Origin of the sequence: Shinella sp. SUS2 (genome assembly GCF_001262505.1) — a bacterium.
Classification (GTDB): domain Bacteria; phylum Pseudomonadota; class Alphaproteobacteria; order Rhizobiales; family Rhizobiaceae; genus Shinella.
The window spans coordinates 1-113869 of record NZ_KQ410731.1 but is presented as its reverse complement, the minus strand read 5'-3'; the positions used below and the strand labels follow the sequence as shown (position 1 = coordinate 113869).

Genomic DNA, 113869 nt, shown 5'->3' with positions numbered 1-113869 from the left:
GGGCATGGCGGCCGGCGATTCCGGCGGGCGGTTGCAATCGTAGACGAGGCGGGAGAACCGCTGGAAAACCAGGGCCGCATCGAGACGTTCGGCAATGAGGCGCGACACGGCAAGCGCACCGGGATCCCAGGCGATATGGCTTTCAAGCGCCTCCTCGGGCAGGCCGAGCGTGCCGAGCGCCTTCGGAAGCAGGCGGGAAGCATGCTCGCAGACCAGGATGACCGGGCCGCGGGCAATACTATTCTCCAGGGCGACGGGGTCGCCCTCTTCTCCAGTCAGAATTCCCATTAGCCTGATCCCCTCGACCGGCTCTTATCGTTAATGAAGAGAATTCTTCACAGTCTGGCCGCTGTCAACGGGGTATTGAAAAAATCTCTTCAAAAAAACATTTGACTCGAATTGTGACAGCGCGCTTTATTTCCGAAACTTCGGCAAAGACCGAAGCGCAGGGGAACAATTTGACGCTCAACCAAGCATCCATGACGGTGTCGGATGTGATCAGTGCCCATTTCGACGCGTTGACGCGCGCCGAAAAGCAGTTGGCCACATCGCTGCTCGACAATTATCCCGTCTCCGGCCTCGGCAGCATCACCACGGTGGCGGAAAACGCCGGCGTGTCGACGCCGACCGTCGCCCGCATGGTGCAGAAGCTCGGTTTCCGGGGCTTCCCGGATTTCCAGGCACGCCTCCACCACGAGCTGGAAGCCACCCTGTCGAACCCGATCAGCAAACACGACCGCTGGGCGACCAAGGCACCGGGCACGCACATCCTCAACCGCTTCGCCGACGCGATTATGACCAACCTGCGCCAGACGCTCTCGCAGGTGGAAACCGCCGAATTCGACAGTGCCGCCGCCCTTCTCGCCGATCGCCAGCGCAGCATCTACATCATCGGCGGGCGCATCACGAAGGCGCTCGCCGACTACCTCTTCACCCATCTCCAGGTCATCCGCCCGAACGTCACGCAGATCGCCGCCAATCCCAGTTCCTGGCCGCATTATGTGCTGAACATGAAGGCCGGCGACGTGCTCGTCATCTTCGATATCCGCCGCTACGAGCAGGAGATGGAGACGCTCGGCCGCGCCGCCCGCGAGCGCGGCGTGGAAATCGTTCTCTTCACCGACCAGTGGGCTTCGCCCGTCGCCAAGGTCGCGGCGAAGGTCTTTCGCGTGCATATCGAGGTGCCTTCCGCCTGGGACTCGTCCGTCGTGACGCTGTTCATCGTGGAGGCGCTGATCGAAGCCGTCCAGAGTTCGGGCTGGGAGGAAACCAGCGGCCGAATGAAAACGCTGGAGGGCCTCTTCGAGGCCAGCCGGCTTTTTCGCAAACCCCGGTCGGAGGTTCCCGGCAAGACCTGATAGACATCAGAAAAAAACGAAATAAAACTGTCACATAAGCTTCATCTGCCGCCAGTATCAGCTTCGCCGAAGTTGACTGACTCACAAAAGGAGAACACCCGTGATGTCACATACGAAACGTCTGCTTTCGCTCTCCACCGCGCTGGCAATTGCCATTCCCTCGCTCGCCTTCGCCGAGCCGAGCGCCGAGCTCATCGAAGCGGCGAAGAAGGAAGGCATGCTGACGACGATCGCGCTGCCGCACGACTGGTGCGGTTATGGTGACGTCATCGCCTCCTTCAAGGCAAAGTATCCGGAAATCCAGGTCAACGAACTGAACCCGGATGCCGGTTCGGCTGACGAAATCGAAGCCATCAAGGCCAACAAGGACAACAAGGGCCCGCAGTCGCCCGACGTGATCGACGTCGGTCTCGCCTTCGGCCCGTCGGCCAAGGCCGAAGGCCTGCTGCAGCCCTACAAGGTCTCCACCTGGGACGAAATCCCGGACACCATCAAGGACGCCGAAGGCTACTGGTACGGCGACTATTACGGCGTGATGTCCCTTCTCGTGAACAAGGACCTCGTCGCCAACACGCCGAAGGACTGGGCCGACCTCCTGAAGCCGGAATATGCCGGTCAGGTCGCGCTCGCCGGCGACCCGCGTGCGTCCAACCAGGCTATCCTCGGCGTTCTCGCCGCCGGTCTCGGCAAGGGTGCAAAGTCCGGCAAGGAAGCCGGTGAGGCAGGCCTTGCCTACTTCGCCGAAATGAACAAGGCTGGCAACTTCGTCCCTGTTATCGGCAAGTCCGGCACGCTGGCACAGGGCTCTACCCCGATCGTGATTGCCTGGGACTACAACGCGCTCGGCTGGGCAAAGACCCTCAACGGCAACCCGCCGACCGAAGTCGTCGTTCCCGCGACGGGCGTTCTCGCCGGCGTCTACGTTCAGGGCATCTCGGCCTATGCGCCGCACCCGAACGCCGCCAAGCTGTGGATGGAGCACCTGTACTCCGACGAAGGTCAGCTCGGCTGGCTGAAGGGCTATTGCCATCCGGCACGCTTCAACGCCATGGTCAAGGCCGGCAAGGTTCCGCAGGACCTGATCGACGCCCTGCCGCCGGCAGAATCCTATGAAAAGGCCTACTTCCCGACGCTCGAGGAAGTCGATGCCAACAAGGCTGCCGTGACCGGCGCCTGGGACAGCGTCGTCGGCGCGAACGTGCAGTAAACGACATCCCCCGTCGCCCCGGCTGCAAGGCCGGGGCGACGATTGCGGTATGCCAATGACGGCAACCCCTTGAGGCCACCTTAATGTCATCAGACAGCTCAGCCGCACCGCCGCCCGCGCGGGCGCCCTTCCGCCTCCCGCTGCACTGGCTCGGCGCCGTGCCGTTCGCGATCTTCGTCCTGTTGTTCCTGATCATGCCGACGATGCGCATCGTCATCGGCGCCTTTCAGACGCCGGACGGCAGCTTCACCCTGGACAACATCCGGGGCCTGTTCACCACATCCATCCTCTCGGCCTACTGGATCTCGATCAAGATCTCCATCGCCTCCGCCCTGCTCGGCTGCCTGATCGGCTTTTCCGTCGCGGCCGCCGCGGTGCTCGGCGGCCTGCCGAAATGGATCCGCGGCCCGCTGCTGACCTTTTCCGGCGTCGCCTCCAACTTCGCCGGCGTGCCGCTCGCCTTCGCCTTCCTTGCGACACTCGGCCCCGTCGGTCTCCTGACGGTGTTCCTGAAGACCCAGCTCGGCATCGACCTGCGCGCCCTCGGCTTCAACATCCTGTCCTTCTGGGGTCTCACGGTCACCTATCTCTTCTTCCAGATCCCGCTGATGATCCTCATCATCACGCCTGCGCTCGACGGTCTGAAGCGCGAGTGGCGGGAAGCGGCGCAGATCCTCGGCGCGACGAACGCGCAGTACTGGCGCATGGTCGCCTTCCCGATCCTGCTGCCCTCCTTCCTCGGCACGCTGGCGCTGCTCTTCGCCAACGCCTTCGGCGCCGTGGCCACCGCCATCGCGCTCACGGGCTCCTCGCTCTCCATCGTGCCGATCCTGCTTTTCGCGCAGATCCGCGGCGACGTGCTCGGCAATCCGCATCTCGGCTATGCCCTCGCCTTCGGCATGATCGTCGTGACGGGCATCGCCAACACGATCTACATCTGGCTGCGCGCCCGCAGTGAAAGGTGGCTGAAATGAAGAAGTTCTGGGCCTGGGGCGCCCTCATCTTCGGGCTGCTCTATTTCATCCTGCCGCTCCTCGGCATGACCAACTTCTCGCTGAAGATGCGCCGCGGCGTCTATTCGCTGGATGCCTATGCCGTCGTGCTCGGCGATCCGCGCTTCCAGGAGACCTTCACCTATTCGATCCTGATGGCGCTCGCGACCATCGTCTTCGGCGTGCTGCTGGTGGTACCGACCGCCTACTGGGTGCGCCTGAAGCTGCCGGGCCTTCGTCCCTATATCGAGTTCATCACGCTCTTGCCGCTGGTCATCCCGGCCATCGTCATCGTCTTCGGCTATATCAGGCTCTACAACACCTCGAGCTGGCTGCCGCTGACGGGTTCGATCACCGGCACGAACATCCTCCTGATGTTCGGCTATGCGACGCTGGCGCTGCCCTACATGTATCGCTCCGTCGATACGGGCCTTCGCTCCATCGACATCGCCACGCTGACGGAGGCCGCGCAGAGCCTCGGCGCCGGCTGGACGACGATCCTCGCCAAGATCATCCTGCCGAACGTTCTGGTCGCCGTGCTGTCGGGCGCGTTCCTGACCTTCGCCATCGTCATCGGCGAGTTCACCATGGCCGCCCTGCTCAACCGCCCGGCTTTCGGCCCGTACATGCAGCTTCTCGGCGCCAACCGCGCCTACGAGCCGGCAGCGCTTGCGGTGATGTCCTTCGCGCTGACCTGGGGCTGCCTCGGCCTGATCCAGCTTGTTTCCCGTTTCCAGAAGGGCGCGCAGAGCGCGACTTAAGGATTTTCCATGAGCTTTCTCACTCTTACCAGCCTCCAGAAGTCCTTCGGCCCCGTTCAGGTCGTCAAGGATTTCAACATGTCGATCGAAAAGGGCGAGTTCGTCTCGTTCCTCGGCCCGTCGGGCTGCGGCAAGACCACCGTGCTGCGCATGATCGCCGGCTTCGAGACGCCGTCGGGCGGGGCGATCACCATCGATGGCAAGAGCCAGGTGAACCTGCGTCCCAACCAGCGCAACATCGGCATGGTGTTCCAGGCCTACGCCCTCTTCCCGAACATGAACGTCGCGGAAAACGTCGCCTTCGGCCTCAAGGTCGCCGGCCGGCCCAAGGCGGAGATCGACGCCCGCGTCAAGGAAATGCTCGGGCTGATCAAGCTCGACCATCTCGCCGACCGCTACCCCTACCAGATGTCCGGCGGCCAGCAGCAGCGTGTGGCGCTCGCCCGCGCGCTGGCGCCCAAGCCCCAGGTTCTCCTGCTCGACGAACCGCTCTCCGCCCTCGACGCCAAGATCCGCGTGTCGCTGCGCGAGGAAATCCGGCAGATCCAGCAGCAGCTCGGCATCACCACGGTCTTCGTCACCCATGACCAGGAAGAAGCCCTGTCGATCTCCGACCGCATCGTCGTGATGAATGCCGGCAAGGCGGACCAGATCGGCAAACCGGCCGATATCTACAACCGGCCGGCCACCCGCTTCGTCGCCAGTTTTGTCGGCACGCTGAACCTCATCGAGGCGAAAGTCGTCGACCCCACCGCCAACCGCGTCTCGATCGGCGATCAGGGCGTGACGCTGCGCGAGCCGCTCGGCAATGCGAAGGCCGGCGACACCGTCTCGCTGGCACTGCGCCCGGAAGCCGGCTCCATCGCGCCCGATGCGAAGGGCGACACGGCGCTGACGGGCGAGGTCGTCTCCTCGAACTTCCTCGGCTCGGTCATCCGCACCCGCATGAAGGTCGGCGGCAGCGTCATCTCCTTCGACATGTTCAACAGCCCGGGCCTTGTGCCGCCGACCGTCGGCGACACGGTCACGCTGCGCTTCACGGCCGGCGATCTCCTGGTCATCCGCGACTGAGCAGTCCGGCGCGGCCGTGAAGCACTTTTCCAAGCTTCGGCCACGCTTTGGAAAAATCTGTCGTGATTTGCGCCTTTTGCGTCGCCCGCGGATTTGATCTGCGGGCGCTCGCCGGTTAGTCTTCACCCGTTCTCAGGGCGGGGCGAAACTCCCCACCGGCGGTATCGGGCGTCAAAACCCGGAGCCCGCAAGCGCCTTCCGCAAAACGGAAGGGTCAGCAGATCCGGTGCGATGCCGGAGCCGACGGTCACAGTCCGGATGGAAGAGAGCAAGCAGGAGAAACCCGCCGTCACTGGTGGGCCGCGTCCTGCGTGTTCGCCCAAGGGGACCGTTGCAAAATGGCTCAACCCTTGAAAGGCCTAGACATGAATGTGAATGCCACCCCCTCCGCCCGCATCGCCGTCATCCGTGCCCGCTGGCACGCCGGCATCGTCGATCAGGCGGTCGATTCCTTCGTCGCCGAATGGACCGCGCTCGGCGGCCGCGCCGAAGAGGTTGATATCATCGACGTGCCCGGCGCCCTCGAAATCCCGCTGCATGCCCAGCTTCTCGCCCGCACGGGCCGTTACTCCGCCATTCTCGGCGTCGCCCTCGTCGTCGATGGCGGCATCTACCGCCACGATTTCGTCGCCGGCACCGTGGTGGACGCGATCGTGCGCGTCGGGCTCGACACCAACGTGCCGGTGCTCTCGGCCGTGCTGACGCCGCACAATTTCCAGGAATCGGACGCCCACATCGCCTTCTTCCGCGACCATTTCGTCATCAAGGGCAAGGAAGCCGCCAACGCGGCCCGGCAGATCATCGATGCCCGGGCGCAGGTGGCGCTGGCGACGGTCGCCTGAATCAAAGTTTGAAGGCGCGGAATCGATCTGTCCGGACGGGCCCGCAAACCTTTGAAAAGACTAGACGGGGCCCGGCAGCGATGCCGGGCCTTTTGCGTGGACTACCCCCATCACGCCCTGCATGCCCGTCGCCCCCCTGAAAGCGCCACGGTCACGCCAGTCACTATGTTTTCCTTCGCACGCCTGCGCCCTTCTCCCTAACCTCTTCGTCATGGTCGGGTTCGAACTGCAATCCACGCCCCACCCGCGCATGGATCCCCAGGTCAAGCCCGAGGACGACGGAGGGAGGAGAACCGCCTCTGCTCTTTCCAGTCGACATGCCTGCCGCCCCGTCTACCCCTGAAGGTTCTTCAGATAGATCGACAGCAACTGGATCTGCGAGGAGATGCCGAGTTTGCGGTAGACGTTGCGGCGATGGACTTTCACCGTGCCGGTGGAGATATCGAGCTTCAGGCCGATCGATTCCGACGAGTGCCCCTGCAGGACGAGTTCGATGATCGAGGCCTCGCGATCCGTCAGGTTCAGCTTGCGCCACACCCGGTCGGCCGCGCTCACGGGTTCGCTCCGGCGGCCTCGTCCCTGCCCCGTTTCCGCAAAGCGCTCGCCAAGGCCGCTCCAGGCGCGCCGCACGAGGGCGGCGACGAAGGGTTCGGTATCGCTGAGCAGCGCAAATTCCTGCGCCGGAAAGACACCGGTCTTCTCCCGCCGCATCAGCGAGACCACAACGGTCACGCCGCTTTCCACCGGAACGAAGAAGCCGAGCTCTTCGGCAAGCCGCGTCTGCGAATAATAGGTGCGGAAATACTCGCTCGAGAAGAACCGGTCCGGCGCCAGCTCCCGCATGCGGAAGATGCCGGCGCGGCCGGCCCGCGTCGTGCGGTAGAACGGATCGAGCAGGTAGGGTCCGGCCTGGTAGAGCGTCACGAAGACGTGGTGGTCATCCGCATCGAAGGTGCTGAAGAGATCGATCGGCCGCGCCTTCTCGTGATAGGCGAAGATGACGATGTCGTCGAAACGCACCAGGGCCCGCATCATCGCAAGCAGGATCTCGCCGGTCTGCCGGTCGCTGGTCTGCCGGTCGGCGTTTTCCGGCGCACCGGTCCAGTCCGCAAGCGTGTGAAAAAGTGCCGTGAAATCCACCCGCATGACGCCGCCGCTCCCCCGATCCTCCCGCAGCAACCGAAATGGGCCGCCGCTGGATATACTCCTTCCACAGCCGATTTACGGATAAAATACCTCTCTCGGGGTATATACCACCCACCGGCCGCTGACTAGCATTCCTCCCGACGGTGGCCAAGGCGACAGAGATCGCCAAGAGACCAACAACCGCAGGGAACAGACGTGACATCCGCCCCAACGAACGACATCGAGTTCCGTTCGGTGACCAAGCGCTATGGCGCAGTGACCGCGGTCTCCGACATCAATCTCTCCGTGCCGAAGGGTGCCTTCGTCGCGCTTCTCGGCCCGTCCGGCTGCGGCAAGACCACGTGCCTCAGGATGATCGGCGGCTTCGAACAGCCGAGCGAGGGCGAGGTGCTGATCGCCGGCAGCATTGCCAACGGCGTTCCGGCCTATCGCCGCCCGGTCAACATGGTTTTCCAGCAATACGCCCTCTTCCCGCATTTCGACGTGGAGAAGAACGTCGCCTACGGGCTGAAACAGCTGCGCCCGAGGCTACCGGCGGCAGAGATCGCCCGCCGTGTCGGCGAGGCGCTGGAGATGGTACGCCTTACCGGCTTTGCCAGGCGCCGCATCCATGAAATGTCCGGCGGCCAGCAGCAGCGCGTGGCGCTCGCCCGCGCGCTCGTCAACAAGCCCTCCGTCCTCCTTCTCGACGAGCCGCTCGCCGCACTCGACAAGAAGCTGCGCACCGCCATGCAGATCGAGTTGCAGACGTTGCAGCGCGATCTCGGCATCACCTTCGTGCTCGTCACGCACGACCAGGAGGAAGCGCTGTCGATGAGCGACCTCGTCTGTGTGATGAGCGCCGGCCGCATCCGTCAGCTCGCGACGCCCCAGGAGGTCTACGACCGACCTGCCGATCTTTTCGTCGCCGACTTCGTCGGCAAGACGAACCGCTTTTCCGGCACGCTGGAGGCCGGCGGCACCGTGCGTCTCGGCAACGGCTCGGCGCTGCCCGCCGCACGCGGCGACCTCGTGCCGGGCGCGGTCACGGTCGCGCTCCGCCCGGAGGCGATCCGCCTGTCGCGCGGAGCGGCCGGCACCACCACGCTGGAAGGCACGGTCACGCACCGCATCTTCCTTGGTTCGGCAGCCGAGTACTCCGTCGCCGTCGACGGGCTCGGCGACCTGCTCGTCACCGCCGAACGCCACAGCCAATCACAAAACGACCTCGTCGCGCCGGGCGAACGGGTCGCCATAAGCTTCGACCCCGGCCAGACGCATATCTTTCCGGCCTGAGGGAAACAGGCCCAACAGGGGAACAGTATCATGTCGAAATGGTTCAGAGAGAATGCCCCGATCAGTGCTCGGGATTTAACGGACGAGTTCATGCGGCTGAAGCGCGGATCCGTGTCACGCCGCCACTTCCTTGCCGTCACCGGCCTTGGCCTTGCCGCCGCCGTACTGGCCCGCCAGCCCGGGCTCTTCACCTCCGAGGCCCATGCGCAGGAGGACCTCGGCTCCACCATGTCGCTGGCCACCTGGCCGAACTACCACGACCCGGCATCCTTCGAGGCCTTCACCGCCGCGACGGGCGTTGCCGTCGAGGTGAATGTCTTCGGCTCCAACGAGGAGATGCTGGCAAAACTCCAGGCCGGCGGCACCGGCTGGGATCTCTTCGTGCCCACCAACTACACGATCTCCACCTATGCCGGCCTCGGCCTGATCGACCCGCTCGACCTTGCCAAGGTGCCGAATTTCGACGCCAAGACCCAGAACACCCGCTTCACCAACGAAGGCACGGTCGACGGCAAGGTCTATGCGCTGCCGAAGAACTGGGGCACGACGGGCATCGCCGTCAATTCCGACAAGGTGAAATCGAAGGTGACGAGCTGGAAGGAATTCTTCGAGGTCGCCATGACCGAGGCGGACGGCCGCGCCATGGTGCACGACTACCAGCTCACCACGATCGGCAACGCCCTCGTCTCGCTCGGCTTCTCGTTCAATTCGATCAAGCCCGAGGAACTCGCCAAGGCGGAGGAGCTGCTGATCAAGGTCAAACCGCACCTCTACGCCATCAACAGCGACTATCAGCCCTCCATGCGCGCCTCCGATGCCTGGATGACCATGTGCTGGACGAATGACGGTGCCCAGCTCAACCGCGACATTCCGGAAATCCGGTTCGTGCTCGGCTCCGACGGCGGCGAGATCTGGTCGGATTTCTACGCGGTGCCGAAGAGCGCCACCAACAAGCCGGCCGGCTATGCCCTGCTCAACTTCCTGATGGACCCGCAAAACGCGGTGAAGGAGCACATCGCCAACGGTGCGCCGACGACGGACAGCCGCGTGCTTTCGCTGCTGCCGGCCGAAATCACCGGCAACAAGATCGTCTATCCCGACGAGGCCGCCCTGACCCCGCTCGAATTCGGCGCCGCCGTGACGCTGACGGACCCGGCTCGGGCGGAGCTGATGGCACGGTTCAAGTCGGCATAGCCGTCTCGCCCCTCATCCGGCCTGCCGGCCACCTTCTCCCCGCAAGCGGGGAGAAGGAAATGTGTGGCTGCATCCTGTTTCCTCTCGAACGGAACGACACGGCGCCGCATACCCCTTCGCCCCGCTTGCGGGGAGAAGGTGGCGGCAGCCGGATGAGCGGCAATCCACCGATACGCAACAGGACAACCGCAATGCCCCTGACGATGACGACGAAAAGACGGCTGGTGACGGCGGCGCTGCTGGCGCCGGCTTCCGCCTGGCTGTTCGTCTTCCTCGTGCTGCCCTTCATCGCCATGATGGTCTTCTCCGTCGGCGAGCGGGGACCGGCGGGCGGCTACCAGGCGGCGTTCACCTTCGCGCAGTATGCCAACCTGCCGGCCCGTTCCGCCGCTTACTGGAACACTCTCCTGCTGGCGCCCGTCGGCGCCTTCCTCTGCCTCACCGTCGCCTATCCGACGGCCTACTACCTCGCCGTCAAGGCGAGCCCGCGCCACCGGCTGCTGCTCGTCTCGCTGGTCGTGGTGCCGTTCTGGACGAGCCTTCTCGTGCGCACCTATGCCTGGATGTACATCCTCGGCTCGCGCGGCATTCCCAATCTGCTCGACATGATCGGCATCGAAGACGTGCGCCTGCTCAACACCTCGGGCGCCGTGCTGCTCGGCATCGTCTACGGCTACCTGCCGCTGATGATCATGCCGATCTATGTCAGCCTGGAAAAACTCGACCGCCGCCTGCTCGAAGCCTCCGCCGACCTCGGCGCGAAACCCGTCTCGACCTTCTTCTCCGTGACCCTGCCGCTGTCGCTGCCCGGCGTCATGACGGGCGTCGCGCTCGTCACCATCCTCTTGCTCGGCGAATATCTCATCCCGCAGCTCCTCGGCGGCGGCAAGGTCTTCTTCATCGGCAATGCGCTGGTCGATCTCTTCCTGCAATCGCGCAACTGGCCCTTCGGCTCGGCTATTGCCGTCACCCTCGTCGCCGTCGTCGTCGTGGTGCTGATGGTCGCCATGCGCATCGCCTGGCGGATATCAGGCACAAGACAGGTGGATCTCGTCTGATGCGCGCGCTGATCACCTGCGTCTATCTCTTCCTCTATGCGCCGATCGCGCTCGTCGTGCTGTTCTCCTTCAATGCGGGCCGCAATGCGAGCGAGTTCACCGGTTTCTCCGTCGCATGGTACGGCAAGGCGCTCGCCAATCCGTTCCTCATCACGGCGCTGCAAAACAGCCTGATCATCGCCCTCGTCAGCGCCACGCTCGCCGCCGTCTTCGGCACCATGGCCGCCCTCGGCCTCGAACGGCTCGGCGCCCGGACGCGCGCGGTCTTCGACGGCCTGCTCGCCGCCGCCATTGTCGTACCGGGCGTCGTCATCGGCATCGCGACCCTCGTCGCCCTCGTCGCCGTCTTCGGCGCGATCAATCCGGCGATCGCCGCCATCTGGCCCGGCGAAACGCCGCCGCAACTCGGCCTCGGCTACGGCTCGATCATCGCCGCGCACGGCCTCTTCACCATGGCGCTCGTCACCATGATCGTGAAGGCCCGTATCGCGACGCTCGGGCGCGACATCGTCGAGGCTTCGGCCGATCTCTATGCGACACCGCTGACCACCTTCCGCGATATCGTGCTGCCGCAGATCCTGCCCTCGGTGCTCGCCGGGTTCCTGCTCGCCTTCACCTTCTCTTTCGACGATTTTATCGTGGCTTTCTTCGTCGCGGGCTCGAAAACGACGCTGCCGATCTACGTCTTCGCCTCGATCCGCCGCGGCGTGACGCCCGAAGTGAACGCCATCGCGACGATGGTGCTGGTCGCCTCGCTCATGCTGATCCTCATCGCCCGCCTTCTGATGCGGGAAAAAACCAGAAAATCGCCTGCCGGGGAGTGAGACCGATGATCCTGAAGAACCGTGTCGCCATCGTCACCGGAGCGGGCTCCGGCATCGGGCGGGCCGGCGCGCGCATCATGGCGCGCGAGGGCGCCACCGTCTGCGTCGCCGATCTCAACGAGACCCGTGCCGCCGAGACGGTGGACTTCATCCGCGCCGACGGCGGCGAGGCTGAAGCCGTCATCGTCGATGTCACCGACGACGTGGAACTGAAGATGGCCGTCGCCACAGTGCTGTCGCGCCACGGCCGCATCGACATCCTGCACAACCATGCCGGCGCGCAGGTCGCCGGCGACCTCGAAAGCGTGCCGCTCGACGGGCTCGATCTCTCCTGGAACCTCAATGTGCGCGCCCACCTGATGGCCGCCCGGCTCGTCATGCCCGCCATGAAGGCGCAGGGAAAAGGCGTCATCCTCAACACCGCGTCCTCTTCGGGCGTGCTCTACGATCGCGAGATGATCGCCTATACGACGACGAAACACGCCGTCATCGCCATGACCAAGCAGATGGCCGGCGACTATGCCCGCCACGGCATCCGCGTCAACGCGCTCTGCCCCGGCTGGGTGGATACGCCCTTCAACGCCCCCTTCATCAGCCAGATGGGCGGGCGCGAAGCGATCGAAGGCTATATCAAGGAGAAAGTGCCGATGGGCCGGTGGGCCGATGTGGAGGAGATCGCCGAACCGATCCTCTTCCTCGTCTCCGACCGGTCAAGCTACATGACCGGCCAGATTCTCGTGGTCGACGGCGGCGAGACCGTGACCTAGGGCATTCCAGCGAAAACGGTGGAGCCCGTTATACCCCGACGGCTGCGCTCATCGGACCCTGATACACGACGATGCGCGCGTGGTAGGGCACGCGCTTGTAGAGGTCGAGCACATCCTGGTTGATCAGCCTGACGCAGCCCGACGACGTCGCCTTGCCGATCGACTTCCAGTCCGGCGAGCCGTGCAGGCGGTAGAGCGTGTCCTTGCCGTTCTGGAAGATGTAGAGCGCCCGTGCGCCGAGCGGGTTCTTGATGCCCGGCTCCATGCCGCCGTTCTCGACGGAATACTTGGCAAGGCTCGGCGTGCGGGCGATCATGTCCGCCGGCACCTTCCAGCGCGGCCAGGGCTGGCGCCAGTGGATGATGCCCTCGCCCTGCCACGCGAAGCCCTCGCGGCCGATGCCGACGCCGTAACGCATCGCCGTGCCGCCCTGCTCCACCACATAGAGGAAGCGGCCGGGCGTATCGACGACCACGGTGCCCGGCACCTCGCCGGTCGGGTCCTTCACGCGCTGGCGGTAGTACTTCGGATCGATTTCCGTATAGGGAATGGCGGGAATGAGATGGCCGCCATCCTCGACGGCGGCATAGCGGGCCGCCAGTTCGTCGTTGGTCGCCGGCACGATCGGATAGCTGACCTTCTGCGGAATCGGGGCGTTCTTGACCGACGTTTCCGTGGTTGCGCATCCCGCAAGCGTCGCAGCGGCGCCCAGGAAAAAGGCTCTGCGCGACAATGTGCACACCGTAGGCATTCTCTTTACGATCTCCTTGGGAAGAAGGGGGAGGTTTATCAGATGGCTAGCCAAACCGCAGGTGGGCTGGCAAGAAACATCAGGATCACTTCTTCGGCATTAGTCCCTGCCCGGCTGCACGGCCAGTGCATGAAGGACACGCTCGCCGGAAAACGGGGGAAACACGATGGCGCCTGTGGAAATCAATCCCGCCCATGTCCGCGAGTTTCCCGGACAGGAGGATTTCTACCGCTGGCTGGCGGAAAACCACGCCACAGCGCCGGAAATCTGGATCAGGATCCACAAGCGCGCCTCCGGTCTTGCCTCCATCAACCCCGAACAGGCGATCGAGGTGGTGCTCTGCTGGGGTTGGATCGACGGCATCCGCAAAAGCCATGACGAGAAGAGCTTCTTCCAGCGCTACTGCCCGCGCGGCAGGAAGAGCGTGTGGAGCAAGAAGAATGTCGAGACCGTCGGCCGGCTGATCGAGGACGGGCGCATGACGGAACACGGCCTGAAACAGGTCGAGGCCGCAAAGGCGGATGGCCGCTGGGACAAGGCCTATGGCAGCGGCAAGGACATGAAGATCCCGCCGGACCTGCAGGCGGCGATCGACGCCGAACCGGCGGCAAAGGCGATGCTCGGCAGACTGACGGAGCAGAACCGCTTCGCGCTCGCCTTCCGCGTCCACACCATGAAGACCGAGGCCGGCCGCAAGCGGAAGATCGAGACCTTCGTGGAGATGCTGGCGCGCGGCGAGACGATCTATCCGCAGAAGCAGAGATAGAGCATCTCCAGCCGAAGCGAGATCGCTTCGGCATCGGACAATGCGGAAAAACAGAGAGATAGGGCATTTCCGGCGGACACAGGTTCACAGGAAACGCTCTGGATCGCCGCCCCCCTCGCCATCGAGAAGGATCAGTCGCGGCTTGCCGACCGCTGGCCGGAAAGCCAGTTGTGCCAGTCGTTCACGCTGCCGTAGAAGACGTTGAGGTCGATCTTGCCGGTGACGCCATGCGACAGGCCCGAACCGGAATACTGCCAGAACACCCAGCGGCGGTTCGGATAGCGCTTCGACGGGTGGGCGGCGACCGAACGCAGCCAGAACGGATGGTTCGTCAGCTCGCCGGAGAGGTTGTCCTCATAGAAATCCGGCGCCGTGTAAATGATCGGCCGCTTGCCGTAATGGCGCTCCAGCATTTCCGAGAAGACCCGGATCTTCTCGACATATTGCGCCCGCGTGAGACGCTTCTTGCAGCTCGATTCGCCGTTGTATTCGGCGTCGATGACCGGCGGCAGCGCGTCCGGATCCTTCGGCACGTTGCGGATGAACCATTCGGCCTGCGAGCTTGCGACGCGGCACCAGTAGAAGAAGTGATAGGCGCCGCGCTTGATGCCGGCTTCCTTGGCCTTGCGCCAGTTCTTCTGGAACATCGGGTCGAGGTGATCGCCGCCGTCCGTCGCCTTGATGAAGGCGAAGTTGGCGCCCTGCGTGCGCAGCTTCACCCAGTCGATATCGCCCTGCCAGCGCGACACGTCGACGCCGTGCACCTGGTAATTTCTTGGCGCACGCTTGCCGAAATTGATCGGATGGGCATCGCGGAACTGCTGGCCGTAGACGCGCGAGCGTTTTTTCGAAACGCCTTCCGACGGCTCTTCCGCCGTCACGGCCTCCGCCGGCCGCTCGGCGGGAATGGCCGACTGGTTCGTCACGCTTTCGAAGACGCGGGTTCCCGGCACCGGACCGGCCCAGGCGAGCATATCCGCCCCGTCAGCCGTCACCTTGCTTTCGCCGACAGCGACTTCGGGCACCGGCCCGCTCGCCTTCGAAACAGAGGCTGTCGTCTCCGCGGATGGCTTGATGGCGAGCGCCGACACGGGGTTGGAGCTCGACGCACAACCCGTCATGGCGGCACAGGCAAGGAGGACCGTTGTAAGGACCGAAAGACGCATAGGCACTCGCACGCTAAACAAACCGAAGCCCCGCCCTTTCGACACACGGACGGAATTACTAACGGAAGATTACCGCGAAATGTTAAATGCAAGGTTTACGGCGACCGTGACATTTCAGGCAATTAGCCCGCCCGCCTTACGCTTAACGCCGGTTTGCGTTCACAAAAGCGTGTCCACGCGGCGAAAGCCGGTACCCGACGGCAAGGCTTTCCGTCAGCCCGAGGTCCTTGAGCTGCCGGATCTTTCGCTTGAGCACCAGCTTTTCCAGGCCGAGCCGTTCCGCCATGGCAGCGGCGGTGCGCCCGTCCTCTTCCGCGATCATGGCAAGCACGGTGCGCGTCCACGGCGCGGCACGGTCGAGCGCATCGAGCCGGGCGTTCAGCGTCGCGAAGTCGGCCGCATCGAGCGTCTCATTTTCACGCAGGCCCTTTCGCGGGTCCGCACCCGCGACACGGAAGGCGATCCGGTAGAGCACACCCTCCGGCCGAAGGTCCCGGAGCAGTTCGGCACGCAAGGCATAGCCCGCCGCCTGCGCATCCGCGTCCGAGACGGTGTCGATATCGACGGCCTCGACGCTCTCGATGGCAAGCACACCCGCGGCAGTGCGCAGCGAACCGCCGGCCCTAACCGTCGGTTTCGACCAGCGGCGAAAGGCGAGCGTCACCTCACCCCTGCCGATCTTCTCCAGCACACCCGCCTTGAACAGCATCGCCCCTCGCCGACATTACCCCACCGTCACATAGCCGATGCCCTTCTTTTCGATCTCGTCAAGCGACTCGTCATAGCCGGCATCGGCATAGCGGATGACACCCAGCGATGTGTCGTTCGTCAAGGCGTGCTCCAGCCGCTCCGCGCCGTCAGCCGTGCCATCGGCGACCAGCGTCACGCCGCAGCTCGTCATGTAGCCCGCATACCCGCCGCCGCCGGAGTGGATGACGACGAGATCGGCCATCGACGAAGACAGCAGCATGGCATCGAGCAGCGGCCAGTCGGCGATGGCGTCCGAGCCGTCCTTCATGCGCTCGGTCATGATGTTCGGATGCGCCATGGCCCCGGCATCGAGATGATCGCGCGAAAAGGCGATCGGCCCCTTCAGCTCCCCCGCGGCGACCAGCCGGTTGACCGCCAGCGCCAGTTCCGTGCGCTCGCCATGGCCAAGCCAGGCGATGCGCGCCGGCAGGCCCTCGAACGGCACGTTCTCGCGCGCCAGCCGGATCCAGTTGGTGACGATCCGGTTGTCCGGGAACATTTTCAAAACGAGACCGTCGATCCGCGCGATGTCGCTCTCCTCGCCTGATAGCGCCATCCAGCGGAACGGGCCGATGGCCCGCGCAAAAAGCGGCCTGAGATAGGCTTCGGTGAAAATCGGAATGTCGAAGGCATTGGCGACGCCCCCCTCCCGCGCCTGCGTGCGGATGAGGTTGCCGTTGTCGAACACTTCCGAGCCGCTTTTCTGGAATTCCAGCATGGCCGAGACATGCTCGACGATGGAGGCGCGGCTTGCCGCCATCAACTGCCCCTGCCCGTCGTCGCGCAGGCCCCTGACCTGGTCGAGGTTCATACCCTTCGGCACATAGCCGTAGACGAGATCATGCGCCGAGGTCTGGTCGGTGACGATGTCGGGCACGATGCCGCGCCGCGCGATGTCAGGATAAATCTCCGCCGCATTGCCGACGAGGCCGATCGAGGTCGCCCGCTTCTCGCGGACCGCCTCATCGATCATCGCAAGCGCCGTATCGAGATCCGGCGCGACATGTTCGAGATAGCCGACGGCCTTGCGCGCCGCCGCGCGCGCCGGATCGATATCGACGCAGAGGATGGCCGCGCCCGCCATGCGCCCCGCGAGCGGCTGCGCGCCGCCCATGCCGCCGAGGCCGGCGGTGAGGATGAAGCGGCCGGCCAGGCTGCCGCCAAAGCGCTTTTCCGCGATGCGCATGAAGATTTCATAGGTGCCCTGGATGACGCCCTGGCTGCCGATATACTGCCAGGCCCCGGCCGTCAGGCCACCCCAGCAGATCAGCCCCTTGCGCTGAAGCTCATAGAACACCTCAGCCTTCGCCCATTGCCCGACGATGTTGCAGTTCGCCATGATGACAAGCGGCGCCTTCGCATGGGTCTTCAAGAGCCCGACCGGCTTGCCGGACTGGATGACCAGCGTCTGGTCCTCGTCCATCTCCGTCAGCGCCTTGACGATCGCCCGGTGCGCCGCCCAGTTGCGCGCCGCCTTGCCGAGCGCGGCATAGACGATGAGATTGTCCGGATCCTCGCCGACCGACAGCACATTTTCGAGGAGCCTGAGCAGCCCCTCCTGCCGCCAGCCCTTGGCGCGCAAGACATCGCCGCCGGGGATCGGATAGTTCGGATGGCGCGGATTGGGTTTTGGCATGGGTGGTCTCCTACTCGTTCATGGGGCACCGCCCCTCATCCGCCTGCCGGCACCTTCTCCCCGCAAGCGGGGCGAAGGGATATGCTGCATCGTTGTCCCCTGAACCCGATACCTCGTATGGCACGTCCCCTCTCCGCGCCTGCGGGGAGAGGGTTAGGGTGAGGGGCAATTCGCGTCAGCCACCCAGCGCATAGCTCACGAGATCGATCCCCATAGCCTTCTCCACCGACGGATACACCGTCGGATCGAGCACGCTGGAGGCGAGCGGGATGATCGTCTTGGGCACGTGCAGCACGAAAACCCTCATGCCGACATCGAGCTGCCCGACACTGAGCGGTTCGCCCTCCGGCGAAAGCGTGGTGATGACATCGGGGAAGGTGGCGAGGCGTTTTCCCCCGGCCGATTCCACCGCCATGTACTCGTTCATCACATGCAGCACCGAGGCGCTGTCGCCCTTGCCGATCGTCACCGTGCCGATGTCGAAGGCTTCCTTGGTGTAGACCACCGATTTGTCCGTGATCACCCCTTCGGAAAGGATCGAACCGCCCGTCGTCCTGACGATGGCATCGATGATCGCCGAACCTCCCTTGCCTTCCGCCGCGATGATCGCCTCGCCGAGTTCCAGCGCCAGCGAGATACCGCCGAGTGCCGCATTTTTGCGCACGTAGGAAGCGCGCAGCGGATTGCGGCAGGAGGCGATGAAGCCGCCGGACATGTCGGAAGCCGTACGCAGGATCGGCGAGACCTTTGCCGTCGCGCCGCGCACGACGAGCTCGATATAGCGGTTCTCGTCGCGGTTGCCGCCGACAGCCGTCTGGATCATCTGTTCGGGCGAGCCCGCCATGCCGATCGAGCCCATGTCACCGGTCGGGTGCGCGCGCATATCACCGACGGCATCCAGCACCTTTGTGCCGAGGATGGCCGACGGCAGCCAGCCGTTCAGCGTCGAGGACTTGCCGTTCTGCCCGACCATCAGCGCGGAAACCTTTTCGCCGAGCGCCTCCTGCAAAAGCTCCACCGCCTTCACATAGTCGACGCCGCGCATTTCCCAGGGCGTGGTGGAGGCCGGCGCGCCGATGGCGGCGGCAGTCGCCACCCAGTCGTCATCGGAGAGTTCGTCGATGGAGACCAGCTCCGGCTTGCCGATCGACACCGCGGCATAACCGAGCATGCGGCCATGATCCGCCCAGCCGCCGCCGCCGGCGGCATAGACCGAGCCGCCCTTGACCGCCGCCTCGACGTCTTTTTCCTTTAAAATCCGGCCCATCAGACGTCCTCCTGACTCAATGTCTTATCCAGATGAATCACTGCGTTAAAAAGCACCGCGGCGCCGAGTGCGATATCGTCCGTCTCAGCGAACTCTTCCGGCGCATGGCTGCGCCCGCCAAGGCACGGCACAAAGATCATCGCCGCGCGCGTCACCTTCGCCATGAAGGCCGTGTCATGCCCCGCGCCCGACGCCATGCGGCGATGGCTGGCGCCAGCCGTTTCGCAGGCCGCGTCCAGCACGTCGAGCAGCAACGGGTCGCCGGGCGTCGGCATGTTGTCGGAGATGCGGCGCGGCGGGGCGATGACGGTGCCCGTCTCCCGCGCGACCTGCTCGGCCAGTTGATCGACGGAGGCGGCAAAGAGATCCATCGCCGTCCGGTGCTCCGCCCGCGCATCGATCAGCAGGCGCGCCCGGGAGGGAATGACATTGGCGGCGTTCGGCTCGATGGAGAATTCGCCGACCGTCGCCGTGAAATGGCCCGGCCCCGCGGAAAGCGATTTCGCCAGCGCCTCGATATCCGTCACCAGCCGCGCGGCAGCCGCCAGCGCATCGGCGCGGCTGCCCATCGGCGTGGTGCCGGCGTGATCCGCCCGGCCCTCGACGACGATCTCGATGCGCGTGATGCCGGCGATTGCCGTCACCACGCCGATATCGAGCTTTTCGGTCTCGAGCACCGGCCCCTGCTCGATATGCAGTTCGAGGAAGGCGGCGATGTCCTTGCGCGCCTCCGCCTGCAGGCGCGCCGGATCGCCACCGGCATCGCGAATGCCCTGTTCCAGCGTCAGCCCGCCGCTCTCGCGCGAAAACCAGTCCTGCGGCAGCACGCCGGCCATGCCGCGGCTGCCGATGCAGGAGACGCCGAAGATCGAGACCTCCTCGGCGAGGAAATCGACGACCTCAAGATCATGGTCCAGGTCGATGCCCTGATCGGCGAGCGCGCGAGCCACTTCCAGCGCCACCGCCACGCCGGCAATGCCGTCGTAACGCCCGCCGTCCGGCACCGTGTCCGAATGCGAGCCGAGCATGATCGTGCCGAGGCCGGGTTTTCTGCCCGGCCGCCGGGCGATCAGATTGCCCGCAGCATCGATGCGCGTTTCGAGCCCGGCCGCCCGAAACGTTTCGTCAAGAAAATCCCGCCCCGCCGGGAACAGAGCGGTAAAGGCACGCCGCGTATAGGGCCGGCCGGGCTCGGTAAGCCGGGCGAGTCCGTCGATCACATCCCCGATACGGGCGGGATCGACCGGCAGATTGGTGGCGCGGGCCATGGTCAGGCCCTCGCGGAAACGAGCGTCGGCAGCGGCCGCACGAAGGCGCCGGTGCCGGGCTCGGAAAGCACGGCCTTGCCGTCGAAGGCGAGCTTGCCGCGCAGATAGGTCGCCGAGACGCGCCACGGCAGGCGGATGCCGTTATAGGGCGACCAGCCGACGACGTTGTGGCCGCTCGCCGCCGCGTCATAGCTGTAGGGTTCCGGCGTCAGCACGGTGATGTCGGCATCCTTGCCGGCTTCGAGCGCACCCTTCACATGATCCAGCCGGAAATGCCGGGCCGGGTTCAGCGTCATCAGCTCAGCGGCGCGCGTCAGCGGAATGCCGCGCTCCAGCGCGCCCTTGACGAAGAGCGGCACCATGACCTCCAGCCCCGGCACACCCGACGCATTCGCCAGCATGTCCGGATTGGTCTTGCGGTCCTCCGACCAGCTCACATGGTCGGTGGAGACCAGCGTGACATTGCCCTCCGCGACATGCCGCCAGAGCTTTTCCACCTCGGCGCGCGGGCGGATCGGCGGGGTGATCTTCGCCTTGCCGCCGAGCCGCGCGACGTCGTTCTCCTCGTCGAGCGTCAGGTAGTGGATGCAGCACTCGATGGTCGCGCGAAAACCCTGCGCGCGGTAGGCGCTAGCGATCTCGTAGCCGCGGCCGAGCGAGCAATGCACCACATGGGCCGGGCAGCCGGTCTCGGCGCCGGTCTCGTAGATCTGGTTGGAGGCGAGCAGTTCCGTCAGCGGCGGGCGCGACAGGCCGTGGGCGCGGTAATCGGTGATGCCCATGGCCTTCACCTTGGCGATGGCCGCCCGCACCGCCTCGTCGTCCTCGTTGTGCACGCCGGCCGTCAGGCCCGTCGGGGCGATGGCGCGGAAACAATCTTCGAGAAGCGCGGCGGGAATGCGCGGAAAACGCTTCGGGTCCGTGCCGAAGGTGGAGAACTTGAAGGCGGCGACGCCTGCCTCGACCATTTCGGCGATGCGCGCCGGCCCCTCTTCCGGATCGACCGTGCCGTAAAGCGCGAAATCGACACGCGCCTGTGGCGAGGCATGGTCGATCTTGATCTTCACCGCGTCCGCTGAGCAGACGAGATTGCCCTCGTCATAGGGCATGTCGACAATGGTGGTGACGCCGCCGGCCGCCGCCGAGCGCGTCGACCAGACAAAATCCTCCTGGTTCTTCTGCGAGAGCGAATGCACCTGCGCGTCGATCGCCCCGGGCAGGATCAGCGCGCCGGAGAGATCGTGCCGCTCCTTCGCCGCCGGCATCGCGCCCTGGCCGACATGCGCCACCTTGCCGTCACGCACCGCGACATGGCCGCCCTCGACGATACGGTCGGCGAGAACGACGGTGCCTTTGAGAACGAGATCGAAATCGGCCATAGCAAAAATCTCCGTCAGGGTTTGAGGGCGAAGAAGCTGTCGAACTGCGCCATGGGCGCCGCCTCGACGAAGGCGGCGAGCGCCTCGGGGCTGGCGAGATCGCGGTCGAGCGCTTCGATCTCGGCCGAAAGCGGCCGGTCCTTGCGATAGATCGGGCTGATCGCCCGCGTGCGCTGATAGGCGATGGCGACGACACCCTCGACATTGTCGCCGGCAAGGTCGATCGCCTGGGCCGAAAGCATGGCTTCGAGCGCCGCGAGCTGGCGCAGATCCCGCACCTGGCTTTCCATGCGCTCGACGATCAGCGGCAGGAAGGTCGCCTCCTCCTCCAGCCCGCCGGCGACGACGATGGACTGCGCCGAGATCGGCACCGCCAGCGACTGGATGCGCATGTAAAGTTCGACGGCAAGTTTCAGGAGCGGGCCGAAGCCGGTCGCGGTCTCTCCGGGCGCCACGAGATTGACCGGCAGGTTGCGCCGCACGCCGTTGGCGAGCAGCACGCAGCGGTTCAGCACATTGCGGGCGAGATGGGCGAAGCCCGTCTGCGCCGCCTCGACATAGAGCGTCGTCGACAGCGGCAGCGAGCCGCCGGAGGCCATCACGACATTGTCGAGCACGACCGGATTGTCGTCGGACTGCGCCGTCGCCTCGACGATACGCTCGGCGGCGTTCATCAGCGTATCGAGGCAGGCGCCGAACACCTGCGCGGTCATGCGCAGGCTGAGCGGATCGTGGATCGCCGAGGGTTTCGGCCAATGACCGGAGGAGGCCTGCGCCTCGAACCAGGTGCCGGCGAGCGCCTCGCCATGGGCGGACAACCGTGCAGCGACCCGCCACGGATCGGCCGAGGCACCGAGCGCCAGCGACGACAGCAGGCCCGTCACCATGAGGTTGCGGATCGCCTTGGCCGCCTCGCGCACCACATTGGCGGCAGCGGCATGCGAGATGGCGTTGACGCTGAGCGCGGCCAGCGCATCGCGCGGCTGCATGCGATAGGGCGTCAGGCCGGCACGCTTCAAGGCTTCGGCGGCCGGCAGGCGCACGCCGCCATACCAGGCCTCGCCCTCGCCCGTCAGCACCGCCGCGATCTGGCCCATCAGGCCGATATCGGCGCAACCCATCGAGCCATGCCGGCGCACGACGGGCACGACATCGCGTTCGAGCAGCGAAAGGAAGGCGTCGATCAGTTCCGGGCTGCAGCCGGAATAGCCGCCGAGCGCCGTGTTGACGCGGATGCCCATCGCCTTGCGCACGATCGGCAGCGAGAAGGGTTCGCCGGTGCCGAAATGATGCGCCTTTACCAGATTGTTGTTGAACTCGACGAGGTCGTCGGCCGTCCACAGCTTGTCCTTCATCGAGCCGACGCCGGTATTGGCGCCGTAGATCGGCAGGCCGGTCGCAAGACGGTCGGTGACGATGCGGCGGGCGGTGCCGACGCGGCCCATGCCGATCTCGCAGGCGACCGGCCGTCGCGCGCCGGTGCCGATCGCCTCGAGCGTCGCGAAGTCGAGCGGTTGGCCGGTGAGATAGAGCGTGTCGGCGGAAGCGAGCATTTTCAAAAAGCCTGTTTCGAAAGCGATTCCAGGAAAAGGGCCTGTCCGGAATGCGGTAAAACGGAATACGGATGTTATGCGGAACGCGGGCCGAACCCATATCCCAAAATCCGTACGGTTCATGCTATAGGTCGAACGGAAGGGAAAAGCCGAAGGACCCCGCCCGTGGATCTATCCACCCTTTGCCTTGTGCACAGCATTCTCGAAGAACGCGGCATCCGCAGGGCAGCCGCCGCGATGGGGCGTCCCGCCTCCAGCGCCAGCGCGGCGTTGCGCCGGGTGGAGGCGGTGCTGTCCGTGCCGCTGGTGCGGCGCGACGGGCAGGCGCTGGTGCCGACGCTCGACGCCGAAGCCCGGCTGCCGCGCTTTGCCGATATCGCCGAAGCCGCCGCCGCGCTCACGGCCCTCGGCGTGGGCGGGAAAATGGCGCCGGCCATCTCGCTCGCCGCCCTCGCCCGCTTTGCCGCGGCGGCCCGCGCCGGCAGCATCAACGCCGCCGCCAAAAGCCTCGGCCTCGGCCAGCCGCAGCTCACCCGCCAGCTCAGCCATCTGGAGACGGCGATCGGCTGCAAGCTCGTCGACCGTTCGGCGACAGGTATAGCCTGCACGCCTGCCGGCCTCGACGCGCTGGCGCTTGCCGAGCGCATCGGCGCGGCCTGGGAACTGCTTTTTACCGCCTCGGCCGAACGGTTCCGCCGCAGCGCCGCCACCTGGCGGCTCGGCGCGGTCATTCCCTTCGGCCACGAAAGCGAGATCGCCGCCATGCTCGCCCGGCTCACCGTGGAATGGCGCGGGGCGCGGCCGCGCCAGCCGCTCTTCCTCTCCTCGACGACGGCGGACGAACTGGTCTCGGGCCTGAAAAATCGCCGGTTCGACCTGATCCTGCTCGACACCGACCGCTACCCCGCCGAATTCGAGGGCAGCCTGATCGGCCGCTCGCAACTGGCGCTCGCCGGCCCGCGCGGGCTTGATGGTTCCGTGGATTTTTCCACGCTGCTCGGCCGCTACTCCGTCGCCGTGCCGAGCCCGCGCAGCGGCCTGCGCCAGATGACGGACCGCTTCCTCGAAGCGACGCTTTCCCCGGCCGAACGCGCGCGCCTGACGCTGGTCGAGGTGGATTCGATCCCCGTCATCATCAACCTCGTGCTTGACCACGGCCATCTCTCCGTGCTGCCGGAACACTCGGTCGCCAACATCAACCCGCCGCCGGTGCTGCTGCCGCTCGATGCCGCCTACCAGCAATCGCTGAGCCTCGTCTGGCCGCGCGACGCGCTGTCCCGCATGGCCGCGGAGACCATGGTGGCGCTCCTCACAAAATCCTAACCCTTCGCCCCGGTCCTGAGCCGCCGCCGCGTCTCCGTCGGGCTTTCATGATAGTGCGCGCGATAGCTGCGCGAGAAGGCGGAGGAGGAATTGAAGCCGGTGAGCGCCGCGATGTCGGCGAACTCCGTCTTGGTCTCGATGACCTTGCGCCGGGCGGCATTGAGGCGCAGCGCCAGATAGTGCTGGTGCGGCGCGACGCCCATGGTTTCCTGAAAAAGATCCTGCAGATGGCGGGCGCTGATGCCGACGCGTTTTGCCAGCCGCGCCAGCGTCAGCGGCGCCTCCACCGTCTCCTCCATCAGCCGCACCGCCTGGCTGACGCGCTGGTCGGCGACGCGCATGTTGCCGAGCGCCGGCACCTGCAAAAGGCCACCGGTGCGCTTGTGCTCGTAGATGAACTGCCGGGACACTTCGAGCGCCAGCGAATAGCCTTGCCGGCGGCGGATGATCTCCAGCATCAGGTCGAGCGTCGGCAGCGAGCCGCCGGTCGTGATGCGCTTTCCGTCGATGACGTAGCGCTCGCGCACCACGCCGATCTGCGGATAGGCCGAGGCGAAATCCTCCATGTCCTCCCAGTGGGCGGTGGCGGAATGACCGTCGAGGAGGCTCGCCTCGGCAAGCAGCCAGCTCCCCGATTCGATGCCGGCCATCATGCTGCGATGGCGCGCCGTCTGCGAAAGCTGGCGCCGCAACAGAGGCGTCGCACTCATCTGCCATTGATAGCTCGACAGCACAAAGAGCGGATGCGCCTCCTTCTCCGGCCGGAACAGGCCGTCGACGGGCACGGGAATGCGGCTGCGCGTTTCGACCGGCAGGCCGTCGGGGGAAAAAATCCGCCAGCGGTAAAGGTCCTGGCCGGAAATGCGGTTGGCGGCGCGCAGCGGCTCGATGACCGAGGCGACGAGGATGAGGTTCGTCTCGGGCAGAACGAGGATATCGATGTCGAGTGTGTCGGCGGAGGAATCGAGCATGGCGGAAGCTTGTCCGTTGATCTCTCAAATTGTCAAGGATGGATCCGAAAAGTGAAAGCGTTGCGCCTGCTTTTGGCTCGTAATGGCCCCAACGAGAATACTGGGAGAACGACAATGCCCCTTTCGATGAACCGCGACGTCTTCATCACCTGCGCCGTCACCGGCTCCGGCGACACCGCCGGCAAATCCCCACATGTGCCGCGCTCGCCGAAACAAATCGCCGAATCGGCGATCGAGGCCGCCAAGGCCGGCGCCGCCGTCGTGCACTGCCATGTGCGCGATCCGGAAACCGGCGCGCCGAGCCGCCGCAACGACCTTTACCGCGAGGTGACCGAGCGTATCCGCGACGCGGAAGTCGACGTGGTTCTCAACCTCACCGCCGGCATGGGCGGCGACATGATCTTCGGTAACACCGAGCAGCCGCTGCCGCTGAACCCCAACGGCACCGACATGGTCGGCGCCACCGAGCGCGTGTCCCACGTCGCCGAATGCCTGCCGGAAATCTGTACGCTCGATTGCGGCACGATGAACTTTTCGCTCGGCGATTACGTGATGACCAACACGCCGTCCATGCTGCGCGCTATGGGCCGGATGATGACCGATCTCGGCGTGCGCCCGGAAATCGAGGCCTTCGACACCGGCCATCTCTGGTTCGCCAAGCAGCTCGTCGAGGAAGGCGTCATCGAGGACCCGGTGCTCATCCAGCTCTGCATGGGCATTCCGTGGGGCGCGCCCGACGACCTCAACACCTTCATGGCGATGGTCAACAATGTGCCATCCAACTGGACCTTCTCCGCCTTCTCGATCGGCCGCAACGCTATGGCCTATCCGGCCGCGGCGGTGCTTGCCGGCGGCAATGTCCGCGTCGGTCTCGAAGACAATCTCTATGTCGGCAAGGGACAGCTCGCCACCAATGCGCAGCTCGTCGACAAGGCGGTCAACATCATCGAAAGCATGGGCGCGCGGGTCATCGGCCCGGCCGAAGTGCGCGAAAAGCTGAAACTAACGAAGCGTGCGCCTCGGGGCTGACGGACCGGGCTGCCCCTCACCCTAGCCCTCTCCCCGCAAGCGGGGAGAGGGGACCTGCCAAACCGAACGGTCGGGATGGAGGAAAGCGGCGCGGCATTTCCCTTCTCCCCGCTTGCGGGGAGAAGGTGGCGGCAGCCGGATGGGGGGAAAGCAAACCGTGCACACGGAAAAGAACATGAGGGAACGGACAGCATGACCACCATCAACAAGGCAGCCTGCGTCGGCGGCGGTGTCATCGGCGGCGCCTGGGTCGCGCGTTTCGCGCTCGCCGGCATCGATGTGAAGATTTTCGATCCGCATCCGGAGGCCGAGCGCATCATCGGCGAAGTCATGGCCAATGCCGAGCGCGCCTACGGCATGCTCACCATGGCGCCGCTGCCGCCGAAGGGCAAAATCACCTTCTGCAAGAGCTTGGAAGAAGCCGTGGAAGACGCTGACTGGATTCAGGAAAGCGTGCCCGAGCGGCTGGAGCTGAAGCGCGGCGTGCTGACGAAGATCGACGCGGCGGCAAAACCCGACGCGCTGATCGGCTCCTCCACATCCGGCCTGATGCCGACCGATCTCCAGCGCGACATGAAGCACCCCGAACGCCTGTTCGTGGCGCATCCCTACAATCCCGTCTACCTGCTGCCCCTCGCCGAGCTGGTCGGCGGCGAGAAGACCTCGCGCGCAGTGCTCGAAGACGCCAAGGCCAAGCTTGCGCCGATCGGTATGAAGGGCGTCATCATCAACAAGGAGATCGAGGCTTTCGTCGGCGACCGTCTGCTGGAAGCCGTCTGGCGCGAGGGCCTCTGGCTGATCAAGGACGACATCTGCGACACCGAAACGCTCGATGACGTGATCCGCTATTCGTTCGGCATGCGCTGGGCGCAGATGGGCATGTTCGAGACCTATCGCATCGCCGGCGGCGAGGCGGGCATGCGCCACTTCCTCGCCCAGTTCGGCCCCTGCCTCTCCTGGCCCTGGACGAAACTCACCGACGTCGTCGACCTCGACGACGCGCTGGTCGAAAAGATCGCCGACCAGTCCGATGCACAATCCGGCGCCCGCGGCATCCGCGAACTGGAGCGCATCCGCGACCAGAACCTCGTCGGCATCATGCACGCCCTGAAGGCCGGCGACGACGGCCGCGGCTGGGGTTCGGGCAAGTTGCTCGCCGAGTTCGAAAAGCATCTCTGGGCCAAGGCCGGCAAGGCCAAGGTCGAGGTTTCCACGAGCGAACCGCTGCACCTCGTCGATACCAAGGTCAACGCCGCCTGGGTCGATTACAACGGCCACATGACCGAGCACCGTTATCTCCAGCTCTTCGGCGACACGACCGACGCGCTGTTGCGGCTGGTCGGCGTCGATTTCGACTATGTCGAGGCCGGCCACAGTTACTACACGGTGGAGACCCACATCCGCCATCTCGGCGAAGCCAAGCTCGGCCAGGCGCTCTACACGACGCTCCAGATGCTCGCCTCCGACACCAAGCGCATGCACTATTTCACCCGCATCCATGACGCCGCGACCGGCGACGTCATCGCGACGGCGGAGCAGATGGTGCTGCATGTCGACAGTAAGGCCGGCAAGAGCGTCGACGCGCCGGCCGAGGTGCTGGCGAAGATCGCGCCGATCATGGAAGCGCATGCCGGCCTGCCGGCACCGGAGGGGGTTGGACGGCACGTCGGGCAGAAGAATGCGCAGTAAAGCTGCCCCTCACCCTAACCCTCTCCCCGCAAGCAGGGAGAGGGAACCTGCCACAAGCAGGCTTGGGAATGGAGGAAACCGGTGCGGCATACCCTTCTCCCCGCATGCGGGGAGAAGGTGGCGGTAGCCGGATGAGGGGCAAACCAAGAAGAACGAGGGAACACCATGAATTTCGCACTCACCGACGAACAGCAGATGATCGTGGACACGGTCCGCGCCTTCGTCGAAACGGAAATCTATCCGCACGAAAACGAGGTCGAGCGCACCGGCCATGTGCCGCCGGAGCTCGGCCAGGAGATCGCACGCAAGTGCAAGGAAATCGGCTTCTTCGGCTGCAACATGCCCGAAGAGGTCGGCGGCGCGGGCCTCGACCACACCTCCTTCACCCTCGTCGAGCGCGAGCTCGGCCGCGGCTCCATGGCGCTGACCGTCTTCTTCGGCCGCCCCTCCGGCATCCTGATGGCCTGCAACGACGAGCAGCGCGAAAAATACCTGCTGCCCGCCGTCAGCGGCGAAAAATTCGACGCGCTGGCCATGACCGAACCGGACGCCGGCTCGGACGTGCGCGGCATGAAATGTTTCGCCCGCAAGGACGGCGACGACTGGATCGTCAACGGCACGAAACACTTCATCAGCCACGCCAACATCGCCGATTTCGTCATCGTCTTCATCGCGACGGGCGAGGAAGACACGCCGCGCGGCAAGAAGAAGCTGATCACCTGCTTCCTCGTCGACCGCGGCACGCCGGGTTTCGAGATCCGCGACGGCTACACGTCCGTCTCGCACCGCGGCTACAAGAACTGCATCCTCAATTTCGACGAATGCCGCCTGCCCTCGTCCCAGATCCTCGGCGAAGTGCACAAGGGCTTCGACATCGCCAACGACTGGCTCTACGCGACGCGCCTGACGGTCGCCGCCACTTCGGTCGGTAGAGCCCGCCGCGCCTTCGACTACGCCCTCAACTACGCCGCCGAGCGCAAACAGTTCGGCAAACCGATCGGCGCCAACCAGGGCGTTTCCTTCAAGCTCGCCGACATGATCACCGAGATCGACGCCGCCGACCTCCTGACGCTGTCGGCTGCCTGGCGGCTCGACCAGGGCCTGCCGTCCAACCGCGAGATCGCCTCGGCAAAGGTCTACGCCACGGAAATGCTCGCCCGCGTCACCGACGAGGCGATCCAGATTTTTGGCGGCATGGGCCTGATGGACGACCTGCCCCTCGCCCGCTTCTGGCGCGATGCCCGCGTGGAACGCATCTGGGACGGCACCTCGGAAATCCAGCGGCACATCATCAGCCGCGACCTGCTGCGGCCGCTGGGGGCGTGAGCATGGCAGGCATTGCCCGCACCCCCCCCCTCGACCGCCTCATCCGCCCGAAATCCATCGCCGTCTTCGGCGGCAAGGAGGCGCGGCGGGTCATCTTCCAGTGCGACAAGATGGGCTTTTCCGGCGATATCTGGCCGGTGCACCCGCGCGAGGACGAAATTTTAGGCCGCAAATGCTACCGCTCCGTCGCCGACCTGCCGGGCGCGCCGGACGCCTCCTTCGTCGGCGTCAACCGGGAACTCACCATCGGCATCATCCGCGATCTTTCGGCGCGCGGCGCAGGCGGCGCGGTCTGCTACGCCTCCGGCTTCCGCGAGGCCGTCAGCGAGCTTTCCGATGGCGATGACCTCCAGAAGGCGCTGGTGGAGGCGGCCGGCGACATGCCGGTCCTCGGGCCAAACTGCTACGGCTTCATCAACATGCTGGACGGCGCCCTGCTCTGGCCCGACCAGCACGGCATGCTGCGGACCGAAAAGGGCGTCGCCGTCCTCACGCAATCCTCCAACATCGCCTGCAACATCTCCATGCAGCAGCGTGGCCTGCCGCTCGCCTATATCCTGACCGCCGGCAACCAGGCGCAGACCGGCCTCGCCGATCTCGCCTCAGCGGTGCTCGAAGACCCGCGCGTCACCGCCGTCGGCCTGCATATCGAAGGTTTCGACAGCCTCGAAGCGCTGGAACGCCTCGGTCAGCGCGCACGCGACTTGAAAAAGCCCGTCGTCACGCTGAAGGTCGGCAAATCGGAACAGGCGCAGCTCGCCACCGTCTCGCACACTGCCTCGCTCGCCGGCAACGATGCCGTTTCCTCGGCCCTGCTCGCCCGCCTCGGCATCGGGCGCGTCGAGACGCTGCCGGAACTCCTGGAAACGCTGAAGCTGCTGCATGTCGCCGGTCCGCTGCCGAACTTCGACATCTCCTCGATGTCCTGCTCGGGCGGCGAGGCCTCGCTGATGGCTGACGCCGGCGTGAAGCGGAAGGTCAACTACCGTGCGCTGAACGATGTCCAGCGCCAGCCGCTGCGCGAAACGCTCGGCCAGATGGTGACGATCTCCAACCCGCTCGACTACCACACCTTCGTCTGGGGCAACCGCGAAAAACAGACTGCTGCCTTCACCACCATGATGGAAGGGGGTTACGGCCTCAACCTCGTCGTGCTCGATTTCCCGCGTCTCGACCGCTGCGACGCGAGCGACTGGATCACCACCTGCCACGCCGTCATCGACGCCGCCAAGGCCACGGGCGCCCATGCCGGCATCGTCGCCAGCATGGGCGAGAACATGCCGGAGGAAACCGCCGAAATGCTGATGCAGAACGGCGTCGTGCCCTTCTACGGCATCGAGGAGGCGCTTGCCGCCGCCGACGCCGCCGCCGGTATCGGCGAAGCCTGGGCACGGCCGCAATCCGCGCCGCTGCTCAAGACCACGGCCGGCGAAGGAGAAACCGCCACGCTCACCGAACACGAGGCCAAGCAGGCGCTCGCCGCCCATGGCCTTGCCGTTCCCAAGGGCCTTACCGCAGAAACGGCAGAGGCCGCCGCCGATGCCGCGGAAAAACTCGGCTTCCCGGTCGTGTTGAAGGGCCTCGGCGTCGCGCACAAGACCGAGGCCGGCGCCGTCAAGCTGAACCTTGCGGACCGCGCAGCCGTTTTGGCCGCGGCAAAAACCATGGCGGACGTCGCCTCCGGTTTCCTCGTGGAAAAGATGGTGGGAAAACCCGTCGCCGAACTCATCGTCGGAGCGATGCGCGATCCGGTCGCCGGGCCTGTCCTCACCATCGGCGCCGGCGGCATCCTCGTCGAATTGCTCGAGGATTCCGCGATCCTGACCCTGCCGACCGACGAAAAGGCGATCCGGGAGGCGATCGCCAGCCTCAAGATCGCAAAACTGCTCGCCGGCTACCGCGGCGCGCCGAAGGGCGATATCGGCGCCCTCGTCGCGGCCGTCGCATCAGCGGCATCCTATGTCGTTTCAAACGCTTCAATAATCGAAGAACTGGACGTTAATCCCATCATGGTGCTGCCGGAAGGCGACGGTGTCGTCGCAGCCGATGCCCTGATCCGTCTGAGGAAAAATCCATGACCGGACCGATAAGACAGCGCCGCGAGGGCGGCATTCTCGAAGTCACCATCGATCGCCCCAAGGCGAACGCCATCGATCTCGCGACCAGCCGCATCATGGGCAAGATCTTTGCGGATTTCCGCGACGACGAGAGCCTGCGTGTCGCCATCATCACCGGCGCGGGGGAGAAATTCTTCTGTCCGGGATGGGACCTGAAGGCCGCCGCCGACGGCGATGCTGTCGATGGCGATTACGGCGTCGGCGGTTTCGGCGGCATGCAGGAACTGCGCGACCTCAACAAACCGATCATTTCGGCCGTCAACGGCATCTGCTGCGGCGGGGGCCTCGAAATCGCGCTCTCCACCGACCTCATCCTCGCCGCCGAACACGCGACCTTCGCGCTGCCGGAAATCCGCTCCGGCACCGTGGCGGATGCCGCCTCGATCAAGCTGCCGAAACGCATCCCCTACCACATCGCCATGGACATGCTTCTGACCGGCCGATGGCTGGACGTGCAGGAGGCGCATCGCTGGGGGTTCGTCAACGAGATCCTGCCGGCGGACAGGTTGCTCGACCGCGCCTGGGAACTGGCACGCCTGCTCGAAAGCGGCCCGCCGCTCGTCTATGCCGCCATCAAGGAAGTGGTGCGCGCCGCCGAGGGCGAGACCTTCCAGGCGACCATGAACAAGATCACCAAGCGGCAGTTCCGCACGGTCGATATTCTCTATTCCAGCGAAGATCAGCTCGAGGGCGCCCGCGCCTTCGCGGAAAAACGTGATCCCGTCTGGAAGGGACGATGAGGACTGCGCCCCTGCATCGGGCGCATTCCGTATCCTTCCATAAATCAGACTTATGGAAGGAATAGATAATTTAGGGCGTTACACGCGGCTAATGCGTGGGTAAATTTATGGAACGACGAGCCGCATTGCGGCGCAGGGAGGAGGCTTTCGGAGGACGGAAATGCGCTTCTGTCGGCATAAAATGCCGGCCGTAAGGTTGCCTTAGAGGCGAAAAACAGAAATTCTGCCAATCATAACGACAAATGCCCACCTAATGGGCCAGCAAAAGGGAACAGGGGAATGACTGATTACACCAAATATCTCACCAGCCAGGTTTCGCTCGGCAAGATGAACCGCCGCGAGTTCATGGGCCGCGCCGCCGCTTTCGGCGTCACGCTCGCCGTCGCCGGCACGATGTTCGACACCGCGGCACGCGCGCAGGAGCCCAAGCGCGGCGGCAACCTGAAGCTCGGCCTTGAAGGCGCGGCCGCCACCGACTCGAAGGATCCCGCCAAGGCGCTCTCGCAGTTCATGTTCGTCGTCGGTCGCAACTGGGGCGACATGCTCGTCGAATCCGAGCCGCTGACCGGCAAGCCCGTGCCGGCGCTCGCCGAATCCTGGGAGCCGTCCGCCGATGCCTCGACCTGGACGTTCACCATCCGCAAGGGCGTCAAATTCCACGACGGCAAGGAACTGACCGTCGACGACGTCATCAAGACCCTGCAGCGCCACACGGACGAGAAGTCGGAATCGGGCGCGCTCGGCGTCATGAAGTCGATCAAGGAAATCAAGGCCGACGGCGACAAGCTGGTGCTGGTGCTGACCGAAGGCAATGCCGACCTGCCGCTGCTGCTCACCGACTACCACCTCGTCATCCAGCCGAATGGCGGCCTTGACGATCCGAACGCCATGATCGGCACCGGCCCCTACAAGGTAACGAGCTTCGAAGCGGGCGTGCGCGCCACCTTCGAGCGCAACAAGGACGACTGGCGTCAGGACCGCGGCTTCGTCGATACGATCGAAATGATCGCGATGAACGACAAGACGGCCCGCATCGCCGCACTCTCCTCCGGCCAGGTGCACTATATCAACCGCGTCGATCCGAAGACCGTCGACCTCCTGAAGCGCGCACCGACCGTGGAAGTGCTCTCCACCTCCGGCCGCGGCCACTATGTCTTCATCATGCATTGCAACACGGCGCCGTTCGACAACAACGACCTGCGCCTTGCGCTGAAATACGCGATGGACCGCGAGACCATGCTGGAAAAGGTGCTCGGCGGCTATGGCAAGGTCGGCAACGACTTCCCGATCAACGAGACCTACGCCCTCTTCCCCGAGGGCATCGAACAGCGCGCCTACGATCCGGACAAGGCGGCCTTCCACTACAAGAAATCGGGCCACAGCGGCTCCGTCCTGCTGCGCACGTCGGATGTCGCCTTCCCGGGCGCCGTCGACGCAGCCGTGCTCTACCAGGAGAGCGCCAAGAAGGCCGGCATCGAGATCGAGGTGAAGCGCGAGCCCGGCGACGGCTACTGGTCGAACGTCTGGAACGTACAGCCCTTCTCGACCTCCTACTGGGGTGGCCGTCCGACGCAGGACCAGATGTATTCGACAGCCTACCTTTCGAAGGCCGACTGGAACGACACACGCTTCCTGCGCGAAGACTTCGACAAGATGGTGCTCCAGGCCCGCTCGGAACTCGACGAAGCCAAGCGCAAGGAAATGTACCGCGCCATGGCCATGATGGTGCGTGACGAAGGCGGCCTGATCCTGCCGATGTTCAACGACTTCGTGAACGCCTCCTCCAAGCAGGTGAAAGGCTACGTGCACGACATCGGCAACGACATGTCGAACGGCTATGTCGCAACCCGCGTGTGGCTCGACGCCTGATGACCGGCAACGGACCGGCGCACGGTCCGGAGCTGACAGCAACGGCGACTGCGGGCGAAGCCCCGCAGTCTGCCGGCGTTGCCGGGTCGGTTGCGTCCACGGGAGCCCCCATAGACGAAGGCACGCCTTCGTTCTGGGCGAAACTCAGCAAGAGCAGCCCCCTGGTGGCGCTCATCGCGCAACGCTTCGCGCTCAGCGTGGCCTTGCTCTTCGCCGTGTCCCTGATGATCTTCGGGGGCGTGGAAGCCTTGCCGGGCGATTTTGCGACGACCTATCTCGGCCAGTCCGCAACGCCGCAGGCCATCGAGAACATCCGCAAGGATCTCGGTCTCGACCAGCCCGCCACCACACGCTATTTCAACTGGCTCGGTGGCGCCATCCAGGGTGACTTCGGCAATTCCTGGGCCTCGAAAAACTCGGTCGGCGAGCAGATCGGCAAACGCCTTGGCAATTCGCTGTTCCTCGCCTTCTTCGCGGCGATCATCTCGGTGCCGCTCGCGGTCGGCCTCGGCATGCTCGCGGTGCAATACCGCAACCGCATGCCCGACAAGATCATCAACGTGATCTCGCTGGCGGCGATTTCCCTGCCGGAATTCTTCGTCGGCTACCTCCTGATCCTGTTCTTCGCCGTGCAGATGGGTGTCGCGACCTTCCCCGCAACCGTCTATGAATCGATGACGATCGGCGAACGCCTCTCCGCCATCGCCCTGCCCACGGCGACGCTCGTCCTCGTCGTGCTCGCCCACATGATGCGCATGACCCGGGCAGCGATCCTCAATGTCATGTCGTCTGCCTATGTCGAAACGGCGGAACTCAAGGGCCTTTCCGGCCTGCGCATCATCGCCAAGCACGCGGCGCCGAACGCCGTCGCGCCCGTCATCAACGTCATCGCGCTGAACCTTGCCTATCTCGTGGTCGGCGTCGTCGTCGTGGAGGTCGTCTTCGTCTATCCCGGCATGGGCCAGTACATGGTCGACGCCGTGACGGTGCGCGACATGCCCGTCGTGCAGGCCTGCGGGCTGATCTTTGCCGCCTTCTACATCTTCCTCAACATGTTCGCCGATATCCTTGCGATCGTTGCGAACCCCAGATTGAGGCATCCGCGATGAGACTTTCCACCATCCCCATCAGCGCCTGGGTCGGCATCATCGGCATCCTGCTCGCCGTCTTCTGCGCTCTCTTCGCCCCCCTCATCGCCCCCTATGGCGAAAGCGAGATCGTCGGCTCCGTCTGGCAGCCGATGGGCGGCGATTTCCTGCTCGGCACCGACAATCTCGGCCGCGACCTCTTCTCGCGACTGATCTTCGGCGCTCGCACCACGATCTTCGTGGCGCTGGCGGCAACGATCCTCTCCTTCTCGCTCGGCATGCTGCTCTCCTTCACGGCGGCGGTGACGGGTGGGCTCGTCGACCAGGCGTTTTCCCGCTTCAACGACCTGATGATGGCGATCCCGACGCTGATCTTCGCGCTCGTCGTGCTCGCGGTTCTGCCGCAGCAGCTCTGGATCCTGATCCTCGTCATGGCGATCCTCGACTCAACCCGCGTCTACCGCATCGGCCGCGCCGTCGCGCTCGATGTGGCGGTCATGGAATTCGTGGAGGCGGCAAGGCTGCGCGGCGAAGGCACCGGCTGGATCATTTTTCGGGAAATCCTGCCCAACACGCTCTCGCCGCTGCTTGCCGAGTTCGGCCTGCGCTTCGCCTTCTCGATCCTGTTCCTCTCCACGCTCTCCTTCCTCGGCCTCGGCATCCAGCCGCCGGCGGCCGACTGGGGCGGCATGGTGAAGGACAACAAGGACGGCATCATCTTCGGCATTTCCGCCGCTCTCATTCCGGGCGGGGCGATCGCCGGGCTCGCCATCTGCGTCAACCTCGTGGTCGACTGGCTGATGAAACGTACCTCCAGCCTCAAGGGGGGCCGCGGCGATGCCTGATCTTCTTTCCGTCAGAAACCTCAAGATCGAGGCGACCAGCTACCCGCCGGGCGAACCGCCGAAAACCGTGACCCTCGTCGAAGGCGTGAACTTCGACGTGCAGAAGGGCAAGGTGCTCGGCCTCATCGGCGAATCCGGCGCCGGCAAGTCGACCATCGGCCTCACTGCGCTGGCCTACGGGCGCGGCGGGGTGCGCATCACCGGCGGCGAGGTGAAGCTCAACGGCGAGGACCTCCTGAAACTTTCACCGTCGGGCATCCGCAAGGTGCGTGGCTGCAAGGTCTGCTACGTCGCGCAATCGGCGGCCGCCGCCTTCAACCCCGCCCACCGGCTCGGCGAACAGGTGATCGAGGCTTCGCTGAAACACGGCATCATGAGCCGGGCGGAGGCGGAAAAGCGCGCGCTCTACCTGTTCAGGGTACTCGGCCTGCCCAGCCCCGAAACCTTCGGCCAGCGCTACCCGCACCAGGTCTCCGGCGGCCAGCTCCAGCGCGCCATGACCGCCATGGCGCTCTGCCCCAACCCGGAACTCATCGTCTTCGACGAGCCGACCACCGCGCTCGACGTGACGACGCAGATCGACGTGCTCGCCGCCATCAAGCACGCCATCGAGGAGACGCATACGGCCGCGCTCTACATCACCCACGACCTTGCGGTCGTGGCGCAGATCACGGACGACATCCTGGTGCTCCGCCACGGCAAGATGATCGAATACGGCTCGGTGAAGCAGATCATCGAGGCGCCGACGCAGGATTATACCCGCGCGCTGGTCAACGTGCGCGGCACCAAGCGGGACGAAGCGCCCGACCAGTCAGACACGCTTCTGAAGGTCGAAAACGTCACCGCCGGTTATTCCAACGGCTTCAAGGTGCTGCAGAACGTTTCGCTGCACCTGCCGAAGGGCCAGACGCTGGCGGTGGTGGGCGAATCCGGCTCCGGCAAGTCGACCCTCGCCCGCGTCATCACCGGCCTCTTGCCGCCGCAGGACGGCACGATCAGTTTCGACGGCAAGGCTTTGCCGAAGGCGCTGAAGGGCCGGTCGAACGACGAGCTTCGCCGCATCCAGATGATCTACCAGATGGCCGACACCGCGATGAACCCGCGCCAGACGGTGCGCGACATCATCGGCCGCCCGCTCACCTTCTACTACGGCATGCGCGGCCAGCAGAAGACCGAGCGGGTGAAGGAACTGCTGGAACAGATCGAGATGGGCGGCCGCTTCGCCGACCGCTATCCGGCCGAACTCTCCGGCGGCCAGAAGCAGCGCGTCGCCATCGCAAGGGCGCTGGCGGCCCAGCCGGAACTCATCCTCTGCGACGAGCCGACATCCGCCCTCGACCCGCTGGTGGCCGAAGGCATCCTGAAACTGCTGCTGAAACTCCAGGACGAGACCCACGTCTCCTACATGTTCATCACCCACGACATCGCCATCGTGCGCGCCATCGCCGATTCGGTGGCCGTGATGCACCGGGGCAAACTCGTGCGCTTCGGCCCGAAATCGAAGGTGCTTTCTCCGCCCTTCGACGACTATACGGACCTACTGCTGAAATCCGTTCCCGAGATGGAGATCGGCTGGCTGGAGCGGGTGCTGACCACGCGGCGCATGGAAAGCGCCGGCAATTGACAAAAGCGGGCGGCGGAGGTCGCCCGTTTCCTTTTACGGCAACTCCAAGAGCCACCCCTCATCCGGCCTGCCGGCCACCTTCTCCCCGCAAGCGGGGCGAAGGGATATGCCGCACCGTTCTCCTCAAGCAACAGCGTCGCGTCGGGCAAGTCCCGCTCTCCCTGCTTGCGGGGAGAGGGTTAGGGTGAGGGGCAAATCCTCCGAACATTCAATTCTGCGTGCAGGTCACATCCCCGAGACGGCTCGCCGATTCGCCCTCCACCGACACGGTCTCATCGCCCCGCGCGGTGCAATTGCCCTTCTCGCCAACGCCCGAGCGGAATTTCACCATCGGCTGGCCCTCGATCATGATGCTCGGCACGATCTCGTAAAGTTCCGGCGGGCAGTTCACCACGTCGGAAAGCCGAAGCGCCGGCGCGCCGCCGATGAAGACGCTCTTCGAACCGGAGAGGGCGCAGGACGGAAGGGGCGCCGGCGCATCCTCCGCAAAGGAGACGGACGGCCCCCCCGCCAAAAGACCAAAAGCCAGAACCGCGCTAGCCAGCCGCAAAAATCGCATCACTTGTCTCCCTTTTCACGCGCCGTGCGGGACAGCGCCCGCAGCGTTTCGAGTGCCCGTTCGGCATCCCGCTCCGGCACGAATATATGGTCGTGATGGTAACCGGCAACCACGTTGGCGCTGATCCCTTCCGTCGTCAGCGCCGTCGCGAAGGCCGCCGTCAGTCCCACTGCCTCCAGCGAGGAATGCACCGTGAGCGTGATCATGCGCATCGGAGCACTGGTGGCCAGCCCGTCCGCCGCCTCGAAAGGCAGGATCAGCGTCACGCCCTCCGCCTCCCGGAAGACGCCGATCGGCGCACGCAGGAGGCACCGGGCGAACTCGTCGCCCGGCACAGAGGCATAGACGAAGCGGCCTTCGACCAGTGCCGGCTCCATCGTCGCGAGCAGTTCGTCGAGATCGGTAACACCGCTCATGGATGGGCCATCCTGCGCACGGCATCGCACAGCGCCGCAAAACCGGCCCTCGCCCCCGCGCTCATGAAGCGGGCACGCAGCCACGCATGGATCATCTGCTTTTCCTCGCGAAACTCCACCGGCACGCCGGCGAGCGCCAGCCGCGCGGCATAGGCCCGCGCATCGTCGCGCAGCGGATCGAAAAAAGCACCGGTAATGAAGGTGGACGGCAGGGCGGCAAGGTTTTCCGCCCGCAGCGGGAAGGCGTGCGCGGCCTCCTCCGGCGCCTTATAGACCTCCCGGTAATAGGCGACATCGGCAGTCGAAAGGCCCGGCGCCTCGGCCATTTCCAGATAGGAACCGGAAGCAAGGTCACCGCCGAGGCCCGGATAGACCAGCGCCTGCCCGGCAATGCCCTTCAGCCCCTCGTCGCGCGCCTTCAGCACGATGCCGGCCGCAAGGTTTCCCCCCGCGCTGTCGCCGATCACCACGACCGGGTGGTTTTCCAACAGAAGCTCGATCAGCACGGCCCAGCAATCGTCGAAGGCGGCGGGCCAGACATGCTCCGGCGACAGGCGGTAATCCACGGACACAAGCTCGGCGCCCGCGGCCTCGCAAAGCTCGGCGCAGATCGCGTCATGGCTGTCGAGCGAGCCGACGACGAAGCCGCCGCCGTGAATGTAGAAAAGCCGCGTCGCGCTCGTCATCGCCGCCGGGCGGTAGCGGCGCACAGGAATGCGCCCGGCAATGACGCTGTCCTGCTTGGCCATGCCCGCAGGCGGCGGTGCGTCGAAGGCGGCGCAGAGCGCATCGTACCAGCCGCGCTGCTGCCCGATATCCGCATCGACGGCATCGGCGGGATAGAAATCCTCGCAGCGTTTGTGGAAGGCGAGAATGCCCTCCTCGGTCGGCATGGGGCGTTCGGTCATGGCGGCTCCTCGTTGCCGGCACCGTTTCGGCTCGGCGGAACGGCTGCAGGGGCTTGTCCGGTTGCAGCATCAGCCGGCACGACGATGCCGTGCCGGCTGAAAATGCTTGCGGCGGGGATCATAGCAGCGCGCCTCCCGCACGCCTGTCCCATCCGCGGCTTTCCCAAGGAATTTTCGCGGCTTGCTTCGCCCGCGCCGGGCATATTAACTGCCGCCATGGCATTCACCTTCCGGCAACTGCAATATTTCGTCGCCGTCGCGGAACAAGGGTCCGTAACGCGCGCCGCGCAAATCCTCTCGATCTCGCAATCCTCGATCACCGAGGCCATCAAGGAGCTCGAATCCGACCTCGGCGTCGAACTCTTCGAGCGCCATCCGCGCGGGTTGACGACCACGCACAACGGCCACCAGTTCCTGCGTCACGCGACAAAAATCCTGTCGAACGTCTCGGACGCCCGTCGCTCCTTCTCCGACAACCGCACGGCGGAAAAGGGCCAGCTCAATCTCGGTGTCACGTCCCTCGTCGCCGGCTACGTGCTGTCGGACCTGCTCTCGCGCTATCGCCGCGCCTTTCCCGGCATCGAGGTGAGCGCCATCGAGGACAACGGCTCCTATCTCGAGCATCTCCTGGTCGGCGGCGAGCTCGACGTTGCCGTCATGGTCATCTCGAACCTGCGCGACCGCATGGCGCTGCAGGCGGAAATCCTGGAAACCTCGCCCTATCGCCTCTGGCTGCCGATCGGCCACCCGCTCGTCGCCGCCGACATCATCTCGGTCAGCGACATCGCGAAGGAACCGCTGATCATGCTGACGGTCGATGAAATCGAGGAGAACACCGGCAAGCTTCTGACCGCACTCGGCGCCCGCCCGCATGTCGCCTTCCGCACCCGCTCGGTGGAGGCGGTGCGCAGCCTTGTGGCCACCGGGGCAGGCATCGCGCTCCTGCCCGACCTTGTCTACCGTCCCTGGTCGCTGGAAGGCGACCGTATCGAAAGCCGCGACGTCTCCGGCGCGCTACCGGTCGTGCAGGTCGGCATGGTCTGGCGCAAGGGATCCAGCCTGCCGCAGGCGGCGCGGGATTTCGTGGGGCTGGCGGAGGCGCTGAGGAGCGGGAGGGGAAGATAACACCTACGATTTCGGAATTTCCGATAGCGACATTCTGATTAATGAATTTGCGAAAGCGGCGAAATCGCGGCACCTTTTCATCCGGGAACAATACCGCAGCAAAGCGGATCAAACCGGGAGACTGTCATGACGCGACTTTTGCATTCCTGCACCGCGCTTACCCTTTCGCTCGCCTTCACCACCGCCGCCATCGCCCAGGAACCGCTGAAGGCACTTGGCGCCGGCGAAGGCGAAGTCTCCATCGTCGCCTGGGCCGGCTATATCGAGCGCGGCGAGACGGACAAGAACTATGACTGGGTCACCGAGTTCGAGAAGAAGACGAGCTGCAAGGTCACCGTGAAGACCGCCGCCACCTCGGACGAAATGGTGGCGCTGATGAACGAGGGCGGCTTCGACCTCGTCACCGCCTCGGGCGACGCGTCGCTCCGCCTTGTCGCAGGCAAGCGCGTCCAGCCGATCAACACCGATCTCATCCCGAGCTGGAAGACCATCGACGAGCGCCTGCAGAACGCGCCCTGGCATACCGTGAACGGCGTGCACTACGGCACACCCTATCTCTGGGGGCCGAACGTCCTGATGTACAACACCGAGGCCTTCAAGGGCGAAGCCCCGAAAAGCTGGAACGTTGTCTTCGAGGAGATGACGCTGCCGGACGGCAAGTCGAACAAGGGGCGCGTACAGGCCTATGACGGCCCGATCCACATCGCCGACGCCGCGCAATACCTGATGAAGCACAAGCCGGAACTCGGCATCAAGGATCCCTACGAACTCAACGAAGACCAGTACAAGGCCGCACTCGACCTGCTGCGCGTGCAGCGCACGCTGGTCGGCCGCTACTGGCATGACGCGATGATCCAGATCGACGACTTCAAGAACGAAGGCGTCGTCGCCTCCGGCTCCTGGCCGTTCCAGGTCAACCTGATGCAGGCCGAAAAGCAGCCGATCGCCTCGACCTTCCCGGAAGAGGGTGTGACGGGCTGGTCGGACACGACCATGCTGCATGCCGAAAGCCAGCATCCGAACTGCGCCTATATGTGGATGGAGCACTCGCTGTCCGCCAAGGTGCAAGGCGATGCCGCCGCCTGGTTCGGCGCAGTTCCCTCCGTTCCGGCCGCCTGCAAGGGCAATGCGCTGCTGACCGACGAAGGCTGCAAGACCAACGGGTTCGAGAACTTCGAGAAGATCGCCTTCTGGCGCACGCCGGTGACCAAGTGCGAAAGCCAGGGCGAGTGCGTGCCCTACCATCGCTGGGTCTCCGACTATATCGGCGTGATCGGCGGCCGATGAGGCCGCAATAGCCCCTCACCCTAACCCTCTCCCCGCAGGCGGGGAGAGGGAACGTGCCCCAAGATACTTCGTTCGCCCCGACGGTTGATCGGCAGCGGGAACGTGTCCTCATGCCTCCTTCGCCCCGCTTGCGGGGAGAGGGTGCCGGCAGGCGGATGAGGGGCAGAACACAAGACACCCGGAGCCCCCATGACCGCCGTCCTGTTCCAGCAAGTCTCCCGCCACTTCGGCGCCGTGCGTGCCGTCGACAGCGTGGACCTCGCAATAACCGAGGGTGAGTTCTTCGCCATGCTGGGCCCGTCCGGTTCCGGCAAGACGACGTGCCTGCGCCTGATGGCCGGTTTCGAGCAGCCGACCTCGGGCCATATCGAGATCTTTGGCGAGACGGCGGAGGGCGTGCCGCCCTACCGGCGCAACGTCAATACGGTCTTTCAGGACTACGCCCTCTTCCCGCATCTCTCGATCCTCGAGAACGTCGCCTACGGGCTGATGGTCAAGGGCGTCGGCAAGGCGGAGCGGCTGAAGGCGGCCGAGGAAGCGCTCGCCATGGTAAAACTGCCGGGCTACGGCACACGCCGGCCCGGCCAGCTCTCCGGTGGCCAGCGCCAGCGCGTGGCACTGGCCCGCGCGCTCGTCAATCGCCCCCGCGTGCTCCTTCTCGACGAACCGCTCGGCGCGCTCGATCTCAAGCTGCGCGAGCAGATGCAGGAGGAACTGAAGAGCCTGCAAAAGTCGCTCGGCATCACCTTCGTCTTCGTCACCCACGACCAGGGCGAGGCCCTGTCGATGGCCGACCGCATCGCCGTCTTCAGCGAGGGCAAGATCCAGCAGCTCGGCACGCCGGAAGAGGTCTACAAGCGGCCGAAGACGCGTTTCGTCGCCGATTTCGTCGGTTCCTCCAATGTGCTGCCGCCCGATTTCGTGGCGACGCTCGGCTTCGGCCGGAGCTATGCGAGCCTCAGGCCGGAGGCGATCGCGCTGGGTGACACTGGCCCGGGCCGCAAGCAGTTTTCCGGCCGCGTGACGGCGACGAGCTTCCTCGGCGCGGCAAACCGCGTGACGGTGGAGACCGCCGGCGCCCGCATCGCGGCGATGATCCCGGCATCCCTCACGGTCCCTGCACAGGGCGAGACGGTCACCCTCTCCTTCCTGCCGGAAGACCTGCACGCGATGGACGGTGCCCAATGAGCGTCGCCGCAGACACCTCCATCCTCGCGCGCCGCGAAGGCGCCTCCGGGCGGCTTTCGGATTTCTTCTGGCGCAACCCGAGGATCCTGCTGCTCCTGATGCTGACGCCACCGCTCCTCTGGCTCGGCGTGATCTATCTCGGCGCGCTCTTCGCGCTCCTCTTGCAGAGCTTCTTCTCGATCGACGACTTTTCCGGGCTGATCAACTACGAGTTCACGCTCGCCACCTACAAGCAGCTGCTCATCCCGTCGAATTTCGACATCATCCTGCGCACCGTGCTGATGGCCGTTCTGGTGACGCTCGCCTCCGCCGCCATCGCCTTTCCGATCGCCTATTACGCGGCGCGCTATGCCCGCGGAAAATGGAAGGTCGTCTTCTACCTCGGCGTCATGCTGCCGCTGTGGTCGAGCTATCTCGTGAAAGTCTATGCCTGGAAGCTCATCCTCGCCAAGGAAGGCATCGTCACCTGGGCCTTCGCCAGGCTGCATCTTTCCTGGCTGCTCGATGCCTGGCTGGCGCTGCCCGTCGTCGGCGGTTCGTCGCTGTCGATCAGCTATACCGGCACCTTCATCGTTTTCATCTATGTCTGGATGCCCTTCATGATCCTGCCGATCCAGGCGGCGCTGGAGCGCGTGCCGGGCAACCTGATCGAGGCTTCCGCCGATCTCGGCGGCAACCCGGCGCAGACCTTCCGCCATGTCCTCTTCCCCCTGGCGCTGCCCGGCATCATCGCCGGCTCGATCTTCACCTTCTCACTGACATTGGGCGACTACATCATCCCGCAGATCATCGGCTCGTCGCGGCTCTTCATCGGCCAGGCGGTCTATGCCCAGCAGGGCACCGCCGGCAACATCCCGCTCGCCGCCGCCTTCTCCGTCGTGCCGATCGTCATCATGGGCCTCTATCTCTGGATGGCCAAGCGACAGGGAGCCTTCGATGCGCTCTGACAAAAACACCTCGGCCCCGCTCGGCCTGAAGATCGCCGCTGGGCTCGGCCTTCTCTTCCTGCATCTGCCGATCCTGCTCATCTTCCTCTATGCCTTCACGACGGAGGAGAAGAGCTACCAGTTCCCGCCGCCGGGCTATACGCTGCAATGGTTCGCCGTTACCTGGAACCGGCCGGATGTCTGGGAGGCGATGGGGCTTTCCGTTCGCGTCGCGTCCATCTCGACCGCCGTCGCCCTGGTGCTCGGCACGCTGTGCGCCGCCGCCGTTTCCCGCACGAAATTCTTCGGCCGGGAGACGATCTCGCTGCTCGTCATCCTGCCGATCGCCCTGCCCGGCATCATCACCGGCATCGCACTGCGCTCGGCCTTCTCGTTTGCGGAAATCCCCTTCTCCTTCTGGACGATCGTGCTCGGCCACGCGACCTTCTGCGTCGTGGTCGTCTACAACAATGCCGTCGCTCGCTTCCGTCGCGTCTCGGGCTCGCTGATCGAGGCCTCGATGGACCTCGGCGCCGACAGTTTCCAGACCTTCCGCTACATCATCCTGCCGAACATCGGCACGGCGCTCTTGGCCGGCGGCATGCTGGCCTTCGCGCTGTCCTTCGACGAGGTGATCGTGACCACCTTCACGGCCGGCCAGCAATCGACCCTGCCGATCTGGATGCTGGAGGAACTGGTGCGCCCGCGCCAGCGGCCGGTTACCAACGTCGTCGCCATGGTCGTGGTGCTCGTCACCTTCCTGCCGATCCTCGGCGCCTACTACCTCACCCGCGACGGCGATCAGGTCGCCGGCGCCGGCAAATGAACCAACGATAAGGGAGAACCACGATGGACACCCAGATGCTGATCGGCTCGCGTTTCGAAGCCGGCACCGAGGCCGAGGAGCACATCCTGAACCCGAAGACGGGCGCGAAGATCGTCGACCTGCCGGAAGCCTCATACGCCCAGATCGACGTTGCCGTCGACGCCGCCGAAAGGGCCTTCGTCTCCTGGGCGACCACCACGCCCGCCGAACGCTCCGGCTATCTCCTGAAGATCGCCGACGCGATCGAGAAGGACGCCGATGCCTTCGCGGCGCTGGAATCGCTCAATTGCGGCAAGCCGATCAATGCCGCGCGCAATGACGAACTGCCCGCCATCGTCGATTGCTGGCGCTTCTTTGCCGGCGCCATCCGCTCGCTGAGCGCCCCGGTCGCCGCCGAATACCTGCCCGGCTTCACCTCCATGGTGCGGCGCGACCCGATCGGCATCGTCGGCTCGATCGCGCCGTGGAACTATCCGCTGATGATGATGGCCTGGAAGCTGGCCCCGGCCATTGCCGGCGGCAACACCGTCGTCTTCAAGCCCTCCGAGCAGACGCCGCTGACGGCGCTGAAGATGGCGAAGCTGCTTGCCGACATCCTGCCGGAAGGCGTGGTCAACATCGTGCTCGGCCGCGGCGAGACGGTCGGCAATGCGCTGATCAACCATCCGAAGATCAACATGGTGTCGATCACCGGCGACGTGGCGACCGGCAAGAAGGTGCTCGCCGCCGCCGCCAAGACGGTCAAGCGCACCCATCTGGAACTCGGCGGCAAGGCCCCCGTCGTCGTCTTCGACGATGCGGACCTCGACGCCGTCGTCTCGGGCATCCGCGCCTTCGGCTACTACAATGCCGGCCAGGACTGCACGGCCGCCTGCCGCATCTACGCGCAGGACGGCATCTACGAAAAACTGGTCGCCGACCTCTCGGCCGCCGTCTCGACAATTAAATACAACGACCCCGACGACACGCAGAACGAGATCGGCCCGCTGATCTCCAAGCGCCAGCGCGACCGCGTCGCCAGCTTCGTCGAGCGGGCCGCCGAGGTGAAGCATATCGAGATCACCACGGGAGGCCGGGCCGGCAGCGACGACGGCTACTTCTTCCAGCCGACCGTGGTGGCCGGCGCGACCCAGGACGACGAGATCGTGCGCCGCGAGGTGTTCGGCCCCGTCGTCTCCGTCACCCGCTTCTCCGAGGCGGACCAGGCCGTCGCCTGGGCGAATGACAGCGACTACGGCCTCGCCTCCTCCGTCTGGACCAAGGACATCGGCAAGGCGATGAAAGCCGCCGCCCGCCTGCAATACGGCTGCACCTGGATCAACACCCACTTCATGCTGACCACCGAAATGCCCCATGGCGGCGTCAAGCAGTCGGGCTACGGCAAGGACATGTCGATCTATGCACTGGAGGACTACACCGCCGTGCGCCACGTGATGATCAGTCACGACTAGTCCTCCCAGCCGCCCAAGAGCGCGGCCACCTTCCGGGGCACTCCCGCTGCCCCGGAACTTTTTTGTCCGTCACGCGTCTTTACTCCGACACAATCGGAGGCATCGCCGTGCTGAAATGGGCCCTTATCTTCCTCGTCGTCTCGCTGATCGCAGGCTTTCTGGGCTTCTCCGGCGTGTCGGCCGCCACGGCAACGATTGCCAAGGTGCTCTTCGCCATCGTTCTCATCATCTTCCTGATTTTCCTCGTGCTTGCAGTGATGGCCGGCAGCCTCGCCTTCTGAGTGCAGATCATCCACAATCTGCGTTGCATATCGGCAACACCGGCTAAATCATGAGCGCTTAAGTCATATAATTTCTTGCCGCCGGACAAATCCTGATAAAAACGGTCACATTATCGATCCGCTTCGTCAGAAAGTTCCCGCATGCACAAGCCCTCCCGCACGATGTCCCGCCTGGCGCTCGCCGGCACGTCTCTCCTCACGCTCGCCACGGTCGCCCTTGCACAGGACCAGGCGGCCACGGCAGCGGGCGGTGCGACCGTTCTCGAAGACATCGTCGTCAACGGCGGCAGCGGCGGCGTCATCACGGCGGACGGCTATGTGGGCAAAAGCAGCGCGACGGGCGCAAAGGTCGATACGCCCTTCATCCAGACGCCGCAGTCGATCTCCTCGGTCACGCAGCAGCAGCTGGAAGACCGCAACCCGCAGACCCTGCTCGAAACGCTCGCCTACACGCCGGGCACACGCCTCGGCGGCTATGGTTTCGATCCGCGCTTCGACTCGTTCACCGTGCGCGGCTTCGACGTGACCTATACGGGCGTTTTCCGCGACAACCTGCGCCAGCCGGGCGCCGGCTCCTCGTTGTTCAAGACCGAGCCCTACGGCCTCGAAGGCGTCTCGATCCTGCGTGGCCCCTCTTCCGCACTCTACGGCGCATCCGGCGCCGGCGGCCTCTACAATCTCATCAGCAAGCGCCCGACGGAAGACGCGCTGCGCGAGATCCAGGTGCAGTATGGCAGCCACGACCGTTACCAGGGCCAGTTCGACCTCTCCGGCCCGATCAATGAGGAAGACCCGGTCTACTATCGCCTGACCGGCCTCCTGCGCAGCGCCGACACCGAACAGGTCGGCGTTCCCGACGACCGCTCCTATATCGCGCCGGCCTTCACCTGGAAGCCGGACGAGGATACCAAGCTGACGATCCTCGGCGAATATTCCCGCACCAAGACGGGCGGCACCGCGGCCTATTATTATGACGCCGCCACCGGCAAGGTCAGCGACATCTTCGCCGGCAACCCGGCCTACAACGACTCGATCCAGAACCAGGGCCGCATCGGCTACGAGTTCGAGCATCGCCTGAACGAGGTCTTTACCTTCCGCCAGAACGCCCGCGCCTCCTGGCTGAACGTCGACGCCGACTGGGCCTTCGCCTACCAGCCGAACGCGGCCGACCCGACGCTGCTCGACAGCAGCGCCGGCACGTACGAAGAGTGGATGAACACCTACACGATCGACAACCAGCTGGAAGCCAAGTTCGACACCGGCGCACTGGAGCACACGCTGCTCACCGGCATCGACTTCACCAAGATCTACTGGAAATCGCTGAACGGCTACGGCGCAACGCCGCCGCTCGACACCAAGAACCCGACACGCGGTCGCCCGACGGACCCGATCGGCTTCCAGACGAAGAGCGTGCAGGACCAGTTCATCACCGGCCTCTACCTGCAGGACCAGATCCGCTACGACGCGCTGACCTTCACGCTCGGCGGCCGCTACGACTGGGTCTCCACCGACACCGACAACACGGACCTCGCCTCCGGCGCCCTCAGCACGATCAACCAGAGCGACCGTGCCTTCACCTGGCGCGCCGGCGTGACCTATGAGACCGAATGGGGCATCACCCCCTATGCCAGCTATTCGACCGCCTTCTCGCCGAATGCCGGCGTGAACCTTGCCACCGGCAACCCGTTCAAGCCGACCGAGAGCGAGCAGCAGGAAGTCGGCGTGAAGTACCTGCTTCCGGACAGCAACACCCTGCTGACGGCCGCACTCTTCAACATCGACCAGACGAACGGACTTTATTATGAAGTCGTCGACCTGCCGAGCGGTCCGGCCAACATCCAGGTCCAGCGCGGCAAGCTGCGCTCGCGCGGCCTGGAACTGGAAGCCTCGACCAGCCTCGACAACGGCCTCTCGCTGATCGCCTCCTATACCTATACCCAGGCGAAGATCATCGATGGCCCGGCCGGCACCGTGAACAACGACGTCTCCTCCGTACCGCGCCACATGGCATCGCTCTGGGCGCATTACACCATGCCGGAAGACGGCGCGCTGGCCGGCCTCGGCTTCGGCGCTGGCGTTCGCTTCACCGGGGAAAGCTATGGCAACGACGCCAACAGCATGAAGAACAAGGCGCGCGCCTTCGTCGATGCGTCGATCGATTACGATTTCGCCGCCATCGACAAGGACTTCGCCGGCCTGAAGCTGCAGGTCAACGCGACGAACCTCTTCGACCGCCAGGATGCCGTCTGCTCGGCCGGTTTCTGCTACCGCGACCAGGGCCGCACGATCATCGGCAGCCTGAAATACTCCTGGTAAGCGCTTGACGGCGCTTCTCTCCCAGGACGGTGAGACCGCTTTCCGGCCCGAAGGCCTGAAGGCGGTCTTCAGCGGTGAACATGCCTGGTGCGGCGAGAAGATGATGCTCTCGTCGGATCTCGATGGCGCCGTGCCGCTCTGCGCGTTCCTGGAGGGAGACGGGTTTTCCCGGACGATCGACCGCTATGCTGAGAGCCATGACAAGGCGGACCGGCGTGCCGCCGCCTCTTTCTGGTCGCTCTACTATTTCTCCGCCCTCACCATCCCCTATGTCGTGGCGCGCCGCGCGGAGCGGACCCTGCCCGTCGCCCTCGATGCGATGACCATCGCCATCGGCGAGGACGGCCTGCCCCGGGCCTTCGGCCTGCCGCATGAAGGCGACTGGAGCGAGGGAGACGACCTCGTCGACTTCGTCACACCGCTGGTAGACTGCCACCTCTCCCGCGCGGTCGCCCTGTTCAAGGAAAAGACCGGCATTGCCCCGAAGCTCGCCTGGAACAATGCCGCCGTCTACATCGACTATGCCTTCAACGCGACGGACCATGCGCCGCCCGAAGACGGCGACCATTGGCCCTCGCGTCCCCTCTTCGATTGCCCGCTGCTGGCGAACGGCAGCCGCAACCCCTTCCACGGATGCCTGCGCCACGAGATGGAAGCAGGTGTCATCCACTGCCGTCGCAAGGTCTGCTGCCTGCGCTACATGCTGCCCGGCATTCCAGGCTGCGGCGAGCTGTGCGCCCTGCCGGAACTGAGAAAACAATGACCCAACGCCTTTCCGCCCTCATCGCTGTCGTCCTTCTGTTCCTCGCCATCCTGCCGGCCCGTGCAGAGGTGACGTATCCGCTGACGGTCAAGGACGCCTTCGACCGCGAGATCACCATTCCGGCCCAGCCCAAGGCGGTGCTGCTCGGCAGCGGCTTCGATCTCGTCGCACTCTCGCTGATCCATCCGAACCCGGTCAGCATCCTCGCCGGCTGGTCGAGCGACATGCAGGGCGACAATCCGGAGATCTATGCACGGTTCAAGGAAAAGTTCCCTGAAATCGTCAACGTCCCGGTCATCGGCGCAAACGGCGCGCTCTCCTTCGAGACCATGCTGTCGCTGAAGGCGGACCTTGCCATCCTCGCCAACTGGCAGGCCGATACCGAACTCGGCAAACAGGCGATCGACTACCTGGAAAAGATGGGCGTGCCCGTCGTCGTCGTCGACTTCAACAGCAACGCGCTGAAGAACACCGCCGGGACCATGCGCCTGCTCGGCAAGGTGCTGAACCGCGAGGAACAGGCCAACGCCTTCGCCGACTTCTATGACGCCCGCGTCAAGCGTATCCGCGACCGGGTCGCCCAGCACCCCGAGCCGGGTCCGACCGTGCTGATGGACGCCTTCCCCAACCCGGAAAAATGCTGCTACGCCTATGGCACGGGCGGTCTCGGCGCCTTCATCGCCATCACCGGCAGCCGCAACATCGCCGAAAGCCTGCCGGCGCAGGGCGGCATCGTCAGTTCGGAGTTCATCATCGCGGCCAATCCCGACGTCTACATCGCGACCGCATCGCCGGGCGGCACCTACAGCTCGTTCTCGGTCGGTCCCGGCGTCGCCTCTGAAGAGGCGCGCGAAACGCTCGCCCGCGCCGTCAAGGCGCCGATCCTCTCCGACCTGAAGGCGGTGAAGGACGGCCGCGTGCACGGCCTGTGGAACTTCTTCAACACCGTCCCGCTCAACGTGCTCGCCGCCGAGGCCTTCGCGCACTGGCTGCGCCCGGACATCTTTGCCGACATCGACCCGGATGCGACATTGAAGGAAATCAACGAACGTTTCGCCGCCGTGCCTTTCGACGGCGCCTATTGGATCAGCCTCAAGGCAAAGTGAGGGGACCGGCCTTTCGGTCCCTTCTCCCGCAGGCTATATCATGCCCAGGAGGACCTGAATGATCTGGGCATTCGCAGTCGCGGCAGCGGCCACACTCTATCTCGCACTGCGCTTCCGGCGCTTCCAAAGCTGGGTCGAACCCGTCCTCACCATCGTGGTGGCCATCGGCCTAGCAAGCGCGCTCCTCATCTGGTTCGTCGACGAACGCGCGCCCTCCGGAACCCCCGTCACCCCCAACGCAACCACGCCGGTGCTTTCGGAAGAGACGGTCGTGCTTGCCGAAATGCAGGCCAGCGCCGGCCAGACGAAGACGAGCTTTCGCGTGACCGGCAGCATCGCCAACAAGGGCCCCGTGCCGATGCAGTCTTTCCGCCTCGACGTGGTTCTCTCCGACTGCCCCGGCGGCACCTGCCGCGAGGTCGGCCGCGACAGCGCGCTGATCGTGCTGCGCGTCCAGCCGGGCGAAAGCGCCGCGTTCTCGACCTTCGCCGTCTTCCCCGGCATCGATCTCAACCCCGTCACCGCCCCCGAATGGGATTTTGGCGTGCGCGACGTCAGGGCCGTGACCCGCTGACACGTTTCCAGCCGAAGCGGTATCGCTTCGGCGTGGGAGAATGCGCCAAAGTCGAGAAATCAGAGCGCGGCGACGACATCGGCCGTACTGAGCACCGTCGCAAATTCATGGCGCAGCGTCGCGACATGGGCGCGGTGCACGTCGCGTGCGGCGATCGTGCCGCCCTCGCCGTCCGGCAGGTCGAAGCAGTCGCAGGCATCCTCGACGAGGATCACCCGGTAGCCCATGTTCGCTCCGACGCGCACGCTGGTCGATACGCACATATCCGTGGAAACGCCGAACAGCACGACCGTCTCCGCGCCGAGCCGGCGCAGGCGCAAGTCGAGATCCGTGCCGATGAAGGCGGCGTTGACGCTCTTCGTCACCAGCGGCTCGCCCGCCTGCGGCGCAAAGCCGGGGCGATGCGCGTTGCCCGGCGCCTCCGGGCGCAGCGTGGAGCCCGGCTCCACGCTGTCGTGGCGCACATGGATGATCGGCCGCCCGGCCGCCCGCCAGGCGGCGAGGAGCGCAAGGCCGTTGTCGTCCAGCTTCTCGTTCCAGCGCCGCGGCCAGGGCGCGGCGTCGAAAGCCTGCTGCATGTCGATCGGGATCAGGACGGCGTTGTCGGGTAGGGTCGGCATCGGTTTCTCCATGAAGCGATGACCGACGAATAGTTGCTTTTCCGTCCGGTTTCGCGCAGCAAGGAGCCGGAGCGCCGGACGATCGTCCGGCCGGGTGGAGGTTTTTCCGGATGAACGAACTGGACGAGAAGGACAGGCTGCTGCTCGCGGCGCTGCGCGCCGACGCGCGCCAAAGTCTCGTGGAGCTTGCGCGCCACACGGGGCTTTCCCGAAGCGCGGTGCATGAGCGCATCCGGCGGCTGGAGGCGAAGGGCGTCATTGCCGGCTATACCGTGAAACTCGGTGTCGACCGGGAGCGGCCGGGCGTCGAGGCGCTGATCGCCGTCGGCTTCCAGCAGGGCCGCAACTGCGACCATATCGTGCCGCATCTCACCGGCATTCCGAACGTCGTGACCTGCTGGTCGCTCGCCGGACCGACGGACCTGATGCTGCTCGTCGAATGCGCCTCGAACGGCGAGCTCGACACCGTGCGCCGCCAGATCGCGACGACGCCCGGCATCGCGACCGTGCAGACGCACGTCTCGCTGCGCACCCATTTTGATCGCAGAGTCTAGGCGTTTAATCCCAGCATTTAGTGGACTTGCTTCAGAAGTAGATCTTGAACTTCTCCCGCACCGCCTGGTCCGTCGCAAAATCGAAGAGCGGGCCGCCGGCCTCCGAGAGAATGCGGTTCTTGCGCTCGATCGCCTTCTGCACAAGGTCCGGCCGGCCGATCTCGGCCCATTCCTTGGGGCTCGTGCGGTCGGCGACGGCGGGGTAGATATACTCCGTCTGCATCAGCGACAGCGTCTGCGGATCGCCGAGATAATGGCCGGGGCCTTCGAGGCAGACCGAGCGCATCGTCTCCAGCGAGACGGAATCCTCCGTCACGTCGATGCCGCGCACGCAGCGCTGCACCTGGCCCAAAAGGTCGTCGCCGAGCACGAGGCTTTCAAGGCAGAAGCCGAGCAGCGAGGCATGCATGCCGACGGCCTCATAGACCATGTTGAGGCCGGAGAGACCCGCCATGACATTCGAGATCGCTTGTTCCCAGCCCGCCTGCATATCCGGCAGCTTGGAATCGGCAATGCCCGCCGCCGCGCCGCCGGGGAGCCGGTAGAACTGGTGCATCTGCGCGCAGCCGGCCGTCAGCAATGCCTGCTCGCCGGAGCCGCCGGACATCGCGCCGGTGCGCAGGTCCGAAACGAAGGGCCATGTGCCGAAGATTGCCGGGTGGCCGGGGGCCATGGCATTGACGTAGACGACGCCGGCAAGGCATTCGGCGACCGCCTGCACGATGGCGGTGGCGAGCGGAGCGGGGGCCGTCGCGCCGGCCTGCCCGGCCGAGAGCAACAGGATCGGCATGCCGGCCCGGATGCAGGCCTCCATGGTGATGCAGCTCTCTTCCGCGAATTTCATCGGCGGCACGACGAAGCAGTTGGAATTCGACACGAAGGGCCGCGCCCGCCACTTGTCCTCGCCGCCGGCCATCATGTGGATGAGGTCGAAGCAGCCGGCGACATGGGAGGGATCGGAGAAGCTGGTGCCGACGTGCTTGGAGGTGCCGGCGCAGCAGCCGTAGAGCGTGTTGATGTCCATCAGGAAATTGTCCGCGACATCGCGGCAGACCATCGCCCGCTGGAAGAAATGCACGTTGTCGAGGTGATGGACGAGCTGGGCGGCGTTGAAGAGGTCTTTCGCGGTCGATTCGCGGTATTCGCGCTTCTCCACATCGACGATATGCACCGCCGCGCCCGCCGTGCCGTAATAGACGCGGGTGCCCGACAGTTCGAGATCGTATTTCGGATCGCGGCCGTAGAGCGTGATGTCGCGCGCGGCGAGGGCCAGCATGTCCTCCACCAGCGCGCGCGGGAAGCGCAAACGCCCGTCCTCGCCGAGGATGGCGCCCGCGCCCGTCATGATCTCGATGCCGGATTTCGGCGCATTGGCGAGACCGATATTTTCGAGCGCATCCAGCGCCGCCTCGTGGATGCGGCGCACGCCGGCCTCCGTCAGCGGCTTGTACTGGCCGCCCGGAAGCCCCGGTCGCACCGGCCGGACATTTTCCGCAAGCGGCGCCGCGCGCATCGCAACGCGCGCCGCACGCCCACCGGACCGCCGGGACAAAACTGCCTGTTCACTCATGATCCGTCTCCCCCGCACCGGCGGCCAGCATTCTGTTGATAAGGTCCCCCGACGCAGCGGCGGACAATTTTGCAAAACTGCCATCCTTGACGATGGCGTCCATCTGCTCGGCGATGGCGGCGTGGGTGACGCGGGCGATCATCGAGCCGAGCGAGATGCGGCGCACGCCGATAGCGGCGAGCTGCGGCACGGTGAGCTGGCGCAGCGGCCCGGCGGCGAGCGCATTGACCGGCTTTGAGACGGACTGCACGACACGGCGCAGTTCCGCCTCGCCCGGCGGCACGGGCACGTAGACGAGGTCCGCGCCGGCCTTCTCGTAAGCCTGGATGCGCCGGATCGCCTCGTCGAGATCGTAGACGCCGTTCATCACGCCGTCGGCCCGGGCGCAGAGGATGAAGGGCCGGCCGAGCGACCGGGCGGCGTCCGCCGCGGCGCGGATACGGTCCACGGCGAGATCGAACGCATAGGCAGGATTGCCGTCCACCATCTGCGTGTCTTCGATCGAGCAGCCGGAAAGCCCGACCTCGGCGGCGAGCCGGATCGTCTCGGCGACGCCCTCGGGCGCATCGGCAAAGCCGTTCTCGAAATCACCGGAGACCGGCAGCGGCGTGGCACGCACCAGGTCCTCCGCGTGCTTCAGCGCTTCCTCGCGCGTCACGCGGCCCATGTCGGGACGCCCGAGCGTGAAGGCGAAGCCGGCGGAGGTGGTCGCAAGCGCCACGGCGCCGGAGGCGGCCATCATGCGGGCGGAGCCCATGTCCCAGGGATTGGGGATGACGAAGCAGCCCGACTGGTGCAGATCGAAAAATCGCTGGTGACGGTCGGCAAGGTTTTTCATGCGCGCACCCTTTCGGCTTTCGGATCGTACATGGGTTGAAGCGAGGCTTCCGCCTTCACGCGGACACCGGCGATTTCGATCTCGTAGTTCGAGGCGAGCACATCCGCCTCGCTCTCGCCGGCCGAGGGCACATAGCCCATGCCGATCGCGCCGCCGAGGAAGTGGCCGTAATTGCCCGAGGTGATGGTCGAGACGATCTTGCCGTCACGCACCAGCGCCTCGTTGTGGAAGAGCAGCGGCTCGGGATCGGTGAGCTTGAACTGCACCATGCGGCGCTTAAGGCCGGACTCCAGCCTGCGCAGCACCGCGTCGCGGCCGATGAAATCACCCTTCTTCGTGCGCACCGCAAAGCCGAGGCCGGCCTCGAGCACATGGTCCTCGTCGGTGATATCATGGCCGAAATGGCGGAACGCCTTTTCGATGCGGCACGAATCGAGCGTGTGCAGGCCGCAGAGTTTCAGGCCAACGTCCGCCCCCGTCGCCTCCAGCGCCTCGAAGACATGGGCCGTCTGGTCGGTGGAGACGTAAAGCTCCCAGCCGAGTTCGCCGACATAGGTGACGCGGTGTGCGCGGGCGAGACCCATGCCGATCTCGATCTCCCGCGCCGTGGCGAAGGGATGCGCCGCATTGGAAAAGTCGTTCGGGCTGACCTTCCGCATGAGATCGCGCGCCTTCGGCCCCATGATGCAGAGCACGCTTTCGGCAGCCGTCACATCGGTGATGACGACGAACTCGTCCTTCAGGTGCTTTCGCAACCACGCGAGATCGCGCTGCAACGTCGCGCCGGGCACGACGAGGAAGAACGCCGTCTCCGAAAGGCGCGTCACCGTCAGGTCGCTCTCGATGCCGCCGCGTTCGTTGAGCATCTGGGTATAGACGATCCTGCCGGGGGCGACGTCCATCTGGTTGGCGCAGAGTTTTTGCAGGAAGGCCAGCGCATCGCGGCCCTCGACGCGGATTTTTCCGAAGGACGTCATGTCGAAAAGACCGACGCCATTGCGCACGGCAAGGTGCTCGTCCTTCTGGTTCTCGAACCAGTTCTGCCGCTTCCAGCTATAGCGGTATTCCCGCTCCTGCCCCTCTTTGGCGAACCAGTTGGCGCGCTCCCAGCCCGCCACTTCGCCAAACACCGCGCCGCGCGCCTTCAGGTGCTCATGCAGCGGCGAGCGGCGCACGCCGCGGGCCGTCGCCATCTGGCGGTAGGGGAAATGGTCGGCATAAAGCAGGCCGAGCGTCTCGGAGACGCGGTCCTTCAGGTAGGCTCGATTGCGCTGGAAGGGTTGCGCGCGGCGGATATCCACCTCCCAGAGATCGAAAGGCGCTTCGCCGTCGTTCATCCACTGGGCAAGCGCCATGCCCGCCCCGCCGGAGGAGACGATGCCGATGGAATTGTAGCCGGCGGCGACCCAGTAGCCCTTCAGTTGCGGCGCTTCGCCGAGATAGTAGCGGTCGTCGGGCGTAAAGCTTTCGGGGCCGTTGAAGAAGGTGTGGATGCCGGCCGTCTCCAGCATCGGCATGCGGTTGATGGCGTTTTCGAGGATCGGCTGGAAGTGGTCGAAATCCTCCGGGAGCTGGTCAAAGCAAAAATCTTCCGAGATGCCGTCCATGCCCCATGGCTTTGCCTTCAGTTCGAAGGCGCCGATCAGCATCTTGCCGGCATCTTCCTTGTAGTACGTGCATTCATCCGGCACGCGCAGCACCGGCAGGCGCTGAAGGTTCGGGATCGGCTCCGTGACGATGTAGAAATGCTCGCAGGCGTGCAGCGGCAGGGTGACGCCCGACATATCGGCAAGCGTGCGCCCCCACATGCCGGCCGCGTTGACGACGTTTTCCGTCTCGATGGTGAAGGTCTCGCCGTTTTGCTCGCAGGTGACGCCCGTCACGCGGCCATCCCTGGTGAGGACGGAGGTGACTTTTACACCCTCAATGACCGTCGCCCCGTTCTGCCGCGCGCCCTTCGCCAAGGCCATCGCGATGTTCGCCGGATCGCACTGACCGTCGAGCGGCAGATGCACGGCGGCCTTCACATCCGCCGTGTTGAGATGCGGATACATCGCCTTCACCTCGTCGACGGTGATTTCGCGCACGTCGATATCGAAGGCGCGGGCGAGCGACGCCTGGCGGTAAATCTCTTCCTTGCGCTCCTCCGTCAGCGCCACCGTCATCGAGCCGCACTGGCGCATGCCGGTGCCGATGCCCGTCTCGGCTTCAAGCTTGACGTAAAGGTCGGCGGAATACTTTGCGAGGCGCGTCATGTTCTGCGAGGCGCGGAGCTGGCCGATGAGCCCGGCGGCATGCCATGTGGTGCCGCACGTGAGCTGCTTGCGCTCCAGCAGCACCACATCTGTCCAGCCGAGTTTGGCGAGGTGATAGGCGACCGAGCAGCCGGAAACGCCGCCGCCGATGATGACGGCTCTCGCCTTCTGAGGAATGGGTTTGCTCATGCGCGCAGTCTTTCATTGTTGGGGTCGAAGAGCGGCCCGTCCGGCTGAACAACCGCCTTGAAACGCTCGCCGTAGATTTCCACCTCGATTTCCGTGCCGGGTGTCGCGAGATCGGCCTTCAGCATGCCGAGCGCGATGGATTTGCCGGTGCGATAACCCCAGTTGCCGGAGGTCGTCTCGCCGACCACCTTGCCGCCGTGCCACAGCGTCGACATGTAGGGCGCATCGCAGTCGCCGGCGTCCACGGTCAGCGTCACGAAGCGTTTCGTCACACCCTCAAGCTTCTCGCGCTCCAGCGCGGCCTTGCCCTTGAAGGCGGGCTTCGTCCAGTCGACGAAGCGGTCGAGGCCACCTTGCAGGATCGTGTAGTCGGTCGAAAGATCGCCCTTCCAGGCGCGATAGCCCTTTTCGATGCGCAGGCTGTCGAGCGCCTCCATGCCGAAGGGTTTTAGCCCATGCTTCTGCCCCGCCGCCCAGACGGCGTCGAAGATCACGGCGGTGTCCTCCACCTTCGTGTGGATTTCCCAGCCGAGTTCGCCGGCGAAGGAGACGCGCACGAGCTGGCACCAGCGGCCGGCGATCTCCACCGGCTGGTGGGTGAGCCAGGGCATGGTGAGGTCCGCCTTGCAGACATCGGCGAGGATGGCGCGGGAGTTCGGGCCGGAGAGAATCTGGCACGAAAAGGTCTCCGTGACATCCTCCAGCGTGAAGACCGGATTCTTTGGCAGGTGCTTTTGCAGCCATTCGAAATCGTGCCATTGCGCCGTCGCGGCGGTGATGAGGAAGAAAAAGTCCTCTGCCAGCATCATGACGGACATTTCCGTGACGATGCGGCCCTTGTCGTCGGAGAAATAGGCAAGGCCGATACGGCCGGGTTTCGGCACGCGGCCGGTGATGAGCGAGGAAAGCCACGCCGTCGCGCCCTCGCCCTTCACGCGGAAGCGCGAGAAGCCGGGAAGGTCGAGGATGCCGGCGGCCTCGGTGACGGCGCGGCATTCCGCCTCGATGCGCGCCCGCCACGGCCCTTCGCGGTTCCAGGTCTGGGTCGAGGCTTCCGATGTGTCGTCACCGTCCCCGGCATACCAGTTGGCGCGCTCCCAGCCGTTGTAGGGCTTGAACTGCGCGCCGAGCGCCGCGATACGGTCGTGGATCGGCGAGAGCTTTTGGTTTCGCCCGGCCGGCCAGGCGTGTTTGGGGAAGTGCATGGCATATTCGTGGCCGTAAATTTCCATGCCCTTGGCGACGCAATAGTCCTTGTCGGCGGCAAAGGCGGTGTAGCGGCGCGGATCGCAGGACCACATGTCCCACTCCGTCTCGCCTTCCGTCACCCATTCGGCAAGAACCTTGCCGGCGCCGCCAGCCTGGCAGATGCCGAAGGTGAAGACGCAGGCCTCAAAGGCGTTCGGCACGCCGGGCATCGGGCCGAGCAGCGGGTTGCCATCCGGCGCGTAAGGGATCGGACCGTTGATCATGCGCGACAGGCCGGCGGTGCCGAGGATCGGCACGCGCTCGACGGCGTCGTTGAGATACCATTCGAGGCGGTCGAGATCGTCCGGAAAGAGCTGGAAGGAAAAATCGTCCGGCATCGGATCGTCAGGCGTCACCCAATGCGCCTTGCAATTGCGCTCGTAGGGGCCGAGGTTCATGCCGGTCTTTTCCTGACGCAGATAATAGGAACTGTCGACGTCGCGCAGCAGCGGCAGCTTGTGCCCGGCTTCGCGCGACCAGGCGGCCAGTTCCGGGATTTCCTCGAACAGCATGTATTGATGGCTCATCACCATCATCGGCACATCGCGGCCGAACCATTTTCCGACTTCCCGCGCATAATAACCGGCGGCGTTGACGACCTTCTCGCAGCGGATCTCGCCCTGCGGTGTGGAAATCACCCATTCGTCGCCCTCGCGGCGCGCGCCGGTCGCCGGACAGAAACGGAAGATTTTCGCACCCATGTCGCGCGCGCCTTTCGCCAAGGCCTGCGTCAACTGCGCGGGGTCGATGTCGCCGTCATAGGGGTCGTAGAGCGCGCCGGAAAGATCGTGCGTTTCGAGGAAAGGGTATTTCCCGCGCATCTCGTCGGGCGAGAGGATATCGAGGTCCATGCCCTGATAGCGGCCCATGCCGACGACGCGCTTGAACTCCTGCAAACGCTCCTTCGAATGGCCGAGGCGGATCGAGCCCGTCACATGGTAGTTCATGGGGTAATCGACCAGCGCACCCAGCTCCCGGTAGAGCGAAGCGGAGTAGCGCTGCATGTTCATGATCGACCAGGAGGAGGAAAAGGTCGGCACGTTGCCGGCGGCGTGCCAGGTGGAGCCGGCGGTCAGCTCGTTCTTTTCAAGCAGAACGCAATCCGTCCAGCCGGCCTTCGCCAGATGATAGAGCGCGGATGCTCCGACGGCGCCCCCGCCGATGATGACGACCCGGGCATGGCTTGGCAGTGCGGACATTCTCGTTCCCCTCGTTTGCCCCGGATTTGTGGCAACCAAAGCGCCGGGCGGCAAGCGGATGAAGTGGGTTTATTAATCGATGATTTCGATTAGACTGCCGCAAAACATTTGGGAAATGCGGCGCATTCATGCAAATCATCCTGATCGAGACATTTCTGGACCTGATGGAAACCCGCAATTTCAACCGCACGGCGGAGCGGCTGAACATCACGCAATCGACGGTGACGCACCGCATCAACGCGCTCGAGGCGATGTTCGCGCGAAAACTCTTCGCGCGGAACAAGGGCGGCACACAGCCGACGGCCGCCGGCCTGCGCTTCCTCGATCATGCAAAAGCTTTGCAACATCAATGGCATGAGGCGACGCGCGCGGTGGAGACGGCCGGCGCCTATGAGCGCTCCATGCGCATCGGCCTGCAACACGATCTTGCCGCCCACTATGCCGGCGACTGGCTGGCGGCGGTGCGCAGGGAATTGCCGGCCACCTCGATCTATCTGGAGGTCGACTATTCCGGCCAGATGAACCGCGACCTCGGCGCCGGCGACCTTGACCTCGCCATCCTCTTCACGCCGCATTACCTGCCGGACCTGCATTACGAGCGCATCGGCGAGGTGCATTACGAGATGGTGAGCAACAAGGTCAGCCGCATCGAGGACGTGAAGGCTGAAGACTATATCCAGGCCGTCTATTCCCCCGCCTTCGACCGGCTGCACCGGCAGGCCCATCCCGAGCTTTCGACCGCGCCGATCGCCAGCGGCGAGACGACCGCCATCCTCGCGCTGATGCAGAAACTCGGCGGCTCGGCCTTCGTGACGGAAGCCGATGCCAAGCGGTTGCTGCGCACCGGCGCGGTCAGCCGCGTGGCGGGGGCAGAACCGATCGCGCAGGCCGTCTATGCCGCCGTCAACGTGCGCACGCGCCACGCCCACCAGCACCGGCGCATCATCGCCACCCTTCAGGCGCTGCTTGAAACCGGGCGGTCACATGCCTATGAACGGCCGGACCGCATCTGACGAAGGGAATCGTTCATGGCCGCCCGCGACCGCTATTCGCGCAAACTCGAATGCGCCATGTGCGGCCATTCCGGCTATGCCGAGGTTTCCGAAGACGACATGCCGAGCCGGGCGCATCCCGATTTCACGGTTGATTCGCTGCCGCACGGCTTTGCCACGGAGCGCGCCTCGAAACATCCCGACAAACACATGATCCGCTGCCGTTGCGGCCATGTCTTCAAGTTCCGGCAGAAGTCCGCCTATGCCGAAGGCGGCGAGCCGCGGCGGTAGGGGCCTACCCTCGCGCCGCCGCCTCTCGGACCGAATTATCCCCGCCCGACGAACGGCATCGCCGTCGCCATGACCGTCATGTTCAAGACATTGGCGTCGAGCGGCAGGCTGGCCATGTAGACCACGGCATCGGCGACGTGTTTGACCGACATGGTCGGCTCGCTGACGGTGTCGCCGTTCGGCTGGAGGATGCCGGCGCTCATGCGCTTCGTCATATCGGTCGCGGCATTGCCGATATCGATCTGGCCGCAGGCGATGTCGTATTTGCGCCCGTCGAGCGCCGTCGACTTGGTGAGGCCGGTGATGGCGTGTTTCGTCGCCGTATAGGGCGCGGAATTCGGACGCGGCGTGGTGGCGGAAATCGAGCCGTTGTTGATGATGCGCCCGCCGCGCGGGGTCTGGTCCTTCATCAGTTTGAAGGCCTGCTGGGTGCAGAGGAAGGCACCCGTCAGGTTCGCTGCGAGAATGCTGCTCCACTCCTCGAAGGGAATGTCCTCCAGCAGCGCCGGGGAGACGTTGGAGCCGGCATTATTGACGAGCACGTCGAGCCGGCCGAAATCACGCCGGACCGCCGCAAAAGCTGCAGCGACCTCGGCGGCATCGCCGACATTGCAGGGGATGGCGCGCACCGGGTTGCCCGTTTCGCCGGTAATGAGGGCGGCAGCCTCCTCCAGCACCGCGGCCCGGCGCCCGGTAATGACGACCGCATAGCCCTCGGCGCTGAGGCTCCTGGCGATGGCAAGGCCGATGCCCGTGCCGCCGCCGGTCACCAGTGCGATCTTGCCTGTGCCGGTCCGTCCCCATTCGGTCATGTCGTCCTCCTCCTTTGGCGCGTCCCTTCGGTTTGCGCGAAAAGGACACCCGCTGCAAGGGATCATGAAAAAGTCCCCGGCATAAGCCGGGGACTTCGCCGCGTCGTCTGCGGAGGATCTCAGAACAGCGCGGCGGTGCTCTTCAGCGTCACCCAGATGCCCCAGAGGAGCGGAAGGCCGACGATGGCCCAGGCGAGCACCGCCCTGGCATCGAGCCCACCCTTGCCGATGCCGAAGGACCCGGTCGGGCCGGCATTGGCCGCTGCCGTCTTCGCCTGCAGGGAGGCGACTTCCTCGTCCGACATGAACCACTTGTCGGCGAGCGGCCGGACGAACAGGTTCGCGATGAGGCCGAGGGCCAGCATGCCGGCAAGGATGTACATCGTGCCGGTATAGAGCGCCGGCCCCGGCTCGACACCCGCTGCGATCTGCGCCTCCCGGATATAGTTGACCACGACAGGACCGACGATGCCGGCGGTCGCCCAGGCCGTCAGCAGGCGGCCATGAATCGCGCCCACGAACTGCGTGCCGAAAATATCCGCAAGATAGGCCGGGACGGTGGCAAAGCCCCCGCCATACATCGACAGGATGATGCCGAAGGCGAGCACGAAGAGCGCCTTGCTGCCCATATCCGCCAGGGTCGGGGCGAGCGCGTAGAGCACGATGCCGAGGATGAAGAAGGTGTAGTAGGTGTTCTTGCGGCCGATTTTGTCGGAGAGCGAGGCCCAGACGAAGCGCCCGCCGATGTTGAACAGCGAGAGCAGGCCGGTAAAGCCGGCGGCAATCGCCGCGATGGCCGCCTTCTGCTCGGTGTCGAGCTGACCGAAGCTCAGCTCCGGCTGGCCGATGAGGCGCCCGCCGAAGATCTCCTGCAGCATCGGCGAGGCCATGCCGATGACGCCGATGCCGGCCGAGACGTTGAGGCAGAGCACCAGCCAGATCAGCCAGAACTGCGTCGTCTTGTGCGCATCACGCAGGTGCACGTGTTTCGTGGTGATCATCGTCGACTTGGAGGCCGGTGGCGTCCAGCCTTCCGGGCGCCAGCCGGCCGGCGGAATGCGGTAGCCGAAAGCCCCACCCATCATGAAGCAGAAGTAGATAGCGGCCATCACGAGAAAGGTCTGCCAGACCCCGGCCGTCACATCGGTCTTGAAGGTGTTCATCAGGAGGTTCGCCAGAGGAGCGCCGATCATCGCGCCGCCGCCGAAGCCCATGATCGCCATGCCGGTCGCCATGCCGCGCCGGTCCGGGAACCATTTGATCAGGGTAGAGACCGGGGAGATGTAGCCAAGGCCGAGGCCGATGCCGCCGATGACGCCCGCCCCGAGCCACATCAGCCACAATTGATGGCTCATCACGCCAAGCGCCGCAACGACGATGCCGCCGCACCAGCAGCAGGCCGAAACGAAGCCCGCCTTGCGCGGGCCGACGCGCTCCAGCCAGCCGCCCCAGATGGCCGCCGAACAGCCGAGCAGCACGAAGAACAGCGTATAGATCCAGCCGAGATCGGCGACGCGCCAGTTGCAGCTCGTGGTAAAGAGCGCAGAGACGAGGTTGAGATCGGCGCAAGCCGGATCCGTTACCGGAATGGCCTTGGACAAAGGCAGCCAGAACACGCTGAAACCGTAGGCCATGCCGATGCAAAGGTGAATGGCAAGCGCAGCCGGCGGAACGAGCCAGCGGTTGAAGCCGGGTTTGGCGATGATACGCTCCCGGTCGAGGATGCTGCCGGAATAGTCGCCGGCATAGGTCTCGGTCGATGCAGTCATTGGGTCTCCTCCGCGACGCACCCCTCGGTGCGAAGATTTTCGTGATGGGGAGCCGGCGAACGCCGCCCTTCGACACCCGGATGCCTGCATCCCTCTTGCAGACGGCCGGAAGCCGAACCTCCCGCGCGGAGCTCTGCAAGGTGCATGCCAAAGCGGATTTCGTTTTAAATCAACAGCTTGGAGAAGAGAGCGGAATCAAAATGGACAGTTTGTCCGTAAACGCCGGACAAACTGTCCGGTCAGGCCGCCTCGGGCAGCCAGATGGTGAAGGTGGCACCCTCGCCCGGGCGGCTCGTGACCGCGATGGCGCCGCCCTGCCGCGTCACCAGCGTCTGGCTGATGGAAAGGCCAAGGCCCGTACCCTCCTGCCGCTTGGTGGTGAAGAACGGGTCGAAGACCTTTGCGACGAGATCGGGCGCCATGCCGACGCCGGTATCGCTGACGACGATCTCCACGCCCAGGCGCCCGCCACGGTCGCTGTCCCGGGTGACGATGCTCAGCCTGCCGCCATCGGGCATGGCGTGAATGGCATTGACGACGAGATTGACGACGACCTGCTGGAGCTCGGTGCGGTTCATCAGCACCAGCCGTTCGGCCGTGTCCTCCAGCCGAACCTCGATCGCCGCCTTGGCAAGCAGGTGCTGGACGAGCGGCAGGCAATCGGCCACCGCCATGCCCGGCGCGTGGCGATCGACGAAACCGGCGAATTCCTCGGGCTTGGCGAACTGCAGGAGCTTCGTGACGATCTGGCTGACGCGCTGGATCTGCTCGTCGAGAAGCTGGAACTCCACCTTCGCCAGCTCCGCCCGGTCGCCGACCACGGAGCGGATGACCTCCAGGTTGCCCTGCATGACGGCGATGGGATTGTTGATCTCATGGGCGACACCGGCGGTGATTTCGCCGATCGCGGCAAGCTTTTCCGACAGGATGAGCTGTTTCGTCGTCGCCTCCAGTCGGCGATTGGCGAGCTGCAGCTCCCGGGTGCGCTCGTCGACGCGCGCGTTCAGCTCCTCGTTCCAGCGGCGCAGCTCCAGGTCGTTCTGTTCTAGCTTGTTCAGGAGATCATCGAGATGTACGGCGACGCGGCCGATCTCGTCCTGGCTGTCGACCGGGCCGGTGCGCGCGCCAAGATCGCCGCTTTCCACCCGCGCGATGGTGGCGTCCACCCGCTCCAGAGGCTCGAAGATGCCGCGCGCCCAGCGCAGGAAGATCGGCACGCTGGCCGCCGTGATGGCGAAGAAGGCGGCGACGATGGTGAGAACCGTCTGGTACTTTGCCGCCGTGAACGGCGCCTCGAGGAAACCGACATAGAGCATGCCGACGCGCTGGCCGTGACTGTCGGTGATCGGTTCATAGGCGGAAATGTACCAGTCATTGACGACGAAGGCGCTGTCGAGCCAGGTGCGCCCCTCGCCGAGCACGGCCGAGCGCACGGCAGCCGAAACGCGCGTGCCGAGCGCGCGGCGCCCTTCGAACAGGCGCACATTGGTGCTGATGCGCACATCGTCCAGGAACAGCGTCGCCGTTCCCTGGCTGCCCTCCGGCAGGCTCGCCTCGCGGTAGACGAGGTCGTTGATCGTATCGATGAAGACGAGGTTCTGGTTGAGCAGGATGCCGCCGACGAGTACCGCCTTGCGCCCGTCGCCGAGCGTGACGGGGCTCGCGCTCTGCACGACCATGCCGCGCGTCTCCTCCGTGCGTTCGGTCGGCACCGCATTCGTCGTCGAGACGAGCGGCAGGCGCGCGCGGGCGGCAAGATCGGGCGAGAGCCGCTCGAGGTCGGCGTTCTCGAAAATGTCCACGCCCGTCGCCGGTTTGCCGGCCAGCGCGTCGCGGATGACCGGCCAGTCGGTGCGCAGCGTCTCGGCGGTGGTCGCGGTCACGGAGACGACGAGCCTGCCGTCCGGCGTGACGACATAGAGGAAATCGAGCTCCAGCCGCGCCCGCGCCTCATCAAGCAACGTCTTCAGCGCGCCGTTGTCGCCGGCGCTGTCGCGAAACCGCACGGAGCCGCCGAGCGCGGTGACATGCTCGCCGGTATTGTCGAGGATATGGGCGAGATACTGGTGTGCGATGGTGAGGTCGCCGTTGACCTTGGAGATCAGCGTCGCGTCGAACTTCTCGTTCCAGCGGTAGACGGTGATGCCGAGCAGCAGCGGCAGGATCACCAGCATCGGCAGAAGCGCGATGGCCAGCAGCCGGTAGCGCACCGAGCGCGCCGGCCGGATGACGCCCTGCCTGCCGTCAGCCATCCCAGGCCGCCAGCTTGCGGTCGATCGTCTTGCGGGAAATGCCGAGCTGGCGCGCCGCCTCGTCGCGCCCGCCATGGCAGGCGGCAAGCACCGAGAGGATATGGCGCCGCTCGACATCGGCAAGCGACCCGCCCTCTCCGCCGGCCGGCGCCGACGCCGGCCCCTGCCCGAACCCATCCGGGAAACGGCCGAGGATCAGCGTGCGCTCGATGAGGTTGCGCAGCTCGCGCACATTGCCCGGCCAGCCATAGGCCGACAATGCCCGCCGGGTCGCTTCGTCGATCGGCACGGCGGGCATGGCCAGCTGCGCCGAAAGCTTCTTCATGAACAGAGCGGCCAGTTCCACCGCATCGCCGTCGCGGTCCTTCAGCGGCGGAAGATGGATCTGCATGACATTGATACGGAAGAACAGATCGGCCCGGAAGCGCCCCGCCTGCACCTCCTTTTCCAGCTCCGCATTGGTGGCGAAGACGAAGCGCAGGTCGACCGGCACCTCACGCTCGGAGCCGACGGGCCGCACCTTGCGGTCCTCCAGCACGCGCAACAGCTTGCTTTGCGTGGCCGGCGGCATCTCGCTGATCTCGTCGAGAAACAGCGTGCCACCCTGCGCATGCAGGAACAGGCCTTCGCGCGCCCGCTCGGCACCGGTGAAAGCGCCCTTCAGGTGGCCGAACAGCTCGCTTTCGATCATGTCGGGCGGGATCGCCCCGCAATTGACCGGCACGAAGGGTTTGGCCGCGCGGTCGGACAGCGTGTGCAGCGAGCGCGCCGCCACCTCCTTGCCGGTGCCGGACTGGCCGGTGAGCAGAACGGAGGTCGGCAGCGGCGCGACGCGGGCGATGGTGTCGCGCACGCGGGCGATGGCCGAGGATTCGCCGATCAGCCGGTCGCGCAGGAGGATATGGTCGGAGGTCGCCTTCAACTCGTAGCGCAGCACGTAGTTTTCGCGCTGCAGGCGGATACGGTCGAGGCAGCGTGCGACGGCGTTGAGCAACTGGTTGGAGCGGAAGGGCTTCAGGATGAAATCGACCGCGCCGGCCCGCAGCGCCTGGATGGCGGTTTCGAGATCGGCATAGGCGGTCATCAGAATGGCATCGGCGAAGAAGCCGATGGCGCGCTGTTCGGCAAGCCATTCCACGCCGTTCTTCTTCGGCATGATGTTGTCGAGAATGACCACGTCGAAATGATTCTGGTCGAGCTTGCGCGTGGCCTCGTCCGTATCGGCCGCCAGTTCCAGCTGACGGCAGCGCGGCCCGAGCGTACGCATCAGGAAGTTGCGCATGCCCGGCTCGTCGTCGACGACGAGGATCGAGGCCTGCGCCAGCCACGGCCCGAATTCCGGGTCAGCGGACGTGTCGCGCAGCACGCGCACGGCTTCAGTCGGCACCGCATCTCCTCCCGATGGTCAGGCGCTTCAGCTTTGCCCGCCCGAATGCAGCAGCACTGCACGCTTTTGCCCGGACGGCTTGAACACCTACCATAGAAAGCCGCCGCCGCGAGCACAAGGCGAGCGCGGCGGCGGGCCGGGAGGAATTGTCAGGAATGGAGATGAATGCGCTCACGGCGCTCACGCATCGCCGCAAGTTCCTGTTCGATATGAATTTTCCGGGCATCCTCCATCGCCGCGGCGATGGTTTCGCTGATCACACGCACACTGTCTTCAGAGATGAGCGGCGATGCCCCCTGGCACTCCGCTGCATGCAGTTTGCAAAGCGCGCTGGCGAGCAGCCGCGCATAGTCTTCCGGTTTGCGACCCATGTTCCCCACCTTTTCTGATTAGAGCCACAGAAAACCACACAATGAGGCAAAAAGCCACAGTTTTCTCACATGCTAATGGAAAAAATTGTGGGCATATCCGCGCGGCCCTCCACGCAGAAACGCCGGAAAACGAGACTGTTCAGAAATGAGGCAGGGAAAGTGCCGGGCGGGCGTCAGCGTGCGGGCGGAAACACGATGTCTGCCTGGAAACCGTCAACACGCCCGGCAATGGGCGATGTGAGAACGAGGCTGGCACGCATCTGCGCCAGCAACCGGTCCGCAATGGAAAGCCCGAGACCGGAGCCCGCGGCAAGCGTTCTGCCACGGGAAAAGCGCTTGCGCACTGCGACGAGCTCCGCCTCGCTCATGGCCGGAGCGCCGTTGCGGATGCTGACCGCGCCCGTTTCGGTGAGGAGGATCTCGATCGGCTCGTCCGCCCGCCCATGCAGCAACGCGTTTTCGACGAGGTTGCGCAGCACGATGGCGAAGGCGTCGGCCGTGCCTTCGCGCAGGGCCGGTCCTGCAAGATCGTTCCGGAAGCGGATGCGGCTGGCCTCATCCGATGCGCGCTGGAAGTCCGTGACGACGACACCGAGCACATCAACGAGGTCGAAGGTGGTCTCGCTGACGCCGATCCCCGCTTCGGCGCGGGCAAGCTGGAGCAGCTTTTCGGTGAGCTTCGTCAGCTTCTGCAGGGAAGCTTCGATCTGCTGGGCGCGCGCGCGGGTCGGGGCATCCTTCAACTCGGCCATGAGCAGCTGCGTCTGCGCCAGCGCACCGGCGATCGGCGTGCGCAGTTCATGGGCGCTGTTGGAGGTGAATTCCCGTTCCGCCGCCAGCACGGCGCGCAGCCGCGCAAGCAGGAGGTTGACGGAGCGCAGGATCGGCTGCAGCTCCTGCGGCAGATCCACCGCCGCGATTGCCGCAAGATTGCCGCCATCCTTCTCACCGATCGCCGCCCGGAGCGTCTCGACCGGCAGGAGCACGCGGCGCACGACGATCCAGACGGCCAGCACCGTGACCGGCACGATGAGCAGGACCGGCAGCAGCAGCGCCAGCGAGCCCTCGACCATGGCCTCCCGTCGCTCCTCGGCCGAATCCTGCACCTGTACGAAGATGGAGCCGTCCGCCGTCGCGGCGGTGTAGATCCGGCCCCGCTCGCCATCCCTAAAACCCACCTTCAACGGCCCGTCGAACGGCTCCGCCGAAGCGGTATGCGAATGCAGCAGCACCCGGCCCTCGCGGTCGCGCACCTGATAGGTCAGGTACTCCTCGCCGGGCTGCGACGGCGAGCGCTCGATGCGCCGGGGGACATTCAGGTCGTCGCTGCGGTTGAGGTCGTCGATGACGAGCGGCACGAGGCGCTCGGCGGTCTCCTGCAGGGAACTGTCGAAGATCTCGCCGAACTCATCCTGCATGACGAGCGCGCCGAACCCCACCGCGACGAGCCAGAGGCAGGTGGTGATCACGGTGATCCACAGCATGAGCTGGCCGGCAAGGCTCTTCGGCCGGAAGGCGCTTGCACGCGGTTCCCTGCTCTCCGTCATCGGCCAAGCCTGTAGCCGATACCGCGCAGGGTCTCGACGCAATCCTTGCCGAGCTTCTTGCGCAACCGGCTGACATAGACCTCGACCGTGTTGCTCTCGATCTCCGCCCCGAAGGCATAGAGCGCCTCCTCGATCTCCCCCTTGGAGACGACGGCGTTGGGCCGCGTGGCAAGGCGCGCCAGCACCGCCCATTCGCGGCCTGACAGATCGATCGGCGCGCCATCGCGCAGGACCCGGCGGTCGGCCAGCTCGATCGCCAGCGAGCCGGATTCCAGCACCGGCAGAGGCGACGCCGAATAGCGCCGCGCGACGGCGAGCATGCGGGCGCCGAGTTCACCGAGGTTGAACGGTTTGACGAGATAGTCATCCGCGCCGCTATTCAGGCCCTCGATGCGGTCGGAAATCTGGTCATGCGCGGTGAGGATGATGACGGGCACAGTGGCACCGGCACGGCGAAGGTTCTTCAGCAGCGAGAGGCCGCTGCCGTCGGGCAGGCGCAGGTCCAGGAGAACCAGCTCGTAGCCGACCGCCTCGGCCGCCATGCGGCCGTCCTCGAGCGTCTGCATCCAATCGACCGCATGGCCGAGCCCGGCCACATAGTCGCGCACCGCCTCGCCCAGAACGGCATCATCCTCGATCAGCAGAACCCGCAAGTGCCCGTCTCTCCGCATACCGGCAGCAGCACGCCGACAGGCCTGCACGCCACCTTCCGAATCCGGAGAATACACGGGAGAAGCCGGGCTTGCCATCGCCCATCCCGGTCAGGAAACGGCGCCGAGCCGGCAGGATGACATGAGGTCGAGCGCGGGGTCGCGCACCTTGGTTTCCACGCGCATCATGCCCAGAACGGTATGGAAGAGCTTGTCATGCGATTGCGGCTTCAGCGTTTCCGCATCGAGACAGGCTTCGGAATAGGCGGCCTTGGCATCCTTGCCGAGCCAGAGCACGAAGGGCACATGGGTCTGCTCGCCCGGCGCGATCATGTAAGGCGCACCATGCAGATAGAGGCCGAGCTCGCCGAGCGATTCGCCGTGATCGGACATGTAGAGCATGGAGACGTCGAGGCTGCCCTCCGCCTTCTGCAGCCGGTCGATCACGCCGGCAAGGACATGGTCGGTATAGGCGATGGTGTTGTCATAGGCGTTGACGATCTCCTCGCGTGTGCAATCGGAAAACTCGGCGCTGCGGCAATCCGGCTTGAAGCGGCGGTATTCCTCGGGATACCGCAGCCAATAGGACGGGCCGTGACTGCCGATCTGATGCAGCACGAGCACCGTGTCCTTCTTCACCGAGCCGATCCAGGCGTCGAGATTGTCGAGCAGCACCTGGTCCTGGCACTCGCCGCCCGAACAATAACGCGGGTTGCCGCCCGCGATCAGCGAACGTTCCTTCACGCGCGCGGCGATCTTCTTGCTGCCGGTATTGTTGTCCCACCATTCGACATCGACGCCGGCACGGGAGAGCACGTCGAGCAGGTTCTCGGTCTCCAGCCCCTTGCGGTGCGAATAGTCGGCGCGGGTGTAGACGGAGAACATGCAGGGCAGCGAGACCGCGGTCGCCGTGCCGCAGCTCGTCGTATCGCCGAAGTAGCGGATGTCCTTCGTCTTCAGCTCGGGATTGGTCTCACGTTCATAGCCGCCGAGCGAGAAATTGGCGGCACGAGCCGTCTCGCCGGCAACGACGACCATCAGCCGCGGCTTGCGCTCGGTGAAGGGACCATCGACGACGCGGGCATCCGTCCCCAGCGGAGCGGCCACCACGTTGCGATCCGCCGATTGGCCGGCGGCGAACTGCACGGCCGTGACGAGCGGCACGATGGGGTTCAGCGTCTCGAACCAGTCGTGATGCGACCGGACGGTGGCGGCATAGACGCGGGCATGGGAAAGGCCGGCGACCAGCGCGATGACCAGCGCGGGCAGGATGACCGCAAGATTGGCCCGCAGCTTCCAGAAGAAGGTGTTGTGGCGGACCTTGACCCAAATGAGGAGCGCCGAGGGCAGCACGCCATAGACCAGCATGTGCAGGACGAAACCCGGGGTGATGAGGTGCCCGGCCTCCGCGCTGTTCGTCTCGGCCGCATTGCGGATCATCTCCATGTCGATGATCACGCCATACCGATCCATGAACCAGGCGCCCGCGGCGCTTGCCAGGATGAGCAGGATGAAGATCGGCTTCATCGCATATTTCACGGAGACCGCGACACAGAGCGCAATGTAGAGGCAGGCGATGCCGACGGCGATGGAGAAGAACGTGGTCGGCCGGCCGTCGAGGTAGAGCCAGCCTTTCGACCAGAAGCTGCGGTTGGTCAAAGCGAGCAAGTAGAGCGCCGTCAGGATGCTGACGGCGATGCTGCCGAGTTGCGGCCGCCAGAAGGCGGGGAAGCCGGCCTTGCCGGTTGTTTCGCGCATCGGATGTCCTTTCGAAAGCGTCTCCGGCAGCACGCGGGCCGCCATCCCGCGCCCTCCCTGCCCCGCGAAACTGACAGCCGCCTGAACGACGCCGGCAACCGCGTTCAGCGCAGCGTCAGCTTGGCAGCGGATAAGACGCACAGTCGTGTATGAGGTGATGCGTGAAATCGAGACTGCTGCACCCGGGCATGCTGTTCGGGACAGCCCTGGTTTTCATGGTTCTGGCGATCCCCCTCGCCCAGATGCAATTTTCAAGGCCGCACGGCCAGGACGTGCGTCAGGTGCTGCTGCTGCGCGCAGGCTGAAGGAGAAACCGATTGTGCTTTGCAATCGGATTTGCGACAACATCCGCAGCTGCGGAGGTTGCCATGAAACCCGTTCTCTATGCCCATCCCTTTTCCAGCTACTGCCAGAAGGCGCTGACGGCGCTTTATGAAAACGGCACCGACTTCGACTACCGCCTGCTCGACCACACCGATCCCGATACGCTTGCCGATTTCGAGAGGCGCTGGCCGATAAAACGGTTCCCGATCCTCGTTGACGGCCACCGCACGATCCTCGAAGCGAGCATCATCATCGAATATCTCGGGCTCCATCACCCTGGCCCGGTCAAGCTCATCCCGGACGATCCGAAAGCGGCGATTGACGTGCGCATGCTCGACCGCTTCTTCGACAACTACGTCTCGACACCGCAACAGACGATCGTCTTCAACGCCATCCGGTCGGAGGACGAGCGCGATCCCTACGGCGTTGCGCAGGCGCGCGACATGCTGGAACGTGCCTATGCCTGGCTCGACACACATATGGATGGCCGGATCTGGGCTTCGGGCGACCGCTTCACGCTGGCCGACTGCGCCGCCGCCCCCTTCCTGTTCTATGCGGACTGGACACACGCCATCGACCCGGCCTTCGCCCATGTGCACGCCTATCGCCGGCGCCTGCTCGCCCGCCCCTCCTTCGCCCGCGCCGTGGACGAAGCCCGCCCCTTCCGGAAATTCTTTCCGCTCGGGGCACCCGATCGCGACTAGGGAAAATTCATGGGCTTCCGCCCAGCGGCTAGCCGGCCCGGCAATGCCGCCGCTCATCGGCCGAAGCCTCGCCCTCGATGCCGGTGATGACGAGGATCGGCAGGGTCTGGCGCCTGCCGACAATCTCGTGGTCACGGTCCTCGACATGGCCGCGCAGCACAAGCCGGCCGTAATAGAGCGCGTCCGTCTCGCGGATGCGCTGCTGGTCCACCTCGGCAAGCCCGCCGATATCGGGAGAGACACTGCGAAGCTCCTCGCCGCTGTCGACATTGCGGGCGGTCGAGGACGGGCAAGGCGCCTCCACGCAGCGAAGGCCGTTGTCGCAGACGACATAACGCCCCTCGGCGGCAGCGAGCGGAGAGGCGAACAGCGGAAAGGCAACCACCACAAGGGCACGAAGGCGCATGCATCATCCTCCCTCGGAGTTACGGCCAAAGCGCGTTACTTGCGGCCATCCCGCTCGCGGCGCATTTCGGCCAGCGCACGGATGGCATCCTGCCGCCCGGTCTCGCCCAGCGCTTCGAACAGCCGCATGGCATCCACGCGCATGCCGAGGTTCTTGTAGGCATAGGCACGCAGCACCATCAGGTCCGCCGGCTCCGCATGGTACTGGCGGCGCTGGTCCAGGAACACCAGCGTTTCGCGATAGCGCTGCGCACGAAAGCTGCTGACGGCTCGATCGCCGAGGATCGCCGTCTGCAATTCGGCAACCCGGCCCTGTTCGAGCCTGGCCTTGGTGGCAGAGACCGCGGCATCACTCGTCAGTCCGGCCCGCAGATAGGCAAGGCTCTGGCCATAGGCGGCGTCGCTGCGCGTGCGCCCCTCGCCCGCCAGCGCCGCTTCGAAGGCCTGCGCGGCCTCCAGCGGCCGGTTGACTTCCATCAGGCACCAGCCGAGCGAAAGCGCGCCTGCTGCCGAAAGACCGCTGGGATCGCGCGTGCTGCGGCAATCCACGGCGCCCTCCATCCGGCGCACCGTGCGGGCGCCGCGCTGCGGCTTCAGCGCAACCTCCTCGACCACTTCGCGCAGCGGCACCCGGCGCTCGGTGCGAGCGATCCGTGCCTGCCGGTCGCGCAGCACCGGAGCAGCCTCTTCGCTCGTGTCGCGCTCGCCAAGCAGCGCGATGCGCTCGGACCGCTCCGCCCAGGCCTGCTTGACGGCGGCAAGACCGGCGCGGTCCTCCAATCTCAGCCGTGCGACGCCAAGGCCGTAGGCGGCAGGCTCATAGTCGGCCTTCCATTTCAGCACCTGCGAAAACCATTCCTCCGCCGTTTCCGGCTGATCCATGGCGAGCGCATACCAGCCGAACTGTTCGCCGGTCTCGGGATGTTTTTCCTCCAGCGTCACCTGCGCGATGCGACCGAGCACCTTGGCATCGAGCTTCGGCGGCGGATCGAGCGCCAGCAGGTTGGCGGTGGCCGCGAGATAGGTCTGCATCGCCTGGTCGGAGGTCGTGCGCCAGGCATACATCACATCCTCCGCCTCGACGGGCATCTTGCGCGCCAGGAGGATGAGGGCGAGGCCCTGGGAAGCCGAGGCGGAATCCTCGACGGCGCGTGCCTTGCGGAAGAAGGGTTCGGCCTGCGCATTCTGATCGCGCCGCAGATGATACCAGCCGAGGAGCAGCGCGTCGGAGGCGAGCCCCTCGTCCGTCACCAGCTTTTCGACGAGCTTCAGATAGGCCGGCGCCACGGTGATCGTCGCATCCTCGTCGCCCTCGCCGACGAAGCGACGGGCAAGATCGTTGCGGATCACGTCGAATTCCTTGACGCCATCGGCGCCGGTCCGCTCACGGGCGACGAGGTCCTGCATGTCCGCATAGCCGAGCAGGGTCGAGGCCTTCTGCACGGTCGCGATACGGATCGGCCCGTCAGAGCAATTGTCGAGCATGTAGCCGTAGGCATCCTTGGCGCGCTGCACGCGCTCGGTCTTCACGAAGGCTTCGGCAACGCGCCAGAGCACATCGGCATCCGAGCAGGTGAGCAGGCTGGGTGTTTCCGCCCCAAGACGCACGACATCCTCGCTGCGCCCGGCATTGGAAGCCGCCACCAGTTCGGCACGCTTTTCCGCCACGTCGAGACGATCGACAAGATCGGCGGGCGGCGTCCATTGCGGGTCGTCCTGCTGGCGCTTGGCGATCGCCGCGCGCACGTCGGCATACCGCGACTGGGCGTAGAGCGCCCACATCGCCTCGAGCTGGCGGTCTTCGTTGACCGGCACGGCAAGCGGATTTTCCGGCGGTATCCAGGTCGGATAGAGCGTGCGCAGACGGGCGATTTCCGCATTCAGCCGGGCCGTATCGCCGCGCGCCGCGAAATAGCGCAGCGCGCTTTCGTCGACCACCGGCTTGTTCTCGACGGGCTCCACGACGGCCGTCGGCTCCGTACCGGTCCCGGCCGTCTGCCCGGCCTGCTGCGCCTGCGCGATTTCCACGCGCGACTGCTTGGTCAGGGCGGAGGACGCTTCATCCAGGCTGTTCGTGGTAACCTCGTCGGTGCCCGCGCCGAGGTGCGGCAGGCCCTTCACCAGACCGGCGGGCACGCCAAAGGATACGCCTGCGACGCTGGCTGCGCCGGCGGAGACGAGGACGAACGCCACGAGGATCGACTTCATCCCGAATTTCCTTCGGTCCATCACTGCCACCACAGCGCCAAGCATCAGTCATGACGCACGAGGGACGCTGCAACACTTCAGTCGGCCCGGACGGTCCACAGCGACACCATGCGCCATGAACGATGGGACATGTCGTTCTGTCCCCCGGATGAGCCAACCAATCGTGATAAAACCCCGATAGGGTTAACCGACGGTAAACACGCGCCCTCAGACTTCCCTACCGAAGCGGCGCAGAAGGCCGGATGTGGCAATGCCGAGCAGGATAGACAGCACGCAGAACACCACCGCATAGGCGAGGATATTGGAAGACAGCCAGTTCGCCGCGACCAGCCGCATGTTGGAGAAGGTCCAGGGCTGCGTCGCCACGAAGCGCGTTCGGCTGACCGGGCGTGTGTCGAGCGCGTCCACATCCTTGCTGTCCAGGCTGACATAGCCGTCAAGCTGCTGCCAGCGATCGTTCTCCGCGACCGCCACCATCCCTGCCTTGAGATCGGCCCCCGTCGGTGCGGAAAGCACGGTCCAGGTCGCGCTTTCATCGGGGCTGTTGCCCTGCGCCACCAGGAAGCGCGCCGTATCGCCGGGCGCCACGAGCGACTCCGCTCCCGGCAGCAGGCGAAGCGAGGAGAGCGGGATGTCGAAGGTCTCCTGCAGCCAGGCCTCGAACGCGGAAATCTGGCCGCGCCACGAACCGCCGCGCACGCGTGATTGCCATTCGTCGAAGGCTTCCTGCGTCGCGCCGTGCTGTCCGCCGCCATCGACCGGCCCGCCCCAGGCGGAGGCGCTTTCGGCTGCGATATGCGTCTGTCCGAGCACGAGCGGGGGAAGCTGCGAGATCGTGCCGACGAGGATGGCATTGCGCTCACCGATGGCGAGCGCCGAGGATTCCGGTCGCACCTGCAGCGCCCGCCCGCTCGAGACTGCCATCTTGCCGAGGAAGGTGGCACTCGTCGACAGCGTGTCCGCATCCAGGCGATCAAGGTAGAGCGCCATCGGGTCGACCTGACCGTTATAGGGGAACCCCGTGCCCGAGAGCGCGGCAAGATTGGGCAACTGCGCGACGCGGGCAAAACGCGGCATGCGGAACTCCGAGGAATCGAACAACGCAAAGCGCGGCTCGTCACTGGCGCTCGCGCCCGGGGCGCAGATCTTGTCCGCCTCCGTCAGGAGCGCGGTCTCGATGTCGATGCGGTTCGGTCCCGGCCGGAAATGCCGCATGGTGACGCGGATCGGCAGGTGGCGGAAGATACCGCCGTTGCGGTTGGTGATCGGCACGGTCGTTGCGATGTTGCCGTTCACATAGATGTCGATATGGCTGCCGGGCAGCACTTCCGGCGAATAGGCGGCATCGAGCAGCAACGTCGCCTCGCCGTAGGCATCCGCGTAGAAATCCGGGGGGATGCCGATGTCGAAGCCGGTACGATAGCGCCGGCCGCTGAACTCGCCGGTGCGCACGCCGAGCGCGGAAAAGCTGAGAGACGTCTCGCCGGACAGGAGCGGCATGTCGGTGCCGTTGCGCTGACGCACGCTGAGCGCCTCGCGCGTCACGCCGAGCGGCCGGTCGATGGGCGAGACCATGCCTTCCACGGCCCCCTCGATCGACGGCCAGTCCGGACCGCTGACGACGAAGACCTTGCGATCGCCGGCCGGCGCGTCGACGAAGGTGGCGACAGCAGAGGAGCGCGCCGTCGCCGGCACGCCCGGCAACAGCGGCGCGAGATCGCCGGCCGTGCCGACCAGCACCGTCAGCTCACCGGCACCCGCCGTCGCCGGCAGCGTGTCCGTAAGATCGAATGTCTGGTTGGGCATCTTCGCCATCAGCGCAAGGCCCTGGCTAAGTCGCATCAACGCGTTGGTGGCAACGGGCTGGCCCATTTCCGGCACGACCATGACGAACTTCGTCTGCCCCGTCGGCCCGAGGCCGATGGCGGCGATGTCGTCGGTTGTCAGCAGGCGGCCACTCGTGTCGCGCGGCACCGTCAGATAGGTGCGGGACGGGTCGAGCGACGTCCAAAGGTCATAGGTCGAGCGGATCGTGCAATCCGTCCGGTGCCGGTGCACCGCGTTGAAGGTCACCCGGTTGATGCCGGGGCGAAGCAGGCCCGCCGGCAGGTCGAAGCGCACGTCCTTGACGCCCTCCGCCGACTGGACCGGAACCTCGCCGACGACCGCATCGTTGACGATAACGCTGAGCCGCGAGATTTCCGGGGCCACCACGACGGCATTGGAGTAGCCGAGATTGATCGTCGTCGCGCTGCCCGCTTGCTGCGGGGTCAGGAAAAGCGGGAAGGAATGGCTTGCGACCTCCCCTTCCAGAAGCAGCGATTTCGCGGAAATGATGTAGCGCCGGAGACCGAGATCCGGCGTCGCGGCCTTCTTCTCCGGCTGCTTCGTTTCCCGCGCGGTGGGCGTGCTGCCCTCCACCGTGGGCGTCTTTTCGATGGTCGGACCGCGTTCGCCGGACATGTCGAAAGGAACGGACGTATCCTGCGCCAGGGCGACGGATGCGGACAGGGCGAAGGCGAGGCCGGCAAAGACGGCCTTGACGGTGAGGACGCTCACGATGTCGTCTCCCCCTTGCGAGCGCCGCCGAGGCTGCGCGCGAAATAGAGAAGCCCGCGGCTCGTTTGGTAAAGGGCGATGCCGAGGAACCAGAGGGTCCCGCGGAAGAGGCCGGGATTGTAGCGGCGCGAGACCTGGAAGTCGCTCCACTGGTTGGAATTGGCGAAGATCAGGTCGGCGACGAGCGAATGGTGCCGCGCCACTTCCGGCATGAAGCGGCAGCCGACGGCGCTCACGCTACCGAGGTTTTCGACATTGCGCACGTCGACCGGCAGGGCCTCCTCGTAGTGCGCGCCGTAAGGCGTGAAACGCAGCTGGCAGCGCGCCCCCGTCGCCAGATCCGGCTCCAGCCCGAAGACCTGCACCCGCGCGCCGTTGGCCGAGACATTTTCCAGCGTCGAGGGATATTCGCGGCCGTCGATGATGAACGTGCAGCGCCGCTTGACCGTCACACGCCGGCTCGCCGCCCGCTCGCTGCGTTCCGACACGACGCCGAGCGCGCAGCCCGCGATGATGAGGTTAAGCAGGTTCCAACCGCCGACGACGAAGGTGACGTCCGCCTTGTAGGGCTCCGAATAGAAGCGGTAGATGCTCATGAGGAAGGCGACGAACAGCACGGCGAAGATGACGAAGAACGGCCGGCTGATCTCCGAAAGCCGCGATTCGCGGATCGACTCGTCCTTTGCCGTCACCTTGAAGGTCGGCTTGGTCGGGTTGAGCATGACCGAGACGACGGCGGGCAGGAGATGCACGCTCTGCACATATTCGTAGAGCTCGGAAATCCAGGGCCAGCGGAACGAACCGTAGAGGTAGTTCTGCATCATCAGGTTCACGAGCATGTAGGCGAGCGTATAGCCGAGGAATTCGCCGCCGGAGGCCGTGAAGATTTCCAGATCGAAGAACAGGTAGAAGAGCGGCGCGAAGAGGAAGATGGTTCGCGGGAACGGGAACAGCCAGAACAGCATGGACGACATGTAGCAGAGCCGCTGCGCCAGCGAGAGCCCGCGCTTGAACAGCGGGAAACGGAATCGCAGGATCTGCATCATGCCCTGCGCCCAGCGGCTGCGCTGGCCGATGAAGCTGGCGAAGGTGGCGGGCTGCAGCCCGGCGATCAGCGGCTTGTCGACATAGACGCTGTTCCAGCCGCGCGAATGCAGCGCCAGCGCCGTCTCGCAGTCCTCGGTGATCGAGAGGCCGGAGAAGCCTCCCGCCTCGTTGAGCGCTATGCGCCGCAGCACCGCGGCCGAGCCGCAGAAGAAGGCGGCGTTCCACTTGTCGAGGCCGCGCTGGATGATGCCGTAGAACATCTCGTTCTCGCTCGGCATCGTCTCGAAGGTGCGCAGGTTCCGCTCCAGCGGATCCGGATTGAGGAAGAAGTGCGGGGTCTGGACGAGGAAGAGTTTCGGGTCGTCCGCAAAATAGCCGACGGTCTCGCGCAGGAAATCGCGGGCGGGTGCGTGGTCCGCATCGAAAACGGCGATCAGCTCGCCGGTCGAGTGCTGCATGCCGTTGTTCATGTTGCCGGCCTTGGCATGCTCGTTGCGGGCGCGGGTCAGATAGTTGACGCCGAGATCGCGGCAGAGCGTCTGAAGCTCGCGGTGGCGGGCCTCGGCCGTCTGCGCCTCGATCACCGCCGCGGCATTGCGCTTCTGCTCCGTGCCGCCATCGTCGAGCAGCCACACGGTGAGCTTGTCCGCCGGATAGTCCATCGCCTTGGCGGCGGCGAGCGTGTTGGCGAGAAGGCCGATATCCTCGTTATAACTCGGCACGAAGACGTCGACGGAGGGCAGCCTGCCCTCCTCCGCCAGCCGGCTCTTGCGCGGCGGCAGGGGCATCGCCACGACGAAGAGGCTGAGCGCCAGCATCATCACGCTGTACATTTCCGCCAGATAGAGCAGGAAGCCCGGAATGAAGTTTTCCAGCTGGTTCAGGGGCGGCAGCGTGCTTGTGGTGCGCCAGTAGACGTAGCGCAGCACCACGGCCGTGCCGAAGGCGAGCGCGATCAGCCGCCAGATGCCCTCGGCGCGCAGCACCTTGATAACCGTCATGAAGGTGACGACAGCGATGCTGGCGATAAGTTGCGTCTGCAGATTGATGGGCAGGGTGATAACGAGCATCACCAGGGCAGAGACCAGCGCCCACAGGAGAATCGTGCCGATATGTCTCATACGCCGTCCTTCGCCATCATAGCGCGCTCATTCGAGAAAACCTTACGCACCATTTTGTTAAGGAGAAATTAGGCAGCACAACCCTTCCATCAATTACAAGTTGCAGATCCTGAAGCCGACGTAACACAAACGGGCGACGGCACCACCACGGCCTCTCCCTCGGTTTCCGAGACGGCACCACCCGTTGGCGACGGCACGATGACGGTATCGCCCCTGTCGAGCGTATCCGTACGCCGCAGCACGGGCTTCCTTTCCGTCGTCTGGCGGCGGACCGCCGGCACGCGCGCCTCGCTCTCCACGACAACCTTTGCCGGCGCTTTGCGCTCCTCGATCGCAACCCGCAGCGGCTCCCCGCCGCCGATCCCGCTGTCGACAGAAGGCGGTGTGCCGTAGGGGTTCCAGGTCGCCCCGGAAAAGCCGCCGACGACGGTATAGCCGTACATCATCTCGACCAGCTCCTTCTCGCCGGCGCCGGACTGGCAGACGCGCAGGCGGATCTGGATCGAACCGTTGCTGTTGAGCTTGCTGCGATCCGTCTCGTCCGCGCGGATCTGCTGCCAGCCATAGAGGCAGCCATCGTCGCCGGCACCCCGCCCGTAGGCGTAGCCGAACGGGCCATAACCGTTGCGCACGAAATTCGACGAGATCGCGAGAGCACGGCCGGGCAGTGCCGCGCGCATCTCGCCGCGGATCGCCGAATGCTGCACCGGCTTGAAGGCGAGCGTGCCACCAGGCATCGCCACCGTCTCAGCCGGACCGAAGGCCTGGATGCTGATGAAGTTCTGGCCGGATGTCGCCGCAGAGGTGGAAAGCGCGATCTGCTGTTCGATCGCATTGGTATATTGCCGCTGGATCACGCTGACGATCGAAAGCGTGCCGGGAGCCGGCAGCACCAGAGCGCTCGACGCCGGAACGGTCGTGGAAAGGGTCGCAACACCGGGACCCGGCCGCGCTGCGCAGCCGGCGGCCAGCACTGCTGCCGCGCAGGTCGCAAGCAGGACGCTCCCCTGGAACACCCCGCCGCCACGACCGGAAAAACGAATCGCCGCCGAATCATCCATGCAGCACTCATATTTCGCCCGGACGCGAATAGGAATCCCCATTTCCCGCCACATGCCCCCGGGATCCGCTTCAAGCAGGCGGAACCTGGAGGCATCCAGACGGCAAAAAGCCCCGGCATCCGCACGATGCCGGGGCTTTCCTGTCGATTAATATCTTACTTCAGCTTGGCGCTGACAGCCTCGATGCCGGCGCGGGCGCATTCGTCGTCGATGTCGCCGCTCGGAGCGCCGCCGACGCCGATGCCGCCGATCGTCTCTTCACCAGCCTTGACCGGCACGCCGCCGGCCAGCACCAGCAGGCCCTCGATCGAAACGAGCTGGGCAGCAGCCGGGTTCTTGCCGACATTTTCGGCGATCTTCTGGGTCGGCGTGCGCATCGAGGCGGCGGTGAAAGCCTTGCGGACGGCGCTGTCGAGGGTGTGCGGGCCGGCACGATCGGCACGCAGGACGGCGCGGGTGACGCCGGCGCGATCGACGACGGCAACCGATACGTTGAATTTCTTGGCAGCGCAGGCCTTCACAGCGGCATCGGCGGCCTCAACGGCGATGTCGAGCGGCATGTTGCGCTCGGTGAGGATTTCCGCCTGGGCAGCGCCGGCAAGCGTGAGAGCGGCAAAAGCGGCAGCAACGAAGGTCTTCATGTCTATCTCCATCTGGGCCGCTCGGTCTTGCTGGCGGCGACGCCCCTCTTTTCGGAGATTTCCGGCCCGGACGGTATCGGTGAACGGACGGAGCGGGGTCCGTAGGACTACGGAGCCTGCCCGATCAGGGAAAGGCGCGCGAACTCCGCGACCGAGGTCGTGCCGAGCTTCTGGGCGATGTTGGCCCGATGCGTATCGACCGTGCGGGGCGACAGCTGCAGGGCTTCGGCGATCTCCTTTGTCGACCAGCCGCGCCCGACCATGTCCAGCACCTCGCGCTCCCGGTCGGTGAGCTGCGCCACCAGTTTTGCCGCCTCGGCCCGCTCGGCATGCACATCCAGCGCGCCGGAGGCCTGTTGCAGCGCCTCGACCAGCACCTGCTCGTCGATGGGCTTGGTGAGGAAATCGACGACCCCGGCCTTGAAGGCGCGCCGGCAGGCATGCACATCGCCATGGCCGGTGCAGATGATCGTCGGCCAGTCGCAGCCGATGGCCGCAAGCTTCTCGTGCAGTTGCAGGCCCGTGATCGCTGGCATGCGCAGGTCGAGCAGCAGAACGCCGGGCCTGAGTTTCGGCGCGCGGGCGAGAAAGGCGGTAGGATCTCCGAAGGTCTCGATGCGGATGCCGTAGGTGCCGAGCAAAAGCGAGAGTGCGCTGCGCACGCCCTCGTCGTCATCGACCAGATAGACCGGCGCCATCGTCATTCCGCTGCCTCTTCCCGTTTCTGCACGTCCTCTACCGCCGGGAGCCTTACGGTGAAGACAGCGCCGCCAGCCGCCCCGTTTTCCGCCGAAATGCTGCCGTCGAAACGCTCGACGATGCTTTCGCACAGGCTGAGCCCCAGCCCCATGCCGTCAGGCTTGCTCGAGAAGAACGGTTCGAACAGCCGGGGCTGGATATCCGGCGCGATGCCGATGCCGTTGTCGAAGACGCGGATCGCGTAACCCGCCGCCTCCGGCGTGAGTGCCACACGCACCCGTCCGTCCGACCGCCCTGCCTCGCCCACCGCATCGGCCGCGTTGCGGATGAGGTTGTGGATGACCTGCTCGATCTCCACCGGATCGACCCGCGCCAGCGCCGGGGCTTCCGGCAGATCGACATCGAGCGCGATGCCGCGCCGGTCGAGGTCGATGCGCGACAGGGCAACGATATCGGCGACGTGGCGGGAAAGGTCGTGCAGGCCGGCCTCCAATGCGCTCTTGCCGACATAGGCGCGCAAGCGCACCAGAATATCGGCCGCACGCTTGGCCTGCAGCACATTGGCGGCAAGCACGCTGTCGATTGGCGTATCCGCGAGACCGGCGGCGGCGGCAATGCGCCGGCCTGCCTGGCTCTGGCTGAGCAGCGCCGTCAGCGGCTGGGTCAATTCATGGGCAATGCCCGAGGCCATTTCGCCCATGCTGTTGATGCGCAGGGCATGGGCGAGCTTCGTCTCGTGCTGGCGCAGCGCTTCGCGCCGCGCAGCCGCCTCCACCGCCTCCCGTGCCAGCGCCGCCTCCTGCCGGTGGCGCAAAAGCGAGCGCACGAGCACGAGCCCGGCAAGCGAGAGGACAGCGAAGAGCGCGAGCGGCAGCGGCGGAAGCAGCGCCGCCAGCGTGACATGCCGCTGCAGCGAAAGCCTGAGGGGCTGCGTGGCACTGGCGATCGGCGCCTCGAAACGGATGGTGCGAGCCAGGAAACCCGAATCCGCGGGCTGCGCCACCCCCGTCTCCAGCACCGTGCCCTCGCCCATCGCCAGCCGGAGCGTGGCCCAGCGCGGCAGCTCCTCGCCCTCGACGAGCTTTGCCCCGTCGATATCGAGGCTGACGGCCATGGTGTCGTTCATGCGCTTCATCAGGCGATAGTGGCCGGGCCGCGCATCCGCACCGAAGGCAGCCTTCCCGGGGGTAAGCGCCTCCACGGCCTGCGAAACCGCTTCCGGACTTGCCGTCGCGCCATCGGCGGATGTCGCCGAACTCACGATGCCCGCCCCCTCACCCGCCCTCAGATCGACGAGGTCGATCGCGACGATGCGCGGATAAAAGCGCAGGATGGATTTTGCGACGAGATCGAAATCCTCCGACGGCTGCGCCTGCGCAAGCCCGAGGGCACTGAGGCTCGTCAGGTGTGCGTCGTGCTGCGCGACGCGCTGTGAGATCACCCTTTGCAGCGTGCGGCCGCTCTCGGAGACTTCAAGTTCCAGCGCCTGCCGGTGGCTCCAAGCCGAATAGAGGCCGAAGGCGGCAAGCAACAGCAACCAGCCGCCGGCAAGGGCGGCCGAGGAACGAAGAAAGGTCAGGCGTGCACGCATCCGGAATGAAGCCGCGTCAGGGATCGGGAAGACCATCATAGGGCCTCCCCGGTGCCTTGGCGATCCGCAGCACCACGGATATCGGCCTGGAACCTGCCGGCGATCCGGGCCCGGCTTGCGTCAGGACAGGACCGGCAGCGACAGCGGCGCAAGCACCGCGGCGGGCCGGCCATGCGAATCGTTCGCCTGGAGGCGACGCACCGCAAAATCCTGTACCGCCTGCAGTTCCGCCAGCGCTCCGTCGTAATCCACCAGTGTCGGGCGGTCGTCCCGCATGACGCAGGTGCCATCGACATAGACGCCGACGACGGCGCGCTCGGCGGCGCAGTGCAGGAGGTTGCGCAGGGGGTCGTAGAGCGGCTGCATGCCGGGATGCTTGAGGTCCACAAGCGAAAAATCCGCCTTCGCGCCACGGGCGATGCGGCCGATATCGCTGCGTCCCAGGGCCTTGGCGCCCGACAGCGTGGCCGCCTCGAAGACCGCGGCCGTATCGACGTCGAACACCGAGCCGCCGGCGATGCGGGCGCAGATCATCGCCATGCGCATCTCTTCCAGCATGTTGAACGGATAGCTGTCCGTGCCGATCGCCACGTTGACGCCCGCCTGCCGGTAGCGGCCGAGCGACTGCAGCACCATGCCGCTGCGCGAGAAGGTGACCGGGCAATGGGCGACGCTCGTCCTGCTGGAAGCGAGCCGCTCAAGATCCGCCGCCGTGCGCTGGCGCGTCCAGTCATGGCTGTCGACGAAGATGCAATGCCCGAGGATGAGGTCCGGCCCGAGAAGGTCGAGGCTTTCGAGATAGGCGACGGCGGTGAGGCCGTGGCGGCGCATCAGTTCCTCGTGCTCGGCCATGGTCTGCGCGGCATGGATGGTGATCGGCACGCCGCGGCTGCGCGCTGCCTCCGCAGCCTCCTGCAGCAATGCCGCAGAGCAGGTCTCGACCTGTGCCGGGGCGACGATGCCGCCGAGCCGGCCCGAGGGATGCGCGCGGGCAGCATCGACCGTCTCCAGCGCCCGGGCGAAGGCCTCCCTGCCCCGCGCGCCGTCCCAGCGGAAATCCAGCCTGTGGCTGTCCTCGACATGCCAGGCCGCCTCGCGGAACCCCGGCGCGACATAGGCGCGCGCACCGCTCTTGGCCAATGTCGGCAGCCAGCAGGCATGCGGGCCGGCAATGTCGACGAAGGTGGTGACGCCGCTGCGCAGTAGATCGCCGAGCATGACGGTGAGCGCCGCCTCGACCGCGTCGTCGCCAATCTCGATCAACGTCGAATATTCGTACATCGCCTGCCCCCAGAGGGCCGCCGTGCCGGCGTCCTCGAACAGGCTTTTCGAGACTGGTTCCTCGCCGGAATGGCAGTGCACGTTGACGAGGCCCGGCATGACCATGCGGTCGCGGCCGGAAATCTCCTCCGCAAACGGGCCTTCGTAGCGCCCGCCGACATGAACGAAGCCGGCCGCGTCGAAGGCGACGTCCGCATCGTGAAGATAGGCATGGCCGCCGCACGCCGCATCGTATGCGATAACGGTATGGGCGTTGCGGATGACGGTGACGGTATCAGGCATGGGTCGTCCGGAAATGCTTTTCGAGGAAACGGCTATAGGCGCCCATCAGGGCACTGAAGGTGAAGTAGACGGCGGCAGCGACGAGATAGCCTTCGAGCACGGCAATGCCCTGCCATTCCGGATCGCGGATGGCCGAGCGCACCGTATCGAGAAAGTCGACGAGGCCGACGATGGTGACGAGCGTCGTATCCTGGAAGAAGCCGATGAACAGGCTCACCATCGGCGGAATGACCTTCTTGAGCGCCTGCGGCAGCACGATCTTGCGCATGACCTGCCAGTAGTGCAGCCCGAGCGAGGATCCGGCCTCGTATTGCCCCGCGGGCACATCCTGCAGGCCGCCGCGCACGATCTCGGCGATATAGGCGGAGGCGAAGAGGATGATCGCCACCTGCGCGCGCAGCAGTTTGTCGATGGTGACGCCCTCGGGCATGAACAGCGGCAGCATGACCGTCGCCATGAAGAGGATGCTGATCAGCGGCACGCCGCGCACGATCTCGATGAAGCCCACGGCGAGAATGCGGATCGCCGGCAGGTTGGAGGCACGCGCCAGCGCCAGCACGATGCCGAGCGGCATGGCGAGCGTCAGCCCGACGAAGGAGAGCATGAAGGAGAGCGGCAGGCCGCCCCAGCTCGTCGTCGCGACGGGCGTCAGACCGAAAATGCCGCCTGCCATCAGGATGTAGAGCACCGGCAGGACGACGAGGATCCAGGCAAGAAGCAGACCCCGGCTCCAGAAGCGTGGCATCATGGAAAAGAGGAAGGCGCCGAAGAGCAGCGCTAGCGCCAGCATCGGCCGCCACTGTTCGTCATAGGGATAGAAGCCGAACAGCATGTAGCGCAGTTTCTGCGCGACGAACGGCCAGCAGGCGCCGCTTGCCGCCTTGCAGGTCTCGCCACCGCCGGAAAACACCGCATCGGCCACCAGCCAGCCGAAGGCGAGCTTGGCGACGAAGAAGATGGCGGCAATGGACAAGATACTGACGAGCGTGTTGCCGGGCGTGCCGAAATAAGCGGAGAACCTGCCGAGGCGCGGGGCGCTCGGCGCCGGCTGCGGCGGCGCGAGGACAAGGGTCTGGACGTCGGCCATATCAACGCTCCTTCAGCGCGACATGCGCATTGTACCAGTTCATCACGAGCGAAATGGTGATCGAGAGGGCAAGGTAGACGCCCATGAAGATCGCAATCGTCTCTATCGCCTGGCCCGTCTGGTTCATCACCGTGTTGGAGACCATGACAAGGTCCGGATAGCCGATGGCGATGGCGAGCGAGCTGTTCTTGAAGACGGTAAGGTAGGTGTTGGTGAGCGGCGGGATGATGATGCGTAGCGCCTGCGGCAGCACGACGAGCCGCATGGTCTTGCCACGCGCAAGGCCGAGCGCGGCGGCCGCCTCCCACTGCCCCTTGTCGACCGCCTGGATGCCGGCACGCACGATCTCCGCGACAGTGGCCGAGACGCTGAGCGCAAGGCCGAAGAGCAGCGCCACGAATTCCGGCCGGACATGCAACCCGCCCGTCAGGCGGAACTTTCCGGCCGTGGGGAAATCCCAGTCGATGCTGAAGCCGCCGGAAAGCCAGAGCAGCAGGGCCGGCAGCACGAAGGCAGCCGTGGCGATGAGCCCACCGTGGTTCGAGCGGCCGGTCGCAACGCGCTTCTGCGTGGAGACCCGGCGAATGACGAATGCCGCCACCGCGCCGCCGAAGAGACAGGCGAGAAGCGCCGCACCGCCGCTTTCGATGAGGGCCGCCGGCACGACGAGGCCGCTGTTGGAGAGATAGACGCCCGGCAGGAGGTTCAGCGCCTGCTTGACCGGCGGCAGGATGAGGATGATCAGCGAATACCAGAGGAAGAGATAGAGCAGCAGCGGCACATTGCGCAGAAGCTCGACATAGACGAGCGCAAGGCGCGCCAGCAGCGGATTGCGCGACATGCGCGCAATGCCCACGGCAAGGCCGATGAGCGTGCCGAAGATGGCGGCCAGCAGCGACACCTTCACGGTGTTGGCGATGCCGACGAGGATGGCCCGTCCGACCGTATCGGTCGCCTCGAAGGCAATGGCGGATTCGGTGATGACGAAGCCGGCGGGCCGGTTCAGGAAATCGAAGCCGGTCGCGATGTTCTGTTTGGCGAGATTGCCGCTCGCGGTGGAAAACATCGTCCAGCCGACGAGGATCACGGCGCAGATCGCGACGACCTGGTAAAAGTAGGCGCGAAAGCGCATGTCATGCAGGAAAGCCATGTATCCCCACCGCAAAAGACCAAAAGGGGATGGGCGCGCGCACCGCCATGCGCGCGCCCGGACGATCGCTCGGAAGCGATCAGCGGATCGGCGGCGAGTAGATCATGCCGCCGGCGTTCCACAGCGCGTTGGGGCCACGCGTCAGGCCGAGCTTGGTGCCCTCACCGAGATTGCGCTCGAACACTTCGCCATAGTTGCCGACGCTCTTGATGATGTTGTAGCCCCACTTGTTGTCAAGGCCGAGCATCTTGCCTAGCTCTTCCGTGGCGCCGAGCATGCGCTGCACGTCCGGATCCTCGCTCTTCAGCTTCTCGTCGACATTCGCCTGGGTGATGCCCTTCTCCTCGGCGGCCATCAGCAGCCAGACCGACCAGGAAACGATGTCACCCCAGTTGGAATCGTTCTGGCGGAAGGCCGGCGCCAGCGGCTCCTTGGAGATGGTCTCCGGCAGAACGATATAGTCGTCCGGATTGTTGGCGACGGCGCGGATCGAGGCAAGGTCGGACCGGTCGGAGGTGATCGCCTCGCAACGGCCGGAATAGAAGGCCGCGCGATTCTCGTCCGGGCTTTCGAAGACGACGAGCTCGAACTTGCCGTTGATCGCGCGGAAGAAGTCGGAGATGTTCTGCGCCGTCGTGGTGCCCGGCAGGGTGCAGATCGCAGCTTCCGTCAGCTCCTTGGCGCTGGAAACGCCGAGCGACTTGGCCACCATCAGGCCCTGGCCGTCGTAAAAGACCGTCGGGCCGAAATCGAGGCCGAGCGAGGCATCGCGCGAGAAGGTGTGGGTCGTCTGGCGCGACAGGACGTCGATCTCGCCGGACTGCAGCGCCTGGAAGCGCGTGTTGATGTTGGTCGGAACGAAATCGACCTTGTCGCCGTCGCCGAAGACCGCGGCGGCGATCGACCGGCAGATATCGGCATCGAAGCCCTGCATGCGGCCCTTGTCGTCGGGCGCCGCAAAACCCGGCGTTGCCAGCGAGACGCCGCAGACCAGCTTGCCGCGCGCCTTGACGGTTTCGAGCGTGCCGGCTGCCGAGGCCTGACCGGCCATCGTGAGCCCGAGCGCGGCCGCGCAGATCGAAAGAAGTGCCTGCTTCATGCTTCCCCTCCCATTGGGTGTTGTTGGATAGAGCCGACGCACCGCCCTCCAGCGACACCGCTCCATCGCGATCTCTTAGATCGCAATTATTGTGTACAATGCAAAAAGCGCATCATCAACAGTTCCAGATATGGAATGTCGACAATCCCACAAAATCAGCCATGTACAATGAGCATGAAGCCATGTATATTAGACATTAACTGTTATTCTGCACACCTTCGAAGGCGCAACTGATGCGCTGGAAGGTTTATGCATATTGATAAATTTATCAGGCCATACAGTTTCCCGGATATTTGATTATACAATTGTCGTCGGACAGCCGAGGTGAGGTTTCCGGCCAGAATTTCTCCCAGGCGACGAGGCTGGAACGCGAATGCTCCGGCCTCGTCGCTGTCCCGCCCTTGGCATCGCAAATGCGCGGCCTTCCGTCGCGCAGGCGTGGCGGGACATCTGCCACGACTATCGGCAACCGCACGCGGCGGGTTTTCACCGGCATGGCACAGGCCCGTCCGCTGGCTGCAAAGCACCCGAATTTTTCCCGTATGCCTGCGGGAACAATCGGCACGGTTACCGGTTGAGGTCATGCCCTTGACAATGAGGCGTGATGCTCGATGCCGGACCAGTCCAAGCTCTTTCCCGACCACCGAAGGCTGTCGGGAGAACGCTACACGATAGAAACCTTTCGCACGGCCTACGATCTGCCGGCGCAAGAGGCCAAGCGCCTCTACGACAAGTTCGGCCCGTCCAAGCGGGAGCTGGACCTGTTGATGCGCGCCCGCCAGAACCCGGCGCAATTCCTGAATTTCTAAGGAGACGGACATGACGAGCCCGAAAGCACAAGGCGACCCGAAGCGCCCCTCCCCCGACGAACACAAGCCCCGGAACGATGTCGAGCCCGGCGATACCACCGCCGAGCCCGAGACCGAAGCCGAGAAGACCAGGCGCGAACAGGCGACGAAACCGGCGCTGATGCCGATCGGCGATCCCGCAGGCGCGGCCTGAAGACCGCTGCCTTCTCTCCAGAAACCCCGCCGCCCGAATGGACGGCGGGTCGATTGTTCGCGGTTATGCCGCCGCCAGCGCCTCGCGCGCCTTCGGCACCGGTCGGAAGGTCATGGCGATCAGGAAAGCGCCGAGGCCGATGCCCCACGAGCCGACATAGAGCCAGGTATAGCTGGCGAAGGTGTCGTAGATCAGCCCGCCCGCCACCGGCCCCAGCGCCATGCCGAGGCTGCCGGCCATGGCCGTTCCGCCGATGACGGTGCCCATCATGCGCAGCGGGAAGTTTTCCCGGGCGATCACCGCATAGAGCGGCATGACGCCGGCATAGATGAAGCCGAACAGGCCCGCCACGACATAGAAGGAGGCCAGCCCGCCGGTAAAGACATAGGCGAGCGCCCCGAAGGCCTGCGCGAAGAGGCCGAGCACCAGGATATGCTTGGCGCCGAACCGGTCGCCGAGCAGGCCGAAGGCGACCCGGCCGCCCATGCCGGCAAGGCCTTCGATGCTGTAGATCGAGACGGCGGCGATCATCGGAATGCCGCAGGTGATGGCATAGCTCACCGTGTGGAAGATCGGCCCGGAATGGGTGGCGCAGCAGAAGAAGTTCGTCAGGCACAGGATGATGAACTGCGGTGTCTTCAGGACATCGCGCGTTGTCATGCCGGCCTGCGGCTCGTCGGCCGCCGCAAGCTCATCGCCGCCCGCCTCCAGCCCCGGCGCACGCCGCACCAGAAGGGCGGCCGAGATCATCACGACGGCGACGAGAAGCGCGATGATCTGCATCGAGGCGCGCCAGTCGTTGAAGGTGACCAGCCAGGCGGCAAAGGGCGACATGGTCATCGGCGCCATGCCCATGCCGGCCGAGACGAGCGAGACAGCAAGGCTCCTGTGCGTGTCGAACCAGCCGGTGACGCAGGCCATCATCGGCGCGAAGACGGCAGCGACCGCCACACCGACGACCAGCCCGAAGACGAACTGGAAGGCGAGAAGCGAGGTGGCGACGCTCGCAGCCATCAGGCTTGCCGCCAGAAGCACCGAGCCCGCCAGCACGACGGGCCGCGGCCCCCAGCGATCCGAAAGGCTGCCCCAAAACATGCTCGCGAAGGCCATGGCGAGAAAGCCGATGGTCATGGCGGTGGAAATGCCGGTCACCGACCAGCCGGTGTCCTTGGCGATCGGCAGCAGGAAGACCGGCAGCGAGAACATCGCGCCGATGGCGATACAGCCGAGAAGGCCGCCTGCGGCGACGATCACCCAGCGATAATGCGTATGGATCATTGTCATCTCCTCTGCGGCCGCCAGCTTCTGGCCGGGGCCGCGCCCAAATCAGTATTGATCGTGCCGCCTTACCCATTCCATCGGATAGCGAAGGCCGTCCTCGTCGCGGCCTTTCGGCACGAGGTCGAGGAAGTGATAGGCACCGTTCACCATCTCGACGCCGCGCGCGTAGCAGGAGTAGGTGTGGTACACCTCGCCCGGCCCGCTCCTGTAAAAGACGCTGACGCCGACCATTTCCGACATGGTGTTCGAACAAATCTCGAAATTGTAATAGGCGCGCCCCGCCGCCTGTTCCTGCGGTGTCGCGGACGCCTGATAGTCGAAGTTGAAGTCGCTGCCGCCCGAGGAGACCCACGGAAAGCTCCAGCCCATGCGCCGCCGGTAGGCATCGATCTTTTCCAGCGGCGCGCGCGAGATCGCCGTGAAGGTCACGTCGCGCTGGGCGAGATGAACCGGAATGCCGTTGAAATTGTCGGCCCAGAAGGAACAGGACTTGCAGCCCTCCTGCCAGTCCGGCCCCAGCATGAAGTGATAGACGAGGAGCTGCGAGCGCCCGGCGAAAAGGTCCTCCAGCGTCAGGACGCCCTCCGGCCCGTCGAAGCGGTAAGCCTTCTCCACCCGCTCCCAGGGCATCGCCATCCGTTGGCGGGTCAGCGCCTCGCGCTGGCGGGTGAATTCCTTTTCCGCGGCGAGCAGCGCCAGCCGGGCCTTCAGCCAGTCCTCATGTGAAACGACTTGATTGCGCATCGTGAAACGCCTTTCTTCTCTAGCGATGCACCAAACGTAAGGGGTGGTCGCCGCGAAGCGGGAGTTACAAGTGTGACGGGAATTGCATGGACTCGATGATCATCGCCGCCGCCCGGGCGCTCGCAACCGGCGATCCGCTCGGCGCGTTGAGCCGCGTCGCGCTGCGTGACGACGCACCGGCCCTGGCCCTGCGCGGCATCGCCATGGCGCAGCTCGGCGATCTCGAGCGCGCGAAGGCGCTGCTGAAGAACGCCGCTCGCGCCTTCGGGCCGCGCGAGCCGATGGCGCGGGCGCGCTGCGTCGTCGCGCAAGCCGAGATCGCCCTCGTCTCGCGCGACCTTGCCTGGCCGGTGAAGGCGCTCGCCGCTGCCGAGGCGACGCTTGCGGCCCATGGCGACCGGCCCAACGCCGCCCATGCCCGGACACTCGCCATCCGCCGCCTGCTCCTGATCGGCCGGCTCGACGACGCCGCAGCGCAGCTCGCCACGCTCGATCCCGCAGCATTGACCCCGCCGCTTCGGGCCGCGCATGCCCTCGCCGCTGCCGGCATCGCGACCCGCCGCCTGCGCACGGCAACAGCCCGCGAGGCCTTTGCACGCGCCGCGGAGGCCGCCCGGCACGCCGGCATTCCCGCCCTTGTTCAGGAGGTGGAGGACGCGGCCGCGATCCTGCAAAGACCGACCGCCCGCGCGATCGCGGATGGCGAGGAGCGCCTTCTGCTGCCCGCCGAGGTCGAAGCGCTGCTGGCAACCGACAGACTGGTGGTCGATGCCTGCCGCCATGTCGTGCGCTGCGGCGAGACCCGCATCTCGCTGGCCACGCGGCCGATCCTGTTTGCGCTGCTGCGCACGCTCGCCGAGGCCTTTCCCGCCGATGCCAGCCGGGAACACCTGTTGCTCCGCGCCTTCCGGGCCCGGCATGCCGACGAATCCCACCGGGTACGCCTGCGCGTCGAAATGGGCCGGCTGCGGGCCGAGCTCGAGCCGCTTGCCGGGGCCACCGCCACGAAGGACGGTTTCCGGCTGCTGCCCCGTGGCGGGCGGGCCGTTGCCGTGCTGGCGCCGCCGCATGACGAACCGCATGCCGATGTGCTGGCCCTCTTTGCCGATGGCGAGGCCTGGTCGAGCTCCGCACTCGCCATCGCGCTCGGCACGAGCGCCCGCACCGTGCAGCGCGCACTCGAACAGCTTTCCGCCGCCGGCAAGGTGCAGGCTGTCGGCCGCAGCCGCAGCCGGCGCTGGCTGACGCCGGTGCCCGGCGCTTTCTCGACACTCTTGTTACTCCCGGGTCCGCTGCCCGGCAGCTAGAAACGGAACGCGCACCAGTTCGCGGCAGTCTTGCGGCGGCGACATGCGCAAGACCAGGGGCTGAAGCACACGGCGCCGATCCCGGCAATCGCCCCGACACGACGGGACCACCGCATCAACGGTTCAAAGGAGACAAGCATGACCACGTCCAAAGCAGACATTCTGCGCGAATACGGCCCCTTCCCCGGCGTGGACCAGGTCCACGGCGTCACCTTCGACGGCAAGGCCGTCTGGTTCGCCTCGGGCGACAAGGTCAACGCGCTCGATCCGGACGACGGCCGCGTGCTGCGCGCGATCGACCTTTCCGCCCATGCCGGCACCGCCTATGACGGCCGCCATCTCTTCCAGATCGCCGAGGACCGCATCCACAAGATCGACCCGGCCTCCGGCGCCATCGTCTCCACCATCCCCGCCCCCGGCAACGGCGGCGATTCCGGCCTCACCTGGGCGGAAGGCTCGCTCTGGGTCGGCGAGTACCGCAGCCGGCAGATCCACGAAATCGACCCGGAAACCGGCGCCGTGCGACGCACCATCGAGAGCAACCGCATGGTGACGGGCGTCACCTGGGTGGACGGCGAGCTCTGGCACGGCACCTGGGAGGGCGAGGAAAGCGACCTGCGTCGCCTCGACCCAAAAACCGGCGCCGTGCTCGACACCATCACCATGCCCGCCGGCATCGGTGTCTCCGGCCTCGAATCCGACGGCGCCGACCGCTTCTTCTGCGGCGGCGGCAACAGCGGAAAGATCCGCGCCATCCGCCGCCCGCGCTGACGGATGCCGGACGCGGCTGGCAATGCAACGAACACGGGTGCCGCCATCCTTCTGAAGGCGTGGCGGCACCGATAGCCCGGCGCGGCGTGGAGCACAGGATACGCCCGTTGATCGAGCGGACAGCCGCCTCACGAGGCCAAAAAACACGGCCTGCATTTCCCGCCCCCGTGAAACCGGAGAATTCTTTTCGCTACAACCCATCCGACACTTGCCATCGCGAGCTCAACCTCATACTCCTCTACTTTTAAGGGAATTCAACCAAAAATGGCCATCGTCCAAGATGCGCCACAAACAGGGAAGAACCGCCATGACTATCCTGGTAGGCACCGAAACCATGGTCAACACACACTTGCCGGGCCAGCAGCTGGAGCCATCCGTTGCAATGCTCAAGGACGGCGGCTGGGTGGTGACATGGCAATCCTGGGGACAGGACGGCTCGAACGACGGCGTCTACCAACAACGCTACAAACCGGATGGAACGCCAGACGGCGTCGAAGTGCTGGTAAACACGACGACCGCCGAATCGCAGTATCAACCTGCGATAACCGCCCTCAAAGACGGCGGCTGGCTTGTGACGTGGGTCGGCGATGAAGCAGGCGGCCCGGAAATCTACCAGCGGCGCTACGATGCAGACGGCACTGCGACGACCGCCGTGGGAGAGGTCATCAATACGGACGTGGGCAGCGTACAGGAAATGCCCACCGTGACCGCGTTGCCCAATGGTGGCTGGGTCGTCGTGTGGGCATCTCGGAACGATGGCGCCGGCAATGGCCACGGCATCTTCCAGCAACAGTATGATGCAAATGGCGATCCGACCACGCTCGCACAAGTTCGTGTCCACACCACACTTGCCGGAAACCAAACCAAGCCTTCCGTCGCCGTGCTGGAGGACGGCGGGTGGATCGTTACCTGGCAGTCACCCGACGCCGACGGAACCGGCATCTACCAGCAGCGTTTTAAGGCCGACGGCACCCAGGAAGGCGTGGAAACGCCTGTCAACAGCCTTACGGCGGGCGCACAGGCCAATGCCATCGTCACGGGGTTGAAGGACGGCGGCTGGGTCGTCGCCTGGCAATCACCCGATACAAATGGAACCGGCATCTACCAGCAAAGATACGACAAGGACGGCAACGCCCTGGGGTCAGGGGAAACGCAGGTCAACACGACCTCGACAGGCGATCAGAAAAATGCGTCCATCACCGCCCTGACCGATGGCGGATGGGTGGTCGCCTGGCAAAGCGCCAACGACATTTACCTACGCCACTATAATTCGAGCGGCACGGCAGTCGGAAGCGAGGTCCTCGTAAACGACATAACGGCGAGCGATCAGGAATTCCCGTCCGTAACGGCGCTACCGGGTGGCGGCTGGGTGGTCACCTGGCAGAGTTTCAAAATGGGTGTGCCTGGAGAATTCCAGAACATCGTCCAGAAGACCTACTTCGGCGTCAACGACGCCCCCACCGGGACCAATGCAACCCTCACGGCGAAGGAAAACACGGCCTATAGTTTCAAGGTCGCCGATTTCGGCTTTTCCGATACCAACGGCAACAGCCTGTCCGGTGTAAAAATAACGACGCTCCCGACGAAGGGCACTGTCCTTCTGAACGGCATTGCCATCACGGCAGGGCAGACGATCGCGGTTGCAGATATCACCGCCGGGAAATTGACCTGGGAGCCCCCGGCGGGCGAGGACGGCACCGCCCTGACGACGATCGGCTTCAAGGTCATTGACGACGGGGGCACCGATCACAACGGCAGGGATATCGACCAGACCGAGCGCGTTATCACCTTCAACGTGACACCGACGCCGACGACACCCGACACGGACAAGGGCAAGATCCTCATCGGAGGCGATGGCGACGACCGGTTCACCGGAACGAACTGGGCGGACCTGCTCTCCGGCAAGGGCGGAGACGACCATCTCGACGGTGGCGCTGGCAACGATACATTGTGGGGCGGGGAAGACGACGACCTGCTGAAGGGCGGCAGCGGCAACGACATTCTCGGCGGCGGCCCGGGCGCCGACACGCTTTTCGGCGGTGGTGGCGACGACAAGCTCTATGGCGGAAAGGATAGCGGCGCCGACAGGCTCTACGGCGGCGACGGCAAGGACAAGCTCTGGGGCGGCGGCGGCAACGACAAGCTGTATGGCGGCGATGACGACGACACCCTGGGCGGCGGCGCCGGCGACGACCTTCTCGGTGGCGGCAGCGGCAACGACATCCTCTATGGAGGCGCGGGGAGCGACCAGATTTATGGCGGCACCGGCGATGACCGGATTCATGGCGGTCCCGGCAACGACGAGCTCTGGGGTGGAGCCGGCAACGACATCTTCATCTTCCGGGAGAAGACCGGCAAGGACCGCATCATGGATTTCACCCGCGGTCAGGACAAGATCGACCTCTCGGCCTTTTCGACCCGCACGAACCCGCTGGATTTCAACGACATCAATATCCAGACGACAGCGTCAGGCGTGGTCGTCTCGATCAATGGAATCCAGGTCACGCTGGAAGGCCAGAAAAGCCTCAACAGAGATGACTTCATTCTCTAGGGTCGAGCGGGCAGCCGGCGCAGCTGTTGTTCTACGATAGCGCCCGAGCCGAAGCGTCACCGCTTCGGCTCGGAAATCCCCTAGAGACCATGGCTACCATCGTAGCCGTTGACCGGCGGCGGCGCCCAGCCGGCCGGCAGGGTTTTCGGCTTGTAGATTTCGACGACCATGGGGTAACACGCCGCCGTGTCGGACGAGTGCTGCGCAGAGCAATCCCCACCCGGGCAGGCCGACATGCAGCCGAGAAGATCGATCTCGGCGAAAAACTCCAGATAGTCGTCCGGCCGCACCGGGCTCGCCTTCATGAAATACTGGCCGGTATCGCGCGTGAAGCCGGTGCACATGAAGACGTTCAGCACGTCGTGCACATAGGTTTCCGCCTCGCGCAGCGCCATGCCGGTCTTCGCCGCAAAGGCGCGGGTGAGGTTCGAGTGGCAGCAATGGTGATACTGCCCGCCGTGGCTGAGCAGGTTGTGCGTATAGGGGTCGCAGCGCGTGCCGATCACGTCATGCACTGCGCCGCCGAACGCGTCGAAGCCGTACCAGTCGAGCGTGTCGTGCGTGATCGTCGCGATGGGGCGCAGATAGGGAAAATTGGAAAAGAGCTGGTCGCCGAGGCCGACATGGGTGCCGGCGAGCGCGCGTGTCTTGCCCGTGTAGAGCCGTTCCTTCAGATCCTGCGCATTGAAGAGGTTGAGGTCGCCCACCTGCGGCCCCTCGCTGCAGACAAGACGGCAGAAATGTCCGGCCGGCACCGACCAGGTGGCGGCCTCGCGCGGCGGTATGACGACCGTTTCGACAAGCGTCAGGTCGTCCCGGAGCGCGCGATAGGCCGCAAGGTCGGGACGCGGCAGGGTCTCGACCGGATAGCAGATCACCGGCTTGATCGCCTTGCGGGCGGCGGCGTCGCCGGGCGCCGCCGTGATGGGGGTGGGCTTCATCTTTCAGTCTCCATGTCGTGTCGCGCCGCCACCACAGGCATTGCGAGCCGCCGGCGACTATAGCCGGTTCCCGCCATCTGTCAGCCGTCCTTCGCCGACCCCGCACGTCGCGATACAGGCGGATTTTTCCGGGAACCTTGCGGCACCGCCGGCATCCAATATGGTCCCGGAAGGAGAACAAGCATGCCCGTCTTGTCCAATGCCACCCCCGCCGCCGCCATCGAGGACGAAGCTCGCCTCGTCGCGCGCGCGGCCGCTGGCGACGCCGATGCGGTCCGCCGCATCATCAAGCACCACAACCAGCGCCTCTACCGTCTCGTGCGGGCCGTCATCCGCAACAATGCAGATGCGGAGGATGTGCTGCAGGAGGCCTATCTGAAGGCCTTCGCCCATCTTCAGGGCTTCAACGGCGAGGCCTCGCTGTCGACCTGGCTGTCGCGCATCGCCCTCAACACCGCCCTAATGCGCCTTCGCGCCGAGAAACGGCTGAAGCGCGCCGCGCCCCCGGCCGGCCCGACACAGGCCGAGATCATCCCCTTCCCGCTTGCCTCCTCCATCGAGGACCCGGAGCGCCTCATGGCCCAGCGACAACTCCTGCACCTCGTCGAGGAGGCGACCGACGCGCTTCCCGAAGCTTTCCGCCTCGTCTTCGTCGCCCGTGTCATCGAGGGCCTCAGCGTCGAAGAGGCCGCCGCGCTGCTCGACCTGCCGCCGGCCACCGTCAAGACACGGCTTCACCGCGCCCGCAAGCTGATCCGGGCACGGCTTGAGGCGCAGATCGGCCCGGTGCTGATCGACGCCTTCCCCTTTGCCGGCGCGCGCTGCGACCGGTTGACGGAGGCCGTCATTGCAAAACTCGGCCTTGCAGGCTGACGGGAACCCCGGCGGCGATGCGGCATCCAATGCTGCGTTACCGAAACAGGACCGGCACCGCCGGCCAAGGAGAAACCCGATGAAGACCCTCATGACCACGCTCGGCGCCGCCTGCCTTGCCCTTGCCGCCTCCCTCGCCGGCGCTGCCGACAAGCCGACCGATCCCGAGATCGCCCATATCGCCTATAGCGCCGGGCTCATCGACGTGGAGGCCGCCAAGCTCGCTTTGTCGAAGACGAAGAATGCCGATGTGCTCGCCTTCGCCCAGTCGATGCAGAAGGACCACGAGGCCGTCAACGACATGGCCCTTGCCCTCGTCAAGAAGCTGAACGTGACGCCGCAGGACAACGCCACCAGCCAGGCCCTTGCCAGGGCCGCCGAGGACAAGCGCGCCGAACTCGCCAAGCTCGACGGCGCGGCCTTCGACAAGGCCTATATCAACAACGAGGTCGCCTATCACGGCGAGGTCAACAAGGCGCTGGAAGCCCTGCTCATCCCCTCCGCGGAAAATGCCGAGCTGAAGAGCCTGCTCGAAACCGGCCTGAAACTCTTCCAAGGCCACCAGCAGCACGCCGAACATGTCGCGGCCGCCCTGAAATGACCCTGCCCTCCCTCAACCGGCGGCAGCTCCTTGCGACAGGCGCAGCCGTCCTCGCCAGCCATGCGCTTGCCCGCGCCCATAACGGCACCGTGCACGTCGCCATCGAAAAACTCGCCTTCCTGCCCGCCGACATAAAGGTCAAGGCCGGCGAGACCATCGAATGGACCAACCGGGATCCTTTTTCCCACACCGCCACCGTCAAGGGCGGCTGGGACATCCTGATCCCACCCGGCAAGACGATCACGCACGTTGCCACCGCTGACGACAGCGTCGCCTACTACTGCCGCTTCCACCCCAACATGAAGGGAACGATCACCATCATTGCCTGACACCCTGCGCGCCGGGTGCGAACACAAGGCATACCCGGCCGACATTTGCAGCAGGGCAACGCCTTCCCCGGAAGGCGTTGCTTCCCCCCATCATCCGGCCTGCCTCCTGCAAACCTCAGCCGTCCGCGCGATGCAGTGTTCAGACGGCAATAATATTTACGCCTCCTAATGAAGCTGCTACTGTGACGCCTTCATTTCAGGCACTGCAGCACATTCACCGTTGGTCTTTCCCTCGAGGAACTGGTCATGCTCGTGAAAACTTTGCTCGCGTACGCAACGCTGGCGCTCGGCCTGTGCCTTTCATGCGCCTCCGCCAGCGCATCCACCACGACGCAGACGATCCCCGCCGATACCTGTCAGGAGATGGCGGCCGGCGGCTCCCAACCTCTCGACAGCGCACCGGAAGGCAAGGTTGGCAGGCTGGCGCTGGTGATCGGTAACGCGGCCTATGGCGGCGGCATCGCACCGCTGCGCAATCCGGCCCGGGATGCCGCCGCGGTGACGGATGTGCTGCAAAAACTGAACTTCACCGTCTTCGTGGCGCTGGACGCCCGCGGTGCGACCATCCGCGACTGTGTGTTGCGCATGCAATCCGCCCTGTCGCCCGACGATATCGCCCTGGTCTACTATTCCGGACACGGCATACAGATCGATGACCGCAACTACATCGTCGCGACGGATGCCGAGGCCGGCGGCGCCCTTTCCGATGCCTTCGTCTATATCGACGAGATCATCGATGGCGTGAAGGCGAAGTCCGCCTCCATCCTCGTTTTCCTTGACGCCTGTCGCAACAATCCGTTCGCGCGCGAGGACGCCCAGGGCCTGTCGGCATCAACCGGCCGCAGCCTCGCGCGGGGGCTGGCAAAGGTGGATGCCAACACGCCGGGCGCGAGACAGGAGGCGCGCGGGATTTTCGTCGCCTACTCCACGTCGCCCAACGCGACGGCCTCGGATGGCGAGGGAGACCTGAGCCCGTTCACAACAGCCTTTGTCACGGCCGTCAAGACGCCCGGTTTTTCCGTCCAACGCGCCCTCAGCGAGGTCTCCCGAAGCGTCGGCGAAGCGACGGACTGGTCCCAGACACCATGGATAAAATCGTCGCTCACCGCCGAAATCCTGCTGAACGGCACGATGACATTCGAGGACGCGCAGTCGGCCTCCGAAAACCACGCGGGAGCATCGAAACGGCTTCTCGGGAGGGGCGATGTCGAGGGCGCGATCGTGGAGGCTTTCCGGGGCCTTCCGCAGAGCATCGACGACAGGACCGCGGAACAGTTTCCCTTTGCCTATCAGGCGCTGACGGCGGCCACGCGCTCGAGCAGCATCGTCCTTCCCGTTCCCGCGAACAACATCCACGTCGTGGTCGCCAATGTGGGTGGCGACCGGGCCGTCGTCGCCTCCGTCGACCGCGAATATCGTGGCGTCGGAAAAGGCACGCTGGAGATCTGGGACACCGGCACGAAGACGGTGATCGGCATTCTGGGCGAGGTGGGAACCGCGGTCCCCAGCGTAAAATTCTCGGCGGACGGATCCCGCGTTGCCGCCTATCTCGGCAAGGGGATCACCAAGGTCGCCGATGCGGCGACGGGCAAGACCATCTCCACCATCAAGCTTTCCGCAGACCATCTGGGCCCGGCCTATGGTGGCTTCAATCCCCCCGTCCTGGTGTTCAGCCCGGATGGCGCCGTTCTTGTCGGAACGCTCCACAAACAGGGTCTCGCCCTGGTGCAGGGCTGGGACGTGAACAGCGGCGCCAAGCGGTTTGAGTTCGACCTTGGAACGAAATGCAACGGACTGGCCAATACGGCGGGTTGGGCATTGACCCGGGGCTTTGCGGTCCTGAGTGCCGACGGCGCCTCCCTTTCGTTCGTCTGCACGAACACCTCTACCAATGTGCCCAAGCTGCTCGTCTTCGGGCACTGGTCGCTCGTGCAGAACAGCCTGGTCGGTTCTGGGGTCGTTCCGGTTTCGAAGGAGCTCTATCCGATAGCCTTCGGCTTCAGTGCGGATGGGACGCGGATGGTCGCCACGCAACTCGACAACGGCGGATCCTATGAAATCCTCCTGTTCGATACACAGACCGGACAACAGATCGGAAAGGTGGAGAAGGGTCTCTACGCCTCCTTCTCGCCGGCGGGCGATCTCTATTCCGTCGTTGGCCAGACAGGCGCCGCCATCTTTTCGGCAAAGGATGGCAGGCGCGTCCAGGAGATGGCCGACTATGCCTACACCGTACCGGCGGCGTTTCGCGAACATGGGGAGAAGTTTGCCGACTACATCCTCCTCGACAACGACATGTCGACGCTGACGCATGACGTGTGGTGGCAGCCGCCGGATGGCCTTACCGTCGCGGACGCCGCACGCGCGCGGCTGACGGCCGAACAAAAGAACGAGGCCAAAGCCGGCGCCCTCGCCTACACCGAAATTCCATGAGGCCACACACGCATACATTCCGAGGCAAAAACGCCTCTTCGAAAACAGGCGATCGGGACCGCAGCTGAGCCGTTTTCGGATCGCTTGTGCCTGCCGGCGGGCAACATCCCCATCGGCCGACGGGGGGATACCACGACCGTCAGCACGCCCCGCCCGGGCAGCCACTGGACGACCACATGGCATGGCAACCATCTCTTCCACGCCGTGGTCGCTTCCCGGCCGATGCCGTCAAAGCTGATACCGCAACGTCTAGAGGATGAAATCGCTGGCTTTGAGGTCGATCACCCTGTCGAGAACGATGGTGAAATCGGCCTTGCCGTCTCCGTTGACGTCACCATGGATATACGTGTTGCCCGCCTTCGTCTCGTAGCGCAGTTCCCCGGCCTTCTTGTGGAACTTTTCATCGCCGATGAAATCGAAGGACTGGTTCGCAGAACTCTTCGTGCTGGCATCGATAGCCTTCAGGTCGATCTTGTCGCCCTGGCTGCGGCTGAAATCGAGGATCGTGTCGCGGCCCGAGGAGGCAACCGTTGTTTCCATGATGGACTTGAAGACGAACGTATCCGCACCGGAGCCCCCCGATAGTTTGTCCGCGCCCTGCCCGCCATAGAGCCTGTCGTTTCCAGCGCCGCCGTTCAGCTTGTCGTTGCCCGCCCCGCCATCAAGCGTGTTCCGGCCGGCATTGCCGGTCAGCGTGTTGGCAAGGCTGTTGCCGGTTCCGTTGATGTTGTCCCTGCCCTCCAGCGTCAGGTTCTCGACATGGCTGGACAGCGCGTGGCTGACGGCGGACTTGACGAGGTCGATACCCTCATCCGCCTTCTCGACGACGACATCGCCCTTTCCGACGATATAGGTGTCGTTGCCCTCGCCGCCGACCAGGCGGTCCGCGCCACCCTTGCCGTCAAGCACGTCCTTTCCGGCATAGCCATAGAGAACATCGGCCCCCTTGCTGCCGTCCAGCCTGTCGTTGCCGTCCGTGCCCTTGACCACATCGGGCGAGACGCCGCGGACGGTGACCTTGAGGTCGGCCGTGGCCGTGCCGCCGTGGCCGTCAGACACGGTGTAGCGGATGACGACCGTACGGCTCTCCCCTTCGGCAAGGTTCTGGTTCGGCGCGCTCGTCGGGTCGTAGACCAGACGACCGTTCTCGATCGAGACGGAACCGAAGCCCGAGCGCACGGAGGCGGAAACGAGGCTCAGCGCATCGCCCTCCTCGTCCCGTGCGGCGGCCAGCACATCGACGGTCAGTTTCTTGTCTTCGGCCGTCGCGGCCGTGCCGTTGGAGGGCAGCTCCGGATCGTCGTTGACGGCGGTGACGGTAAGCATGAAATCGACGAAGGCGGTTCTGGCGCTCCCGTCCGTCGCGGTCACGCGCACGGTGATGCCGCTCGCATCGCCCGTCGGCGGCGTTCCGGAAAAGGTCCGCGTCGCCGGATTGAACACCAGCCAGCTCGGCAGGGCATTGCCGTTGGAGAGCTTTGCCGAATAGCTGAGCGTGTCGCCGGCATCGGCATCCGCAAAGGTGTTGGCCGGCACGGTGTAGCTGAAGGCCCGGTCCTCCGTCGCCTGCTGCGCCGCGATCATGCCCACCACCGTTGGCGCATCGTTGACGTTCTGCACCGTCAGGGTGAAATCGATGAAACCGACCGTCCGGTCTTCGTCGATCGCAAACAGGCGAATGGTGACCTCCCCGACATCGTCATTGTCGGGCGTGCCGGAAAAGGTCCGTGTCGCGGGATCGAAGGTGAGCCAGGCCGGAAGCGGGTCATGGTTCGTCAGAGACGCGGCATAGGTCATCGTGTCGCCGGCATCGACATCGATGAACGTATTGGCGGGAAGGGTGAGGCTGAACGCCGTATCCTCGCTCGCCACCTGAGCAGCGATCGTCCCGTTCGGCTCCGGCGGATCGTTGACATTGTCGACCGTCAGCGTGAAATCGACGGAAACGCTTTCGCCGCCCCCATCGGTCGCGATGACGCGGATGCTGATCTCCCCGACATCGCCGTTCTCGGGCGTGCCGGAGAAGGTTCGGGTCTCGGGATCGAATTCCAGCCAGGCCGGCAGGTCGTCGCCATTGGCGAGCGTTGCCGTAAAGGTCAGCCGATCGAGCGCGTCGGCATCGGAGAAGGTGTTTGCGGCGAAGGTGAAGCTGAAGGCGCTGTCCTCCGTCGCCTGCTGCGCCGCGATCGTGTTGCCGACGGTCGGCGCGTCGTTGCCGACCCAAAAGGTGCGCTGGTAGAGGCCGAGCCCGTCGCCGTCCTGCCCGGCGGATTGCCAGGTCACGACCCAGCCGCCGTCCGGCAGGGCGGTGACCTTGATGACCTTCTGGTCGCCCTCCGTTTCGCCGTTGACCCGCGTCTCGCCGCCGACCGGCTGCCCGTTGGCACCATAGACCTGCTGGTAGACACCCAAGCCGCTGCCATCCTGATTGGTCGACTCCCAGGTCACGACCCAGCCGCCGCCCGTCAGCGCGACGACGGAGTGAACATATTGCCAGCCCTCGACGGTCGTATTGACCATCGTTTCCGGGCCAAGCGCATCGCCGTTGGCGTCGTAGACCCTCTGGAAAAGGCCGTTGCTCGTCCCCGCGCTGGTGTCGTCGTCGCCGACCCACGACACGACCCAACCGCCGCCTTCCAGAAGCGCTATCTGCACGAAGTTCTGCGGACCGTCACTGCCGCGATTGATCTGCGTGACGGTGCCAGCGTTGCCATTTTCATCATAGACCCGCTGATAGACCTCGCTGTTGAGCCCGCTTCCCGCGCTCCAGGCGACAATCCAGCCTCCGCCAGGGCGGACGATGACTTCATAGTACGGACCGTTGAGCGTCGACCCGCCCGTGTTCACGCCCTCGTTGGAACCGACCAGCGCACCATGCTCGTCAAAGACCTGCTGGTAGAGATTGTAGTCGCTTGCCACCCATGTCGCGACGAAGCCGCCGTTTGCGAGTGGTGTGACCTTGGCGTTCTCCCAGAAAAGGCTCGACGTCTGGGTATCGACGCGCATTGCCGGCATGACCGGGTTGCCGTCGGCGTCGAATGTCGCGACGTGAACGCCTTTCGAGATAAAATAATCGGTCGACCAGATAGCCGCCCAGCCGCCATCCGGTAGGGCGACGATCTGCGCATCCTGCGGCCTGCCGAATTGAACGGCAATCACCAGGCTGGGGCCTGCCGTTCCATCAGCCTGAAAGATTTGCGCCTGAAGGCTTTGATAGGAGATACCCCACATCGTCACCCAGCCGCCGTCGGTGAGCGCAACGACCTGCGGCGCCTCGAAATTTACGGCCGACCCGAGATCCGGACTGACCCGCGTCTCGGACCCGGCCGGCTCACCATGGGCGTCATAGGCCTGCTGGTAGATGTCATGGCCCTGCTGCCAGGTCACCACCCAGCCGCCATTGGAGAGTGCCGTGACGCTCTGCGCGGTCTGGTTCCCGCCGGTCGTGGTGTTGATCCGGCTTTCCGTCGTACTTCCAAACATAACGTTCCCCAAAATGTCATTCCCCTGCACAACGGGCGGCGCCAGTCCCGATGCCGGAAATCGTGTCCCCGCTGCCGTGGCGTCGTGTTGGCAACCAAAGCGTCCCGCGGGCGGGCGCTCGAAACCACGCTGTCGCTATCGACATTCGTCGGCCGCCGCCCTCGGCCAAGGCACGAATGCCGTTCCCCATTCCCGTGCGCGACATAGATAATCCCGCCGCCAGCGAAGGTCCTGATACGGCCGCCCCAGCTTTCTGAAATTTTCTGATTTTTTCTGAAACGACAGGCGAAGCGCTGAACTGGTCCCGCAAGTGCCCTCCTCCGGAGCCACGCTTCGGTGGTTTGCGGCCACGGCGGGTTCTCTTTGTTTGCGCTACAGCGCGGCGGACCGCTGCCTCCGTCAAGCAAACGGGCCGGCAGGATTTCGCCACGGCCCGCGCCATTCTTGACAAACACCGCGCCGGTAAGCCCGGCGATGGCGATGCGTCGGTTGCGCGCGCAAGGCTACCCCTGTGCGCAATCCAAATGCCATGGTGCGTCTTGATGAGGCCCTGGGAGCACTCGCTTGCGGAGTGTTATAATCGTACTGGGTGTGCTCGCAGGCCTCTTCACACACGAAGCCAGCATAAATGGAAAGAAAGCATCGCTTAATTTTTCTAAAAGGAAAAAATGTGTTGCTATTTTTTTCCTAATTCCTATTCTCCCCTCATCGAGCCAGCCATACAAGAAGGACAGAATGCGCGCTGTATTGGACCGGATAGACAGGCACCTCACGAAACTGCTGTCGGACGACGGTCGTGACGGGGTCAATGATTTGGCGGAGCGTCTGGGCCTCAGCCCCCCGACCGTGCGGGCGCGCCTGAAATCCTTGATCGAGCGGAACCTGCTGAAGATCGTCGGCGTGCTGAACATATCGGAGCGGCCCGAACTCGTGTGCGCGATGGTTGGCATCCGCGCAAATGGCCATGGCCGGCTGAACGAGATTGCCAAAAAGATTTCCGAATTGCCCTATGTGGCCTCCGTCAGCCTCGTGACCGGCCGCTACGACATCATTGCCGAAGTGCTGTTCGAAGGGGACATGGACGAACTCTACCGGGTTACCAGCGAGCTGCTGCCCGGCCTGGAGGAACCAGGCGTGATCCGCAGCAGCGAAACCTTCGTGGTGATGAAATCACACAACAAATGGCTCAGCTTGCCGAAAGGCGTCTGGGACGACGAAATCGGCAGAGACGACCTCGCTGCAGATCCGGGCCGGGAGTGATGGGCGGCCTGTAGGAAGCAAAGGCCGGGAGGTCCGGTATTTCAATAAATGGGAGAGGATGAATGAGCAAACTCAATGCGTTTGTTCTGACGGCGACGCTTGCCGTCATGACACAGGCCGCAGGTGCAACTTCGGTCAATGCCGGCACGCTGGACGACATCATTGCACGCGGCGAATTGCGCGTCGCAGTGCAAACCCAGGGGCCTCCCTTCTCGTTCATGGACAAGAGCGGCAACAGGACCGGCAGCGCCATCGATCTGACAACGCTGATGGCAAAGGAGATGGGCGTCAAGGTCGTTTATCTCGACTTCGACTGGGACGGCCTGCTGCCGGCGCTGATGTCCGGCAAGGCAGACATTCTCGCTGCAGACATGACGCCGACGCTGGCGCGCGCAACCAAAGTCGGTTTTACCAAGCCTTTCATGTATGTTGGCGCTGTCGCCTTCAGCAAGGGCGACGGTGCGTTCAAGACCGTCGAGGATTGCAGGGCGCCCGGCACGACGATCGCGGTGCTCCTCGGTTCGACCGGCGAGAAACTCGCTCCGGTGGCATTCCCGCAAGGCCAGGTCAAATCGTTCAAGGGCTCGGGTACCCTGCTCCTGGACGCGGTCGCTTCAGGCCAGGCTGATTGCGGACTGAACGACAGCTCGGCCGTCGCGGCGCAAACGGCCACATACGGTGCCGGCACGTTCACGGTTTTTCCGGACCTCCTTTCCAAGGAACCGCTGGCCTATGCCGTGCGATACGACTCGATGGATCTCCTTACCTGGGCAAACCTGTTCATCGACAACACCACGCTCGACGGGCGGCTTCAGGAAAACCTCAACTATTGGGTAAACTCGGACAAGTGGAAAGCCGAGCACTAGAGTCCGTCAGCGTCGTACTGAATCTGACAGCTTCAGCGTTCTTTGTTTTCGTTTGTCTTCTCGGGCAAGCCGGATTCCACTTTTCCCTGACAAACTCTCGTTCCGAGCGCCGACATCACGGGCGGATGACTGCCCGTGATCGCGCGCCGCATCCTGCCTTGAAAATCGGTGCCATGTTTGGAAACCTGAATACGCGTGTGATGCTGGAATATCTGCCGGACATCTGGCAGGGTTTTCTCGCGACGCTCCTGTTGTCGGCTGCCGGTTTTGCCGGGGCCATTGTTCTCGGCATCATTGCCTGCACTCTCAGCATCCAGCCGCTGCGCTGGCTCAAATGGCCTGCCGTGGCCTATGTCGATGCAATTCGCGCGACACCGTTGTTGGCGCAGCTCTACTTTCTGTATTTCGGATTGCCCCGCCTCGGCATTCTGGTGCCGGAAATCGTGATCGGGGTCATCGCGCTGTCCTTGAACTCCGGTGCCTACGTCGCCGAAATTGTCCGCTCGGGGATTCTCTCGATCCAGCGCGGGCAGATCGAGGCGGCGATGAGCACCGGGCTAACCTATCTGCAGCGCATGCGGTTGATTGTCCTTCCGCAAGCCGTGCGGCCCACGGTATCGCCACTGATCGGCCAGGCCATCGTGCTGGTCAAGGACTCATCCCTGCTGTCGCTCATCTCGGTGGTGGAGCTGACGCGCGCCGGGCAGATGATCGCCATCGATCGCTTCATGCCGGTCGAAGGCCTCGTTGCAACGGCACTTGCCTATCTCGTTTTGTACTACACCCTGAAAGCACTGGCGGGCCTTTGGGCACACCAGAGCCAGCATCCCGGCAAGGCCTGAGGGAGGAGCGGAGATGGTATGGTTCCAGATTGACCAGGCAATCGGCTACTGGCCCGTTTTGCTGAAGGGCATCGGCATGACGGTGTCGCTATCCGCGCTGAGCCTTGTCATAGGCGTTGCCGTCGGCTTCGCATTCGGCATCGTTCGCGCGGGATCGCAACGCTGGCTTTCGCAGCTGGTGGGTCTCTATGTGGATTTCTTTAGAGGCACGCCGTTCCTCGTCCAGGTGTTCCTCGTCTTTTTCATTCTGCCCGAAACGGGAATAGAATTGAGCGCCTTCTGGGCGGGCGTGGTCGCCCTGTCGAATGCCGCCGCCTGCTTCATCGGAGAGATCGTCGCATCAGGCATCAAAGCCGTACCGCCGGGGCAATCGGAAGCGGCGGCGGCCTCGGGTCTGACCCGCACCCAGCAGATGCGCCACGTCATCCTGCCGCAGGCCACCCGGATTGTGACCCCGTCCCTCGTCGGGCAGTTCGTGCTGTTGATCAAGGATTCGTCCGTCGTCTCCGCCATCGGCCTGCTGGATCTGACGCGGGTGGGCTGGGTGATGGTGCAGTCGATCCCCAACGGCCTTCTCGTCTTCGCGATCGTGGGCCTGTCGTACTTCGTGATCTGCTACCCGCTGATCTATCTGGCGCGCCGTATGGAAGGCCAGGGCCAGCCCACGGCCCTGTGACGGGAATGCCATGACTGTCACGACCTTGTTCCCACTGGATATCACCCCATGATCGAGTTTCAATCTCTCAACAAATGGTATGGCCCCCTGCACGTCCTGAACGATGTCAATCTCAGCGTTGGCAAGGGGGAGGTCGTCGTGGTCTGTGGCCCGTCCGGTTCGGGTAAAAGCACGCTGATCAGATGCGTCAATGGCCTGGAGACGTTTCAGAAGGGCGGCTTGACCGTCGATGGCGCAAGGCTCGGCACCCCTGAAACGCGGTTGCGCAATCTGCGGATGGAGGTCGGTTTCGTGTTCCAGCAGTTCAACCTGTATCCGCACAAAACTGCCCTGGAGAATGTGGTCCTCGCGCCGGTCCACGTGCGCAAGCTTCCCAGAGCCGAGGCGGAGGCGCGCGGCCGGGCCCTGCTGGAAAAGGTCGACCTCGGCGACAAGATGGGCAACTATCCCCATCAGCTCTCCGGCGGCCAGCAGCAACGGGTCGCTATCGTCAGGTCGCTGGCAATGCAGCCCAAAATCATGCTGTTCGATGAGCCGACCTCTGCGCTGGACCCCGAGATGATCAATGAAGTGCTGGATGTGATGGTGTCGCTCGCGCGGGAAGGCATGACGATGATGGTCGTGACTCACGAAATGGGTTTCGCCCGGCGGGTGGCCGATCGGGTTATCTTCATGGATCGCGGCGCCATCGTCGAAGCTGCAAAACCAGAGATATTCTTCACCGCGCCGCAAAACGACCGGACGCGGGATTTCCTCGGCAAGATCCTGCAGCACTAGGGTCGAAACCCTGTCAATTCGGGTGGGATGTTCCATGCAAACGCGTGTGAATGAAACTGCGCCTTTGGCGATTGCCATCGTTGGCGCGGGCATCGTGGGATGCGCGACCGCTTTCGCCCTGGCCCTCGACGGCCACAAGGTGACAGTGTTCGATCCTGACCTGCCGGGAGCCGGCACCTCCTCCGGCAATGCAGGCGGCATTGTTACCGGCTCCGTGACGCCGACTGCGACGCCGGATGTCCTGCGTGCCCTTCCGTCCTATCTGCTGGATCGGTCTTCCCCCGCGGTCCTTCGCATGCGCCATTCAATTCGCGTGCTGCCTTGGCTTGTGCGCTTCATCCGCGCCGCCAGGCCGGCCGAGGTCGATCGGATCTCGGCGGCACTCCATCCGCTCGTCTCGCAGTCCCTTGCCGCGCATCAAACCCTCGCGTCGCGATGCGGTGCCCAGTCGTTGATTGGCCAGGAGGGTTGGTTGAAGGTCTATGGCTCGCAACAGGAGTTCGAGGCCACCGCGCTGGATCGCCGTCTGATGGATCGTTTTGGGGTTCGCTACACGATCCTCGACCGCAAGGCCCTGACCGATCTGGAGCCAAACCTCGACCCTTCCCTTTGCCTTTTCGGGCTTCATCAATTCGAGAGCGGCTTCGTGCGCAACCCCGGGGCCTTGGCCAACGCCTATCTTGAAGGCGCGTCGCGATTGGGTGCCGTGCATTTGCGCCGGCATGTCAAAGGCGTTGCACGCGGGCCTCAAGCGGGCGCCACAGTCCATGCCGAGGACGGGGTGCGCAGTTTCGATCGTTTGGTCATTGCGGCAGGGGCCTGGTCGGCCAATTTGGTGCGGCAGGTCGGCGACCGCGTAAGCCTGGATACCGAGCGCGGATACCACATCGCATTCGGAGAAGAGACGGGCCGGCTGCTGCGCGGTCCGGTGGTCATCCCACGCTTGTCGCTGGTGCTTTCGCCGATGCACGACGGGGTTCGCCTGGTAAGCGGCGATGAACTCGCCGGGCTGAAGGCGCCGCCGAACTATTCCCGGATACGGGCACTCATCCCGTCGGCCAGAAGCGCTCTTCCCGCCTTGAAAGACAGAATGCCCGTGACCGAGTGGATGGGTTTCCGGCCATCCACACCGGACTCGCTGCCCGTGATCGGCCCGTCACCTCGCAACCCCGATGTTTTCTATGCATTCGGCCATGGCCATCTCGGATTGACGATGGCCGCACGCACGGCGGAACTGGTGCGCGACGGCATGACGGACCGTCGTTCGAAGCCGCAACTGGCGCCCTATCTGATCGACCGCTTTGGCTGAGTGCCGATTTGTGCCCAGAGCCGGTTCGCAGGCCAGTTCCCTCCATGGGTTTGCGCTCGCGGCCGGCAGCAGGAAACGGATCTCGCAGGGCGCCGCCGGTGGAGGTCGACCGCCTTCGTCTACATTTCGGAAAAAATGTGCTTCAGGTTCCGCCCCAGCGTCACGGTCCGCGCGACCATCAGCACGATCATCCCCATCCAAAGACCGTGGTTGCCCCAGATTTGCTGGAGACCATAGGCCGACACGAGGAAGATGGCTGTCGAAATGAACATGCTGTTGCGCAGGTCCCGCGTGCGGATCGCACCGATGAACACGCCGTCGAGCATGTAGCCGAAAACCGAGATGAGAGGCAGGGCGATGACGTAGGGCAGGAACTGGGTAGCTGTGGCGCGCACGTCCTCCTGATTGGTCAGAAGTGCGATGATCTGCGAGCCCGCCACGGCATAGCAAAGCGAAAACAGGAGGGCGACCAGCCCCGACCAAAGGAATGCGGCCCTGATCACCCGGCGCAGCGCTTCCCGGCGGCGGGCGCCGATCGCCGAGCCGACGAGCGTTTCCGTGGCATGCGCGAAGCCGTCGAGACCGTAGGACGTGATGCCGTGGAGGTTCAGGAGAACCGCGTTGGCGGCCAGGATGGCATCGCCTTCCGCAGCGCCGCTGCGGGCGAACCAGCCGAAGCAGATCAGGAGAAGCAGACTGCGCAGGAATATGTCGCGATTGACCGCGACCAGCCGGCGAAAGGCGGCTCCATCCAGCAGGTCCCGCCACGCCAGCGCAGGATTTGCCCTGAATGGCCGAACGATAGCCAGACCGATGATGAAGGCTGCCCACTCGGCAAGAGCGGTGCCGGCGCCGATACCGGCAACGCCCCAGTCGAAGACGAGGACGAGCGCCAGCGTCGCGGCCAGGTTGATCACGTTGAGGGCGATCTGAAGGGCAAGCGAAACCATCACGCGCTGGCGACCGAGGAGATAACCGAGCAGGACGAAGTTCCCAAGAGATGCAGGCGCCGACCAGATTCGGGCAAAGGCATATGCGGCGGCACTCTCGTAGACCGCCTCGCTTCCACCGAGAAGGGCAAGCCCGGTCTCGATGATCGGCTTCTGCAACAGGACGATGGCCCCGCCACCGGCCGCGGCGACGAGAAGGGCCCGCAGCAGGTGCTTGCGCACGAGGGCGCTGTCATCCGCGCCCCAGGCCTGGGCGACCAGACCGGTCGTCGCCATCCGCAGGAAGCTGAAGCTCCAGAAGAGGAAATTGAACAGCACCCCGCCCAGCGCCACGCCGCCCAGGAACCACGGCCCGGGAAGATGCCCCGCCACCATCGTATCGACCAGCGACAATACCGGCTGCGCCAGATTGGCCAGAATGATGGGAAGCGCCAGGGTGAGCATCCGGCGGTTCCAGTTTTCGTGTTGGTCGACAGGTAACGGAATGTTCATTGTTCGAAGGCCCCGGCGGAAACCAAACAGCGGCCGCGTCCGCCTGACCTGATGTCATCGCAATTTCGTGTGCCGGCGTTTCCGATCCGGCCCGCCGGCACGGTTTTCCGCGCTTACCAATCCATGACGACCTTGCCCGAACTGCCCGTGCGCATCGCCTCGAACCCCGCCTGATAGTCATCGATGGCAATCCGGTGGGTGATCAGGCCGGAAACATCCAGCGGCCCCTGAACCAGGGCGATCATCTTGTACCAGGTCTCGTACATCTCGCGGCCGTAGATGCCCTTGAGGTGCAGCATCTTGAAGATGACCTTGTTCCAGTCGATCTCGAATCCGGTCGGGGCGATGCCGAGAATGGCGATCTTGCCGCCATTGTTCATCGCGTCGATCATGTCGCGGAAGGCCGGTGCCGCGCCCGACATCTCGAGGCCGACGTCGAAACCTTCCGTCATGCCGATGGTCGGCATCACGTCCTTGAGCTTTTCCCGCGACGCATCGACGACGTAGCGCACGCCCATCTTGCGGGCGAGTTCCAGGCGGACCGGATTGATATCGGTGATGACGACCTTCCGCGCACCGGCACATTGGGCGACCAACGCCCCCATGATGCCGATCGGCCCTGCACCGGTGACGAGCACGTCCTCGCCGACGAGATCGAAGGACAGCGCGGTGTGCACGGCATTGCCGAGCGGATCGAAGATCGCGGCGATCTCATCCGGAACGTCATCCGGGATCGGCACGACATTCTCCTGCGGTATCGCAAGATATTCGGCAAAGGCGCCCGGCCGGTTGACGCCGACGCCCAGCGTGTTGCGGCACAGGTGCCCCCGGCCCGCACGGCAGTTGCGGCAATGGCCGCAGACGATGTGCCCCTCGCCCGAAACCCGTTGCCCGACCTTGTACTGCGTGACAGCCGACCCGAAATCCGCGATCGTGCCGACGAATTCGTGGCCCGTCACCATCTGGACCGGAACGGTCTTCTGCGCCCACTGGTCCCAGTTGTAGATGTGGACATCGGTCCCGCAGATCGCGGTCTTCCGGATCTTGATCAGGACGTCGTTCGGGCCGATGTCCGGAACGGGAACCTCCTCCATCCAGATTCCCGGCTCGGACTTCGCCTTCACCAGCGCTCGCATTGTGTTCGACATGTGTTCGTCTCAGCCCTTCGTGGCTCACGCCGCCCCGCAAACGGGGCCGTATCTGTTTCAGAATGGGCCGGCAGCACCGCCGCTTCCGGAAGGCGGCTGCCGGCAACCTGCCGTTTATCCGATCACGCCGAGCTCACGCCCGACCTCTGCGAAGACGTCGATGGCCTTGCGGACATCCGCCTCGCCGTGCGCCGCCGACATCTGGGTGCGGATGCGCGCCTGGCCGCGCGGCACGACCGGGAAGGAAAAGCCGATCACATAGACGCCCCGCGCCAGCATGCGCGAGGCCATCTC

General features: G+C 65.0%; 98 protein-coding genes, 1 pseudogene and 1 riboswitch (1 of these 100 cut by a window edge). Of the genes and pseudogenes, 53 read left to right on the top strand and 46 right to left on the bottom strand.

All coding sequences use genetic code 11. The features are described 5' to 3' along the window. On the bottom strand, window positions 1-288 hold the start of the coding sequence (locus AKG11_RS15405) for an N-formylglutamate amidohydrolase (RefSeq protein ID WP_088016528.1). 471 nt of this gene lie to the left of the window's left edge; the window shows 288 of its 759 coding nt (coding positions 1-288); the start codon lies at window positions 286-288; its stop codon lies beyond the left edge, outside the window. 191 nt (window positions 289-479) lie between these two features. Here AKG11_RS15405 and AKG11_RS15400 point away from each other — a divergent pair, with 191 nt between their 5' ends. The 6 genes from AKG11_RS15400 (at window position 480) to AKG11_RS15375 (ending at window position 6231) form a co-directional block, all read left to right on the top strand. Then, a complete protein-coding gene (locus AKG11_RS15400) occupies window positions 480-1358 on the top strand; it encodes a MurR/RpiR family transcriptional regulator (RefSeq protein WP_024271536.1) in 879 nt (292 codons plus the stop codon). Between the two features lie 100 nt (window positions 1359-1458). Beyond that, window positions 1459-2565, top strand: coding sequence for an ABC transporter substrate-binding protein (locus tag AKG11_RS15395; RefSeq protein ID WP_037409453.1), 1107 nt, complete (start codon window positions 1459-1461; stop codon window positions 2563-2565). Between the two features lie 83 nt (window positions 2566-2648). Continuing rightward, window positions 2649-3539, top strand: a complete 891-nt coding sequence (locus AKG11_RS15390; RefSeq protein ID WP_023516612.1) for an ABC transporter permease — start codon at window positions 2649-2651, stop codon at window positions 3537-3539. Continuing rightward, the gene (locus AKG11_RS15385) at window positions 3536-4318 is read left to right on the top strand and encodes an ABC transporter permease (RefSeq protein ID WP_023516611.1); all 783 of its coding nucleotides are present in this window, start codon (window positions 3536-3538) and stop codon (window positions 4316-4318) included. The genes AKG11_RS15390 and AKG11_RS15385 overlap by 4 nt, the downstream gene beginning before the upstream one ends. Window positions 4319-4327: 9 nt before the next feature. After that, the gene (locus AKG11_RS15380) at window positions 4328-5389 is read left to right on the top strand and encodes an ABC transporter ATP-binding protein (protein ID WP_023516610.1); all 1062 of its coding nucleotides are present in this window, start codon (window positions 4328-4330) and stop codon (window positions 5387-5389) included. Between the two features lie 124 nt (window positions 5390-5513). Further along, window positions 5514-5663: riboswitch (FMN riboswitch) on the top strand. A gap of 91 nt (window positions 5664-5754) precedes the next feature. Next, window positions 5755-6231: a 6,7-dimethyl-8-ribityllumazine synthase gene (locus AKG11_RS15375; protein WP_023516609.1), complete on the top strand. Its 477-nt coding sequence runs from the start codon at window positions 5755-5757 to the stop codon at window positions 6229-6231. 333 nt (window positions 6232-6564) lie between these two features. Here the strand turns inward: AKG11_RS15375 and AKG11_RS15370 are convergent, their stop codons facing one another. Continuing rightward, complete coding sequence (locus AKG11_RS15370; protein ID WP_082342449.1) at window positions 6565-7377, bottom strand: helix-turn-helix transcriptional regulator; 813 nt, start codon at window positions 7375-7377, stop codon at window positions 6565-6567. Between the two features lie 195 nt (window positions 7378-7572). On the opposite strand from AKG11_RS15370, the gene AKG11_RS15365 reads away from it, so the two are divergent. The 5 genes from AKG11_RS15365 (at window position 7573) to AKG11_RS15345 (ending at window position 12495) form a co-directional block, all read left to right on the top strand. Then, on the top strand, window positions 7573-8652 hold the full coding sequence (locus AKG11_RS15365) for an ABC transporter ATP-binding protein (RefSeq protein WP_050744507.1): 1080 nt from the start codon (window positions 7573-7575) through the stop codon (window positions 8650-8652). Window positions 8653-8682: 30 nt separating this feature from the next. Then, on the top strand, window positions 8683-9846 hold the full coding sequence (locus tag AKG11_RS15360; protein ID WP_050744506.1) for a polyamine ABC transporter substrate-binding protein: 1164 nt from the start codon (window positions 8683-8685) through the stop codon (window positions 9844-9846). A 191-nt stretch (window positions 9847-10037) separates the two neighbouring features. Further along, on the top strand, window positions 10038-10904 hold the full coding sequence (locus AKG11_RS15355) for an ABC transporter permease (protein ID WP_050744505.1): 867 nt from the start codon (window positions 10038-10040) through the stop codon (window positions 10902-10904). Continuing rightward, complete coding sequence (locus AKG11_RS15350; protein ID WP_050744504.1) at window positions 10904-11728, top strand: ABC transporter permease; 825 nt, start codon at window positions 10904-10906, stop codon at window positions 11726-11728. The genes AKG11_RS15355 and AKG11_RS15350 overlap by 1 nt, the downstream gene beginning before the upstream one ends. 5 nt (window positions 11729-11733) lie before the next feature. Beyond that, on the top strand, window positions 11734-12495 hold the full coding sequence (locus AKG11_RS15345) for an SDR family NAD(P)-dependent oxidoreductase (protein ID WP_050744503.1): 762 nt from the start codon (window positions 11734-11736) through the stop codon (window positions 12493-12495). Window positions 12496-12523: 28 nt separating this feature from the next. On the opposite strand, the gene AKG11_RS15340 is transcribed toward AKG11_RS15345, so the two are convergent. Continuing rightward, the gene (locus AKG11_RS15340) at window positions 12524-13246 is read right to left on the bottom strand and encodes a L,D-transpeptidase (RefSeq protein WP_050744502.1); all 723 of its coding nucleotides are present in this window, start codon (window positions 13244-13246) and stop codon (window positions 12524-12526) included. Window positions 13247-13412: 166 nt separating this feature from the next. Between AKG11_RS15340 and AKG11_RS15335 the strand changes: the two genes are divergently transcribed. Further along, window positions 13413-14012 (top strand): YdeI/OmpD-associated family protein, encoded by a 600-nt coding sequence (locus AKG11_RS15335; protein ID WP_050744501.1) that lies wholly within the window; start codon window positions 13413-13415, stop codon window positions 14010-14012. Between the two features lie 131 nt (window positions 14013-14143). On the opposite strand, the gene AKG11_RS15330 is transcribed toward AKG11_RS15335, so the two are convergent. The 7 genes from AKG11_RS15330 to AKG11_RS15300 form a co-directional block, all read right to left on the bottom strand. Continuing rightward, window positions 14144-15178, bottom strand: coding sequence for a glycoside hydrolase family 25 protein (locus AKG11_RS15330; RefSeq protein ID WP_023515548.1), 1035 nt, complete (start codon window positions 15176-15178; stop codon window positions 14144-14146). Window positions 15179-15320: 142 nt separating this feature from the next. Continuing rightward, window positions 15321-15887, bottom strand: a complete 567-nt coding sequence (locus AKG11_RS15325; protein WP_050744500.1) for an ASCH domain-containing protein — start codon at window positions 15885-15887, stop codon at window positions 15321-15323. Window positions 15888-15902: 15 nt separating this feature from the next. Further along, window positions 15903-17564, bottom strand: coding sequence for a urocanate hydratase (locus tag AKG11_RS15320; protein ID WP_050744499.1), 1662 nt, complete (start codon window positions 17562-17564; stop codon window positions 15903-15905). Window positions 17565-17739: 175 nt separating this feature from the next. Further along, the gene (locus AKG11_RS15315) at window positions 17740-18831 is read right to left on the bottom strand and encodes a DUF917 domain-containing protein (RefSeq protein ID WP_050744498.1); all 1092 of its coding nucleotides are present in this window, start codon (window positions 18829-18831) and stop codon (window positions 17740-17742) included. Continuing rightward, window positions 18831-20099 (bottom strand): Zn-dependent hydrolase, encoded by a 1269-nt coding sequence (locus AKG11_RS15310; protein WP_050744497.1) that lies wholly within the window; start codon window positions 20097-20099, stop codon window positions 18831-18833. The genes AKG11_RS15315 and AKG11_RS15310 overlap by 1 nt, the downstream gene beginning before the upstream one ends. Before the next feature lie 2 nt (window positions 20100-20101). Then, the gene (locus AKG11_RS15305) at window positions 20102-21478 is read right to left on the bottom strand and encodes a dihydroorotase (protein ID WP_050744496.1); all 1377 of its coding nucleotides are present in this window, start codon (window positions 21476-21478) and stop codon (window positions 20102-20104) included. 14 nt (window positions 21479-21492) lie between these two features. Beyond that, window positions 21493-23031 carry an aromatic amino acid lyase gene (locus AKG11_RS15300; RefSeq protein WP_050744495.1) on the bottom strand — a complete coding sequence of 513 codons (1539 nt, stop codon included), beginning with the start codon at window positions 23029-23031 and terminating at the stop codon, window positions 21493-21495. Window positions 23032-23196: 165 nt separating this feature from the next. On the opposite strand from AKG11_RS15300, the gene AKG11_RS34575 reads away from it, so the two are divergent. Further along, entirely contained in the window at window positions 23197-24354 is a 1158-nt protein-coding gene (locus tag AKG11_RS34575) for a LysR family transcriptional regulator (protein ID WP_050744494.1), read from the top strand. Here AKG11_RS34575 and AKG11_RS15290 read toward each other — a convergent pair. Continuing rightward, complete coding sequence (locus AKG11_RS15290; protein WP_050744493.1) at window positions 24351-25325, bottom strand: GlxA family transcriptional regulator; 975 nt, start codon at window positions 25323-25325, stop codon at window positions 24351-24353. The genes AKG11_RS34575 and AKG11_RS15290 overlap by 4 nt on opposite strands. A 114-nt stretch (window positions 25326-25439) precedes the next feature. Here AKG11_RS15290 and AKG11_RS15285 point away from each other — a divergent pair, with 114 nt between their 5' ends. The 9 genes from AKG11_RS15285 (at window position 25440) to AKG11_RS15245 (ending at window position 37652) form a co-directional block, all read left to right on the top strand. After that, a complete protein-coding gene (locus tag AKG11_RS15285; RefSeq protein ID WP_050744492.1) occupies window positions 25440-26354 on the top strand; it encodes a 3-dehydrocarnitine:acetyl-CoA trimethylamine transferase BcoG in 915 nt (304 codons plus the stop codon). A gap of 192 nt (window positions 26355-26546) precedes the next feature. Continuing rightward, on the top strand, window positions 26547-28043 hold the full coding sequence (locus tag AKG11_RS15280) for a carnitine 3-dehydrogenase (RefSeq protein ID WP_050744491.1): 1497 nt from the start codon (window positions 26547-26549) through the stop codon (window positions 28041-28043). Between the two features lie 165 nt (window positions 28044-28208). Then, window positions 28209-29369 (top strand): acyl-CoA dehydrogenase family protein, encoded by a 1161-nt coding sequence (locus AKG11_RS15275; protein WP_050744490.1) that lies wholly within the window; start codon window positions 28209-28211, stop codon window positions 29367-29369. Window positions 29370-29371: 2 nt separating this feature from the next. Further along, window positions 29372-31447, top strand: a complete 2076-nt coding sequence (locus AKG11_RS15270; protein WP_050744489.1) for an acetate--CoA ligase family protein — start codon at window positions 29372-29374, stop codon at window positions 31445-31447. After that, on the top strand, window positions 31444-32226 hold the full coding sequence (locus AKG11_RS15265) for a carnitinyl-CoA dehydratase (protein ID WP_050744488.1): 783 nt from the start codon (window positions 31444-31446) through the stop codon (window positions 32224-32226). The genes AKG11_RS15270 and AKG11_RS15265 overlap by 4 nt, the downstream gene beginning before the upstream one ends. Window positions 32227-32505: 279 nt before the next feature. Continuing rightward, window positions 32506-34095, top strand: coding sequence for an ABC transporter substrate-binding protein (locus tag AKG11_RS15260; protein WP_023515825.1), 1590 nt, complete (start codon window positions 32506-32508; stop codon window positions 34093-34095). Beyond that, window positions 34095-35204 carry an ABC transporter permease gene (locus tag AKG11_RS15255; protein WP_023515824.1) on the top strand — a complete coding sequence of 370 codons (1110 nt, stop codon included), beginning with the start codon at window positions 34095-34097 and terminating at the stop codon, window positions 35202-35204. Before AKG11_RS15260 ends, AKG11_RS15255 begins: the two co-directional genes overlap by 1 nt. Beyond that, on the top strand, window positions 35201-36028 hold the full coding sequence (locus AKG11_RS15250) for an ABC transporter permease (RefSeq protein ID WP_050744487.1): 828 nt from the start codon (window positions 35201-35203) through the stop codon (window positions 36026-36028). Before AKG11_RS15255 ends, AKG11_RS15250 begins: the two co-directional genes overlap by 4 nt. Next, window positions 36021-37652: an ABC transporter ATP-binding protein gene (locus AKG11_RS15245; RefSeq protein WP_050744486.1), complete on the top strand. Its 1632-nt coding sequence runs from the start codon at window positions 36021-36023 to the stop codon at window positions 37650-37652. Before AKG11_RS15250 ends, AKG11_RS15245 begins: the two co-directional genes overlap by 8 nt. A 208-nt stretch (window positions 37653-37860) precedes the next feature. Here the strand turns inward: AKG11_RS15245 and AKG11_RS15240 are convergent, their stop codons facing one another. Genes AKG11_RS15240 through AKG11_RS15230 form a run of 3 tightly spaced genes read right to left on the bottom strand, consistent with a single transcriptional unit; the run spans window position 37861 to window position 39535 of the window. After that, window positions 37861-38211, bottom strand: coding sequence for a PAAR domain-containing protein (locus AKG11_RS15240; RefSeq protein ID WP_050744485.1), 351 nt, complete (start codon window positions 38209-38211; stop codon window positions 37861-37863). Beyond that, on the bottom strand, window positions 38211-38627 hold the full coding sequence (locus AKG11_RS15235; RefSeq protein WP_050744484.1) for an ACT domain-containing protein: 417 nt from the start codon (window positions 38625-38627) through the stop codon (window positions 38211-38213). Before AKG11_RS15235 ends, AKG11_RS15240 begins: the two co-directional genes overlap by 1 nt. Further along, complete coding sequence (locus AKG11_RS15230; RefSeq protein ID WP_050744483.1) at window positions 38624-39535, bottom strand: alpha/beta hydrolase; 912 nt, start codon at window positions 39533-39535, stop codon at window positions 38624-38626. Before AKG11_RS15230 ends, AKG11_RS15235 begins: the two co-directional genes overlap by 4 nt. Window positions 39536-39751: 216 nt before the next feature. Between AKG11_RS15230 and AKG11_RS15225 the strand changes: the two genes are divergently transcribed. The 11 genes from AKG11_RS15225 to AKG11_RS15175 all read left to right on the top strand — a co-directional run bounded on the left by AKG11_RS15225 (window position 39752) and on the right by AKG11_RS15175 (window position 51378). Continuing rightward, entirely contained in the window at window positions 39752-40660 is a 909-nt protein-coding gene (locus AKG11_RS15225) for a LysR family transcriptional regulator (protein ID WP_023515818.1), read from the top strand. A 126-nt stretch (window positions 40661-40786) separates the two neighbouring features. Continuing rightward, window positions 40787-41947, top strand: coding sequence for an ABC transporter substrate-binding protein (locus AKG11_RS15220; RefSeq protein WP_023515817.1), 1161 nt, complete (start codon window positions 40787-40789; stop codon window positions 41945-41947). A gap of 189 nt (window positions 41948-42136) precedes the next feature. Further along, a complete protein-coding gene (locus AKG11_RS15215) occupies window positions 42137-43135 on the top strand; it encodes an ABC transporter ATP-binding protein (RefSeq protein ID WP_050744482.1) in 999 nt (332 codons plus the stop codon). Then, window positions 43132-44082, top strand: a complete 951-nt coding sequence (locus AKG11_RS15210; RefSeq protein ID WP_050744481.1) for an ABC transporter permease — start codon at window positions 43132-43134, stop codon at window positions 44080-44082. The genes AKG11_RS15215 and AKG11_RS15210 overlap by 4 nt, the downstream gene beginning before the upstream one ends. Continuing rightward, window positions 44072-44887: an ABC transporter permease gene (locus tag AKG11_RS15205; protein WP_023515814.1), complete on the top strand. Its 816-nt coding sequence runs from the start codon at window positions 44072-44074 to the stop codon at window positions 44885-44887. The genes AKG11_RS15210 and AKG11_RS15205 overlap by 11 nt, the downstream gene beginning before the upstream one ends. Before the next feature lie 23 nt (window positions 44888-44910). Next, window positions 44911-46338, top strand: coding sequence for a gamma-aminobutyraldehyde dehydrogenase (locus AKG11_RS15200; RefSeq protein ID WP_050744480.1), 1428 nt, complete (start codon window positions 44911-44913; stop codon window positions 46336-46338). A gap of 107 nt (window positions 46339-46445) precedes the next feature. Beyond that, window positions 46446-46619 carry a DUF1328 domain-containing protein gene (locus tag AKG11_RS15195; RefSeq protein ID WP_082342455.1) on the top strand — a complete coding sequence of 58 codons (174 nt, stop codon included), beginning with the start codon at window positions 46446-46448 and terminating at the stop codon, window positions 46617-46619. 141 nt (window positions 46620-46760) lie between these two features. Then, entirely contained in the window at window positions 46761-48935 is a 2175-nt protein-coding gene (locus AKG11_RS15190) for a TonB-dependent siderophore receptor (RefSeq protein WP_050744478.1), read from the top strand. A gap of 100 nt (window positions 48936-49035) precedes the next feature. Then, window positions 49036-49698 carry a siderophore-iron reductase FhuF gene (gene fhuF / locus AKG11_RS15185; protein ID WP_082342454.1) on the top strand — a complete coding sequence of 221 codons (663 nt, stop codon included), beginning with the start codon at window positions 49036-49038 and terminating at the stop codon, window positions 49696-49698. Then, window positions 49695-50804, top strand: a complete 1110-nt coding sequence (locus AKG11_RS15180; protein ID WP_050744476.1) for an ABC transporter substrate-binding protein — start codon at window positions 49695-49697, stop codon at window positions 50802-50804. Before fhuF ends, AKG11_RS15180 begins: the two co-directional genes overlap by 4 nt. 58 nt (window positions 50805-50862) lie before the next feature. Continuing rightward, window positions 50863-51378, top strand: a complete 516-nt coding sequence (locus tag AKG11_RS15175; RefSeq protein WP_050744475.1) for a hypothetical protein — start codon at window positions 50863-50865, stop codon at window positions 51376-51378. A 59-nt stretch (window positions 51379-51437) separates the two neighbouring features. Here the strand turns inward: AKG11_RS15175 and AKG11_RS15170 are convergent, their stop codons facing one another. Further along, window positions 51438-51998: an isochorismatase family protein gene (locus AKG11_RS15170; RefSeq protein ID WP_050744599.1), complete on the bottom strand. Its 561-nt coding sequence runs from the start codon at window positions 51996-51998 to the stop codon at window positions 51438-51440. Between the two features lie 110 nt (window positions 51999-52108). Here AKG11_RS15170 and AKG11_RS15165 point away from each other — a divergent pair, with 110 nt between their 5' ends. Beyond that, the gene (locus AKG11_RS15165) at window positions 52109-52552 is read left to right on the top strand and encodes an Lrp/AsnC family transcriptional regulator (protein ID WP_050744474.1); all 444 of its coding nucleotides are present in this window, start codon (window positions 52109-52111) and stop codon (window positions 52550-52552) included. A gap of 31 nt (window positions 52553-52583) precedes the next feature. Here the strand turns inward: AKG11_RS15165 and AKG11_RS15160 are convergent, their stop codons facing one another. The 4 genes from AKG11_RS15160 to AKG11_RS15145 are packed head-to-tail and all read right to left on the bottom strand — an operon-like array spanning window position 52584 to window position 59851. After that, window positions 52584-54122: a trimethylamine methyltransferase family protein gene (locus tag AKG11_RS15160; protein ID WP_023512353.1), complete on the bottom strand. Its 1539-nt coding sequence runs from the start codon at window positions 54120-54122 to the stop codon at window positions 52584-52586. After that, a complete protein-coding gene (locus AKG11_RS15155) occupies window positions 54115-54960 on the bottom strand; it encodes an isocitrate lyase/PEP mutase family protein (RefSeq protein ID WP_050744473.1) in 846 nt (281 codons plus the stop codon). Before AKG11_RS15155 ends, AKG11_RS15160 begins: the two co-directional genes overlap by 8 nt. Continuing rightward, entirely contained in the window at window positions 54957-57404 is a 2448-nt protein-coding gene (locus tag AKG11_RS15150) for a GcvT family protein (RefSeq protein ID WP_050744472.1), read from the bottom strand. Before AKG11_RS15150 ends, AKG11_RS15155 begins: the two co-directional genes overlap by 4 nt. Beyond that, window positions 57401-59851 (bottom strand): GcvT family protein, encoded by a 2451-nt coding sequence (locus AKG11_RS15145; protein ID WP_050744471.1) that lies wholly within the window; start codon window positions 59849-59851, stop codon window positions 57401-57403. Before AKG11_RS15145 ends, AKG11_RS15150 begins: the two co-directional genes overlap by 4 nt. Before the next feature lie 128 nt (window positions 59852-59979). Here AKG11_RS15145 and AKG11_RS15140 point away from each other — a divergent pair, with 128 nt between their 5' ends. After that, window positions 59980-60864, top strand: coding sequence for a LysR family transcriptional regulator (locus AKG11_RS15140; RefSeq protein WP_023512349.1), 885 nt, complete (start codon window positions 59980-59982; stop codon window positions 60862-60864). Window positions 60865-60879: 15 nt separating this feature from the next. Then, complete coding sequence (locus AKG11_RS15135) at window positions 60880-61134, top strand: hypothetical protein (RefSeq protein ID WP_050744470.1); 255 nt, start codon at window positions 60880-60882, stop codon at window positions 61132-61134. 35 nt (window positions 61135-61169) lie between these two features. On the opposite strand, the gene AKG11_RS15130 is transcribed toward AKG11_RS15135, so the two are convergent. The 8 genes from AKG11_RS15130 to AKG11_RS15095 form a co-directional block, all read right to left on the bottom strand. Further along, window positions 61170-61946, bottom strand: coding sequence for an SDR family oxidoreductase (locus tag AKG11_RS15130; RefSeq protein ID WP_050744469.1), 777 nt, complete (start codon window positions 61944-61946; stop codon window positions 61170-61172). Between the two features lie 119 nt (window positions 61947-62065). Then, window positions 62066-63715: an OFA family MFS transporter gene (locus tag AKG11_RS15125; protein ID WP_023512346.1), complete on the bottom strand. Its 1650-nt coding sequence runs from the start codon at window positions 63713-63715 to the stop codon at window positions 62066-62068. Window positions 63716-63954: 239 nt separating this feature from the next. Then, window positions 63955-65967 carry a sensor histidine kinase gene (locus AKG11_RS15120; protein WP_050744468.1) on the bottom strand — a complete coding sequence of 671 codons (2013 nt, stop codon included), beginning with the start codon at window positions 65965-65967 and terminating at the stop codon, window positions 63955-63957. Further along, a complete protein-coding gene (locus AKG11_RS15115) occupies window positions 65960-67354 on the bottom strand; it encodes a sigma-54-dependent transcriptional regulator (protein ID WP_082342448.1) in 1395 nt (464 codons plus the stop codon). Before AKG11_RS15115 ends, AKG11_RS15120 begins: the two co-directional genes overlap by 8 nt. 149 nt (window positions 67355-67503) lie before the next feature. Then, the gene (locus tag AKG11_RS15110) at window positions 67504-67725 is read right to left on the bottom strand and encodes a hypothetical protein (protein WP_024270484.1); all 222 of its coding nucleotides are present in this window, start codon (window positions 67723-67725) and stop codon (window positions 67504-67506) included. A gap of 173 nt (window positions 67726-67898) precedes the next feature. Then, window positions 67899-69272: a sensor histidine kinase gene (locus tag AKG11_RS15105; RefSeq protein WP_050744467.1), complete on the bottom strand. Its 1374-nt coding sequence runs from the start codon at window positions 69270-69272 to the stop codon at window positions 67899-67901. Next, window positions 69269-69925 (bottom strand): response regulator transcription factor, encoded by a 657-nt coding sequence (locus tag AKG11_RS15100; RefSeq protein WP_050744466.1) that lies wholly within the window; start codon window positions 69923-69925, stop codon window positions 69269-69271. The genes AKG11_RS15105 and AKG11_RS15100 overlap by 4 nt, the downstream gene beginning before the upstream one ends. A 108-nt stretch (window positions 69926-70033) precedes the next feature. Next, window positions 70034-71680, bottom strand: a complete 1647-nt coding sequence (locus tag AKG11_RS15095) for a phosphoethanolamine transferase (protein WP_050744597.1) — start codon at window positions 71678-71680, stop codon at window positions 70034-70036. A gap of 161 nt (window positions 71681-71841) precedes the next feature. Here AKG11_RS15095 and AKG11_RS34570 point away from each other — a divergent pair, with 161 nt between their 5' ends. Further along, window positions 71842-71985: a hypothetical protein gene (locus AKG11_RS34570; RefSeq protein WP_156334102.1), complete on the top strand. Its 144-nt coding sequence runs from the start codon at window positions 71842-71844 to the stop codon at window positions 71983-71985. Between the two features lie 63 nt (window positions 71986-72048). Next, window positions 72049-72708 (top strand): glutathione S-transferase family protein, encoded by a 660-nt coding sequence (locus AKG11_RS15090; RefSeq protein ID WP_050744465.1) that lies wholly within the window; start codon window positions 72049-72051, stop codon window positions 72706-72708. A 28-nt stretch (window positions 72709-72736) separates the two neighbouring features. On the opposite strand, the gene AKG11_RS15085 is transcribed toward AKG11_RS15090, so the two are convergent. From AKG11_RS15085 to AKG11_RS15030, 12 genes are all read right to left on the bottom strand, one after another. Beyond that, window positions 72737-73114 carry a hypothetical protein gene (locus AKG11_RS15085; protein ID WP_050744464.1) on the bottom strand — a complete coding sequence of 126 codons (378 nt, stop codon included), beginning with the start codon at window positions 73112-73114 and terminating at the stop codon, window positions 72737-72739. A gap of 35 nt (window positions 73115-73149) precedes the next feature. After that, entirely contained in the window at window positions 73150-75321 is a 2172-nt protein-coding gene (locus tag AKG11_RS15080) for a hypothetical protein (RefSeq protein WP_023513318.1), read from the bottom strand. Between the two features lie 207 nt (window positions 75322-75528). After that, entirely contained in the window at window positions 75529-77880 is a 2352-nt protein-coding gene (locus AKG11_RS15075) for a cellulose biosynthesis cyclic di-GMP-binding regulatory protein BcsB (RefSeq protein ID WP_050744463.1), read from the bottom strand. Beyond that, a complete protein-coding gene (gene bcsA / locus AKG11_RS15070) occupies window positions 77877-80048 on the bottom strand; it encodes a UDP-forming cellulose synthase catalytic subunit (protein WP_050744462.1) in 2172 nt (723 codons plus the stop codon). The genes AKG11_RS15075 and bcsA overlap by 4 nt, the downstream gene beginning before the upstream one ends. A gap of 89 nt (window positions 80049-80137) precedes the next feature. Next, on the bottom strand, window positions 80138-81109 hold the full coding sequence (gene bcsN, locus AKG11_RS15065) for a cellulose biosynthesis protein BcsN (protein WP_050744461.1): 972 nt from the start codon (window positions 81107-81109) through the stop codon (window positions 80138-80140). A gap of 155 nt (window positions 81110-81264) precedes the next feature. Further along, window positions 81265-81750, bottom strand: coding sequence for a GlcG/HbpS family heme-binding protein (locus tag AKG11_RS15060; protein ID WP_023514348.1), 486 nt, complete (start codon window positions 81748-81750; stop codon window positions 81265-81267). A 107-nt stretch (window positions 81751-81857) separates the two neighbouring features. After that, window positions 81858-82454 carry a response regulator transcription factor gene (locus AKG11_RS15055; RefSeq protein WP_050744460.1) on the bottom strand — a complete coding sequence of 199 codons (597 nt, stop codon included), beginning with the start codon at window positions 82452-82454 and terminating at the stop codon, window positions 81858-81860. Next, on the bottom strand, window positions 82451-84079 hold the full coding sequence (locus AKG11_RS15050; protein WP_050744459.1) for a sensor histidine kinase: 1629 nt from the start codon (window positions 84077-84079) through the stop codon (window positions 82451-82453). The genes AKG11_RS15055 and AKG11_RS15050 overlap by 4 nt, the downstream gene beginning before the upstream one ends. A gap of 81 nt (window positions 84080-84160) precedes the next feature. Continuing rightward, on the bottom strand, window positions 84161-85603 hold the full coding sequence (locus tag AKG11_RS15045) for an amidohydrolase family protein (protein ID WP_050744458.1): 1443 nt from the start codon (window positions 85601-85603) through the stop codon (window positions 84161-84163). Further along, window positions 85596-86690 (bottom strand): amino acid ABC transporter permease, encoded by a 1095-nt coding sequence (locus tag AKG11_RS15040; protein ID WP_050744457.1) that lies wholly within the window; start codon window positions 86688-86690, stop codon window positions 85596-85598. Before AKG11_RS15040 ends, AKG11_RS15045 begins: the two co-directional genes overlap by 8 nt. 1 nt (window position 86691) lies before the next feature. Further along, entirely contained in the window at window positions 86692-87840 is a 1149-nt protein-coding gene (locus AKG11_RS15035) for an amino acid ABC transporter permease (protein ID WP_050744456.1), read from the bottom strand. Between the two features lie 79 nt (window positions 87841-87919). Next, window positions 87920-88939: an amino acid ABC transporter substrate-binding protein gene (locus tag AKG11_RS15030; protein ID WP_023517072.1), complete on the bottom strand. Its 1020-nt coding sequence runs from the start codon at window positions 88937-88939 to the stop codon at window positions 87920-87922. 611 nt (window positions 88940-89550) lie between these two features. On the opposite strand from AKG11_RS15030, the gene AKG11_RS15025 reads away from it, so the two are divergent. Then, window positions 89551-89748, top strand: coding sequence for a hypothetical protein (locus AKG11_RS15025; RefSeq protein ID WP_023516174.1), 198 nt, complete (start codon window positions 89551-89553; stop codon window positions 89746-89748). A 10-nt stretch (window positions 89749-89758) separates the two neighbouring features. Then, window positions 89759-89941 carry a hypothetical protein gene (locus tag AKG11_RS15020; RefSeq protein ID WP_023516175.1) on the top strand — a complete coding sequence of 61 codons (183 nt, stop codon included), beginning with the start codon at window positions 89759-89761 and terminating at the stop codon, window positions 89939-89941. Window positions 89942-90004: 63 nt separating this feature from the next. Here the strand turns inward: AKG11_RS15020 and AKG11_RS15015 are convergent, their stop codons facing one another. Both AKG11_RS15015 and AKG11_RS15010 read right to left on the bottom strand, forming a co-directional pair. Continuing rightward, window positions 90005-91219, bottom strand: a complete 1215-nt coding sequence (locus AKG11_RS15015) for an MFS transporter (RefSeq protein ID WP_050744455.1) — start codon at window positions 91217-91219, stop codon at window positions 90005-90007. 48 nt (window positions 91220-91267) lie between these two features. Beyond that, on the bottom strand, window positions 91268-91966 hold the full coding sequence (locus tag AKG11_RS15010) for a DUF899 domain-containing protein (protein ID WP_050744454.1): 699 nt from the start codon (window positions 91964-91966) through the stop codon (window positions 91268-91270). Window positions 91967-92052: 86 nt separating this feature from the next. Between AKG11_RS15010 and AKG11_RS15005 the strand changes: the two genes are divergently transcribed. From AKG11_RS15005 to AKG11_RS14995, 3 genes are all read left to right on the top strand, one after another. Beyond that, window positions 92053-93273, top strand: a complete 1221-nt coding sequence (locus AKG11_RS15005; protein ID WP_050744453.1) for a DNA-binding protein — start codon at window positions 92053-92055, stop codon at window positions 93271-93273. A 138-nt stretch (window positions 93274-93411) separates the two neighbouring features. Next, window positions 93412-94044: a Vgb family protein gene (locus tag AKG11_RS15000; RefSeq protein ID WP_050744452.1), complete on the top strand. Its 633-nt coding sequence runs from the start codon at window positions 93412-93414 to the stop codon at window positions 94042-94044. 280 nt (window positions 94045-94324) lie between these two features. Beyond that, window positions 94325-96595: a M10 family metallopeptidase C-terminal domain-containing protein gene (locus AKG11_RS14995; RefSeq protein WP_088016530.1), complete on the top strand. Its 2271-nt coding sequence runs from the start codon at window positions 94325-94327 to the stop codon at window positions 96593-96595. A gap of 80 nt (window positions 96596-96675) precedes the next feature. On the opposite strand, the gene AKG11_RS14990 is transcribed toward AKG11_RS14995, so the two are convergent. Further along, window positions 96676-97536 (bottom strand): urea carboxylase-associated family protein, encoded by an 861-nt coding sequence (locus AKG11_RS14990; RefSeq protein ID WP_050744450.1) that lies wholly within the window; start codon window positions 97534-97536, stop codon window positions 96676-96678. 183 nt (window positions 97537-97719) lie between these two features. Between AKG11_RS14990 and AKG11_RS14985 the strand changes: the two genes are divergently transcribed. The 4 genes from AKG11_RS14985 (at window position 97720) to AKG11_RS14970 (ending at window position 101772) form a co-directional block, all read left to right on the top strand. Then, window positions 97720-98409 (top strand): RNA polymerase sigma factor, encoded by a 690-nt coding sequence (locus tag AKG11_RS14985; protein ID WP_050744449.1) that lies wholly within the window; start codon window positions 97720-97722, stop codon window positions 98407-98409. Window positions 98410-98488: 79 nt separating this feature from the next. Further along, a complete protein-coding gene (locus AKG11_RS14980) occupies window positions 98489-99010 on the top strand; it encodes a DUF4142 domain-containing protein (protein ID WP_050744448.1) in 522 nt (173 codons plus the stop codon). Then, a complete protein-coding gene (locus AKG11_RS14975) occupies window positions 99007-99339 on the top strand; it encodes a cupredoxin domain-containing protein (protein WP_050744447.1) in 333 nt (110 codons plus the stop codon). Before AKG11_RS14980 ends, AKG11_RS14975 begins: the two co-directional genes overlap by 4 nt. A gap of 246 nt (window positions 99340-99585) precedes the next feature. Next, on the top strand, window positions 99586-101772 hold the full coding sequence (locus tag AKG11_RS14970; RefSeq protein ID WP_050744446.1) for a caspase family protein: 2187 nt from the start codon (window positions 99586-99588) through the stop codon (window positions 101770-101772). 249 nt (window positions 101773-102021) lie between these two features. Here the strand turns inward: AKG11_RS14970 and AKG11_RS35785 are convergent, their stop codons facing one another. Further along, complete coding sequence (locus AKG11_RS35785; protein ID WP_050744445.1) at window positions 102022-105255, bottom strand: putative Ig domain-containing protein; 3234 nt, start codon at window positions 105253-105255, stop codon at window positions 102022-102024. A gap of 735 nt (window positions 105256-105990) precedes the next feature. Here AKG11_RS35785 and AKG11_RS14960 point away from each other — a divergent pair. From AKG11_RS14960 to AKG11_RS14935, 6 genes are all read left to right on the top strand, one after another. Next, complete coding sequence (locus AKG11_RS14960; protein ID WP_023516600.1) at window positions 105991-106515, top strand: Lrp/AsnC family transcriptional regulator; 525 nt, start codon at window positions 105991-105993, stop codon at window positions 106513-106515. Between the two features lie 62 nt (window positions 106516-106577). Beyond that, window positions 106578-107381 carry an ABC transporter substrate-binding protein gene (locus tag AKG11_RS14955; RefSeq protein ID WP_050744444.1) on the top strand — a complete coding sequence of 268 codons (804 nt, stop codon included), beginning with the start codon at window positions 106578-106580 and terminating at the stop codon, window positions 107379-107381. A 125-nt stretch (window positions 107382-107506) separates the two neighbouring features. Continuing rightward, the gene (locus AKG11_RS14950) at window positions 107507-108223 is read left to right on the top strand and encodes an amino acid ABC transporter permease (RefSeq protein WP_245290220.1); all 717 of its coding nucleotides are present in this window, start codon (window positions 107507-107509) and stop codon (window positions 108221-108223) included. 13 nt (window positions 108224-108236) lie between these two features. Further along, window positions 108237-108899, top strand: coding sequence for an amino acid ABC transporter permease (locus AKG11_RS14945; RefSeq protein WP_050744443.1), 663 nt, complete (start codon window positions 108237-108239; stop codon window positions 108897-108899). Between the two features lie 48 nt (window positions 108900-108947). Then, window positions 108948-109676, top strand: coding sequence for an amino acid ABC transporter ATP-binding protein (locus AKG11_RS14940; RefSeq protein WP_050744442.1), 729 nt, complete (start codon window positions 108948-108950; stop codon window positions 109674-109676). A 34-nt stretch (window positions 109677-109710) separates the two neighbouring features. Then, on the top strand, window positions 109711-110985 hold the full coding sequence (locus AKG11_RS14935; protein ID WP_082342446.1) for an NAD(P)/FAD-dependent oxidoreductase: 1275 nt from the start codon (window positions 109711-109713) through the stop codon (window positions 110983-110985). Between the two features lie 119 nt (window positions 110986-111104). Here the strand turns inward: AKG11_RS14935 and AKG11_RS14930 are convergent, their stop codons facing one another. The 3 genes and pseudogenes from AKG11_RS14930 to AKG11_RS14920 all read right to left on the bottom strand — a co-directional run. Beyond that, complete coding sequence (locus tag AKG11_RS14930) at window positions 111105-112379, bottom strand: MATE family efflux transporter (protein ID WP_197283983.1); 1275 nt, start codon at window positions 112377-112379, stop codon at window positions 111105-111107. 161 nt (window positions 112380-112540) lie between these two features. Beyond that, entirely contained in the window at window positions 112541-113575 is a 1035-nt protein-coding gene (gene tdh / locus AKG11_RS14925; RefSeq protein ID WP_050744439.1) for an L-threonine 3-dehydrogenase, read from the bottom strand. Between the two features lie 114 nt (window positions 113576-113689). Next, window positions 113690-113869 (bottom strand): annotated as a pseudogene (locus tag AKG11_RS14920) (glycine C-acetyltransferase); the annotation flags it as partial.

Excerpts from the sequence above, each read along its gene's own strand:
- AKG11_RS15165 (WP_050744474.1), top strand. The coding sequence starts at position 52,109 with ATGAACGAACTGGACGAGAAGGACAGGCTGCTGCTCGCGGCGCTGCGC.
- AKG11_RS15040 (WP_050744457.1), bottom strand. The coding sequence starts at position 86,690 with ATGGCCGACGTCCAGACCCTTGTCCTCGCGCCGCCGCAGCCGGCGCCG.
- AKG11_RS15290 (WP_050744493.1), bottom strand. The coding sequence starts at position 25,325 with ATGCTCGATTCCTCCGCCGACACACTCGACATCGATATCCTCGTTCTG.
- AKG11_RS15280 (WP_050744491.1), top strand. The coding sequence starts at position 26,547 with ATGACCACCATCAACAAGGCAGCCTGCGTCGGCGGCGGTGTCATCGGC.
- AKG11_RS15015 (WP_050744455.1), bottom strand. The coding sequence starts at position 91,219 with ATGATCCATACGCATTATCGCTGGGTGATCGTCGCCGCAGGCGGCCTT.
- AKG11_RS15400 (WP_024271536.1), top strand. The coding sequence starts at position 480 with ATGACGGTGTCGGATGTGATCAGTGCCCATTTCGACGCGTTGACGCGC.
- AKG11_RS14935 (WP_082342446.1), top strand. The coding sequence starts at position 109,711 with ATGCAAACGCGTGTGAATGAAACTGCGCCTTTGGCGATTGCCATCGTT.
- AKG11_RS14940 (WP_050744442.1), top strand. The coding sequence starts at position 108,948 with ATGATCGAGTTTCAATCTCTCAACAAATGGTATGGCCCCCTGCACGTC.
- AKG11_RS14955 (WP_050744444.1), top strand. The coding sequence starts at position 106,578 with ATGAGCAAACTCAATGCGTTTGTTCTGACGGCGACGCTTGCCGTCATG.
- AKG11_RS15375 (WP_023516609.1), top strand. The coding sequence starts at position 5,755 with ATGAATGTGAATGCCACCCCCTCCGCCCGCATCGCCGTCATCCGTGCC.
- AKG11_RS15055 (WP_050744460.1), bottom strand. The coding sequence starts at position 82,454 with ATGACGATGGCGCCGGTCTATCTGGTCGATGACGACGAGGGCGTGCGC.
- AKG11_RS14990 (WP_050744450.1), bottom strand. The coding sequence starts at position 97,536 with ATGAAGCCCACCCCCATCACGGCGGCGCCCGGCGACGCCGCCGCCCGC.
- AKG11_RS14995 (WP_088016530.1), top strand. The coding sequence starts at position 94,325 with ATGCGCCACAAACAGGGAAGAACCGCCATGACTATCCTGGTAGGCACC.
- AKG11_RS15035 (WP_050744456.1), bottom strand. The coding sequence starts at position 87,840 with ATGGCTTTCCTGCATGACATGCGCTTTCGCGCCTACTTTTACCAGGTC.
- AKG11_RS15225 (WP_023515818.1), top strand. The coding sequence starts at position 39,752 with ATGGCATTCACCTTCCGGCAACTGCAATATTTCGTCGCCGTCGCGGAA.
- AKG11_RS15285 (WP_050744492.1), top strand. The coding sequence starts at position 25,440 with ATGCCCCTTTCGATGAACCGCGACGTCTTCATCACCTGCGCCGTCACC.
- bcsN (WP_050744461.1), bottom strand. The coding sequence starts at position 81,109 with ATGGATGATTCGGCGGCGATTCGTTTTTCCGGTCGTGGCGGCGGGGTG.
- AKG11_RS15325 (WP_050744500.1), bottom strand. The coding sequence starts at position 15,887 with ATGCTGTTCAAGGCGGGTGTGCTGGAGAAGATCGGCAGGGGTGAGGTG.
- fhuF (WP_082342454.1), top strand. The coding sequence starts at position 49,036 with ATGATGCTCTCGTCGGATCTCGATGGCGCCGTGCCGCTCTGCGCGTTC.
- AKG11_RS15240 (WP_050744485.1), bottom strand. The coding sequence starts at position 38,211 with ATGCGATTTTTGCGGCTGGCTAGCGCGGTTCTGGCTTTTGGTCTTTTG.
- AKG11_RS15220 (WP_023515817.1), top strand. The coding sequence starts at position 40,787 with ATGACGCGACTTTTGCATTCCTGCACCGCGCTTACCCTTTCGCTCGCC.
- AKG11_RS15330 (WP_023515548.1), bottom strand. The coding sequence starts at position 15,178 with ATGCGTCTTTCGGTCCTTACAACGGTCCTCCTTGCCTGTGCCGCCATG.
- AKG11_RS15255 (WP_023515824.1), top strand. The coding sequence starts at position 34,095 with ATGACCGGCAACGGACCGGCGCACGGTCCGGAGCTGACAGCAACGGCG.
- AKG11_RS15270 (WP_050744489.1), top strand. The coding sequence starts at position 29,372 with ATGGCAGGCATTGCCCGCACCCCCCCCCTCGACCGCCTCATCCGCCCG.
- AKG11_RS15000 (WP_050744452.1), top strand. The coding sequence starts at position 93,412 with ATGACCACGTCCAAAGCAGACATTCTGCGCGAATACGGCCCCTTCCCC.
- AKG11_RS15050 (WP_050744459.1), bottom strand. The coding sequence starts at position 84,079 with ATGATGGTCTTCCCGATCCCTGACGCGGCTTCATTCCGGATGCGTGCA.
- AKG11_RS15205 (WP_023515814.1), top strand. The coding sequence starts at position 44,072 with ATGCGCTCTGACAAAAACACCTCGGCCCCGCTCGGCCTGAAGATCGCC.
- AKG11_RS15315 (WP_050744498.1), bottom strand. The coding sequence starts at position 18,831 with ATGGGCCGGATTTTAAAGGAAAAAGACGTCGAGGCGGCGGTCAAGGGC.
- AKG11_RS15235 (WP_050744484.1), bottom strand. The coding sequence starts at position 38,627 with ATGAGCGGTGTTACCGATCTCGACGAACTGCTCGCGACGATGGAGCCG.
- AKG11_RS14950 (WP_245290220.1), top strand. The coding sequence starts at position 107,507 with ATGACTGCCCGTGATCGCGCGCCGCATCCTGCCTTGAAAATCGGTGCC.
- AKG11_RS14970 (WP_050744446.1), top strand. The coding sequence starts at position 99,586 with ATGCTCGTGAAAACTTTGCTCGCGTACGCAACGCTGGCGCTCGGCCTG.
- AKG11_RS15360 (WP_050744506.1), top strand. The coding sequence starts at position 8,683 with ATGTCGAAATGGTTCAGAGAGAATGCCCCGATCAGTGCTCGGGATTTA.
- AKG11_RS14985 (WP_050744449.1), top strand. The coding sequence starts at position 97,720 with ATGCCCGTCTTGTCCAATGCCACCCCCGCCGCCGCCATCGAGGACGAA.
- AKG11_RS14975 (WP_050744447.1), top strand. The coding sequence starts at position 99,007 with ATGACCCTGCCCTCCCTCAACCGGCGGCAGCTCCTTGCGACAGGCGCA.
- AKG11_RS15215 (WP_050744482.1), top strand. The coding sequence starts at position 42,137 with ATGACCGCCGTCCTGTTCCAGCAAGTCTCCCGCCACTTCGGCGCCGTG.
- AKG11_RS15030 (WP_023517072.1), bottom strand. The coding sequence starts at position 88,939 with ATGAAGCAGGCACTTCTTTCGATCTGCGCGGCCGCGCTCGGGCTCACG.
- AKG11_RS15260 (WP_023515825.1), top strand. The coding sequence starts at position 32,506 with ATGACTGATTACACCAAATATCTCACCAGCCAGGTTTCGCTCGGCAAG.
- AKG11_RS15200 (WP_050744480.1), top strand. The coding sequence starts at position 44,911 with ATGGACACCCAGATGCTGATCGGCTCGCGTTTCGAAGCCGGCACCGAG.
- AKG11_RS15245 (WP_050744486.1), top strand. The coding sequence starts at position 36,021 with ATGCCTGATCTTCTTTCCGTCAGAAACCTCAAGATCGAGGCGACCAGC.
- AKG11_RS15175 (WP_050744475.1), top strand. The coding sequence starts at position 50,863 with ATGATCTGGGCATTCGCAGTCGCGGCAGCGGCCACACTCTATCTCGCA.
- AKG11_RS35785 (WP_050744445.1), bottom strand. The coding sequence starts at position 105,255 with ATGTTTGGAAGTACGACGGAAAGCCGGATCAACACCACGACCGGCGGG.
- AKG11_RS15005 (WP_050744453.1), top strand. The coding sequence starts at position 92,053 with ATGGACTCGATGATCATCGCCGCCGCCCGGGCGCTCGCAACCGGCGAT.
- AKG11_RS15370 (WP_082342449.1), bottom strand. The coding sequence starts at position 7,377 with ATGCGGGTGGATTTCACGGCACTTTTTCACACGCTTGCGGACTGGACC.
- AKG11_RS15180 (WP_050744476.1), top strand. The coding sequence starts at position 49,695 with ATGACCCAACGCCTTTCCGCCCTCATCGCTGTCGTCCTTCTGTTCCTC.
- AKG11_RS15310 (WP_050744497.1), bottom strand. The coding sequence starts at position 20,099 with ATGGCCCGCGCCACCAATCTGCCGGTCGATCCCGCCCGTATCGGGGAT.
- AKG11_RS15190 (WP_050744478.1), top strand. The coding sequence starts at position 46,761 with ATGCACAAGCCCTCCCGCACGATGTCCCGCCTGGCGCTCGCCGGCACG.
- AKG11_RS14980 (WP_050744448.1), top strand. The coding sequence starts at position 98,489 with ATGAAGACCCTCATGACCACGCTCGGCGCCGCCTGCCTTGCCCTTGCC.
- bcsA (WP_050744462.1), bottom strand. The coding sequence starts at position 80,048 with ATGAGACATATCGGCACGATTCTCCTGTGGGCGCTGGTCTCTGCCCTG.
- AKG11_RS15120 (WP_050744468.1), bottom strand. The coding sequence starts at position 65,967 with ATGGCTGACGGCAGGCAGGGCGTCATCCGGCCGGCGCGCTCGGTGCGC.
- AKG11_RS15275 (WP_050744490.1), top strand. The coding sequence starts at position 28,209 with ATGAATTTCGCACTCACCGACGAACAGCAGATGATCGTGGACACGGTC.
- AKG11_RS15080 (WP_023513318.1), bottom strand. The coding sequence starts at position 75,321 with ATGAAGTCGATCCTCGTGGCGTTCGTCCTCGTCTCCGCCGGCGCAGCC.
- tdh (WP_050744439.1), bottom strand. The coding sequence starts at position 113,575 with ATGTCGAACACAATGCGAGCGCTGGTGAAGGCGAAGTCCGAGCCGGGA.
- AKG11_RS15095 (WP_050744597.1), bottom strand. The coding sequence starts at position 71,680 with ATGCGCGAAACAACCGGCAAGGCCGGCTTCCCCGCCTTCTGGCGGCCG.
- AKG11_RS15385 (WP_023516611.1), top strand. The coding sequence starts at position 3,536 with ATGAAGAAGTTCTGGGCCTGGGGCGCCCTCATCTTCGGGCTGCTCTAT.
- AKG11_RS15230 (WP_050744483.1), bottom strand. The coding sequence starts at position 39,535 with ATGACCGAACGCCCCATGCCGACCGAGGAGGGCATTCTCGCCTTCCAC.
- AKG11_RS15010 (WP_050744454.1), bottom strand. The coding sequence starts at position 91,966 with ATGCGCAATCAAGTCGTTTCACATGAGGACTGGCTGAAGGCCCGGCTG.
- AKG11_RS15265 (WP_050744488.1), top strand. The coding sequence starts at position 31,444 with ATGACCGGACCGATAAGACAGCGCCGCGAGGGCGGCATTCTCGAAGTC.
- AKG11_RS15345 (WP_050744503.1), top strand. The coding sequence starts at position 11,734 with ATGATCCTGAAGAACCGTGTCGCCATCGTCACCGGAGCGGGCTCCGGC.
- AKG11_RS15020 (WP_023516175.1), top strand. The coding sequence starts at position 89,759 with ATGACGAGCCCGAAAGCACAAGGCGACCCGAAGCGCCCCTCCCCCGAC.
- AKG11_RS15335 (WP_050744501.1), top strand. The coding sequence starts at position 13,413 with ATGGCGCCTGTGGAAATCAATCCCGCCCATGTCCGCGAGTTTCCCGGA.
- AKG11_RS15340 (WP_050744502.1), bottom strand. The coding sequence starts at position 13,246 with ATGCCTACGGTGTGCACATTGTCGCGCAGAGCCTTTTTCCTGGGCGCC.
- AKG11_RS15350 (WP_050744504.1), top strand. The coding sequence starts at position 10,904 with ATGCGCGCGCTGATCACCTGCGTCTATCTCTTCCTCTATGCGCCGATC.
- AKG11_RS15130 (WP_050744469.1), bottom strand. The coding sequence starts at position 61,946 with ATGACCGAATGGGGACGGACCGGCACAGGCAAGATCGCACTGGTGACC.
- AKG11_RS15045 (WP_050744458.1), bottom strand. The coding sequence starts at position 85,603 with ATGCCTGATACCGTCACCGTCATCCGCAACGCCCATACCGTTATCGCA.
- AKG11_RS15210 (WP_050744481.1), top strand. The coding sequence starts at position 43,132 with ATGAGCGTCGCCGCAGACACCTCCATCCTCGCGCGCCGCGAAGGCGCC.
- AKG11_RS14945 (WP_050744443.1), top strand. The coding sequence starts at position 108,237 with ATGGTATGGTTCCAGATTGACCAGGCAATCGGCTACTGGCCCGTTTTG.
- AKG11_RS15140 (WP_023512349.1), top strand. The coding sequence starts at position 59,980 with ATGCAAATCATCCTGATCGAGACATTTCTGGACCTGATGGAAACCCGC.
- AKG11_RS15135 (WP_050744470.1), top strand. The coding sequence starts at position 60,880 with ATGGCCGCCCGCGACCGCTATTCGCGCAAACTCGAATGCGCCATGTGC.
- AKG11_RS15305 (WP_050744496.1), bottom strand. The coding sequence starts at position 21,478 with ATGGCCGATTTCGATCTCGTTCTCAAAGGCACCGTCGTTCTCGCCGAC.
- AKG11_RS15300 (WP_050744495.1), bottom strand. The coding sequence starts at position 23,031 with ATGCTCGCTTCCGCCGACACGCTCTATCTCACCGGCCAACCGCTCGAC.
- AKG11_RS15355 (WP_050744505.1), top strand. The coding sequence starts at position 10,038 with ATGCCCCTGACGATGACGACGAAAAGACGGCTGGTGACGGCGGCGCTG.
- AKG11_RS15145 (WP_050744471.1), bottom strand. The coding sequence starts at position 59,851 with ATGTCCGCACTGCCAAGCCATGCCCGGGTCGTCATCATCGGCGGGGGC.
- AKG11_RS15155 (WP_050744473.1), bottom strand. The coding sequence starts at position 54,960 with ATGAAAAACCTTGCCGACCGTCACCAGCGATTTTTCGATCTGCACCAG.
- AKG11_RS15060 (WP_023514348.1), bottom strand. The coding sequence starts at position 81,750 with ATGAAGACCTTCGTTGCTGCCGCTTTTGCCGCTCTCACGCTTGCCGGC.
- AKG11_RS15250 (WP_050744487.1), top strand. The coding sequence starts at position 35,201 with ATGAGACTTTCCACCATCCCCATCAGCGCCTGGGTCGGCATCATCGGC.
- AKG11_RS15160 (WP_023512353.1), bottom strand. The coding sequence starts at position 54,122 with ATGAGTGAACAGGCAGTTTTGTCCCGGCGGTCCGGTGGGCGTGCGGCG.
- AKG11_RS15105 (WP_050744467.1), bottom strand. The coding sequence starts at position 69,272 with ATGACGGAGAGCAGGGAACCGCGTGCAAGCGCCTTCCGGCCGAAGAGC.
- AKG11_RS15085 (WP_050744464.1), bottom strand. The coding sequence starts at position 73,114 with ATGCGCCTTCGTGCCCTTGTGGTGGTTGCCTTTCCGCTGTTCGCCTCT.
- AKG11_RS15090 (WP_050744465.1), top strand. The coding sequence starts at position 72,049 with ATGAAACCCGTTCTCTATGCCCATCCCTTTTCCAGCTACTGCCAGAAG.
- AKG11_RS15025 (WP_023516174.1), top strand. The coding sequence starts at position 89,551 with ATGCCGGACCAGTCCAAGCTCTTTCCCGACCACCGAAGGCTGTCGGGA.
- AKG11_RS15150 (WP_050744472.1), bottom strand. The coding sequence starts at position 57,404 with ATGAGCAAACCCATTCCTCAGAAGGCGAGAGCCGTCATCATCGGCGGC.
- AKG11_RS15380 (WP_023516610.1), top strand. The coding sequence starts at position 4,328 with ATGAGCTTTCTCACTCTTACCAGCCTCCAGAAGTCCTTCGGCCCCGTT.
- AKG11_RS15320 (WP_050744499.1), bottom strand. The coding sequence starts at position 17,564 with ATGCCAAAACCCAATCCGCGCCATCCGAACTATCCGATCCCCGGCGGC.
- AKG11_RS14930 (WP_197283983.1), bottom strand. The coding sequence starts at position 112,379 with ATGCTCACCCTGGCGCTTCCCATCATTCTGGCCAATCTGGCGCAGCCG.
- AKG11_RS15390 (WP_023516612.1), top strand. The coding sequence starts at position 2,649 with ATGTCATCAGACAGCTCAGCCGCACCGCCGCCCGCGCGGGCGCCCTTC.
- AKG11_RS15125 (WP_023512346.1), bottom strand. The coding sequence starts at position 63,715 with ATGACTGCATCGACCGAGACCTATGCCGGCGACTATTCCGGCAGCATC.
- AKG11_RS15110 (WP_024270484.1), bottom strand. The coding sequence starts at position 67,725 with ATGGGTCGCAAACCGGAAGACTATGCGCGGCTGCTCGCCAGCGCGCTT.
- AKG11_RS15170 (WP_050744599.1), bottom strand. The coding sequence starts at position 51,998 with ATGCCGACCCTACCCGACAACGCCGTCCTGATCCCGATCGACATGCAG.
- AKG11_RS14960 (WP_023516600.1), top strand. The coding sequence starts at position 105,991 with ATGCGCGCTGTATTGGACCGGATAGACAGGCACCTCACGAAACTGCTG.